Annotated in this window: 56 protein-coding genes and 4 pseudogenes (2 of these 60 only partly in view); 40 read left to right on the plus strand and 20 right to left on the minus strand. The window is 49.9% G+C overall.

Translation table 11 applies throughout. From position 1 onward, the window contains the following. Positions 1-487, minus strand: partial view of a KpsE/RkpR family capsule polysaccharide export protein gene (locus SFSGTM_RS07600; protein WP_198420628.1) — the 5' end (the start) only. It extends 641 nt beyond the left edge of the window; 487 of the gene's 1,128 nt are visible here — the first part of the coding sequence; its start codon is at positions 485-487; its stop codon lies beyond the left edge, outside the window. 255 nt (positions 488-742) lie between these two features. Between SFSGTM_RS07600 and SFSGTM_RS07605 the strand changes: the two genes are divergently transcribed. The 8 genes from SFSGTM_RS07605 (at position 743) to SFSGTM_RS07640 (ending at position 9,293) form a co-directional block, all read left to right on the plus strand. Further along, complete coding sequence (locus tag SFSGTM_RS07605; protein ID WP_162084634.1) at positions 743-1,192, plus strand: antitoxin PaaA2 family protein; 450 nt, start codon at positions 743-745, stop codon at positions 1,190-1,192. Further along, positions 1,185-1,460 (plus strand): type II toxin-antitoxin system RelE/ParE family toxin, encoded by a 276-nt coding sequence (locus SFSGTM_RS07610; protein ID WP_232526067.1) that lies wholly within the window; start codon positions 1,185-1,187, stop codon positions 1,458-1,460. Before SFSGTM_RS07605 ends, SFSGTM_RS07610 begins: the two co-directional genes overlap by 8 nt. 56 nt (positions 1,461-1,516) lie before the next feature. After that, positions 1,517-2,668 carry a glycosyltransferase family 4 protein gene (locus tag SFSGTM_RS07615; RefSeq protein WP_162084636.1) on the plus strand — a complete coding sequence of 384 codons (1,152 nt, stop codon included), beginning with the start codon at positions 1,517-1,519 and terminating at the stop codon, positions 2,666-2,668. 271 nt (positions 2,669-2,939) lie between these two features. After that, a complete protein-coding gene (locus SFSGTM_RS07620; protein WP_162084637.1) occupies positions 2,940-3,086 on the plus strand; it encodes a hypothetical protein in 147 nt (48 codons plus the stop codon). A gap of 171 nt (positions 3,087-3,257) precedes the next feature. After that, positions 3,258-5,084 carry an IS1634 family transposase gene (locus tag SFSGTM_RS07625; protein ID WP_162084619.1) on the plus strand — a complete coding sequence of 609 codons (1,827 nt, stop codon included), beginning with the start codon at positions 3,258-3,260 and terminating at the stop codon, positions 5,082-5,084. Between the two features lie 218 nt (positions 5,085-5,302). Next, positions 5,303-6,325: a capsular polysaccharide export protein, LipB/KpsS family gene (locus tag SFSGTM_RS07630; protein WP_162084638.1), complete on the plus strand. Its 1,023-nt coding sequence runs from the start codon at positions 5,303-5,305 to the stop codon at positions 6,323-6,325. A 105-nt stretch (positions 6,326-6,430) separates the two neighbouring features. Beyond that, entirely contained in the window at positions 6,431-7,717 is a 1,287-nt protein-coding gene (locus SFSGTM_RS07635; protein ID WP_162084639.1) for an AAA family ATPase, read from the plus strand. A gap of 283 nt (positions 7,718-8,000) precedes the next feature. Next, positions 8,001-9,293, plus strand: coding sequence for a hypothetical protein (locus tag SFSGTM_RS07640; protein ID WP_162084640.1), 1,293 nt, complete (start codon positions 8,001-8,003; stop codon positions 9,291-9,293). A 196-nt stretch (positions 9,294-9,489) separates the two neighbouring features. Here the strand turns inward: SFSGTM_RS07640 and SFSGTM_RS07645 are convergent, their stop codons facing one another. From SFSGTM_RS07645 to SFSGTM_RS07655, 3 genes are all read right to left on the minus strand, one after another. After that, positions 9,490-9,840, minus strand: coding sequence for an HVO_A0114 family putative DNA-binding protein (locus SFSGTM_RS07645; protein ID WP_162084641.1), 351 nt, complete (start codon positions 9,838-9,840; stop codon positions 9,490-9,492). Next, positions 9,837-10,199: a toxin-antitoxin system TumE family protein gene (locus SFSGTM_RS07650; RefSeq protein ID WP_162084642.1), complete on the minus strand. Its 363-nt coding sequence runs from the start codon at positions 10,197-10,199 to the stop codon at positions 9,837-9,839. Before SFSGTM_RS07650 ends, SFSGTM_RS07645 begins: the two co-directional genes overlap by 4 nt. Before the next feature lie 112 nt (positions 10,200-10,311). Continuing rightward, a complete protein-coding gene (locus SFSGTM_RS07655; RefSeq protein ID WP_162084643.1) occupies positions 10,312-11,430 on the minus strand; it encodes a GNAT family N-acetyltransferase in 1,119 nt (372 codons plus the stop codon). A gap of 88 nt (positions 11,431-11,518) precedes the next feature. Between SFSGTM_RS07655 and SFSGTM_RS07660 the strand changes: the two genes are divergently transcribed. From SFSGTM_RS07660 to cysC, 7 genes and pseudogenes are all read left to right on the plus strand, one after another. Then, a complete protein-coding gene (locus SFSGTM_RS07660; protein ID WP_162084644.1) occupies positions 11,519-12,532 on the plus strand; it encodes an NAD-dependent epimerase/dehydratase family protein in 1,014 nt (337 codons plus the stop codon). Beyond that, positions 12,525-13,748, plus strand: a complete 1,224-nt coding sequence (locus SFSGTM_RS07665; protein WP_162084645.1) for a capsule polysaccharide biogenesis protein — start codon at positions 12,525-12,527, stop codon at positions 13,746-13,748. The genes SFSGTM_RS07660 and SFSGTM_RS07665 overlap by 8 nt, the downstream gene beginning before the upstream one ends. A gap of 120 nt (positions 13,749-13,868) precedes the next feature. Further along, positions 13,869-15,311, plus strand: coding sequence for a sulfate adenylyltransferase subunit CysD (gene cysD / locus SFSGTM_RS17195; protein ID WP_162084646.1), 1,443 nt, complete (start codon positions 13,869-13,871; stop codon positions 15,309-15,311). Continuing rightward, positions 15,311-16,651 carry a sulfate adenylyltransferase subunit 1 gene (locus tag SFSGTM_RS07675; RefSeq protein ID WP_434784341.1) on the plus strand — a complete coding sequence of 447 codons (1,341 nt, stop codon included), beginning with the start codon at positions 15,311-15,313 and terminating at the stop codon, positions 16,649-16,651. The genes cysD and SFSGTM_RS07675 overlap by 1 nt, the downstream gene beginning before the upstream one ends. Then, positions 16,573-17,273, plus strand: a pseudogene (locus tag SFSGTM_RS07680) (IS5 family transposase). The gene SFSGTM_RS07675 and the pseudogene SFSGTM_RS07680 overlap by 79 nt, the downstream one beginning before the upstream one ends. 27 nt (positions 17,274-17,300) lie before the next feature. After that, a pseudogene (locus SFSGTM_RS17365) lies at positions 17,301-17,438 on the plus strand (elongation factor 1-alpha C-terminal domain-related protein); the annotation flags it as partial. Positions 17,439-17,441: 3 nt separating this feature from the next. After that, the gene (gene cysC, locus SFSGTM_RS07685) at positions 17,442-18,044 is read left to right on the plus strand and encodes an adenylyl-sulfate kinase (protein WP_434784342.1); all 603 of its coding nucleotides are present in this window, start codon (positions 17,442-17,444) and stop codon (positions 18,042-18,044) included. A gap of 133 nt (positions 18,045-18,177) precedes the next feature. Here the strand turns inward: cysC and SFSGTM_RS07690 are convergent, their stop codons facing one another. The 3 genes from SFSGTM_RS07690 to SFSGTM_RS07700 all read right to left on the minus strand — a co-directional run bounded on the left by SFSGTM_RS07690 (position 18,178) and on the right by SFSGTM_RS07700 (position 19,816). Next, positions 18,178-18,501: a type II toxin-antitoxin system PemK/MazF family toxin gene (locus SFSGTM_RS07690; protein WP_162084649.1), complete on the minus strand. Its 324-nt coding sequence runs from the start codon at positions 18,499-18,501 to the stop codon at positions 18,178-18,180. Continuing rightward, positions 18,501-18,725 carry an antitoxin MazE family protein gene (locus tag SFSGTM_RS07695; protein ID WP_162084650.1) on the minus strand — a complete coding sequence of 75 codons (225 nt, stop codon included), beginning with the start codon at positions 18,723-18,725 and terminating at the stop codon, positions 18,501-18,503. The genes SFSGTM_RS07690 and SFSGTM_RS07695 overlap by 1 nt, the downstream gene beginning before the upstream one ends. A gap of 830 nt (positions 18,726-19,555) precedes the next feature. Continuing rightward, positions 19,556-19,816: a helix-turn-helix domain-containing protein gene (locus SFSGTM_RS07700; protein WP_162084651.1), complete on the minus strand. Its 261-nt coding sequence runs from the start codon at positions 19,814-19,816 to the stop codon at positions 19,556-19,558. Positions 19,817-19,967: 151 nt separating this feature from the next. Between SFSGTM_RS07700 and SFSGTM_RS07705 the strand changes: the two genes are divergently transcribed. From SFSGTM_RS07705 to SFSGTM_RS07750, 10 genes are all read left to right on the plus strand, one after another. Continuing rightward, complete coding sequence (locus tag SFSGTM_RS07705; RefSeq protein ID WP_162084652.1) at positions 19,968-20,198, plus strand: hypothetical protein; 231 nt, start codon at positions 19,968-19,970, stop codon at positions 20,196-20,198. A 17-nt stretch (positions 20,199-20,215) separates the two neighbouring features. Then, positions 20,216-21,502 (plus strand): Arm DNA-binding domain-containing protein, encoded by a 1,287-nt coding sequence (locus SFSGTM_RS07710; protein WP_162086245.1) that lies wholly within the window; start codon positions 20,216-20,218, stop codon positions 21,500-21,502. Then, positions 21,495-21,815: a hypothetical protein gene (locus SFSGTM_RS07715; RefSeq protein ID WP_162084653.1), complete on the plus strand. Its 321-nt coding sequence runs from the start codon at positions 21,495-21,497 to the stop codon at positions 21,813-21,815. The genes SFSGTM_RS07710 and SFSGTM_RS07715 overlap by 8 nt, the downstream gene beginning before the upstream one ends. Continuing rightward, complete coding sequence (locus tag SFSGTM_RS07720; RefSeq protein WP_162084654.1) at positions 21,815-22,534, plus strand: HD domain-containing protein; 720 nt, start codon at positions 21,815-21,817, stop codon at positions 22,532-22,534. The genes SFSGTM_RS07715 and SFSGTM_RS07720 overlap by 1 nt, the downstream gene beginning before the upstream one ends. Positions 22,535-22,680: 146 nt before the next feature. After that, positions 22,681-22,929: a hypothetical protein gene (locus SFSGTM_RS07725; protein ID WP_162084655.1), complete on the plus strand. Its 249-nt coding sequence runs from the start codon at positions 22,681-22,683 to the stop codon at positions 22,927-22,929. 102 nt (positions 22,930-23,031) lie between these two features. Next, entirely contained in the window at positions 23,032-23,370 is a 339-nt protein-coding gene (locus SFSGTM_RS07730) for a hypothetical protein (RefSeq protein ID WP_179954407.1), read from the plus strand. A gap of 120 nt (positions 23,371-23,490) precedes the next feature. Next, positions 23,491-26,133, plus strand: a complete 2,643-nt coding sequence (locus tag SFSGTM_RS07735; protein WP_162084656.1) for a hypothetical protein — start codon at positions 23,491-23,493, stop codon at positions 26,131-26,133. After that, positions 26,120-29,428, plus strand: a complete 3,309-nt coding sequence (locus SFSGTM_RS07740) for a tyrosine-type recombinase/integrase (RefSeq protein ID WP_162084657.1) — start codon at positions 26,120-26,122, stop codon at positions 29,426-29,428. The genes SFSGTM_RS07735 and SFSGTM_RS07740 overlap by 14 nt, the downstream gene beginning before the upstream one ends. Positions 29,429-29,660: 232 nt before the next feature. Next, entirely contained in the window at positions 29,661-30,194 is a 534-nt protein-coding gene (locus SFSGTM_RS07745) for a hypothetical protein (protein WP_162084658.1), read from the plus strand. A 96-nt stretch (positions 30,195-30,290) separates the two neighbouring features. Further along, positions 30,291-31,139 carry an SHOCT domain-containing protein gene (locus tag SFSGTM_RS07750; protein ID WP_162084659.1) on the plus strand — a complete coding sequence of 283 codons (849 nt, stop codon included), beginning with the start codon at positions 30,291-30,293 and terminating at the stop codon, positions 31,137-31,139. A gap of 290 nt (positions 31,140-31,429) precedes the next feature. On the opposite strand, the gene SFSGTM_RS07755 is transcribed toward SFSGTM_RS07750, so the two are convergent. Continuing rightward, complete coding sequence (locus SFSGTM_RS07755) at positions 31,430-32,332, minus strand: efflux RND transporter periplasmic adaptor subunit (RefSeq protein ID WP_162084660.1); 903 nt, start codon at positions 32,330-32,332, stop codon at positions 31,430-31,432. A gap of 362 nt (positions 32,333-32,694) precedes the next feature. Between SFSGTM_RS07755 and SFSGTM_RS07760 the strand changes: the two genes are divergently transcribed. The 4 genes from SFSGTM_RS07760 (at position 32,695) to SFSGTM_RS07775 (ending at position 40,300) form a co-directional block, all read left to right on the plus strand. Further along, positions 32,695-34,107: a TolC family outer membrane protein gene (locus SFSGTM_RS07760; RefSeq protein ID WP_162084661.1), complete on the plus strand. Its 1,413-nt coding sequence runs from the start codon at positions 32,695-32,697 to the stop codon at positions 34,105-34,107. A gap of 171 nt (positions 34,108-34,278) precedes the next feature. Continuing rightward, the gene (locus SFSGTM_RS07765) at positions 34,279-36,159 is read left to right on the plus strand and encodes a GAF domain-containing protein (RefSeq protein ID WP_162084662.1); all 1,881 of its coding nucleotides are present in this window, start codon (positions 34,279-34,281) and stop codon (positions 36,157-36,159) included. A 9-nt stretch (positions 36,160-36,168) separates the two neighbouring features. Then, the gene (locus SFSGTM_RS07770; protein ID WP_162084663.1) at positions 36,169-38,316 is read left to right on the plus strand and encodes a peptidase M50; all 2,148 of its coding nucleotides are present in this window, start codon (positions 36,169-36,171) and stop codon (positions 38,314-38,316) included. Beyond that, positions 38,309-40,300 (plus strand): preprotein translocase subunit SecA, encoded by a 1,992-nt coding sequence (locus SFSGTM_RS07775; protein WP_162084664.1) that lies wholly within the window; start codon positions 38,309-38,311, stop codon positions 40,298-40,300. Before SFSGTM_RS07770 ends, SFSGTM_RS07775 begins: the two co-directional genes overlap by 8 nt. A gap of 376 nt (positions 40,301-40,676) precedes the next feature. Here the strand turns inward: SFSGTM_RS07775 and SFSGTM_RS07780 are convergent, their stop codons facing one another. From SFSGTM_RS07780 to SFSGTM_RS07790, 3 genes and pseudogenes are all read right to left on the minus strand, one after another. Continuing rightward, positions 40,677-41,000 (minus strand): type II toxin-antitoxin system PemK/MazF family toxin, encoded by a 324-nt coding sequence (locus SFSGTM_RS07780; RefSeq protein ID WP_174237404.1) that lies wholly within the window; start codon positions 40,998-41,000, stop codon positions 40,677-40,679. After that, the gene (locus SFSGTM_RS07785) at positions 40,997-41,212 is read right to left on the minus strand and encodes an antitoxin MazE family protein (RefSeq protein ID WP_162084665.1); all 216 of its coding nucleotides are present in this window, start codon (positions 41,210-41,212) and stop codon (positions 40,997-40,999) included. The genes SFSGTM_RS07780 and SFSGTM_RS07785 overlap by 4 nt, the downstream gene beginning before the upstream one ends. Before the next feature lie 409 nt (positions 41,213-41,621). Then, positions 41,622-41,767, minus strand: a pseudogene (locus SFSGTM_RS07790) (IS630 family transposase); the annotation flags it as partial. Between the two features lie 950 nt (positions 41,768-42,717). On the opposite strand from SFSGTM_RS07790, the gene SFSGTM_RS07795 reads away from it, so the two are divergent. From SFSGTM_RS07795 to SFSGTM_RS07820, 6 genes are all read left to right on the plus strand, one after another. Next, on the plus strand, positions 42,718-84,723 hold the full coding sequence (locus SFSGTM_RS07795; protein WP_162084666.1) for an Ig-like domain-containing protein: 42,006 nt from the start codon (positions 42,718-42,720) through the stop codon (positions 84,721-84,723). 628 nt (positions 84,724-85,351) lie between these two features. Then, positions 85,352-85,630 carry a hypothetical protein gene (locus SFSGTM_RS07800; protein ID WP_162084667.1) on the plus strand — a complete coding sequence of 93 codons (279 nt, stop codon included), beginning with the start codon at positions 85,352-85,354 and terminating at the stop codon, positions 85,628-85,630. A gap of 109 nt (positions 85,631-85,739) precedes the next feature. After that, the gene (locus SFSGTM_RS07805) at positions 85,740-87,035 is read left to right on the plus strand and encodes a Fic family protein (RefSeq protein WP_162084668.1); all 1,296 of its coding nucleotides are present in this window, start codon (positions 85,740-85,742) and stop codon (positions 87,033-87,035) included. 17 nt (positions 87,036-87,052) lie between these two features. Then, positions 87,053-99,952 (plus strand): tandem-95 repeat protein, encoded by a 12,900-nt coding sequence (locus tag SFSGTM_RS07810; RefSeq protein ID WP_162084669.1) that lies wholly within the window; start codon positions 87,053-87,055, stop codon positions 99,950-99,952. A gap of 206 nt (positions 99,953-100,158) precedes the next feature. Continuing rightward, positions 100,159-101,670, plus strand: a complete 1,512-nt coding sequence (locus tag SFSGTM_RS07815) for a lactonase family protein (protein WP_162084670.1) — start codon at positions 100,159-100,161, stop codon at positions 101,668-101,670. A gap of 147 nt (positions 101,671-101,817) precedes the next feature. Beyond that, the gene (locus SFSGTM_RS07820) at positions 101,818-102,228 is read left to right on the plus strand and encodes a hypothetical protein (protein WP_162084671.1); all 411 of its coding nucleotides are present in this window, start codon (positions 101,818-101,820) and stop codon (positions 102,226-102,228) included. Between the two features lie 25 nt (positions 102,229-102,253). On the opposite strand, the gene SFSGTM_RS07825 is transcribed toward SFSGTM_RS07820, so the two are convergent. Together SFSGTM_RS07825 and SFSGTM_RS07830 are read right to left on the minus strand one after the other, a co-directional pair. Next, positions 102,254-102,757, minus strand: coding sequence for a GNAT family N-acetyltransferase (locus SFSGTM_RS07825; RefSeq protein WP_162084672.1), 504 nt, complete (start codon positions 102,755-102,757; stop codon positions 102,254-102,256). Then, positions 102,732-103,001, minus strand: a complete 270-nt coding sequence (locus tag SFSGTM_RS07830; protein ID WP_162084673.1) for a type II toxin-antitoxin system TacA family antitoxin — start codon at positions 102,999-103,001, stop codon at positions 102,732-102,734. The genes SFSGTM_RS07825 and SFSGTM_RS07830 overlap by 26 nt, the downstream gene beginning before the upstream one ends. A 190-nt stretch (positions 103,002-103,191) precedes the next feature. Here SFSGTM_RS07830 and SFSGTM_RS07835 point away from each other — a divergent pair, with 190 nt between their 5' ends. Genes SFSGTM_RS07835 through SFSGTM_RS07845 form a run of 3 tightly spaced genes read left to right on the plus strand, consistent with a single transcriptional unit; the run spans position 103,192 to position 105,559 of the window. Further along, positions 103,192-103,980 carry a hypothetical protein gene (locus SFSGTM_RS07835; RefSeq protein ID WP_162084674.1) on the plus strand — a complete coding sequence of 263 codons (789 nt, stop codon included), beginning with the start codon at positions 103,192-103,194 and terminating at the stop codon, positions 103,978-103,980. 6 nt (positions 103,981-103,986) lie between these two features. Next, positions 103,987-104,310 carry a helix-turn-helix domain-containing protein gene (locus SFSGTM_RS07840; protein WP_162084675.1) on the plus strand — a complete coding sequence of 108 codons (324 nt, stop codon included), beginning with the start codon at positions 103,987-103,989 and terminating at the stop codon, positions 104,308-104,310. Continuing rightward, positions 104,294-105,559 carry a type II toxin-antitoxin system HipA family toxin gene (locus SFSGTM_RS07845; RefSeq protein WP_162084676.1) on the plus strand — a complete coding sequence of 422 codons (1,266 nt, stop codon included), beginning with the start codon at positions 104,294-104,296 and terminating at the stop codon, positions 105,557-105,559. The genes SFSGTM_RS07840 and SFSGTM_RS07845 overlap by 17 nt, the downstream gene beginning before the upstream one ends. A gap of 780 nt (positions 105,560-106,339) precedes the next feature. Here SFSGTM_RS07845 and SFSGTM_RS07850 read toward each other — a convergent pair. Together SFSGTM_RS07850 and SFSGTM_RS07855 are read right to left on the minus strand one after the other, a co-directional pair. After that, positions 106,340-107,557 (minus strand): DUF1501 domain-containing protein, encoded by a 1,218-nt coding sequence (locus tag SFSGTM_RS07850; RefSeq protein WP_162084677.1) that lies wholly within the window; start codon positions 107,555-107,557, stop codon positions 106,340-106,342. 8 nt (positions 107,558-107,565) lie between these two features. Beyond that, positions 107,566-108,918: a DUF1800 domain-containing protein gene (locus tag SFSGTM_RS07855; RefSeq protein ID WP_162084678.1), complete on the minus strand. Its 1,353-nt coding sequence runs from the start codon at positions 108,916-108,918 to the stop codon at positions 107,566-107,568. 144 nt (positions 108,919-109,062) lie between these two features. Here SFSGTM_RS07855 and SFSGTM_RS07860 point away from each other — a divergent pair. Together SFSGTM_RS07860 and SFSGTM_RS07870 are read left to right on the plus strand one after the other, a co-directional pair. Beyond that, positions 109,063-109,976 (plus strand): annotated as a pseudogene (locus SFSGTM_RS07860) (tyrosine-type recombinase/integrase). After that, positions 109,973-111,088, plus strand: a complete 1,116-nt coding sequence (locus SFSGTM_RS07870; RefSeq protein WP_162083488.1) for an IS91 family transposase — start codon at positions 109,973-109,975, stop codon at positions 111,086-111,088. The pseudogene SFSGTM_RS07860 and the gene SFSGTM_RS07870 overlap by 4 nt, the downstream one beginning before the upstream one ends. A gap of 219 nt (positions 111,089-111,307) precedes the next feature. Here SFSGTM_RS07870 and SFSGTM_RS07875 read toward each other — a convergent pair whose 3' ends face one another. From SFSGTM_RS07875 to SFSGTM_RS07895, 5 genes are all read right to left on the minus strand, one after another. After that, entirely contained in the window at positions 111,308-111,619 is a 312-nt protein-coding gene (locus tag SFSGTM_RS07875; protein ID WP_162084679.1) for a hypothetical protein, read from the minus strand. A gap of 90 nt (positions 111,620-111,709) precedes the next feature. After that, a complete protein-coding gene (locus SFSGTM_RS07880) occupies positions 111,710-112,048 on the minus strand; it encodes a hypothetical protein (protein ID WP_162084680.1) in 339 nt (112 codons plus the stop codon). 496 nt (positions 112,049-112,544) lie between these two features. Next, a complete protein-coding gene (locus SFSGTM_RS17015; RefSeq protein ID WP_179954408.1) occupies positions 112,545-112,814 on the minus strand; it encodes a hypothetical protein in 270 nt (89 codons plus the stop codon). Between the two features lie 869 nt (positions 112,815-113,683). Further along, positions 113,684-114,895 carry an ABC transporter permease gene (locus SFSGTM_RS07890; protein WP_162084681.1) on the minus strand — a complete coding sequence of 404 codons (1,212 nt, stop codon included), beginning with the start codon at positions 114,893-114,895 and terminating at the stop codon, positions 113,684-113,686. Beyond that, positions 114,895-115,343, minus strand: partial view of an ABC transporter ATP-binding protein gene (locus SFSGTM_RS07895; protein WP_162084682.1) — the 3' portion only. 289 nt of this gene lie beyond the right edge of the window; 449 of the gene's 738 nt are visible here — the last part of the coding sequence; its start codon lies beyond the right edge, outside the window; its stop codon occupies positions 114,895-114,897. Before SFSGTM_RS07895 ends, SFSGTM_RS07890 begins: the two co-directional genes overlap by 1 nt.

The raw sequence follows: 115,343 nt of genomic DNA on the forward strand, positions 1-115,343 counted from the left end.
TGATTTTTTGCGCGTCTGCTGCACTGTAGGCGCGGGTCGTGAGCTTGCTGATGTTGCTGGTGCTGTCTATGCTGTCTAGCACTTTGGATTGGTAGTAGCGATGCAGCTCAACGTTATTGACAAACGGGTAGAGCAGCCCACCAAATCGATTGAAAATGTCTATCTGGTGATTGCCGTATATGGACTTGAGGTCGTAGGTTTTATCAAGCTCGCGCATTGCGTCCCATGAGTCTATGTAATCATGGATGGCGTAAGTAGCGTTGCTGGAGCTGTTGCCAGATATGTTGCCTAATAAGCTGCCTAGCCCTGATGCGCTGAAATTTTGCCCTGGGCTGTAAATCACAAATCGGGATTCGGAAATATAAACATTGGAAGCAATCAACCCAAAGTAGAGGGTGGATAGCAGTGTGGGGATGACGACGGAGAATAGGAATAAACGATTTATATTTTTGATGCGGTCGATGATGTTGGCTGTTGCGTTATTCAAGGTTGTTCCTATTTTGTGTGCGTACGATACAGCTACGAATTGCTCATTGTATTGTGATTATATTACATTTTGGTTGCGTTATGTCTGCTGTTGTTGGTGGGTTCACGCCCGCGAGTTTGTATGGGTGTATGGGGGTGTCATGTCGCGGGTGTTATGACAAATCGCGAGCGCGGCCAATCAAAGCGTGTATTGCATTTTTCAATTAATTGCGAGTAAGATAACCATTATATTAACCGCAATAGCACGGAGAAAAGCATGAGCACCGAAACCATAGACCACACTACCCTTTCCCGGCTGGCAGAAGCCGGTGCCGTTCACAGTGCGCGCATCGTCGGCCAGAATGGCGGCTGGGGTATCCTGGTGAAATACGGCATGACTGAGCGTGCCTTGGCCGCGCAACGTAGTCACAAGGTGCGGATCTTCCGTAAGTTTGAGACGCTGGTGAGTTATCTCAAGGGGATTGGTATTGCCCGGTTCGATGTGGATGCTGTGAACTATGACCCCGATACCCTTAAAGCAACCCGCAACAGGCCAGACCGATCCGAAGCGATGAAAAGCGCACATGAAGCCGCCGCCTATAACAAATGGCTAAAAGCAGAGGTGCAGGAGGCTATCGACGATACCAGCCCCACTATTTCGCATGATACCGTGATGAAAGATGTAAGAGCGGTAATCGCAAATGCACGGGCCGCTAAACGTGCTTGACCTGGCATGGAAAAAACAGGCCAGAGTAGACCTGCTTAATATCGTAACGTATATCGCTCGTGACAATCCGGATGCAGCCGAAAAGCTGGCCAACGAGATTGAGGACAAAGCAGCGCAATTACGGATATATCCAAAATCTTTTAGGCTCGGCCGCAAGCGCGGCACGCGTGAGCTCGTGGCGCATTCTAACTACCTGGTGATTTACTGGATACAGAACGAAACGATAGAGATATTGCGCGTTAAGCATGTTGCCCAACAGCTGCCGTGATTTAATAATTTTTTGCAAAATCGGCATTAATTGTTTCGTATGTTGTGGGGATAGTAATGAAAATATTAATTGACGTCACTCGTTTGGTGAGCCGTTTTATGGATGGGCGTTTGCCAACTGGGGTGGATAGGGTCGGGCTGGCATATGTACAGCATTTTGGCGCGCAGGCTCAGGCGGTGGTGCGCTGGGCGGGGCGGTTGTGGGTGTTGCCGCGCGCGCAGTCGGCGGCTTTGTTTGCCTGGCTGGCGGCACCCGTGCAGCCGCGTGGTGCGGTGTGGATTGTTGCGCGGGGGATATTGGCTGGCGGCTGGTTGCAGGATGTGGCGGGGTATATATTGCTGAATACGGGGCATACGGGTTTGCATGAGGATGCATATGTGGCGATGTTGCGTAAATTGGGCGTGCGTCCTGTGTTTGTGGTGCATGATTTGATCCCGATTACGCACCCTGAGTATTGTCGTGCGGGTGAGGATGTGAAGCATCGACAGCGTATGCGTCATGTGTTGTCTTTGGGGTATGGCGTGGTGGCGAATTCGCAGGCGACATTGGATGATTTGAGCCAGTTCGCCGCGCAGTCACAATTACCTATGCCGCCTGCGGTGGTTGGGTTGTTAGCGCCTGGTCCCGCGCATTGTGTGGCGAGTACGTGCCCTGTGGATGCGCCGTATTTTGTAGTATTGAGCACCATAGAGCCACGCAAGAATCATGTGCTGCTATTACAAGTGTGGCGGCGTCTGGTGGAGCAATTTGGCGAACACGCGCCGCGCTTGGTGGTGATAGGGCAGCGGGGCTGGGAATGTGAGAATGTGGTGGATTTGCTGGAACGTTGCGCTGTGCTTAAGGGGTTTGTGATTGAGCTGGCGGATTGCCCGGATGAAATGCTGGTGACTTATTTGCATCATGCGCGAGCCTTGTTATTCCCTTCCTTTGTTGAGGGTTATGGTATGCCACTAGTCGAGGCGTTGGCGTTGGGTGTGCCGGTAATTGCCAGTGACTTGGCGGTGTTTCATGAGATTGCTGCGGATATTCCTGAATATATTGACCCGCTGGATGGGCTGCGCTGGGCAGAACGGGTGATGGATTATGCACAGCCGAATAGCGAATCACGCGCAGCGCAGTTGCAGCGGATATCGCATTTCAAGACGCCGAGTTGGGGTGAGCATTTTGTTAAAGTGGATGGTTTGCTGGCGCGATTGGGCGAGGGTTGAAAGGCATTGAGGGAATGTGGATTTGTTCACATGTTATGTGACAGTGTTTGGGGTGGCCGCTAGTTTTTTTGCCGAATCTGTTAACCCATGGAGTATGGGTTGAGACACATGTTGAGGAAAGGTTGGCGGGAGTGTGTTTGCGATATTGCGAATTATTTCTGGTGTGGCTGTTACTATTTGTTTAAGCGTGGATTATGCCAAATTATGTAAATTTACATAAATTATGTAAAGTTGTATAATTTGGCATAATCCATTGCTTAAGGCGCTTATTATGGCTCAATTTTCTTTTCATAGACCTCAGCTAGCTACGCAGTTTTGCGATGTGCTGGCTGGCGGCGGCATTATTGACGCTCGTTCAGGGATGTTCCTCGCAGCGCCACGCAGAGTAGGTAAGAGCACATTCCTAACCCAACTTTAACGCCAATTCCCAAAAAAACGTCGGATTTGCATTTTGATTTTGATATATCCGTTTGATTTTTATAGGTTGTCATTTTTTGTGTTTCAGAAAACCGTTTTGTAGTGCCATAATATTTTATTCAAGCCTGTTAAAAAGTGGTTTTCCCCCTTGTTTTTCTGGTACGCTCGCGGCATGTTTATTCGACGAACCCAAACCAACAACAAAACGACAGGTGAATCCTACTTCACTCACCGACTCGTTCGCTCTGAACGAGTCGGTGGCAAAGTACGGCAAGTCACTTTGTTGAATCTGGGGCGGCACTTTCCGATTGAGCAGCATGATTGGCCATTGCTGTGTCAACGAATTGACGAATTGAACGGCAGCCAGGCTGTGTTACTGCCAGGGTCTGTACCGGAATCCCTCGAAAAAGCCGCACAACGTTATGCGGCACGACTGCTGGAAAGCATACCGCAACAAGTTGCTGCTGACTTGGGGGGTGTCACTGAACCTGCGCAGGATATTCACGAGGTAGATGTTGATACCCTGCAACTGACGAAACCCCGTGCTGTAGGGATAGAGCATCTCGGACTGTATGCGTTGTCTGAAGTCGGTTTCGTTGAGAAATTAACCGAATTGGGCATCAACGGTGTGATGCGAGCGGCGATTCTGGGCAATGTCATTGGACGTATGGCGAGACCCGCATCGGAATGGTCGACATGGAAATGGTTACGAGCGGAAAGCGCGCTGGGTGAGCTGATCGATTTCGATTACGAAGCCATGCCCCATACGCGCATGTATCAGGCTTCTGACGTACTCATCAAACACCGCGAATGCCTGGAGCAGCATATTTATGCTGCGGTCAACTCACTGTTCTGTTTGGATGAAACAGTCACATTATATGACTTGACCAACACCTATTTCGAAGGTGACGCTGCGGATAACGAGCAAGCCAAACGAGGACGTTCCAAAGAAAAGCGCAGTGATTGCCCCTTGGTCACATTGGGTGCAGTATTGGACGGGAGCGGCTTTCTCAAACGAACGAAACTGTTTGATGGCAATGTAGCCGAATGCACCACCCTGCAAGGCATGCTGGATGGATTGAACGCACCGACAGGTGCATTGGTCATTATGGACCGAGGCATTGCGACCGAAGCGAATCTGGTTTGGCTGGTTGAACACGGTTACCGGTATTTGGTAGTCAGTCGGCGTGGTGCACGGCAATTTGATGAATTGCGTGCCATCGACATTGAAACCAGGCAGGGCGAAGCGTTACAGATTCAGCGTGAACTCAGCGAAGATGGGCGGGAAGTTCGTTTGTACTGTCACTCCGTCGGGAGGGAGAAGAAAGAGAGTGCCATGCTCGCACGATTTGCTGCAGGATACGAAGCGGGATTGCAAAAACTGGCAGATGGCCTTGTCAAGCCGCGAGGGGAAAAGCGTTACGACAAACTCATGGAGCGCATCGGGCGACTCAAGGAAAAAAGCCGGGGTGCCAGCCAGCATTACCAGATTGAGCTCACGGCAAATGAATCGGGCAAGCAAGCTACCCAGTTGACGTGGACAAAGATGCCCATAGACGGCACCATGATGACCCACCCTGGCGTGTATTGCCTGCGCAGCAACGAAACGGATTGGGATGCAGAAAAGTTGTGGCGTACCTATACGATGCTGACCGATCTGGAAAGCGTGTTTCGCACCCTGAAAAGTGAATTGGGGTTGCGCCCTGTACACCACTCGAAACAAGCGCGTGTCGATGGGCATTTGTTCATTACCGCACTGGCGTATCAAGCGGTACAAATCATACGCACGAAACTCAAAACAGCCAGCATTCACCTGTCGTGGACAGGATTGCGCGCCACACTCGGCGTACAGCGCCGGGTAACTGCCACATTCAAACGCAGTGATGGCAGCACATTGCATGTGCGCAAAACCACCGTCGCTGAACCAGACCTGATGAATATCTACAAAATACTGGGAGTAACTCCTGCACCTGGCGGCATTAAAAAAATGATCATTTGACCAAAATGACGAGCTTGTAGTGCCACTCCGATTTTTTTATCAATACAACATGTTGATAATAAAGTGAATATTTTTTAGTGTGTTAAAGTTGGGTTAGTGCTGCGATTCTAAAAGAGTTGGCGTCACACATAGATCGACCATTCTTGCTGAAGCAGCGCCAGGCATTGCTTTAGTATCGAGTTGTTCCTGATATCATTAATTTTACGAGCAATACTCCAATGCCTAAATTACTTTACATTTATCAGTTTCCCTACTGGAAGCATCCTGTGGTGAAGCAGTGTTTCCCTGCGTTCCAGGTGGTGTTTATTGAATCCGTAGACAAACTGCCGACGGATGCGACTTTGGTGTTGTGGGGGATGCGCCCTGTGCCTGAGGGTGTGGCTGCCGATGTTCGGGTGTGGCGGATGGAAGATGGCTTTCTGCGCTCAGTGGGTCTGGGTGCGGATTTGGTGCGCCCAATGTCGTGGATAGTCGATCAGCAAGGTATTTACTACGATGCAACGCGGATATCGGATTTGGAGCAGTTGCTGGCACAGACGCAGTTTGATGCGGCTATGCTTGCCAGAGCGGTTGATTTGCGCGCACGCGTAGTGGCGACTGGTCTGACAAAATACAATGTAGGTGCGGGAAAATGGGAGCGCCCTGCGAATGCGGCACGAGTGATCCTGGTGCCCGGACAGGTAGAGAGTGATGCATCGTTGGCGTTTGGTGCGCCTGGTGAGCGTACTAATATGGGATTATTGCAGGCAGTACGGTCCGCACATCCCGAGGCGTATGTGGTGTATAAGCCGCATCCTGATGTGTTCGCGCGCTTGCGCGCTGAGGGTCAGAATGAGCAGACCGCCTCTCGCTGGTGTGATGAGGTGGTGACTGATGTAGCGATGGGTGATTTACTTACCATGGTTGATGAGGTGCACGTGATTACGTCTTTGGCTGGTTTTGAGGCGCTGTTGCGTGGTAAGCCTGTGACTTGTTACGGTCAGCCATTTTATGCAGGCTGGGGTTTGACGCAGGATGTGATGCCAATAGCTCGACGTAGTCGACGTGTGAGTTTGGACGAGTTAGTGGCGGCCGTGTTGATTTTGTATCCGCTGTATTTGAGCCGTGATGGTCAGCGTTTGATTACACCAGAGCAGGCATTGGATGAATTGTCTGCCTGGCTGGCGCAGACGGGAGGGCGCACAACCTGGTGGCGTAAGTTTGTCAGGCTGTTTTTGCGGCGGATTATTGGGGTGCGGTAGTGGGTGGTTGGTGTAGTTTGCATGGTTATTTATTAAAAAATAACTTGAATTTTTGCGATATATATTCATAATATGTATATATTTTAGTTTTTCAAGGTGAATTCAATGCTGGTAGAGTTCCGTGTCAAGAATTTTCGCAGCCTTCGCGACGAGCAGGTGCTTAGTCTTGTTGCGTCCAAGGACAAGACCCTCCAGGACACCAACACGCAAGCAACTGGCATCAGTGCCGCTCCAACCCTGTTGCGCAGTGCGGTAGTTTATGGTGCCAACGCAAGCGGTAAGTCCAATTTCATCAAAGCGCTGCAATACATGCGCGGCGTGGTGATCGAGTCGGCGACAGCCATCCAGCCTGGTCAGACCTTTGCAGTGCAGCCATTCGGACTTGATGTCGATTCCACCAGCCAGCCTAGCGAGTTCGAGGTTACGTTCCTGCTTGATGGTGTGCGCTACCAGTATGGCTTTGCTATGACTGCACAGCGCATCGTCAGTGAACATCTGCTGGTTTACAAGGCGTTCAAGCCTCAGCGCTGGTTCACGCGTCACTTTGACACCGACACCGGCAAGGATGTCTACGATTTCGGTTCCGGCCTGAAAGGCCCCAAGAATCTGTGGGAAGGTGCCACTCGTCCTAATGCACTCTTCCTATCGATGGCTGTGCAACTGAATAGCGAAGCATTACGCCCTGTGTTCGACTGGTTCATGAATCGATTGGTCATCTTCAACGAGCAAGCCCAACTCAGTCCACAGGTGTCTATCCAGATGCTTAAGCAGGCTGACGACCGCAAGGACATCTGCAATTTCCTCTCTGCCGCCGATATCAGTATCGCCGACATTGATGTGGAAACACGTAAGGTTCCTGGGCAGGCCGTGCATTTTGACTTGGTGGCCGGTAAAACTGAAGTGCGATCAGAAGCGATGGAGGAGCATAGGCTACGCTTCCACCACGTCACCGAACATGGCAAAGCCGTGTTTGATTTGATGGACGAGTCCAATGGCACGCGCAATCTACTGTTTCTTGCCGGGCCAGTGCTGGATATCCTCAGTAAAGGACTAACGTTGGTCATAGATGAACTCGACACCAGTTTGCACACTTTGCTGGTGCGCGAACTGGTGCGACTGTTCCACCGCCCTGAGATCAACACCAGCGGTGCGCAGCTGATCTTTACTACTCACGACACGTCACTGCTGGACGCACCAGATCTGTTCCGACGCGATCAAGTGTGGTTCGTGGAAAAAGACCATGATCAGACCTCGGCCTTGGTCAGCTTGTCCGAGTTCAGCCCGCGCAAGAACGAAGCACTGGAACGCGGCTATCTGATGGGACGTTACGGCGGCGTTCCATTCCTCGGCAACACCCTGGGGCTGAACCTAGAAACGGCAGTTGACCGCTAATTTGCGGAGTTAACATCATCATGCTTAAGGTTTGTTTTGTTGATTTACCTGTCACCCATTTGGTAACGGTGTCTGGCCAAGCCATGCTTATGTCATCTGCAACGTCGATTGTAGCGGGATTTCAGCAGGCTCCAAGCTCCTTGCATTAAAAAATGAATTTTTTGGTTAAGCAGACTTTATTCGCCCCTGCGCAATCAATTGAAATAGACAAAGAAAATGCTTGACATATCAGGCAAAAAAATTTTGAATTTTTTATTCGCAACTACTTGTTTATTCTATTTTTATGAGCGCTGATCGCCGCAACGTCGCACCGTTTTTCCTCACTGGAACCGTACTTGATGAATGGTTTTCGCCGATGGCAACGATACTGGAAAAATCACGCTTTAGCGATGCTATTTTCAAAACTATCCCCATGGCGACCTTAATTATGTCAGGTTGTCTACGACAGATACTTGATGCCAGTTCGTTACGTGAATATATTCAAACGCTGTTTCATTTTGATGCCAATCAGTCGATTACACCCATTGCCCGCGCCACCTGGTCGGATGCCCTAGCTTCCCCTGTGCGTCGAGATATACTGCGCCCAGCCGTTGTGCAACTCGTTGAGTTGGCACGAAATAGCTTGCCTGATTTGCTCGCTCATGTAGAGGGAATCGGGTCGCGTGAAGTTATTGCAACGGATGCGACCTATCAGACAGAGTCGGCACACTATCACCCTCGCTACCCCAATATTGATGGCGGCCATGACAATCAAAAGGGCCATATGCTGCTGTCCCATTTTGATGTGCGTCATGGCATCGCACTGACCGTGACTACCGAAACACGTTCTCTCGGGGAAATGCGTGTTTTAAAATACGAAGAAGCGAAAGGATTGCATTGGTTGCGGGTGAAGGAGGCAATCCATGTGGTGGATCGCGCTTATATTGATGGACGCTTCTGGGATCAGCGACTGAAGCTTTATGGCAGTACCGTCATCACGCGCATGAAATCCACACTTAAGTATTCCGTGATGAACGAAAATCCCATTGTCCTCAATACCAGTCACCAAGGGGTGTTATATGATCGAACGGTAAAATTGCAAAGTTCTCAGGGAGCGTGGCGTTTGATCGGGTTCCACTCCCCGGAGGGGATTGACTACGAATACTTGACCAATGATCTAAAACTACTGCCCGGGGTGGTGGCGTTCCTTTATCATCGCCGCTGGGATAAGGAAAAATACTACGATTCCTTTAAAAATGATTTGGCTGGAGCCAAAGCCTGGGGGAAAAGTCCAGTTGCGATCGAACAGCAAGCATTGCTCGGGATTGTCACAACCATTTTGACGCGCTTATTCTTGATGCGGCGACAGCAAGATTTGGCATTGGATAAACTGGACTACACTCAGGATAAAAAACACCAGAAGAAGCTTTCTGTTTACAACCATACGGATAGCGGCGTTCTGTTGCGCGCCATGTGGCAAAACCTCGCTAAAATCCCACGTCAGGTTTGGCGCTTCTTGAAGAACTGTTTTGCCTGTCAGCACACTACAGACCTCTATAAACGCCAACTTGAGCCAATGTTATTACGCTATCTTTAAAGCGACCAGACACCGTTACCTGTTTGGTGACTGCGTTACCCGTTGAATTGCACGCCCCTCACGGCACATGGCGGCGTTGCTTCGCACCTGAATGGAATAGCCATTCAGGTTTGTCGCGCCTTGCCCTGCACCGCGATGAACGCACACTTCAACGTGTTCAACTGCCGTTTCTAGGTTGAAGGTGCTTATTTTTTAATTAAGCCGCCAGTATTTGAAAATCCGTCGCTCTTGCTATTGGGCGAACATGGTGATTCTCACGTCGCATTTCCACAATGCCGTAATTGGACATGGTTTTTAATGTGCGTGAAAGGTTGCTTGATTTGCGTCCAGTCATGGCAGCCAGGCTACTAATGGACTGCGGGTTTTGTTCAAAAATCACCTTGAGTAATGCACGGTTTTCGTCGCTCAATACCTCAGCTAAAGAACGCATTGAGGTAAACCAAATCTTGGGTTCATTTTCAACAGGTGTAATATCGCCTTTGGCGATAGCAAGCACGCGCTCACGAATTTTATCCTGTGACATAATTCCTATAGTAAGTGTTTTCATTTTAATAACTCCGTCAGCAAAATATCTACCTCAGCAAAAAAGTCGGCAAGTAGTTGATGCGCATTTGTGAACTCATATGGAACGCCTCGATCTGAAACATGGCGATGTTTATGATCATAGGGTAAGCGTTGCCCTGCAAATTTGTACTTCTTTGGTAACTTGATGGCATGACTATTGTCGTAACCTAAGATACGCTTTCCATATGGTTCATGCAGCGTTAAAGAATAACGTATCCCATGTGGAATATTATCGTTCGCCAGCACTGTCCACGCCTCAATTTTTACCCAATAACCACCATCCTGACTAATCACATAATCATTAAGGTTTAGTAAGGTTTCAATACCAAGATCATCTTGCATGGTTTATTGTATCATCTGATGATATTCTTTGCTGTCCTGATTTCAATGATTGAGAAAGAGCAGATATAAGATCAATCAATTACGAAATCCGCATATCCGGTTAAACTTGCTCTTATTTAAAAATAGATTTGTTGTGAATCTCGGGTGTTTGATTGAGTAACGGGTAGAAGAAGCCGACAAACGGATTGATCAAGCGTGACGGCGCTTTCAGTGCCAGTTTCAGCGGTGACATATAAGCACCCAGGTCTTTCTTGATCGGATAAGTGGTCAGCCCAAGTTCTAGTCGAGTGGCGCCCAGGTTGATGGCAGTTTCAACCACTTTGTGTGCAACATAGATGTACAGACTGTCGTTCACCGCATCAGTACGTCCGAAATACAGCCATCGTAGTAGTGTGCCATCCATGAGCAATAAAGCGTGGCCGATAAGTTCGTCCTGGCGGTAGAACAGGATGGCTTTGGAGCGCGCACCGAGTTCTGCTGAAAATCCACAATAGAATTCAGGGGTGAGGATTTCGCGTTGATATTCGCTGGCGTGGTTGTGTACCACTAGCCATTGGTTGCATAGCGTGTCCGCGAGATGATCGAAATCATCGTGCAGCTCATGGCGTATGCCTTGTTTTTCGTTGATGCGTAAGTGCTTGAGTAATTTGCTGCGGTAGTAGCTTTTCATCGCCGCAAGGTAGGCAGCGGGTGTTTTCCAGGCTATTTCCATATAGGTTGTCGGTAGACTATCGACTACGTGGTAGCCTAGCTGTGTGAGTAGAGGTTGTATAGTTGCAGTTTCTGGTTCAAAGTCACGGACAACAATAAGGAAATGCCCCTGTTGTTTGGCCAGGCTCATTAGCATGTTGTTGAGCGCGGTGATCATGTCAACTTCACTGATGTGGTCACTGGCAACAAACGGCTTGTTCAGAGTAATAGGTGTGCCGCATTCCAGCATTTTGAGCTGGAAAAAACCAGGGAATATTTTGCGGATTTTAGCGATGGTAGTTTTCAGTCCACCTGTCGCAAAAATGGCAATATCTGTGGTGATAGTGTAAAAACTGGTGAATGCGAGTGGTGTGCCATTATCATCGTAGAATATGGCATAGCGATAACGGAAATCATTGAGTTTTGCACGTTCAAGAATAGCCCAGAATTCGTGAGCATAGGTGCATGAGTGACCGTTCTGCAGTGTGTCCCATTGGTCTTTCGGCACTTCATTGATATTGTTGTATATTGTTGTTTTCATATTGGCGTGTGCATAGGGTCGGACTGTGCGCAGTATTGTGGTAGTAAGGTTAATTTTTCAACCCGATTTTCGGTCATTAAAGGCATAGATGCAAGTCACTACGAATAATTTAGTGCTGGTCACTGGGGCGACAGGGTTTATCGGTAGCCGATTAGCGCAGCGCCTGCTCGATGATGGCTATGCAGTGAAAGTGTTGGTGCGCGATCCGCAGAAACTGTCTGCATTGCTGCGTGAACAATGTGAAGTCGTCGTCGGCGATGTGCTTGATGAGGCGGTAATGGCGAGTGCGGTCAGTCAAGTGCATCTGATATTCCATTGTGCGGCAAACGTGAAAACATGGGATACGTATGCGGCTTATGAAGCGGTGAATGTGCAGGGTGTACGTAATCTGATGCAGGCGATAGCACGGGTGAATCCTGATCTGTCGCGTTTGGTACATATTTCTACGGTTGATGTATATGGCTTTCCTGATGCGCCGTGTGACGAGACTTGTGTTGCCACAGGTGGTGAGTTCGATTATGGTAAGACTAAGTTGGAAGGTGAGAATCTGGTACGCTCATTGGGCGACGCAGCGAATATGTCTTATGCCATCATACGCCCTTGCAATGTTATCGGGCCGAGAAGTCAGTTTATCGAGCGCATAGGTGCGGAGTTGAAATCAGGCGTCATGTTGACCATAGCGGGCGGGCATACCCATGCCGGGCTGGTATATATAGATAATCTGGTTGATGATGTGGTGTGGGCGGCAACTGCGCCTGTTGCACATCGGCAATGTTACAACGTGCGTGATGATAATGATGTGGACTGGACTGAATTTTTGCGTGTGTTTCGCCGAGCTATTGCAGGTAAGGGGCTGGTGATCAATTTGCCTTTTACGGTTGCAGATAAATTGGCATGGGCTTTTGAAGCTGTACATAAAGCATTGTCACCTCGTCATGAGCCACTATTGCATCGTTTGCTGGTGCGGTTTTTTGGCAAAACATGTGGACACAGCCCAGCGAAAATTCGGGCACATCGCGCAGATAGCAGTGGGGTGAGTCGCGTAGAATTTGACGAGACGATGCGCCGCTCATATCAGTGGTTTAAGGATGAAAATGGCTAATTTGCATGTGGTGTTTTTACAGGGGTTGCCGTCGCCATTCTTTACTCGTGTTGCGCGTGGGCTGACTGCGTTGGGTTGTCGCACCACGGGGATTAACTTATGCCTGGGTGATCAGTTGTTCTGGCGTGGACCCAATACAGTGAATTATCGTGGTCGCCTGGCTGATTGGCCGCTGTTTATCGCTAATTTTTATGACAATAATGGCGTAACAGATATTGTGCTGTTAGGTGAGCAGCGCAGCTATCACCAGCATGCAATCAAGCTGGCGCAAGCGCGCGGTATACGTGTGACGGTGACCGATTTTGGCTACTTGCGCCCCGACTGGATGGCGTTTGAGCGTGATGGCATGGGCGGTGATTCGCACTTTCCTAAAGACCCGCAAGCCATATTGGCTTTGGCTGCCAAAGCGCCCAAGCCAGAGCTGGCGCAGCGCTATATTGATAGCTTCTGGACTATGGCATGGGGTGACATGCTTTATCATTTTGCCAATTTCTTTTATTTCTGGCTGTTTCCGTACTATCGTCGTCCTTACAAACGTAACCATCCGTTAGTGCATTATTTCTCCATCGGCAGACGATTATTGTTTGCTAAGCGTGGGCATCAACATGCAATTCGCAGATTGGCTGAATTGCAAAGCGATGGTGTGCGTTATTTTTTATTCCCTCTGCAACTGGAAAATGATTTCCAGATAGTTTCCTATTCTCCATTTGATAGTTTGGAAGAAGCTATTTGGCTAGTGTTGCAGTCTTTTGCCAAACACGCTAACGCGGATACTCGCTTACTGGTCAAAGTGCATCCGTTAGATCCAGGCATGAAAAACTGGAAAAAAATAATATGTGGCTGGGCGAAAGAGCTGGGTATCGCTGAACGTATAGATTATTTTGACGGCGGTAATCTGGATGACATTATCCAAGACTCACAGGGTGTGGTAACGGTCAACAGCACTGTGGGTATACGTGCTGTGCAGCTGGGTAGCCCAGTGATTACCTTAGGTGATGCGATTTATGATGTAGATGGGCTGGCTTTTCAGGGTGGCATTGATCGGTTCTGGACTGCTGCGCCAAAACCATCGAGTGAATTGGTCGATGCTTTTATAACGGCAATTTGCCATAGCATACAAATACGCGGTACTTTTTATAGTGAGTCAGGATTAACGGCTGCGGTAAATGCGGCAGTTGAGCTTTTGTATTGGCATAAGGAGGATATGCTTAATTAGTTATGGAGATGGTTTGTCGCATTGTTATATTTCTATTAAATTGTTTGTAATTACTGTATTGTGTTGATAAATTTTACAGTTTATTCTTTTAATTATCATATTGCGACACATTGGTGCGGCATGACTAGAATCGAACTCTTTGGTCTCAATAATCCCCAGGCATGGGATACCGAGCTTGCATTTCAGCAACTTAGCCAACTTGGCCAGGCAGAAACCAAACGCACTGCTGAGCGCCGTTTGCATGAGCTGAATATTCTACCAGCAGAAATCAAATCAACGGATGTACGTGACGAACTGGAGCGTGTCCCCACACCTGCCGTACTAAGCAGCGAAATCACAGAAGCCAAGGTCAAGCGTAGTCTGGTGCTATTTGCTCAGTTACACAACCTACCGAGTGGCGGCGCATGTCTGCATGCGAATGATGCGCGTGGTGGCCGCTATTGGGTGCCGCTACCCGTTGGCAAAGTAGATCAAAAATTTATTGAAAGCGCCTTGAGTTTATTGCAAACCCATTTGAATAAACCACTGGCCATCGTGCCTCATGGTGAACTGACCAAGTGGTGCCGCGCCGCCAGCAAATTATCGGGCGTCACATTCTGCTTGCTGGGTTACCCACCGATACTGGATTTAAGCAGCCAGTCCCTAGCAGGTAGTCCGCGCAATGCTGCAGCGATCCATTTAGCCCGGCTGGAAGCCGAAAGCATCCATATTCTGCGTGAGGCGGTTGCCGAAGCAGAAAATCCTGTCATGCTCTATTCCATCGGCAAAGACAGCGCAGTTATGCTGCACTTGGCGCGCAAGGCTTTTTATCCAGCACTACCGCCTTTCCCTTTGTTGCATGTGGATACGCGCTGGAAATTTCAGGAGATGTATTTGTTCCGTGATAACCTGGCGCAGGTAAGCGGCATGAATTTGCTGGTGCATATCAACCCAGTGGCGATAGAAAAAGACATCAACCCCTTTGATCACGGCTCGTCTTTGCATACCGACATCACCAAGACCGAGGGGCTGAAACAGGCGCTGGATCAATACAAATTTGATGTGGCCTTTGGTGGCGCACGGCGTGATGAAGAAAAATCACGCGCCAAGGAACGTGTTTTTTCCTTCCGCACCGTAACCCACCAGTGGGATGCCAAACACCAACGGCCAGAAGTATGGAGCCTCTACAATACCCGCAAAAGCCAGGGCGAAAGCATACGGGTGTTCCCATTATCGAACTGGACTGAACTGGATATCTGGCAGTACATTTATCAAGAAAACATCCCAGTGGTACCTTTGTATTTTGCCAAGGAACGTCCTGTCGTGGTACGTGACGGCACGATCACAATGGTGGACGATGCGCGCATGTGCTTGCAACCCGGCGAGGTCATCGAACGGCGCAAAGTGCGCTTCCGTACTTTAGGCTGTTACCCGCTTACTGGTGCTGTGGAGTCACAAGCTGCCAGCTTGCCAGAGATCATCCTGGAATTGCTCGGCGCCAGCAGCTCGGAACGGCAAGGTCGCGCAATCGATGCGGACTCAGCCGCCTCCATGGAAAAGAAAAAACAGGCGGGGTATTTCTGATGCGTACTAAATCATCCAGCAAACAACAAGATGCTGTGCCGAATACGATAGCTGCATTCCTCGCGCAACAACAAAAACTCGAGCTGCTACGCTTCATTACCTGCGGCAGCGTGGACGATGGCAAGAGCACGCTCATCGGCCGTTTATTGTGGGAGTCCAAGCAGTTATTCGAGGATCAGCTGGCATCCCTCAAACAGGATTCCAAAAAATTCGGCACCCAGGGCGATGATATTGATTATGCCCTGCTGGTAGACGGCCTCGCCGCCGAGCGTGAACAGGGTATCACCATCGATGTAGCCTACCGCTTCTTTGCTACTGACAAACGCAAATTCATCGTGGCCGATACCCCAGGGCACGAACAATACACACGTAACATGATTACTGGTGCCTCCACCGCTGATGTGGCGGTGATATTGGTAGATGCGACACAAGGCGTGCTCACCCAGACCCGCCGCCATGCCTATCTGGTCTCACTCATGGGTATTCGCCATGTAGTGCTGGCGATTAACAAGATGGACAGAGCGGATTATGGCGCGGGTGTTTTCGAACAGATTCGTGAAGATTTCAAGGCATTTGCACAGAGCCTTGGATTTGAGTCGATGACAGCAATTCCAGTATCCGCCCTCAAGGGCGATAATATCATTGACCGTTCGCCGCAGACACCCTGGTATGCTGGGCCTACGCTGATGGGGTATCTGGAAACTGTAGATTTCGGCCAGCCTGCGTCAGACCGAATGGTGTTCCCGGTACAGTGGGTCAATCGGCCAGATTCAGGTTTCCGTGGCTTTGCTGGCACGCTGGTAGAAGGCAGCGCCAAGGTTGGCGACACCATACGCATCAACGCATCTGGTCAAATCGCTACCATAGCCGAGATCGTGACCATGGACGGTTCGTTAGCAACCGCGCAGCAAGGGCAGGCGGTCACGCTGACACTGGACAAAGAAATTGATGCTTCGCGTGGCGATGTCATGACCCTCGTACAGAAACCACTGGAGATGACTGACCAGTTCGAAGCCACCATAGTGTGGATGAATGAGGAGGAGGGCCTGATCGGTCGTAATTATGATTTGAAGCTGGCGACACAATGGGCATCCGCCTCCATCACTTCGATCAAGCACAAGGTGGATGTGAATACCCTAGATAGTGTCGTCACGAGATGTGCTAAAATAGCCTTTTACATAAACTACGGTAGACGCGAATGGCTGAGGCCTATCAAAGACACGACATTTCTGATGCTGCGTGGGCGCTGCTTGAGCCGCGATTGCTGGGGCGTAAAGGCGTCTGGGGCGGCATCGCACACGACAACCGGCGATTTATCAATGCGGTATGCTGGATTTTGAGAACGGGCGCGCCGTGGCGGGATTTGCCGCCCTCGTATGGGGGCTGGAAGAACACGCACCGAAGGTTCTGCCGGTGGCGTGACAATGGCGCCTGGGAGGCATTGCTGGAGCAATTGATCGACGAACCTGATTACGAATGGCTGATGATTGATGCCAGCCATATCAAGGTTCATCCGCACGCCGCAGGCGCCCGTGGCGGCAATCAAGCCATGAGCCTTACAAAAGGGGGCTCAACACCAAACTACATCTGGCCGTGGATGCGCATGGTATGCCGATCCGAGTCATTGTTACGCACGGTGCCGCTGCAGATTGTACGCAGGCTGCACAATTGATCGAAGGCATCAGCGCCGAACACCTGCTAGCCGACAAGGGTTACGACAGCGATGCCATCGTCGAGCAGGCCATCGCTCAAGGCATGAGCGTCGTCATCCCGCCTCGCAAGAACAGAAAGGAGCAACGAAGTTATGACAAACACCTCTACCGACATCGCCATCTCGTTGAGAACGCGTTTCTGCATCTCAAGCGCTGGCGCAGCATCGCTACGCGCTACGCTAAAAACGTCGCATCATTCCTGGCCGCAGTCCGCATACGCTGCCTTGCGCTTTGGCTCACTATCTCGTGACGACACTATCTAGCCCAGGAAGCAGCAAGACAACTGACTATGAATGACATCGGTGTCTGCAATATCTCTTTAAGCAAGCCTATCGTATGCGATACCTACACCCAGTCAAAAATACTGGGCGGCTTTATTATGGTGGATAAATTCAACCATGCCACTGTTGCCGTAGGCATGATCAGGCACAGCTTACGCCGTGCGAAAAACGTGCACAAACAGGCGCTCAGCATTGGTAAGACCGAGCGCGAGAAACTGAACGGTCATAAAGGCCGGGTAATATGGTTCACTGGCTTATCTGGCTCCGGCAAGTCAACTATCGCCAATTCGCTGGAAGTAGCGCTGTATGCTACAGGGCACCGCACTTACATACTTGATGGTGATAACATGCGTGGCGGCTTGAACAAGGATTTAGGCTTTACCGATGCCGATCGCGTGGAAAATATCCGTCGCATCGCCGAATTGGCCAAGCTGATGATGGATGCTGGTCTGATAGTCATAACTGCATTCATCTCACCATTCCGCCGCGAGCGTGAGATGGCGCGCGAACTCATAGGGCTGGGGAACTTCATTGAAGTGTATGTAAACACACCGCTGGAAGTGTGCGAGCAACGTGACGTGAAGGGTTTGTATAAAAAAGCCAGGGCAGGTCAACTACCTAATCTTTCTGGCATAGGCAGTGCTTATGAACCACCATTGACACCAGATATCATTGTTAACGGTGGGGATGAGGATGTTGGAGAAATAGTGAATAAAATCGTACTACAGACTGCCGCATAGGTTATTTTTTGGCTTCCTTTGGTTGGCGCACCACCTTGAGTAGCTCCTTGACGGCATTACCACAGTATAGCTTTAAATCCCACCATGCCTGAAAGCGGGGCATAGATGTAGTTATCAATTTAAAAAAGTCGTTTTACTTGGATATTCCTATAAACACGGCCATGCAACGCTCAATTTCTATCATCGTAACTGTATCAATATGTCCTAGGGTATTCCCAACCTTTTCACGTTTTACAGTAATTGCCTTATCTACCATTACCTGTGAAGGCTTCTGCAGGCCGTTTTTTTCATTGGGTTGAACAGTAACACGGAATAGCGGGGCGCCAACCAGCGTGCTCGTTACTGGCAGCAGTGTTATGGTCGCAAGCTCGTTAAACATATCTGCCTGAATCACCAAGGCCGGTCTTGGTTTACCAAAGTCACCTTGCATAGCGATAGTCACGAAATCACCTCGCATCACTCCGTCCAACCATCAACGTCAGCCAAAGCTTCGTCCATGAACTGCCCTATATCTTTGTTGGCTACATCGGATTCGGCAGCAAGGCGGCTCTGGCGGTGACATTCCTCCGCAAAGTCTGAACGTCGTGTATCTGGTACCCAAATTTGCACAGGACGAAGTCCAGCCATGCGTAGCATGTCGCGATGTTTTTGAACCCGGGTATTTACGTGTGTGTTTGCCATGAGTATCGTCCTGTTGAGTGTTGTAACAAATATATATGTTTTATTTGTTACATGCAACACAATATTTAGAAATGTGATTTCACCAGTTTGCTAGATAACGCCAGATTCCATTTGTGCGTTTTCTCAACTTAATCTAGAGATTCATTCACGCTTATACAAAGAAATTTATAGTGGAATTGGGAAGGGTAATTAATGAATCGAGTTCGTTATCACGGTAATGAATCGACAGGGAAAATGTGACTATGACAACTGACAGGATGACCGAAAAGTAGATAATTTAACCTTGGTTTTTAGCTAACATAAATCAATATAAGCCCTAGTCTTTTACTCAAAAAGTTGGAAAAATTAAAGTTCGCTTTTTGATGAAAATTACATTAATGTTGGTTGATTTAACTGCGGGATATTAATGCTAATTAGATACTCATGTCCGTATATACTGGGCTATAGCAATATATGAACATTAATATCAATTGAAATGATGGGCTGTTTAATTGCTGAAATAGATTAACAGTCGTCGCTCTACCGACTGAGCTATCAGGGAATTGAAGATAGGCATTATAAAGATTACAGGATAAAACGCAAGTGGTTTTGCTAAATAAAAACCCACAGATGCCTATTTGATGAGGTTTGCAGGGTGAATAGCCGGTTTATCTAGGCGTATATGAAGCGATGCTGCTGCAATGTGACTATCCGAATATTCATAGTCATTAGCTTGTGTGACAAATCTGTGCCAATTCTGTGTCAAGTGGTTTGACTAATTTGAATGGAGGACAATTGAGTAAAAGACTGCTCGTTTGTCTGTTATTCATCAAGAGCAATAACTGTAGTTATTATTTTTCTGTTGTAGATTGTTTCATCTTTTCAAACATGTCATCAGACACATACTCAATTAAATCCTCAATCTTGCAATCAAAATATGTGCATAGTTTATTAAGTGTATCTGTAGAAGTACTGTAATCCGCAATTGTATTTATTTTCGTTAATGTCATCCGATTGATACCCGTTGCAGCACTAATATCCTTTAAGCTAATTCGCTTTCCGCTCAAAAATTCATGCTTTGCAGTTATCTCTTTTAATTTAAATCTGATCATTATATTGGCGTAATTCACATAAAGTTATTAAAAGATAAATATATTTATCAAATGATATTGATTTTGTGCTTAATTGTGATATATTTATATCAACAAAGATAAATATTTGTATCTTTGTTTGTATGAATTGCACAATTTAGGAGATTTTACTATGAGCCTCACATATTTAACAACGGAAGAGTTAGCACAGCGTATCAAATATAATCCGCGCACGATTCGGCAGGTGTTGATGGACAGCGTGATATTAGAAGGTCGGCATTATGTTCGCCCATTCGGTCAACGCAAAATTTTATTCATTTGGGAACATATTGAAGCTGATATGTTTAGTGGTCAATCTGCGTTTGCCGTTCCAATGAGCAATGGCTCATTGTGCTATGCATAATTGAAAGGAGATGCATGATGGGTCAAATAAGAACCAGAACAGAAACCAATACTTTGTATTTTGACTTCCAATACAAAAAAATGCGATGCCGTGAGCAGACCATGCTGCCAAACACACCCATTAACCATAAAAAACTTAGTGTTGTCATGACTAAGATTGAAGCTGAAATTGCTTCTGGTAAATTTGACTACGCGCGTTACTTTCCAAACAGTCCTATGTTGAATCGATTGCAGGAAATCAATACTGTGGTGGTTCAGCCCATTGTATCAGCGGATATTCCTGTGATTCCTACGACACCTTATTTTAAGGATTTTGCTGCACAATGGTTTGATGAGTTACGGCCTACCTGGCGCAGTAGTACAGCTAAGGGTTATCAGGCTTATATTGATAATCGACTGAATCCCTATTTTGGGGAAATAATGGTTGGCTGCATCGGCAAAGCCGATATCCTTAAATTCCGCTCAATGATCGCCAAATCTGCAAACGGAAAATTAAAGCCTAAGACCATCAATAAATTCCTGAAATTATTCAAGATGATTATTGACGAAGCAGCCATCCGCTATGATTTTAACACGCCTTATCGTGGTATCAAGCCACTTAAAGAGGATAAAGTACATATAGAGCCGTTCACGGTGGAAGAGGTAAATAAAATAATTAGTCATGTACGGGCTGATTGGCGGGCTTATTTAATTGTTCGCTTTTTTACTGGTATGCGTACAGGTGAAATAGATGGTTTAAAGTGGAAATATGTTGATTTTGATAAGCGCCAGATACTCGTGCGTGAAACACATAGCTATGGACAGTGGGAATATACCAAGAACGATGGTTCTCAGCGTGAAATTGAGATGAACCAGTTGGTTTATGATGCCCTAATGGCACATAAACAAGCACAGGGTGGCCTGTATGAATGCGTATTTGTAACGCGAGATGGGCAACCCATTAGCAATTCTAATTTCTTGCATCGGGTATGGACACCGTTGCTAGCGTATTTGGGTATTCCTTATCGACGCCCCTATGAGACTCGCCATACATCGGCGACATTGTGGTTGGGAGCAGGGGAGAATCCGACCTGGATTGCTAAACAAATGGGGCATAGCAATACTGAAATGTTGTTTACCGTTTATACCCGCTATGTACCCAATTTAACACGGCAAGATGGATCAGCTATGGAGCGCCTGATAGCCGCTAGCATACAAATTACACCACCCACCTCAGGGATAGCACTCAGCCCTGATCGAGTAGCGACAGAAGTACATCATTGGGATCAGTTATTAACTAGCGATGAGGTGGCTCAACATGGATAAAGTCACGCGAACATCTTTGGTGTCATTAAAGCAACCATCCTATAAGTACAGCATAGATGACATTAATTTAACCGACCCACAAGTCATGGCGCGATTGGTAGAAAGCCTGAAGTATGTATTCCAAATACATCATGGGATAGAGCTGCCATTTATACTGGGTTGTTCCCAGTGTAAAAACAATGAAGAAGCCTTGGTTATATGGATAACACGTACACTTAAACAAACTGAATGGGTGGGTGCAGATGATTTGTTCAATTATTTAATCATGAAACTTAAAGCGCGTTTAGCTCAATACCATGAGGGGTGGATGTAATGACAATATCTACCACCACTCATGTCAGTATGCAGGAAATTAAACGCAACATAACTTCATTCAACCCACCCATCTCATTGGACGTGGATTATTTGTATAGATTAGCTAACGTAGCAAAACGTCCAAATGATCTGATGCGACTAGTCAGGTTTGCAATGTTTTTAAATCATTCTGCCTTGCAGCAATTTATCTGGGCTTTACTTAAAGATGAACAGAAAATGTTGAAGTTTGTCACATTGCCAGCAAGCGGCTCACATCATCATGCTTATCCAGGCGGGTTGCTGGAACATAGTCTGGATGTGGCGCTATTAAGTTATCAGTGGTTAAGAGACATGCCCGAGGTTTCCATTAACGAACAGGAACTAACACTCTGTGCGGCATTGTTACATGATTTTGGTAAGGTGATCACGATGACTGTGGAGCAGGGATATACCCCTATGGGGTATGCTGTTCAACATGACGAATTAACGATTGCAAGTCTGGAACCATACTTCTCTGAATTGGCTCGAAATTGGCCTGAAGGCGCCAGCGCGTTAGCCTATATGTTAACTTGGCACCATCGTAAAGGTCATGCTAAGTATGCGACTGCGTTAATCGTAAAATCAGCAGATCAAGTCAGTGCCGCTATAAATCGTAGAAACGCTGCTTTTGCCAATAAACCTGACCATTACTATTATCAGAAGTTGCCGAATGAAGGTTGCTTATTGCGGGTAGGATGATAAATTGGCCATTTTAATAGACATTGGCGCTGTGTGGGGTGTGGTCTAGATCTGCCGATTATTTTGATGAATCAAACAAAATTACGCGCATTTAGATTTATAATTTGCTAATACTATTGTTGAAAATAGTATTGATGCAGCATGTTATGTCGGGAAAACGCGACTGTAAATGGCGATTGAGTCTTTACTTCCTGATTATGGTAATTAAGGAGAGCATGATGATGGAATTGATACACGCATTTACAGCAGGATTTGTGCAAGGTGTCCGTGGAACTTGGAAGTATGGATTCTTTGCGCCTATAACCGCTGCTATTCTGGTTGCATCTCAGCGTGCAGGTTATTTTATGCATCTGCGGGCATTACATCGACTCGCTAATTGGCGGCAACCCGCATGAAAATCACCTTTCATTTTAAACGCATAGATTAATTTATATATGTGTGCGCATGACAGCGCATAAGTGGCAGTTTGTGCCACGGTTCCGACGTCATGCATACGGTTGGAAATCAGCCACACCGATCCAGCGCATCAAAGAAACTATACGGAAATTAAGTTAGCAGCCCGTTATGATGCCGTCCTTGTAGCAGAGGGCGCGTTTCTGTTACTGGAAAAACTTTCCCCTGCACTTAAAAATGTAGACAGCTCATCGGGTGCAGCAGTGAATCGTGCCATAGCAACATTAGTCCTCATCATTATTAAAGCTGATGTCAGTCAAGATGTTCGGCATTTATGGATGGAACGGTTGTGGCAAGCCCTTCAAGAAGACACTATGTCTTATATTGAAAGCCTGGGTAATCAGTTTGTCGTGCAGCTATTAGCCCTATACTTGATCAGCTGATTGTCACTTAAATATTCTAAGAGGTATAGCAAGTAACCAACTGATATATTTGCAGTATTTTCATTTGCGCTTCCGAAAAATATGCTAGCCTGATCATATTTGCACATCATAAAGAACCAAATGAATACCAATAAAGTCACGGTCACCAGTTTTGTGCAGGAATGCAAGAATCTGCTCAATCCTGACGCGAATATTGTCGACATATTTAAACAGTCCGTAGCGAATGCTGATGAAACGATCCGCCAGGATGTGGATTGGTTTATGCGTTTTTTCAATGTGCCACCAGCAGGTGTTTTTGTTAAAGATGTATTGTTAAGATTGCTCGCGATACGCGCATTACTAGACAGGACGAAAGCGCTAACCATAGCACCCACATTGCAGCGTTTGTTCAATACCGCGCAGTTGCTCTTACAACGAAATGAAACACTGCTGGAGAACATCCCGTACTCAAAATTTGCAGTTTTGTGCAAATTTCAGGCATTAGCTAATCAGATTGCATTTCCCGAAGATGCCCAACAAATACGTGAAGCGCTTGTTCTCAAGCGGATGGAGAATGCGTTGTGGGGATATAACGAAGAATCTGCCATTTATTGCATTTTAGTCTGGCCGGTTGATCAGGCTGAAACGCCACGAAGCATCGCTTGTTTAACCGCACATAGTCAGTTACTTGGCTTGATTTTGAATGCGTTGGCGGAAAGTGATGATCAGTTCGGCTATCAGGCACTCAATCTAAAATATTACTCGCACTGGTTAAATTTACGGCAATTGCTGGATGTTGGGCATGTTGAGAATTTTCCAGCAGTTGAGTTGGATGGCGACATGACTGAAACCATCCTGATTCTCAAAAACAACCAGGCGCCGGAAGGCACCGCTACACGTGCAAATTTAGATAAAATTGGTGGCTGGATACGCAGAATAATCAATCCACGGAATAGCGATCCAGATGACATGGATAGTTATGGTACTTCCAGTACAAAAAAACTATTCGAGGGTTTAGGTCACATCAGAATCAATAAGCAAATTGCCACTTCAAAAATTGTGACGTTAGAGGATGGTTTACAGGTCATGTTCTTACGTGAATCGCATCCAGTTACATCAAATAATGAGATGGAAACAGAGGATCAAGATCTGGATGATGACTCATATGATGACTATGTGATGGTTGAACATGATTGTACCAAGGTTAAGAATTTAGACATCGTAGTTCATTCAGGTTATGCAGCACTGAACCAAATAAAGAATAACCAACAATATTTGTATTCGGATTTGTCTGACACTGAACGACGTACTTTGATAGACAGCATAATTGCGATTGCGAATAAACAACAGCAATCAATAGATATCTATCGAGCCTGTATTTATTTGCTATATACGCTGTTGTTGGGATATGAACTTAAGGCCATGCCTGGGCTGGTTTGGCTGCAAGAAGATAAAGACAGAATCAATTATTGTAGTATCAGCAAAGATTGTGATCAGCTATCAATTGCCTATATCGATGTTCGTCCCGAAGCTGCGATGGTAAGAGTCAAGAATAAAAGGTTATATAAACCAGTTCGCAGCGATCTGAGATTACCTGTGCCAGCAGTTTTGCAACCTATTCTACGAACATTGTTTACGAAGTACTACCAATACTCAAATGATAAAGCATATGAAAAAAGTCCATTAGCTACCGGTGAGCGTCAGTCATCAAAACAATTAATCGCTGGTTATGCGTATGTACTTGAGCAAGCAAAACTCACTCATCTCAGCGTAAATGATATATCAAACTTTGCGCTTAAAACCTTGCTACGCAACAGCAATGCGGATCTGTGGTTGACGTCTGTAATAGCTAAGCGACAGTCAAGCATAGCGCAGACCCAAACGCATTATGCGACAACCAGTGTGCGAAAACTACACCAAATTTATATAAGCCAGATCGCCACTGTTTTCGGTGAGCAAGTTGAGATAGTAACCAAGCGTTCAAATAATCATCAGTTGTACTTGGGCGATTATTTCCGGCCTGTCATTGCAAGGGTTAATACAGCGTTCGCGGAAATGAAAGCTGGAATTGAACATATATTGCAAGGCAGAAATGTTGCGGAATTGCGTATTGATGAACTGGTGATAGTCACGAATATCTGCGCTATCTTCATTGATCAATACATCGCTTACAGTTGTGCAACACGCAATAAGGCTGATAATTATGTTCATCCTGAGCAGATTGATGCTGATGGCTTCACCATCATTAATGACAAAAATATTAGCAATGGTTATAACACTCGTTTGTCTTATGTCACGAATAAATTGCAGCAGGAGTTGCTTGCTTATGAATCGTTCAAAGCTTGGGTGATCCAGCGTTTTGGTAATGCCAAACGGGCAGGGCGACAGCAGCTTAAGTGTTATCAAATATTATTGTTAAAACACGAAGAACGGGACAACAAGTCATCTAAAATCGTTGGGGTGGCATACACACGTCAGCGTGCAATCAATTTATTAACAGAAGATATTCGTGCTCAAATGCCCGTCTATACGCGAATGAAAACCAACGCAAATCGCCATTATTTGCGCTCCATGATGACTGAAGATCAGTTAAATGGCGAATTTATAGATGCTTATCTAGGCCACTGGCAACTCGGTGCTGAACCCTGGGATAAATACAGCCTGTTTGATCCTGTGACTTACCGACAATCTATCAAAACACATATAGCGAATTATGTACGTAAATTACATATTCCTCCGTTGATTTCCACCCTACAGCAGTCGTTGTCCGATGAACTTCAATAATCAAACTGAAGCGATTATAGACTGGTGGAGCAATCCGCCTGAGCTTGCAATCAAGACACCAGTTCAGGATGTATATATATTTTTAACTGGTTTGGTTACCCGGTTTATTGCAGATTCAGCACTGCGAATAAGAAAAGAGGATCGGGGGACTACATTAGGCATGAGCTTGCTGATGGTTTTGCTTGGGGATGCGCGAGCGAAATTAAAGGCACTTAACAATGTGCCATCAGAACAGCAAAAATGGCTGGTGCAACAGCTGCAAAAGAAGATATGTGCGCAAACCTACTGGCTGACTGACGAACATAATCAAGACTCGCGTTCACACATGACATTAGAAAAATTGAGCGATGTTTTTACTGTGCTCAATTATTTAATTGACTATGGTAATTTTGAGAATTTATGGTCTATCTGCCTATTCAATCATGTTGCCAGAGTAAATAGAGCCGTTAATCCGCTATCCAAAACAGGTTCTTGGCAGAAAAACATCGCTATTGAGAAACTATACCTGGCATTACAGCAAAGCATCAAACCGCGTGAAGTGTGTTTAGATGCACAACACTGGCATGGTGTGCTGTTATTCAGTTTGATGGTCGATAGCTTGATATTGACCGAGAAAAAATTATACTTTGTATATTTTACGCTCTGGGATTCCACGCGTTGGCAATTTCATGCAGATCGTTTATTTGTCACTATCCCCAGCAAGTCTAGCAATCCTGACGAGCGCGTGTATTTATCGCGGCTCAGTGAATTATTGCTGTACCGCATAATGCATTTGGAAATTGCGCCACCTACTGAAGCACAATTAAATCTGATATTGCACCAATTAGTACGTTATGTCGGCTTACAGGTTAGCCATTACCCTAGATGGCTGTCGGGCTGGTTAAAAGACATTTCACACTATTTAACCAAGTTCCAACCGAGCTTTGTCATGGCCTATGCGCAAAGCGAGATGGATGCCTATACGCTCAACGCACAGTCTGGTGTTCGAGTTTTTAATTTGCAGGCGCAAGCCGTTACTGATCTGGATGGAGTTGAGATCGCAGGTAATGTCACCCATGTTGGAAATGAAACACCACAAGCATTTGTGTCAGCGCATGGGCTAGTATGGACTGAACTACGTCGATTATTTGAGCATAAGCGGGTTGATCGAGATCGAGAGCAGGTCGTGTCAGGCATTGTTGCAGCCATTGATACCTTCCTCATTGATCATCAAGCCAGTCTGCACGCGAATCACCTACTAATGCTGGATTATGCGCGCATGGACTTATTACCAAAAAATCGCGTACAGGCAGGTAGTAGCCCCAGTGTGATACTTAAACGACTTGATAGTATAGGCAATAAACTTGTTATCTTTGCGGTAAGTGACGCTATCAATACTATGTCAGCGATCGCAAGAATCAACCTGTACTCAGCGGTTATTGAAACTGCTATGTCGCAGCGACACAAACAAACATTGCAATATGATCTTCAACGTTTTGATAGATGGCTAAGCACACATCAACATGCCGAGTTAATTGATGATGTTGAGGCAGAAGAATTGTTCGGTGAAGCGATATCAACGCGAAATACAGTGAATGCAAATCTCATTACTTTTGACGAATATCTCGCCGTTTTGGATTTTTACCGTGAACATTGCTCAATCCATCCACAAGACAGCATTGCTTTCATTACCATGAGCGTGCTGATTTTAGGATTTCGGTGCGGTTTGCGTCGTACTGAAGCAATGGATCTGAAATTTGCTGACTACATCTATTGCGACATATCACCCCGCATATTAATCCGAGAAAGCAACGCTACCGACACGGTTCAGGCTAAAAGGGAATTAAAAACTGCAAATGCCAAGCGCAATCTCAGCTTGGCAGCACTGATGCCTGAACAAGAGTGGGAAATGCTTAATCATTGGTTCCTGCAACGGCAAAACGTGCTGAGTCAGACCGAGGACGATACGGCAACACCATCATCGCATTATTTGTTTGCGCTCCCCAATCACCATCATCCAGTTACCAGTCAATTGGTGATCAAACCACTGATAGAGGTAGTGAGACAAATTACAGGTGATAGCACGCTTAAATTCCATCAACTTCGCCATAGCCTGGCAAGTTGGCAAATGTTAGCGGCGTTTATTGCTGAGTTTGATATTGAAGTGTCCTCTTTCTTTGCGGCACATCCTCAAACACAAGACTGGCTAACTAATGCATTAGTACGAAAGGCACACCATTTGCCGAGCAACCCCGCCGATAACAGTCGTAAATATGCGTATTGGCTCCGGCAATTGATGGGACATGGCAATATTGAAATGACCTTGTCCAATTACATTCACTTCATGGATGTAATCATGTTGGGCATGGTTGATCGACAGATGAATCAGCAGTGCACCCAACAACTAGTCGCCAATACGAGTGGGATTGCTATCAGTGCCATTAAAAAAACCGGGGGCGATCCATTGCAGATTGCCTTGAATAAAAGCAGAAATAAACTGCATGATAAACAAATTTCAAAGAGGGCAGCCAACCCACAAAAAATATGGCAACCAGCAGTAACGGCCAATGCAATATTGCTGAGTGCTTATGCTCATACAAAGCGCTGGATGATGCCTGACCTCGTACTGCAGAAGTCCCTGCAAGGCATACAAATCGACGAGATTGCACAAGACACAGGGTTGGATGTTGTCAGTATTGATAAAGTCTTGGAAACGTATCAAGACAATCCGATATTTAGATTGTCTCCACTCACAAAAACTGAATCAGCTCAGTTACAGTTGTTAATTATGCAACTTGATAAGCGCTATCCGCGCTGGTATGACCAGCCAGCTTCCGTCACAATAAATCCTGAACTTCATGAACTTATCATGGCCTTCGTTAACGCGCTTAAAGCCATGGGCAGTCAAACAATTAATGATAATGGTAGCTTGCCGTGTGCGGCTAAATCAGCTTTATCCCCTGTTACTGACATACGGCTAGTTGTAAAAGATCCTGCACATTTGCAACAGTTATTAACGTTGGGCGATGTATTGAATATCCCTGTGACTTGCTTGCATCTTCAAGGAAGTGGCGTGAGTGATGAAAGTCGGCAAGCGCAAATTGCATATTGGCGAGCCTGTCTGCCCGCGACGGTTGATATGCAAACCAAAAGCGCAGGGACAACTTCTCTTGGTGCTAATGGCCACGTAGAAGTGCGTTTCTTGAATAATCCTGCGATAAGCAGGGCAAAGCATTATAAGAATAAAGCGGCTTATTGGTTGTTAGTGCAAATGGCGGTATGGGGCATGGTGGGAGGCAGCTTTATTGGGGCTTAGTTAGTTTACACCTGTGTGAATGCTGACTTTGTTGTGAGCCCGTTATAGCGCTCTTATTTACAACCCAATCGGGAGTTATTTACCAACTAAAGTTAGATGTACCAAGTATTGAATCTTTGATACACTACTTCGCGTAAATTAGTACTCATGCTGTGTTCATAGAATAATGATTTAATGTTATTTGTACGTCATAGTTTTTTGTTGTTAATTTTTAATAAGACCAATCGATAAAATGTTAAAAAAACTAACTACGGTAATATTATTCACTTCAACTTTGCTAACTGGATGCGCACCCATACCGCTTGCTAGCTTGGGGCCAAATGGATTCCATTTAGCCTCTGAAAACTACTGTGCACCAAGTATTCCAGTATTGCAAAATGTGGGTGACCCCAAACCAGCTTGTCCCATTCAGTTTCCAAAATTAGCAGATGGCACATTAGGCACGATAACTGGAGTCGAGAATCACGTGAATGCTCCGCATGGTGGAAATGCAGCTGGAATAATTTTTGATGGACCATTGGCATTACCTCTTAGTATTGCGAGTGGTGTCATTGCAGGTGCTACGAATGCAATTCAAGATCCGAACAAGGGTGTTAAGTATATGGATAAAGTTTACATTGAGACAAATGACACGCACCAGGTTGGAATATTCTTTTACCGAGAAGGTCATAATCCAACTGTTGGCGAAAGAGTAATATTCAACAATGGTTTGGCAGCATTGTCGCCAACAGCACCAGTGTCACAGCAGGTGAGTGGTTCAAACTGAATGTTTTGATTTAACTTTAGTTGTAGTAATGCAACCAAATGAACAGAGTGTCTTAAATACAATAATATCAAGAGTGGTAATTAGGGGAGTAATTTAATGTTAAAAATAGGTATTCGTGGGTTGCTGGCGTCTTTGTTTTTTATGTCCAGCATAGCTGCTGCAGAATCGTCATCTACTATTAGTCGATTTTATCTTGTAAATCCAGACCCAACTGACGTTAAAGGGTCTGTTGATGCGCTTGTGGCTGCAATAGGAACGCGGACTTACTTTCCGTCAAAACACATTAACTTAATGCCTACTGAACTACCTGACCGACCAAGTGAGCCCTCTTCGCAAACAATAAATCTCGGCCCAGTAACAATGAGCTATATTGGTTGCGGAAATTCTGCTTATGCACAGGTGGGTGTGTCCAGTTCAAGTAGTAATGGAATACTTGGACAGTCCAAAGAAAATATCTTTGGTTGTGTCTACCTATCCAAAAAGGGTACAAGGATAGCTATTATCAATGAGCAAAAATCATCAAGTTCTAGCGGTTTAATGAGCGGGATCATGTCTGGAATTAAAGATGCCGTTCAAGGCAATGATGCAGAGTATTCAAAGAAGATGTTCAATGAAATGCTGGCTAAGGCAAAAGAAAAAATCCCAGGCATACTTGTTGAACTTGAAGAGCTTCCTGAAGAGGGTGTTACTCGTCCTGATGATGATAAGCTTAAACAACTTGGTTTTAATGTTCCATTACCACCCGTCCAGCCAGCTGAGATGGTTGAGAATAAGCTTGCTACTACACCTGTAGTTGCCACCAATGCAAACACATCGACGCCTGCAGCAGCTCAAACTCAACAGCAAAAAATAGAATTACTAAAAAGTCTGGTAGAGCTAAAAAAATCGGGAGCATTGACGGATCAAGAGTTTACCGATGAAAAACGAAAGATACTTAATAATTGATAATTAGTTATATTTTTTTATAAGAGGCGTAGCCAAGAAGTAGCTTACGTTTTTTGAGGTATGCATCTTTAATTTTTAAATTTGTATCATATAAAGGTGTTTTCTTTGCGTTCTTTTTCGCCATCTCGGTTTAGTAGCAAAAATTCAATGAAGTTCATAGAGCCTTATCAATAACATGAAAGCTTACACCTTCTTAATTTCAAAGGAAGCTGGCGGCAAGTAGACCTCAACTTTGTTGCCACTCGTGCTGATGACAGTGACCGAGGTGACGAATCGTGAGTACGGAAGCCTTATTTTATAAGTTTGTTATTCTCCAGCGGGTGAGCGTGTATTGATTTTTTCTCAGGGTGCATACTGTATGGTGCTTCAAGCGTGATCGGGAAATTTGCTTTGCATTTGACTCCGGCAGGTATGTCTAGTGATGGATTGGCGACTTCAAGGAAAGCACTGAAGGTTCCGCTGGCTGCATTAACGACCCGATCTATGATGTTGACGGTGCCGATGAAATGACCACCAATAGGTGACTCGGGATAAACGTCTACTTTCATACCGTGTGTTACTTTGCCAAATGCAGACATGGGTAAGATAACATAAATGCGCAAAGGGTTGAGTTGTGCAAGTTTTAATATGGATTTCTTTTGACTGCTGGGTTCAATGACTTCGCCTGGATAAAGTGACTGGTCAACTACAACACCATCAAATGGGCTGCGGATGGTGCGTAATTTAAGCAAGCTGTTTTGTTGTTGCCATTCCAGTTTGGCAGCGGCCTTGTTTTCTTGTGCCAGTTTAAGTTCGTCTTCTGCCTGTTTCAATTCGCTTTCGGCTTCGTCTCGCTCTTGCCCAGACATGAAATCCTGTGCCTGCATGTCGCGGCGTCGTTCGTATTTGCGTTTGGCAAACTTGATTTTGTTTTCAGCTGTTATGGTTGGAGCAGTCATTTCAGATTTGTAAAGAGCTAGCGCAACCGAGGCCGTTTCAGCGGTTGATTCAAGGTTGGCAATTATTTGTCCCTTTCGGACTTTGTCACCACGTTGTACATTGACTTTTTCGAGTAAGCCTACGACTGGGCTGCTGATATCAACTGTTTGAGTCGGTTCTGTCAAGCAATCGAATAAAGCGGCAGATTGTGCGTCACTCCACAGCAGTGCTGCAAGTAAGCCAGATAAACATTGTACTAAAGTTTTGGGTATCATATTTGTGGGTATATGGGTTTGTTTTTTAATCGGGCTATGTAGTTTTTAGATGCCTGTGTGAATCATCAGAAAAAATGGATTTTACAGGTTATACTTCCAAAAAATTAATTGGCATGCATGTGCAAATCGTTTTGAATTTAAACTATGAAGTGCAATGAACCGGAAAATTTCAATTCCAATACAATACTCTATATAGTAATGCGGTTTGATTACATCATGTATTTGTTCTCGTGAGCATAAATCTTTTATGGACTTTGATTGGTCGTATAGAGATATTCTTGTACTAATAGTTTTTTATTATATGAAAAAACGTTACATTATGCATTTTTTTCATGTATGAGCGATATAGATCTAGGAGAGATTTGTTGTTTCGGAATGTATTAACCAGCCTAATCCTGATAACTTTTAACTTTGTTGTGATTTACCCAGCTAGTGCGTTGAGTCTGAAGGATGCAGTTTCACTTGCTGAAATTAACGATCCGGTTTTTTTAAGTGCGCAGGCCAATCTGCTTGCTACACAAGCCCGCTCATCGCAGGCTGTTGCCAATTTGTTGCCTCAAATTTCTGCTACAGCAAATACCACGGGCAATCATAGGAATTACCAGGTCAGAGATGGTAGTCAGTCTTCGGCGGTAGATAACTATAACAGCAATGGTGCTCAGCTGAGTGCAACTCAGCCACTTTGGCATCATGCCAACTGGATAGCAGTTACTCAAGCTGATAAAAATGCTTCGCAAGCAACATATCAACTTGCTGCTGCCGAACAAGACTTGCTGTTGCGTTTGGCGCAAGCGTGGTTTGATGTGATGTCGGCTCGCGACGTGGTTGTGTTTAGTGATGCACAAGTGATAGCGACTAAGCAGCAATGGGATCAGATCAAACGTGCCTCGGAATTGGGGGTTGTGAATGGGGTTGCTGTTGAAGAGGCGCATGCAAAATATGATCAGGCTGTGGCGGATGACTCAGGTGCCCAAACCGATCAATTGATCAAGGTTGCTGCGCTGGAACAAATTATTGGGCCATCGGTAGCGTTGACTCTACCTGCTTTGAACATGAATTATGTCGCTACTGATCCTCGGTCTGGTACGTTCGAGCTCTGGCTTAAGCATGCAGAAGAGAAGAGTCCGTTGGTATTAGCCGCATTGCGAGGATTTGATGCTGCAAGTGAAGAAATACGAAAACAGCGCGCTGGTCACGAACCTACTCTGGATCTGGTAGCTAATTATGGTCGCAATGGACAGCAAGTGGGTTCATTCCCTGGGCAAAGTGGTTTTACTATCGTTCAGTCTACCGTTGCTTTGCAATTAAGTGTGCCGATTTATTCAGGTGGAGGGCAAAGTGCTAAAGTTGCCGAGGCGATGGCCATGCAGGAAAAAGCCAGAATGGATTTGGAAACGGCAAAGCGAAATGTGCTCCAGGCCTGTCGACAGGCCTGGTTTGGCTGGCAGGCAGATAATGCACGACAAACCGCTGCATTACAGTATTTGAAATTTTCCTCACTCAATTTACATTCCACGATTCAAGGACAATCCCACGACCTGAAAACAGAGTTGGATGTGTTGACGGCACGTCAGCAGGTTTATAGTGCCACGAAGGACTTGCAAAAGGCTCGCTATGACATGATGATGAGTCAGCTAAAATTGAAAGCTACCGCAGGGGAGTTAGTGGATTCGGATTTATTGGCTTTTGATGCTTGGATGGTCTATACGAAACAAGCGTCAGACGTACTCGCAACACCCCAGCCAGAAGCGCGGCTTTCCAGGCAGGTCATGTAACATAATAAATTTTATAACGGGTTGAGAGTGGCTATTGGTATGGCGATGCATAATGTCGCTTGTCTTTGAAATTGCAGGTGCAAGATTTTCGATAGGCTCAGCCTGAACGAAATGAATGACTGCGTTTAAGCCATCAGTTGATAGATATCGTTGAGTTGGAGAGGGTTTTTGATGGCGATAAGCGCATCGGATAAAAATTACCAGAGCACAGGAAGTTGGTCCATTGAGGACGATGATGCTGATATTTGGCGCACATTTTCTGCATCGGGCAATGATGCGCAGTTTTGTCGAGCGTGGCTGGCATTGCTGTGTAGGCAGTTGCCAGGTATTGTTGCGGGCGTGGTTCTATTTCGATCAGGGGAAGAAAATACATTTCTTCCCCTCGCTGTCTGGCCAGAAATTATACGCGATTTGTCGTTTCTAGGGACGGTCGCTGAGCGCGCTCTGGTTGAAGGCCGAGGCGTGGTGCATAGACCCGATGATATGGTCAATCAGCACATTCATGTTGCATATCCAATTGAGGTTTCAAAGCGTATGGTTGGCGCTGTTGTGCTGGAATTAACCGCGCGTTCTGAAGCGGAAATACATGCTTCATTGCGTCAGTTGCATTGGGGCATCTCCTGGTTGCATGACTTGGTGAATCGTCGTGAGTTGGCGGTAAATCAGGGTAAGAGCGAGCGTATAGGTTCTGTGATGGAAGTGCTGGCAACTGCCTTGCGTCGTGGCAGTTTGCAGCAGATGCTGTTCGATGTTGCCAATCATGTTGCAAGGCAGATGCAATGCTCGCGGGTAGCTGTCGGCCTAGTCACAGACGGTGCATTGCGGGTGGCTGCAATGTCCAACGCGGCCTGGTTCGAGAAGAACTCAAGCACGATGAAGTTGTACAAGGCGGCAATGGAGGATGTGTTGGATAGATTAGCGCCAGTCTCTTATCAAGTTGCTCTTGAGGTTGAGGCAGTGTCTGTAACGCAACAGGATACTGCGCACGCTAGGTTGGCGCGCGAAAGTGGCGCGTGCTCCATTTTGTCTTTGCCGCTTCTGCTCGACGCTGAGTGTATTGGTGTGCTCATGCTGGAACGAAATTCTGGGGGCGATTTTGGTTCAGCAGATAGTGATTGGCTGGATACATTGACGAGTCTGTTGCCTGCGGTAATGGATCAGAAGCGTAGATCAGAGCGCGGTTATATAGCCCGTATACGCGAAGATTTTCATAGTTTGCTTGAGCGTCTTTTTGGGTCGGGTTATCTGATCTGGAAATTCAGTGCGGCTTTATTACTTGCCTCGATATTGATATTAGCGCTGGTTAAAATCGATTATCGAGTAACTGCAAAAACTGTAATCGAGGGGGAATTGCAGTTGGACGCTGTCGCCCCTTTTGATAGTTTTGTTGTTTCTAGTTACGTGCGAGCTGGAGATACGGTTAAGAAAGGACAGGTACTGTGTAGGCTGGATGATCGTGATTTGAAACTTGAGCAAAACAAATGGCAAAGCGAACGTGATCAGTACCTTCGCAAGTTACGTGAAGCAGAGGCTAATCATGAAATGTCCGCGGTGCAAATATTAAGCGCTCAGGTGCAGCAAGCCGATGCGCAGTATGCGCTGGTGACAGATCGTCTGAATCATGTTGAGATTACTGCGCCTTTCGATGGTGTTGTTATTTCAGGGGATTTGAGTCAGTTGATTGGTTCGCCAGTGGAGCTGGGAAAACAGTTGTTTGAAATTGCACCATTGCAGGCTTATCGTGTGATTCTGCAGGTGGACGAAAGCGAGATGCGCCTTGTGAAACAGGGACAGCCTGGTCAATTGATGATTTCTGGAATAGTGGGAGAACCCATTCCTTTGAGGGTTAGTAAAATCACGCCTGTTGCAACTGCACGTGACGGACGAAATTTCTTCAGAGTCGAGGCTAACCTGAGTCAGGCACCAGCGCAGTTGCGTCCTGGCATGGAAGGGGAGGGTAAGATCAACGTGGGTGAGCGTCGTCTGTGGTGGGTGTTGACACATACATTTACAGACTGGTTGCGACTGAAGTTGTGGGGCTGGTTACCGTAAGGTGGAAAAATGAGTCGTTCTGTTTTTAGTCAATCATGGCATAACGCAGCGGAATTAAGGCCTCGTCTGTTGTCGCATGCACGATTTCATCCTCACATCTATCGCGGTCAGCAATGGTTTGTTTTGCAAGATTCGACGGGTGGGCGCTACCATCGTTTGTCACCAGGGGCATATGGATTAGTCAGTCGTATGGATGGTGTGCTTACGGTCCAGAATTTATGGGACGATGCTTGCCGTGCGGGTGGTGACGCAATTCCGACTCAGGATGAAGTGGTAGAGTTGTTGATGCAGTTGCATTCGAATGACCTGCTACAGTGTGATATTACTCCTGATAGCGCAGAGTTATTTGAGCGTTACACTAAACGTAAACAACTTAAATGGAAGCAATGGATCACTCAACCAACGAGTTTGCGTATCCCGTTGATTAATCCCGATGAGTTTTTGACAAGGTGGGCCCATCGATTAGGTTGGATATTCACCAGAAAAGGTGCGTTACTTTGGCTGGCCGTGGTGTTGCCTGCCATACTTCTTGCAGGGCAGAATTGGAGTGAGTTAACGCTTAATTTATCCGATCACGTACTGTCAACCAGCAATTTACTGGTTCTGGCGTTTGTTTTTCCGATTGTCAAAGCCTTTCATGAGCTTGGACATGGCTTCGCAACCAAAGTATGGGGAGGCTCGGTTCATGAAATGGGTCTGATGTTTTTGATCTTTCAGCCGGTGCCATATGTTGACGCCTCTGCAGCTTCAACATTTCGATCTAAACAACGGCGCATTGTTGTCGGCGCCGCAGGGATGCTAGCTGAGGTATTCCTGGCCGCACTTGCAATGTATCTATGGGTGTTGGTTGAATCGGGTGTGGTGAGGGCTGTAGCATTTAACGTAATGCTTATCGCTGGCGTCTCTACAGTTATTGTCAACGGTAATCCATTGTTGCGTTACGATGGTTATTATATCTTGTCGGACTTGATTGAGATACCAAACTTGGGGCAACGAGGACAGCGTTATCTGACCTACTGGTCGGATCGTTACTTGTTTGGTGCAAAGGAGCTTACATCACCAGACGAATCGCCCTCTGAAAAACGTTGGTTGGCCGGCTATACGATAATTTCGTGGATATATCGTATATTTGTAACGGTATCCATCATTCTTTTTATTGAGGGTGAGTTTTTTATCTTTGGCGTCCTGCTGGCAATCATGGCAGCTATTGGTTTGTTTCTGATGCCCATCTGGAAGTCTGTTAAACATGTATTGAAAAGCTCGACATTGCATCGACATCGGACACGTGCGATTAGATTGTCCGTGATTTTTGTTGTGGTTATTCTGTTGTTTGGTTTCTTTGTTCCCTTACCGCTTTATACCCAAACTGAAGGGGTAGTGTGGTTGCCTGAACAAGCATTGGTGCGTGCAGGTGTGAATGGATCATTTAAGCGTTGGTTGGTTGACCCAGGTACTCAGGTTAGCAAAGGTACTGCGCTCTTGATGATGGTTAATCCGCAACTGGACAGTGAGTTAGCGGTGGCTCGCGCTAAAGTGGCCGAAGCTGAGGCTAGATACAGCGTCGAACAATTTGATAATCCGGTTCAGGCCAGTGTCTTATTCCAGCAGTTGCAGTACGAACAACATGCCTTGGAGCAAATTAAAGAGCGTTATGGACATTTGATTGTTTATAGTAATGTTGATGGGGTTCTGACTGTTCCAAAATCGCAAGATATGGCCGGTCAATATTTTAAAAAAGGTGAGTTGTTAGGCTATTTAATGGATAAGAGTTTGCTGGTTGCTCGTGTCGCCGTTGCTCAGGACAATATCGATCTGGTCCGAACTCGATTAAAGGGGGTGGAACTACGTTTTGCTGATGCTATTTCGGACACTTACCCCGTGTCGATACTACGTGAAATTCCCAGTGCTTTAGATGAGCTGCCAACTGCCGCGTTGAGTCCGAATGGTGGTGGTCAAATTCCTGTTGATCCAAACGACAGTAAAGGTCTTAAAACCATAGACAGGTTGTTTTTTGTTGATCTTAGTTTGCCGCTTAAAGCGACCCCCAATGCTTTCGGCGGGCGCGTATATGTGAGATTCGATCATCTTAGTGAACCACTGTTCAGCCAACTGCATCGTCGATTAAGGCAGTTATTCCTGAGTAGATTCCATGTCTAATGTAGCGGCTTTGATAAAAGGACGTTCGCTTAAGGTTTCTGATGGCGTGTATCTGGAGCGTACGCGTGATAGGGAACCGGTTTTTGAGGAATATTTGCGTGCATTATCTGCGCGTATCCCCAAACTGAAATCACGCACAAAACGTCTTCGTAAATTTATTGCAGAAGCGAATGCTGTTGAAGCGGAAATGCATGTGCTTGATGACCAGGAACTAGTTGCTAGCTTGAATAGCACTTGTATTGAAATGCGGCAGCAAGGATTTGCTGATAAATTATTGGCTCGGGCATTTGCAGCAGTACGCGAAGCCTCATTGCGCACCATTGGCATGCGGCATCATGATGTGCAGTTGGTCGGCGGATGGGTATTGCTGCAGGGTATGATCGCTGAAATGAATACGGGCGAGGGTAAGACGCTGGTTGCAACGTTGGCGGCATGCACCGCAGCTGCGGCAGGTGCAAGCGTGCATGTTATTACGGTTAACGATTATCTAGCAGAGCGTGATGCTAAGCTGAATTTGCCGCTTTACAACTTTTTTAATTTGCGGGTAGGTGTGGTCATACAGGGATTGTCACCGGGGCAGAGGCGTGCGGAATATGCATGTGATGTGGTTTATGTGTCCAATAAGGAAGTTGTTTTCGATTATCTCAAAGACCGTATTGCTACAGGGGCGGCGCTGGCAACCCATTACCACTTGCGGCGTTTATATGGCTCTGGACAGCAGCCAAGCTTGATAATGCGTGGTTTACATGTGGCTATTGTTGATGAGGCGGATAGTATTCTAATAGACGAGGCGCGTACTCCACTGATTATTTCTGAAACGGTGAACGATGAGCATGCGGCTTTGCTTTATCATACAGCGCTTGATCTTGCTCGGCGATTGGTGCGAGGTGAGCACTTCAATATTTCAGGGCATCATGAAGTGTGGGTTACTTCTCAGGGTGAGCAGTATATGCGTGAACTTAGTGCAGGATTGACTGGGGTGTGGACATCCGCATTGTGGCGGCATGAGTTGCTGCAAAAGGCATTGACAGCATTGTGGTGTTATCGGCGCGATCAGCACTATATTGTTCAGGATGGGAAAGTTGAAATCGTTGACGAATTTTCTGGGCGTGTGATGCCAGATCGTTCTTGGGAAAGTGGTTTACATCAGATAATCGAGGCGAAGGAAGGTTGCGAGATCACAGGGCAACGTAAAACTTTGTCGCGTATGACCTACCAGCGATTTTTGGGACGCTATCTTTTGCTATGCGGCATGACAGGAACTGCCGCTGAAGTAATGCCTGAATTAAAGCGTGTATATGATCTGGAAGTTTATACGGTTCCTACGCATGTACCCAGTAGACGAGAGCGATTGGCTAATCAGTTTTCCATTACGGCGGAAGAACGCTGGCAAGCGGTAGTCAAACGTGCCATCGAACTTAGTCAAATAGGAACTGCAATCTTGATTGGTACCCGATCAGTGGAAGCCTCCGAAAACTTAAGCGCGCGTTTTCATGAGCGGGGAATCGTTCATGCTGTTTTGAATGCCCGGAATGATCGCGAAGAAGCTGAAATTGTGGCGCAGGCTGGGCAGTCTGGGAGAATTACGATTGCAACAAATATGGCGGGGCGTGGAACTGATATCAAACCTTCGGATGAGGTAGTCAAAATAGGCGGGTTGCATGTTATTTTGACAGAGTTCCACGAGTCGGCCAGAGTCGATCGCCAATTGTTTGGACGTAGCGCTCGTCAAGGTCAGCCAGGAACGGTAGAGGCGATGGTTAGTCTTGATGATGATCTTTTCATTCGGTATGCGCCACTACTGCTGAATATCGCAAGACGTGTTTCGATTACGCAAGGAAAACCCCCTCTTTGGTTATTAAATTTGCTAGTGGACTATGCGCAGATGGCTGCGGAGAGACATAATGCGGGAATTAGAACTGCCACCCTCAAACAAGACAGAAAACTCCAGTCCTTGTTGGCATTTGCCGGAATTCCAAGTTGATGGGGTAGCTCTTTTTCTGTTAAGTTTAGTACGGTTAATCTGGGTACGATCGTTTCAAGCTGATTTTTGTAAATCTTGCTAAATTACTTAGCACGGGTCTGAATTTCGGCAAGCACTCCTGCTTGTGTGCCATATTAGTCTAATCAGTATCAGCGCTTAGTTGCGTACGGCTTTGTTTATTGATCCGGCCTGATTTATCCGTGAATTAGTGCATATTACACCCCAAACCCACCATTGATTCCAATACCAAACCCACCACTGATTCCAATCTCAAAACCGCCAGCTATTACAATCTAAACCCTCCACTTGTTTCAAATGATTCGCCTTAGCTTAACTGCAATCAGTCGTGTCACCAGCCACTATCTTGTCGTTGGCGTCAAATAACGCCGACGACCAACAGGAGCACTCTATCTATCGCTTTCATCCGCTCATCATCAAGGCGGCCAATCGGCTCGCTGATTTTGGCACGCGGCAGCGTCGAGAGCTTGTCCACCATGACTTGCGATAGCACGCGCAGCCCGTTAGCTGGATTCGGTTCTACAGTGACACGAAACGCGGCATTGCGCAGATCGCTTGTCACTGGACACAGCACGACGCTTTCCAGTTCGGTTAGCAGGTTTGATTGAATGATCAATGCTGGCCGTGGTTTACCGTAGTCACCTTGCAATGAAACTGTCACGAGGTCGCCTCGCTGTATCACTCCCAACCCTCAACGTGCGATGCTGCCTCTTCGGTGAAGCGCAAAGCCTCAGCTTCTGCTGGATCGCCCTTCAGGCTTTGGCACTGCATGCGCACTTGCGCCGTGAACTCAGGCGAGCGAGTGTCTGGCACCCAAAACTGGACAGGCCGTAGCCCCGCCGCGCGCATTCGCTCTCGGTGCCGCGCTACTTTTGATTCGTGAATTGATGGCATGATGCTAGCTCCACTGGTTGTATGTTGGGTTACATGATACCAGGCATGTAACTATAATGCAAGTGTGGTTAACTAAACAGTGAAGAACCCTTTCACGCCTTGCAAGCAGAAAAGCTTTATTCCTCATCCTTCCAAGGCAATCTACCATGTTCAAGATGATGAAGCCTATTGCTGTATCGGCAATATCATTTTGAGCGCTTGTTTGCTGTGTTTGACCTCAAATACATTCAGAAATAATGTTTAGATTTACGGCGTAAATAGATGCGTCGTTGGGCTTTCCAGACACGTCTTCTAACAATGCTAATGATTTCAACAATAATCATAATTCACCTATGCCAACTACTGGCCGACTTTGCAGTAGAACAGGTGGCGGGTTTGGGGTTCAATACGCAATAGTCAAATAGCGCGTGATCGCAGCGTTCACAGCGGACCAACTGAGCCCACTGTGCTCAACAAGCTGCATCACCGGCATCCTCTTACGGTGCATTCTGATGACTTGTTTGCGTCTCTCGTGCAGCACTTCTCGCGCTGCTTGCGGGCATCTTCCTTTTCCATGCGCAATGATACGAGATTCATGGCTTAAAGTTCATGAATAATTCGTGTCGAGTCTATAGGTACCCAAAACTTTTAAGCTAAAGCCAATTATTGATAACGTCTAAAGCAACCTCTCCCTCAATTGTCACTTATCCTTGTTGCGTTCATGAAATGCCTGAGGTTAATTGTGTGAGGGTTCTCTTTTCGTATGCTAAAGCCTGGCTGTTGTGTAATAATTTTGTAAGCATTTGGTGGTAGTATGTAAGACGTATGCCATATCGCTATATGGCAATTTTTTCGTGATTAATACTGCCTTATCTATTCAATACGGTGTGTTGTGAGCCATGGCTTATTGGTACGAAGTGGCGCCCATTATTAATAACAAGACAAAATAAATGATTTCAATAATTGCTTTGATCTGCCGAACTATAAGCGATACTCACAATTTACAACGCCTGACGACCTTGCTAATTGGTGAGGAGTGCATCTATACAGGCTATCCTGAAGCCAGCTATGCCAACCTTACTTAAATGCGCTTACTAAAATACGCCATTAAGCAAAACACTCAATATGCGAATCATGTCGATTTTGGCATTCGCAGAGTTATTGAGCGGGTGTGCGGTGTCATAAAACCACGCTGTGGCACGGGGTATCTCGGTATTCAGGCCTGGTTTGAAATCAAGGGGGTATGTTGATGATTTTTGCTTACAACCTGAAAGGGTGTTTGCTCTCTTGACCATATGACACCTATCAGTCGAATAAGGAATAAATAAACACAGCCCAGTAGCGCCAAAAATGGCTAAGTGGCAACCAAAACAACATCAAACTTAGCAAAATGTTGCTATTTTAGGAATTTTAATATGCAAATCCAAGGTCATTTCATTGACTCTTGGTAGATTGGGTAGTCTTAGTGCGTTTTAGTGCAAAGAACCCATTAATACTAACATCGGACGCTTACGGGGAATTAAAAAATGAGTCAACTTTTACTTGGAATACTGCGGCGGTTGCGTGGACAGAATGATGCACATCAAAACGCAATTGCATCTGTTGTACATCAAAACTCCATACGCTTTGAATCAATTGAACCGCGGGTGTTGATGTCGGGAGATGTGGCGCTTGCGGTAAATGGTGCGATTCATGTTCCGGGGGAGGTGAATCAGTACGCTTTCACAATTGCTTCCGATGTTAACGTAGTGTTTGACTCATTAACGAATAACTCCAATATGAACTGGAGTTTGTCAGGTCCACAGGGCACGATAGTAGATCCACGCAGCTTTACTGCTAGCGATGGTACCGGTCTTGCGGGTAGCCCTGCTATTGACCTGAGTGCGGGTAATTATACGGTTACAGTCGACGCAAACGCTGGTGTGACTGGTAATTATGGGTTCCGTTTGCTGGACTTGCAAAAGGCACCCGGAATACTTCCAGGCACTACCGTGACAGGTCAGCTTAGTCCTGCCAACGCGACAGATATTTATACGTTTAATGCCACCGCAGGTGATCACTTCTTTATGGATGTGGCAGGGCGTTCAGGAGGAGATGTTAGTTGGCAGTTGCTGGATCCGTCTGGACAGCAGGTTTTCGGCCCCACAGCAATGAATTCGGCCGGCCAGAATGTTAACCTGCCCAGCCTTGCCGCCACTGGCACCTATACCTTGCTGGTGGAAGGGCAGATCGGCTCAACCGAAACGGCAAACTACAGCTTCGACGCGCAACTCCTCCCCACTGCTTATATCCCACCCGCTGCTCCTGTTCCGACTGTCACATGGATTGGTGCCAGCGGGGCGGACTGGAATGTTGCATCAAACTGGAGTACGGGCGCTATACCTGCGTCGACAGATAATGTATACATTGGTTTGCCTGCAGGCCAGACCGTGAGCCTGTCCAGTGGTTCGGTCACTGTAAATTCACTTAGTTGTGACTGCGATCTGGCGTTGTCTGGCGGCGCTATTTTGAACCTCGCCGATGCTTCACAGATCAATGGAAGTCTTACCTTGGATGGTGGTACGCTTGGCGGTACAGGCGCGGTCACCGTGAGTGGTGCGCTCAACGTCACCAGCACCAGCACGCTCGACGGTACAGGTGCGTTTACTACTCAGGGTACCAGTCTGATCGACATCGCGGGAGGCGTTGGTTATCTTAGTCTCAATGATGGTAAAAGCTGGATCAATCAGGGCACGATTACGGTGGGTGGAGGCAGTTATATTTCTTTTGGTAACAGCGGCAGCAATACCCTGACTAATGGAGCAGGGGCCACGCTGAATCTCAGTAGTACTTCTGTTTTGCCTATAGCTTTTGGGGGAGGAATCGCCACACTGAACAATGCCGGTATACTGAACCAGACTATGGCCGACAGTGCTGAAATTGACAGCAACGTTGCTTTTAACAATACCGGCACAGTTAATGTCTATGCGGGGACACTCATTTATAACAACAATTTACTCAATCAGGGTACGTTGAGTGTCGCATCCGGCGCAATTATGAATATCGGTGGTAATTTTACTAATAGTGCACAAGCGACAGTGCGTATTGGTTTGGCAGCTTCGGTAGGCATGCTGGCTGTATCCGGTACAGCCAGTCTGGATGGGGTGTTAGACATCTATCTGGACGGTGGTTTTGTGCCTGCGCCTAGCGATGTCTTTGGTGTAATGAGCTATGCCAGTCGTACAGGAAATTTTAATAACTTGCTTGTAGAGAATCCAGGCACTCAACTCAATTTCAGCATTGACACTTCCAATGCAACTATGCTTAAAGTGTCCGCAAATAATGTCATGCCGGGCGTGCAGGACATCAACGGAACGTTGTTGCAGCCGGGTGAGCAGGATGCATACCAGTTCACGGTGAACAATCCATCGCAGTTCTTTTTCGATGGTATCAGCGGCAACCAAATTCAGTGGCAATTGACCGAAGGCGGCCAGACAGTATTTTCCAGTGAGAACCTGACCGCGACGGATAATCCTTTTTTGAACATGAATGCTGGGACGTATCAACTGAACGTCAGTAGTAATCAAGGCGCGACTGGAAATTATGATTTTCGTATTATGGGTGATACAGCGGCGGCTGCGCTGACGACCAACGTATTGACGACAGGGGATCTGGCGCCTGGTACACAAGCTGGATTGTATTCCTTCTCAGCTAATGCAGGAGACCAGCTGTTCCTGCAGACAGTTGCTGCTAATCCAGACTGGAACTGGCGTATCTTCGGGCCGAATGCGCAGCTTATAACGAGCAATAATTCCTATGGCAGCAGCGGACCGATAACAGCCACTACAACGGGTACTTATTACCTCAGTATCGAGGGACAAACGAACTATTCGACAGGTGTGGTGGATGCTGCCAATGAGCCTTATTCATTTACGCTGTTTCAGAGCACACCAACGAGTACGCCGCTGACGTTCGGGCAAACTACCCAAGCGAATCTGACACCGGGCTCGATTTCCAATTATACCTTCAACGTAACCAATCCGGGTTTTGTGAAATTCGATCAGTTGTCGTCAAATAGCTACAGTGCGAACTGGATATTACTCAATGCCGCTGGGCAGCAAGTAGCATCAGGCAACACCGCTGCCGAGCAAAATTATATGTCGGTGGTTGCGGTGCTTTCCGGAACCTATACACTGCAAATTGCAAATCCGGGCGCCAATGATGGCAGTGTGGACTTCCAGGTGCTGAATACCTCTGCATCAATGGTTACCGCTGTCCAAAGTGGGCAGAGCCTGTCGCTTGATTCAACTTCAGGCAGCAGTGAAGCTGTCTATAGCCTCAATGTGGCCGCCGCAACCAACCTTAATTTGTCAGCCAGCATCACTAGTGCAGATCCTTATGCAACCTGGCAGGTCACCAGTGTTAATGGTCGTGTAGTGGGTAGCGGTGATCTCTCCAATGGCGGGAATATCAACGTTGCATTGCCGCAAGGCGGTCAATACTTCTTGTGGCTGGGTGGTTCAAATTATTACAATCAGGTGCCATTGCAAGGCAGTGTAAAGGTAACCACCTGGAATAATCAGGTCATCGCTGCAGGTCAATTATCAGGCACAACCCCTACTGATTTGCCGGGTACGACATTGGCGCAAAATCAGACGGTTACTACGAATTTCAATGTCGCGCAATCGGGAACTTGGTTGTTCACCGTTCCGACCGCACTTTCAGGGGCACAATGGACGCTGGTAGGACCCGCTGGAGTGGTGATTCCAGCGACTGCACTGTCTGGCACTGGGGCAGCGGCTTATCTTACTGCAGGAAATTATCAACTTGTCGTTACCAGCGGTTCAACGGCTGGTGCGTTCGATATTCAGGCATTACCATTTTCTACGGCAACATCATTGGCAGATACTGTTCCGACCACGTTACCGACGCTGGCAACTGGTGCTTCAATATTATACAGCGTCAATGCGACGCCAGGAGACGGCTTTTCCGGAGTGCTGTTAGATACCGATAGTGCACCAAATGGCGAAGAATTTGCGGTCAGTGCGTTTGATGCCTATGGCAAGTTGCTGTATTCAGGGAGTACATCAAGTGTGCAGTTTACACAATCGCAGGCAACAGGACAGGTGTATCTTCTGGTTACCCGCACTGCTGCGCAGAGCACCGGTGCTACGTTTACGCTTTCGCGCACCCAGGCAACGCAGCCGGCTCTAGTTACAAGTACGCCGATTTTGGTCAATCAGGCTGTGTCAGATACCAGTGGAGGGCCTTCGCTTCCTAAGTATTCGCTGAGTTTGCCGCAGGACAGTTTGGTATTTGTGCAATCGTCTTCGACGATTTCCAATTCCATAACATTGACTGGAGCGCTGGCAACACTTTCTGGCAGCTTGCCAGCAGCGTCATCTCAAGGCATCCCGGCACCTGCCGTGCTCGGCTGGGCACCAGCCGGAGAATATCAGCTGCAGTTTTCTGATGTCGGAAATAGTTTTCCGTTTACGGTTTATACTGGCAGCAACGCAACGCACATCAGTTCAGGGCAGGGCGTCAATGACGAGTTTGCCACCGGTCAGTCGGTTGGCATGTACCAGATTGATGCACAGGCAGGGCAGAACTATCAGCTTAAAGGACTTCCAGCCGCATCCAGCGGGTTGGCATATGGGATTTACGATGCGAACGGTCAATTGCTGGTTTCCGGCGACCCTTCATCCGTCAGCGGGCAGAGCTGGTCCGTTGCACAAAATGAGACCTGTTACGTCGTCGTGTACCGCGACCCGAATCAGGCAACCCAGTCCGCTGCGGTTAACTTTAGTATTGCGCCCTATGTGGCACCATCGCTGGTTGATATTGGAGCACTGAGTGCAACGCAAACAACGACAGCTACAGTTCCCGTCAGTAACAACAGTGGTCAGGTGCAGTTTGAGGTAAGCCAGTCTGGCTGGTGGACGTTACAGGCTGCCAGCTCGGTTTTGAGTGGTTCGGGATGGACGATCAACGACGCACAGCAGACTTGGGTTGCGTCAGGTCACTTGGTTTCACCTCAATCTGTTTATCTGTCGTCAGGCACCTATACGCTTGTGATGGATCAAGCAAGCGGGGATACCCAGATCAGTCTTACACCGATCACAATGGTTCCAGTTGCATCTGGTCAGGCATCCGATATTGGACAATTGGCCGCTGGTCAGTCTATGGCAGTGACGCTCGACTCGGTACCAATGAGCAATTTCTCGGTAGACATCGCGTCAACTTCTGGCGTGCAGGACTATAACGTCCAAGCGTTTGATCAGAATGGCAATAGCCTAGCTGTTTCGACACAAATTAGTGCAACCACGGGCGACAATGTAGTGACATTTGCGCAAGGTTATACGGCAGGCCCTGTAACGTTATTGCTTACGGCCAACTCGATTGCGGTGACCACTGATTTGACAGTGAATGCAACGGAAATTGCAACCCAGACAGGCGGTGTGATGCCGTCTGCACAATGGACCAGTCAAGCTGGTAGCGGGATCTATACCTATACGTTAAGCGTAGCCCAGACGGCCACATTTTTCCTGGATTCTGATTCGCAGAATGGATTTAATTCCTGGTTGACCAATGCAGATGGCAGCCCTGTTTTGAATGGTGAAAATTCGCAGTGGGTATTAAACCCGGGGAATTATCTTCTTAATGTTCAGATCAATCAGACGGGGAGCAGTAATATCAGGTTAACCAGTTCCGCAGATGCCAGCGTGCTGCCATTTGGCGTTAGTCAGTCGGTGACACTGGCTGCCAATAACGTGCCTTCCTACTATAGTGTCAACCTTGCTGCAGGAGATGCCTTTACCTGGACACCGGGTACAGGTGGCACGACAGACGCAACCAGCGCCTATTCGCTATATGACGCCAACGGTAATGACGTTTATGATGGTAGCATCAATCAGGCTGGAATCTTTGTTGCGCAGCAGGCGGGTGCTTATACCGTAAAAATGCATGACAGCACTTCAATCACGACGACTGCCAATTTTACTGTAACGACAACGCCAACCTCGCTTGCCCTCAGCGCCCTTAGTACGACGCAGACGACAGCAGTCAGCGTCCCTTACAACTATGGAGAAAGTGCACAGTTTACTGTTACCCAGCCTGGCTGGTGGACGGTGCAGGTACCAACCAATGCAAACGTACAGAGCTATTCAAACTGGTGGATTAACAATGCGCAGCAGTCTCAGATTGCTTATGGCTATGCATCCAATCCCGAGGCTGTTTATCTTGCGGCTGGCAGCTATACTATTTCACTTGGCAGCATTGGTGGTGCAAATACGCCAGTCTTTCTTGCGCCTGCTCCAACAATTCAGGTAACGTCAGGTCAGCCAGCCGACATTGGGCAATTGTCAGCTGGTCAATCGGTAGCGATTGCGCTTGATTCAAATCCTTTAACCCAGTATTCGGTGGATATCGGATCTAGTTCCAGTGTGCATGACTATACCGTACAAGCCTATGACCAGTATGGCAACAACCTTAATGTTTCGACGCAAATAAACGCTACTACAGGCGACAATATTATTACCTTTGCACAGGATTATGCAGCAGGTCTAGTAAACCTCGTTTTGACAGCTAACGTTACTGCTGCAACAACTGATTTGACGGTTAATCCGACGCGGACCGATGTCGCTGTGCCTGTGGCTGCCAACGGTAGCATCACGGCCAGTCAAGCAGTCTCTCTGGCTGCAGGAACCTCGTATAGTTACAACCTGAATGTCACTCAGACAACCACATACTTGGTGGATCCTGTACCTAATTCGAATGTATATGTAGACGGGGTAAATGGCAGCTACATCGTTGGGGGGCCAGGTTCGCTGTGGACGCTCAAGCCGGGCGACTATACGGTTAATGCCTACCTGTATTCTGGAACCGGAAACCTGAAGCTCACGGATCTGGCCAGTATTGCGCCGATTGCAACCAATGTTGCCCAGTCGATTCAGGTCGCCGCCAATGATGTGGTGTCCTACGCCAGCGTTACGCTTGCAGTAGGAGATGAACTGGCTTGGCAGCCGGGTGTGGCCAGTACGACCGGAGGATATACCTTGTTTGACGCGAACGGTAACAGCGTCTACAGTGGTGACATCAATCAGACAAGCAATTTCATCGTGCAGCAGGCAGGTACCTATTACCTCGCGATTCATAACGATGCAGCCACATCAGCAGCGGTTAATTTTACGCTGATGCAGTTGCCGGCCGCGGCACCCTTGGCATTCAATGCCGGTTCATTGGCAAGTGCTACTTTGTCGACGCTCAGCACGGCATTTACATCCGGCAATCAGGTAGCCACCCAGACCTTTACTGTGACCCAAAGTGGGCTTTGGTCATTCCAGCCTGTCTCATCGGACGCAGGCATCAGCGGTACGCTTAGCGGTTCTTCCGGCTCGGTGGTGGCGAGCTGGCCGGATTTCTCAACTTCATTAGGGCAGAATCAGGTTGTTTATCTGCCTCCCGGGCAATATACGCTGACGCTGAACAATCGGGGTGTAACGAGTGCTTCGACGGTGCTTGTACTGACGCCGTTCGCCTCCGCTGTACCGCTGGACAATGCTACGCCACCTGACCTGAGTGCGATGACCGTCGGCCAGCAAAGCTGGTACAGTATCAATGTACAGAATGGCGATACGGTATCGGCTGTAATGAATGCGCAGTCCAACAGCGATTTCAATATCTCCGTATATGATACAGCTGGAAATTTGCAGGTGTCTTCAGGGCTTGCCGGTGGCAGCTTTATCAGCAGTTATGACGGAACGGCTTATGTGCTGGTTAGGCGAATAGCCAATACCGGCAATGTCGGCGGCACCATCCTTGAACTCACTGCAGCGGCGGGACCCTCTACCGTTACATTGCCAGCAATTCAGGCCGGAGTCGCAGAAAACTGGACCGCCGAGGTGCTCAACTACAGTTTTGCGGTGGCAAATGACGGCCTGATTGCCCTTGACTGGCAGGGCGGTAACTACCAGAACTATCAGTTGACTGGGCCTGCAGGTCTGATCAATGGGCAGGTTAGCGGTGCAATCGTGAAATGGCTGGTGGCGGGAAACTACCAGTTGTCACTGTTGAACGGCGCAGGTCCAGCACAGTTTGAAGTTGCAGACACAACTCAGGCGACGACCGTTATTCCAGGCACACCGGTCTCAGCAAGCATGAATGCAGGTCAGCAGTACGCGCTGTTTAACGTCACGCTGGATGGGACGCAGAATACCTGGTTCACAGGTCTTGCTGGTGCGAGTTCTGGCGAAACATATCAGTTGTATGATCCATCGGGCAAGCTGGTTGCTTCTGGAGATCCGTCGAAAAGTAATTTTGCTCAGCTTAACCAGATATCTGTGAGCGGGCAATACCTGCTGGTGGTATCGCGCAGTGCGGTCAATGCATCTGGCACTGCGTCACTGAATTTCAATCTGGTACAAACGCCGACATCGTCATTGCCTTTACAGTTTGGTACGGTCACTCAGGGTGAGTTTATTAGCCAACAGTATTATGCGTGGTGGTATGGCGGATACTATTATTCCATCAATCAAAGTCAAAATTATACGTTTACTAGCACTGGTCCTGAACATATTGCGCTGACACCGCCAGCCAGTGGTATCAGCTATCAGTTGTATGACACATTTGGCAATGTTGTCAGTCCGTTAAATCTGAATGGAAGTGGAACGAACACCTATGCTATTGGTGCTGGCAACTATACGCTCAGAGTTAATGGCAGTTCTTCCACGGCTACGCTTCCGTATACTGTTACCGCCAGTATTGTACCGACAACCACCGTTGTAATGGTGGTCGGGGGAAGCGCGACTATCAACTGGAGCAACGGATTGCCAGATCAGCAGATTCAGATAGCTGCACAGGCAGGAGGTGTCTATGCGCTGGTTCCATCAACGCCGCTTGTTTATGGCAATACCATTATTTATAAAGTATTTGATTCATCTGGTAACACGGTTGCCAGTGGAGATGAAGCGAGCGGCTGGTGGAGCGTTAATCCTACCATCAAATTTACTGCGCCAACTTCGGACAACTACACTGTTCAGTTCTCTGCCCAGCAGTATTATTCTCCGTTGACGAGCGGCACGACAATATATAGCTTAGTTCAAGGTCAATCAACAACCAATGCGCTGACGTTAGGAACAGCGGCAACGGGCACCCTGAACCAGACAGCGGACAATTCGAGTTATCAGTTTACGCTGACTAATCCAACCAGTGTGTTTTTCGATATTACCGGCGGCGCATATAACGCGACCTTGTTGCGAACCGATCAGCCTGCTACTGTTTTCAACTATAGCGGCAACCCGATTTCGAATCAGGGTGTCTACCAATTGGCAGCGGGTACCTATTCATTGAATATGGTTCCTAATCAGACTTCTCCAGGCAGTTTTAGTATTTTAACCACCCTTGTGGCAAATCTTCCTGCGCTGACGCTGGGAACGCCAGCGCAAATATCGGTCTCTCAGGCGAATCAGGCCAGCGCATTCCAGTTAACAGGCACTACAGGGCAGCAGGTGCTGATCGATGCTCGTTATGGCAGCTACTATCAATACTGGGTCATGGTTGGTCCGAACGGGCAAAATGTTGCATCGGGAAATGATTACTACAATTATGACCAATCACAAAAGGTGACCTTGCCACAGGATGGCACTTATGTTCTTTACGTATATGGAACAGGCACAGCACCCGCATCAAGTACGTTAACTGTGAGCAATTGCGTGACTTCGGTCAATAGCATCAATCTGGGCGATCAGGTGAGTGGTACGATCGCCGGTCCTGGAGATGTTAACCAGTATCAGTTCACACTGGCACAGGACACCACGGTATTCCTGAATCCGCAAGGTGGCACTGCCAATATTTCATTGGCAGGTGCCAATGGCGTGGTACTTAATACGAATTCAGCGACGGGTAATTTTTATACTGAATTTCTGAAAGCAGGTGCCTACACGGTGACTGTTTCAGGTTCAGGTGCGAGTACACCCAACTTTGCATTCTCAGTTTTGTCTACGCAGGGCGCGATCGATGATGGTAGTACAGGCGCTATAGCCGGTACGACACCAGCCAATAAAGCATTGGGAATTTACCAGTTTGAGGTAACGTCTGGCGCAAGTTACAACCTGAATTTTACTACGCCAGCTACAACTGATTATACCGATGAGTTGAGCTATACCCTGGTTGATGCTTACGGACATACGCTGGGAAGTTCAGGAACCTACTATCAGCAATCGATGAGTTTTGTTGCGCCTGCAAGCGGTCCCGTTTATCTCTTGATCAAAAACTCGGGTTCCTCAACCAGCGCTACGTCGTTCAGTGCCACCCTGACGCAACCGATTGTTACTACCACGCAGCTAGCCTGGAACAGCCCGACGTCTGCTACGTTTGCAACTCGTCAGGATCAGTCGACTTTTAATTTTACCCAGAATACGTCGGGCTGGATTGAGCTGCAGGGGATCACTGCGCCTTCAACAAACGTGAGTTTTTCCATTGTCGCACCTAATGGCACAGTTGTTGCTACCAAAAACGGTTTTAACGCGACCACTGCAGGCACCTGGGATGTGTATCTTTCCGCCGGTCAGTATGCGGTGCGGATTAATGCTAATACCGACGGGGTAGTTGGAACTGCACAGTTCAGCGCTGTTCAGGTGCCAGCTACACAACAATTTGCACGCCAAGCGGGGATGTTACAAACGCTGCAAATGCCAGATGGCAGCGATACGCTCTCGTTGTGGAGCATGACAGCCCAGGCGGGAGATGCCTTCACGCTGAGTGCGCAGACTTGGTCAGGATCGGGTTCGGTGCAGGTGCTTAATCCAAATGGCGCTGTCATCGCGACTTGGAATCCATCCAGCGGCACACCGTTGAGTCTCACCTTATCACAGGCAGGTAGCTATCTGATCAGGGTGCAGCGTGATACATTGGTCAATGTAACTTCGAATGCATTCAACTTGTCGGCAACGATAGGGGTGGTAAGCACCACTACGCCTGTACCTATCGTCTCAACCTTCAGCGCAGCTGGATCTATCACAAATGGTACCCCGCAGACTTTCCAATTTCAGCTAACTCAGGCGGGTATCTATTATGTCGATCGAAATAGCCCGCCAGATTATTATGGCAATTATTACCAGATGCCGACTATTACTGATGCCAACGGTGTTGTGGTGTCTTCAGGTTATGACCAGCCAGTGCTACTCTCGGCAGGTGTCTATACGATTATGCTGCAGCAGACTTATAGCAGCAGCACTTACGATTTTACTGTGCAACAACTGGATAGTAATCAGTTGCCTGTGCTGAACTATGGCCAGTCGGTGACGACTGCATTGCCAAACTATGCCTCGCTTGGTTACCAGATTAATGCGACGGTCGGCGATCAGTTAAGTTTTAACGCACTGGGTGGCGCAGGCAATTATTATGGTTATCGTCCGTGGAGTCTAGTGAATCAGTATGGACAGGTACTGCAGCAGGGAACGACGGGTGTGGATGGAAACCCCTATATGGTTACCACGACCGGTCCGCTGTATCTTCTCATTCAGAATCCGACTTATTCTGGCTACGCAACTTCTGGGGCGACTTTGTCATTCGAAGTGGATCAGGGGGTAGCAACGCCGACGCCGATTACATTGGGGCAATCTGTGTCAGGCACAGTTGATGCGCAGACACAAAGCCAGAGCTATACCTTCAATATTACCCAGCCGACCAATGTTTTGTTTAATGGACAAAATGGCACAAGTGACAATACTACTTCCTGGTATCTGGCAGGCCCCAATGGGGCAGTCGCATCGAGTGGTTTTTCTAGTTATTCTGGATATGATCAACAAGTGATGACGCTGAATCCGGGTCAATATACGATGACGGTGAAGAACAGCGGATTCGATAGCAGTAATTACGGTTTTCAGCTGACTGATCTTTCTACCCCCGCTTTGCTTAGCAATGCGCAGCAGGTTCAGGGCACATTGCAACCAATTGGCAAAGCTGATACCTATAATGTCAGTCTCAATGCTGGCGATAGCCTGTATCTGGCATTGCAGAATCTGCCGTCAAGCACTTATGCGTATGACCCAAATATCGGCAGTTATCATTATAGCTATACTGCCAACATTGAAGTGATAGACCCGAATGGTAATGTAGTTGCTTCTGGCAATCTTGCCAATACCCAGTTGATTGCCACAATGTCCGGTAAATATACGGTCGAACTAATCAATGATTACGCCTATGATGTGCCAGTGCCCTATACGCTGACTGCGTACATTAACCCAAAAACTGCACCAAGGGTCATTGATCTTTATGCGAATACTGGGCCATCAGTCGATTTGGTGGTGCAGAATGTCACGGTCGCCCCTGCCGTTACAGGCGGAACCATCCAGGCAGGGTCAACCATACAGGTCAACTGGAACACGATCAATATGGGCACGGCAGCAACTCAGGGCGATTTCAACGAGCGCCTGGTTGTCACCGACGCCACCACTGGCGCAGTGGTGTTGCAGGCCATCGTACCTTACACCGAGTCGACCTCAGGTCCGTTGACGACAGGTCAGTTTGTCGAGCGGAGTGCTACGCTGCAATTACCCATTGGTCCTTCCGGTTCAGGAAACCTGGTGGTGTCTGTACAGACCGATGCCAACAATACGCAAAATGAAGTGGGTGCAGCGCTTGCCAATAATATTTCGCCGGCAACATTTACCAGTGCGGCGATTGCTTATCCTGATCTGCAGGTATCTGGTCTTAGCCTGTCTCCCGGCTCAGGCTGGCAAGCAGGCGATCCAGTCACAGTGAACTGGAATACCGTCAACAACGGTTTGGGCGCAGCGACTGGCGACTGGAGCGAGCAGGTTCAACTGATCAATACCACGACAGGTAATGTCGTTGCAACCCTTAGCCAAGCACTTATCGGGCAGGATATTGCAGCAGGTGCACTGGCTGCACGTTCAGCAACATTTAACTGGCCAAGCGGCTTGGACGGGATTGGTACCTTCAAGCTGGTGGTGACGGTGAATTCTCTGGGACAGGTTGCTGAGTACAATAGTCAGGGTGCAATCACTGGTGATAATACGGCGACCCAGCAACTTGTAGTCGGCCCTAGCATCCTTGCGCAAAACGTGGGTTTGCTCCAATCTTCAGTGCAGGATGGACAGACTGTCACCATTGTTTGGAATGACGTCAATCAGGGTAGTGTTGCAGTTCCCGGACAATATCAGGATCGAGTCACCGTGCAACAGGTCAATGCCGATGGCAGTCTGGGCACCGTGGTGTTGAATACCGTGGTGGCTTTCCCTGCTGATGCTGGAAATCCGCTTGCCGCAGGCGCTTCACGCCAGAGATCCGCTCAGCTGACGCTGCCGACAGGTATTGCTGGAACGGGGAATTTTATTGTGACTGTTGCAGCTGATAGTCAGGCCAATGGTACCACCAGCGTATTTGAAGTGGATGCTTCAGGGCAGCCTCTGCTGCAACCGGTTATTGCCACTGGTAATTTCACCTCGACTGAACAAGCCTATGCCAACCTTAATGTGACTGGGTTGACTGTACCATCGACAGTCAATTCCGGTGATTCCACACAAGTAAGCTGGACTGTCACCAATACCGGCACGGCCACGGCCACTGGCCCTTGGGTTGATCGGGTCGTCCTAGTCGGTACAAATAACAATGGCGTATTCGAAGATGTCACGCTGCTCAACCTGACTCAGCCCAATTCGCTGGTTGCTGGTCAGAGCTATACACAAACCGCTACGGTGCAGATTCCAAGCCGTTTGTTAGGTACCTTCAAGATCGTATTGGTCAGCGATGTCAACAAGTCAGTTGCCGAACCCGATACGCGCGCTGACAGCACACTTGCGTCCGGACCTATCACCGTCGGACAAACTTATTCCGACCTGGTTCCTGTCATTACCCAGTTACCAACGCTCGCTTATGCAAATATGCCTGGCACCGTGCAGTGGACGGTAACCAATAACGGTACCATGCCGACTGACGTATCAAACTGGGTCGATCAGATATATCTTTCTTCCACGCCAACGTTGGATTCGAGTGCCATCTTGCTGGGTTCGACGACGCATGTCGGCACAGTGGCTATCGGTGGCAGCTATGCGGGTAATCTGAATTTCACCTTCCCGCAAGGGATCACCGGGTCATATTACGTCATCGTGCATACGGATGGCTATGGCAACACCTATGAACCAGGCCATACCGCCGACAATGTGGTGGCTTCCAGCACGCCGATCACGATTGCGCCGCAGCCGCTGCCGGACCTTGTGGTCAGTAATATCGTTGCGCCCACTATCTGGGCAGCTGGCAGCACCGTGCAGGTCAGCTATACGGTCAATAATCAGGGCAATGCAGCCGTCAACGGCTATGCCGCCGAGTACCTGCAACTGGTTAACACAGCCAATCCGTCTCAGGTTGTCAATCTTTCCTGGCAGGGTACATCGAGGCAGGTTGCCGTCGGTGGTTCCTACACCAATCAGGTGAACATCACTGTGCCCAACATGCCGACCGGCAACTGGCAGTTTCAGGTAACAGCCAATGCGGGTAACTATGTCAGCGAATCGAATACTGCCAATGATGTAACGAGCACCCCGGTGACGGTGGTCAGTCCCGATCTTGCGGTCGACACGCTGGTAACATCCGGCACGCTGCAAGGCGGCAGCAACGTTACGCTGAACTGGATGACGCGCAACATCGGCAGCAGCGATGCGACCGCATTTAATGATGCAGTCTATCTGTCGCAAAATGGCATAGTCGATGCTAATTCGGTGCTGCTGGGCCAGGTTAGCCACGCTGCGCTGACAGCAGGCGCATCGGTTGCCAGTCAATTGAGCTTTCAGGTTCCAATACCCGATTCTGGCAACTACCAGCTGATCGTGGTAAGTAATGCGGCGATCGGCAATAATTCTACGGTCTTTGAGGACGGCGCGACCGCAAACAACACAGCGGCATTAAGCGTCAACATTGCCCAGGACAACTACGAAGTGCTGACGCTAAGCAACGTGCAGGCACCAACCCAGATTGTCAACAACCCAGCCAATATCAACGTTAGCTATACCGTCACTAATAACGGTAACGGCGTTGGTAGCACCACGAACTGGACCGACAAACTGGTGTTCTCTGCAAGCGGTGTATTGGGCGCTAGCGACAATGTTGTGCTTGCTACCAATATTCAAAGTGGTGGTTTGGCTGTGGGCGCAAGTTACAACGGCACATTCAGCGGTCAGTTCCCAGTTGGATTCTCCGCTAAAGGGCAATTGTTTGTGGTCACTAACGCTGGCAATACGGTGTGGCAAAATGGACAGACTAGCGGCAATGTAGTCAGCCAGACCTTGACTGTAATGCCTGAGCTTTATGCTGATCTGACTACTTCGATGGTCACGGTAACCGGTGCACCCGTCAGCGGTGGACCGATCACCATCAACTGGACAGTCGCTAACAATGGACTTGGGGTGACCAGCACCTCTAACTGGAATGATAATGTATGGCTCAGCACCAATTCTGACGGGACAGGTACGCTGATTCAACTGGGCTCCGTCAACCATGTTGGGCAAATGGTAGTAGGGGCTTCCTACACAGGCGCATTGACGGCTACTTTGCCACAAGGCCTGCAGGGAACCTTCTACGTCAATGTCAAGGCTGCCGCGAGTGGTAACACACCTTACGAATTTACCCATACCACCGACGCTACTGCGACTTCGCTGGCAGTACCAGTCACCTTGTCGCCTTCACCGGATCTGGTGGTGCAATCCATCACGGCGCCTGCCACAGCAGATGAAAGCGGCACAATGGATCTGAGCTGGACCGTGATCAACCAGGGGGCTGGAACCGCAACCGGCCCCTGGGTTGACCGCATCCAATTGGTGCCAAGTTCGGGCACCGGTGCTGCGATTTCTTTGGGAACATTTACTTATAGCCAGGATTTGGCTTCAGGCATCACCTATACCCGCACGCAACAAGTGACGATTCCGCAACATATCAGCGGGCAGTACGTGGTTCAGATAACCACCAACAGCACGGGATCGGTGTATGAATATGGCGCAGCGGCGAGTAACGATGTCACGCAAGCCTCCGCAGTCACAGTGGTACAGGCGACGCCGCGTCCGATTTTGCAAGTCAGCAACATCACCGTGCCGACCCAGGTCACCGCAGGCACCAACATGTCGGTGAATTATACCGTCACAAATAACGGCCCTGCAGTTGCGGCTGGGCAGTGGACAGATAATGTCTATCTGTCACTGAATGGACAACTCGATGTTAATTCAGTCTTGGTAGCAAGTGTACCGAACGGATCGGCACTGACCACAGGCGAAAGCTATAATAGTCAGACGCCGTCGTTTATCATCCCGTTGCGTTATAGCGGCACGGTCTACGTGATCGTCAAAGCCAATGCTAACGGCACGCTAGATCAGTGGCCAAATACCAGTGAGAGCGTGAGCATCCCGCAAGCGTTCCAGGTAAATTCAGTACCGTTCGCTGATCTTGTAACCAGCAATGTAGTCGCACCTGCTCAGGGAAGCTATGGCTCGACTTTCAATGTTAGCTATACCGTCACAAACAGCGGATCAGCCGCAACAAGGGCTGCTGATGGCAGCAGCAATGAATCCTGGACGGATACCGTATGGTTAACGACCACTAAAGGTCAGCCGCAACCCGGATATGGCGATATCCTGCTTAGTACAACCACCCATACTGGCGTGATGAATCCAGGCGACAGCTACAATGGCAATATGCAGGTGACCCTGCCGGCGGATGTCAAATCTGGCCAGTATTTCATCACGGTGTGGACCAACCCGACTGGTGTGATCGCGCAGACCGAGTTGGCTACCAACGTCAATCCAGACGCGCCCAATACTTTCTACAGCGACAACTTCAAGTCTACACCAATCAGTGTGCTCGGGCCTGTTGCGGCAGATCTGGCCGTGACTAGCATCACTGCGCCACCTCAGTCGGCGGCTGGTGGGGCGTACAGCTTCAGCTATACAGTGCAGAACCAGGGAAATGCCGTTAGTGGATCTTGGACAGACGAGGTTTACCTGACCAACAATCCTAATTTTAATCAGGCAACGACCCGTTGGCTGATTGGGCAATATTCAGAAAATCAGACACTCAATCTGAATCAGAGCTATACCGTATCGGATACGGTGAATCTGTCACCTTCGGTGTCGGGTCAGTACATTGTGGTAGTTACAGACAATGGCAAATCGATCACCGAATCGAGTTATGCGAATAATACGGTGGCGGTTGCCTCAACAGTGACTCCCAGCCCGGCCGATTTGCAGGTCAGCGCAGTGACGGTTCCAAGTATCGAACACGATTCAGGCCAGCCTACCACGGTCACCTATACGGTGACCAATGCGGGAGCTGCAATCTGGAACGGCACGAAGAGCTGGATAGACAATATCTATTTCAGCGCAGAACCCACCTTCAACGCTAGCCAGGTTACCTTGCTGGCTTCAGTCACGCATGATAATACATCAGGCTTAGGGGCAGGGCAGAGCTATACCACGACGACCAACATTACGCCGCCTGAAGGTACTAACGGTCCTTATTATATCTATGTGATCGCCAACAACGATCATAGTTACCCTTATGGCCCGGGTGGTTACAAAGTCGCCAGTCAGGAGCTTAACGGAAGTTTTAATCAGAATACGCTAACCTATTACCAGACGACCGCCTACGAAGGCACACTGACCAATAACAATATCGGTCAGGGAACCATCGCGATCACCTACAAGGAAGCGGCGCTCACAGTCAATAATATCACTGTGTCGGATCCAAATCCGACTGCGGGTGAGACCGTTACGGTAACTTGGACTGTTACCAACACAGGAACTCGTGCAACGCGTGTCAGCGGTTGGTATGATGGCGTTTACCTGTCGAACGGCACGTCTATATCCTCGGGTGATTATTCACTGATCCCGCCGACTTATAATGCTCCGATCGGCGCTCAGCTGACTCAGATGCCGAACGATGCCAATGGAAAACAGACTTATCTTCAGCCAGGGCAGAGTTATACTAATTCAGCCGTTGTGACTTTGCCGACCTCGATTTCCGGTAATTATCACATTATCGTCAAAGCCAGTACTGATCTGATGGGCAGTAATGAGGCTGGCGTTTATGTGCCTAGCGATATTCGAAGCGGTCTTGATGCTTTGTGTCAATACGACCCCACAGGTATGGGCGCTGTCCATGCGTTCCAAAACGAAGGCACGAATGTCGGCAACATTGCGCTGCCGATCACGGCGGTCATTCCGCCGTTCCTGCAGGTTTCCAGCATTGCGGTGTCATCAAACGGCACCACTTCCAGTCAGCAGGCAATCAATGTCACGGCTGGCCAGAGTTTCACCGTCAACTACACGGTGGCGAATAACGGCGGTGCAACGCCGTCAGATCAGAGCAACTGGAACGATTTGATCTATCTGTCGCAAGATCCGAATAATCTGGATCTGAATCATGACACCTTGCTGGGATATGTCGCGCATACTGGTGGATTGACTGCCGCAGGTACCTACAGTAATACGCAGACCTATACCGCGCCGCAGAAACTTAACGGCACATACTATGTCTGGGTGGTGACAAATCCTGCTAACGCACTCGGTGCGGGCAGGGCTGCCGTGCTTGAAACGCAGGCTGATCAGGTGCATAACATGGCATCATCTGCACCGCTGCTGATCCAAATGCCGCCGCCAGCTGATCTGGTGGTGCAAACGGTGACTGCGCCGACCAGCGCCCAGGTGGGCGACGCAGTTAGCTTAAGCTATACCGTCACCAACACATCCACTAATGCTGCCAACGGCAGTTGGAGCGATGCGATTTATCTGTCGCAGGACACCACATGGTCAACTTCTGCGATCCTGATCGGAAAAGTGCCGCAAAATGGCCCATTGGTCAGTGGCGCCAGCTATACTGGTACGCTGAACACGACCCTGCCACCGCTGTCTGAAGGCAACTGGCATGTGATCGTGCGCCCAGATATCTACGATAATGTTGGGCAGGCAACCAACGGAACAGTGCCTTCGGCTGAAGGCAATGCCATCAGTGTCACAGTACCAGCCCTGACGCTGGGCACCCCGTTATCGACCACGTTATCGACAGGTCAAGGACTGGAGTACAAGGTGGATGTTGCAGCAGGCCAGACCCTGCGCGTTAATCTTGATTCCACTGCTACCGACGGTAATAACGAGGTCTACATTAAATACGGTTCCATTCCTACTTCGTCAAATTATGACGCTGCCTATACGCAGGCACTGTCACCCAGCCAGCAGGCGATTATTCCGTCTACGCAGGCTGGAACCTATTATATTCTGATCAAGTCGGATAGTTCGCCTGCCAATACGCCGGTGACAATCAGCGCGAATTTGATACCGTTGTCGATTACCAGTATCACGCCTACCTCGGGTGGCGCTGCGACGGCTGCTAATCAGTATGTCACAATGGATATTTACGGCGCGGCCTTTGCGGCCGGCGCGCAGGTCGTGCTGTCCCGTCCTGGCCTATTCCAGATTCAGCCGCAAAGCTGGCAAGTGCTTGATGCCACTCATATTCAGGCCACTTTTAACCTTTCCAATGTTCCCTATGGTCAGTATGACGTGGAAGTGATTAATCCAGATGGCACTTCTGTCACGCAGCCGTACCAGTATCTGGTGACGCAAGCGATCCAGCCAGATGTTACAGTTGGCATTGGTGGTCCTGCGCAACTGACGCCTGGTGCAAGTGGAATTTATACGGTGTCGTTGCAAAACTTGTCCAACGTTAACACGCCGTATGTGCAATTCAATGTCGGCGCTACCAATATGGGTGTGCCAGATACGAATTATGGTACTTCAGGTGATCCGTTGTTGCAGGTGCTTGGCGTACCATACGTCACCTTGGCGTCCAACATACAGGGTCAACCTCCAGGCGTGCCGGCAAACAACGGCGGTAACAACCAGGCCTATGGCGCAACCCCCACAGATAGTACATCTTTGCCAACCATACAGTGGTCTGCACTTACAGGCGCACAGGATACCACTGGGTTCAACATGACCCCAGGTTTTGCATTCAACCTGGCAGGCAGCGGAACTATAGATCAGACCTTCAGCGTACAAACCTACCCAGGTTTGACCGCGTGGCTGGCGCGTGATTTCAACGGATTGCGCACTGCGCTTTATGAACTACATCCCGACTGGGCAGCGCAAAACCTGCTTGCTAACGGCCCGCAGGATCTAGATAAAATTCAGTCTGGATTGACCAAACAGTACCTGAGCACGGATCCTGATACCGGAACCAATCTGACCCCGGATGAAGTGTTATCATTGTCGTTTATGTTCAATGTGTTTGCCACGGCAACGCCGCTGACTCGCGCCCAGTTCATCACAGAACAAACTGCGTATGCGGATCAGATGCGCACTGCAATTCTAAAGGATGCCACCGCGCCGATCGCGTTGCAAGTGCTCGCTGCAAATCAGACGCAATGGGAACAAGGCTGGCTGGCAGCACTTGAAACTGGCGGTGTATTACTGCCAGATGGCGTAGCACCTCCGATCAGCACCCAGCCAACGGTGATGAGCCTGAACGCGATGCTGGCTACTGGCATACTGCTGCAAAATGGCAATCAGAGCTACACCACCCAAGCCAGCGTACTTGGCTTCTTCCAACAAGTGCAAAAATGGTATGGCAGTACAGGTACTTATTCCGGAGATCCGAATTCAGCAGTCAATGCCTTGACAGGCACCGCCTCCAGGGATGTTTTTTATCCATTAACAGGTACCGAAGCTCAAGCAACCAGTCCTGTAACGGCATTGCCGAACGCAGCCGGTTTTGTGAATCCCTACTCTACGGCGCCTAATCAGTTCATCGATTTGAATGTGTTTGTGCTTGGTGGTCCTTCCATAGCTGGAGATGCGCTACAAGAGTATTTATCAAGAATCGGCGCGTTGAACGGCCCTGGCGCGCTAAATTTACTGCAATACATTAAACAGGCGACAGCCGTCAGTGCAACAACAGCACCTGTTACGGTACAGGGGCCGTCGGTAACGCCTAATTCGCAGGGCGTATCCTATGTGCCGGCAGGTCAGTCCCTGCCATACACGGTGTCGTTCCAGAATACGGCTGCCACACCAGTTGACCAGATCCGCATCGTCACCCAGCTTGACCCTAGCCTCAATCTGAGCACAGTGCGTCTGGGTGATCTGCATATCGGCAACCTAGACGTCAAGATACCTGCCGATCGTGCGGTTTTCCAGGGCACGTTCGATTACACCACCAGCAATGGTTTCATCCTCAGTGTGAGCGCAGGGGTGGATTCGACCGAGCACGCAATCACCTGGCTGATCCAGGCGCTCGATCCCAACACCGGCGAATTGCTGAGCAGTTCTGCGCTGGGTCTGCTGCTGGGCAGCGGGTCAAGTGCGGGGACGTCATCCGGATATGTCAGCTATACCGTACAGGCAAGTCCTGCTGCAGTCAGCGGCGCTTCGATCAACACCAGTGCGACGATCGCCTTTAACAATGCACCACCCGTCACTGGCAACACGGTGAGTTATACGCTCGATGCGACCCCGCCCCAAACGACCTTGACGGCTGTTGCGAGCGGCACCGATGCATCCGGCAATCCGACCTACAACGTCAGCTGGAATTCGACTGATGATGCGAGCGGCGTCAAGTATGTGACCGTGTATGTGGCAGAGGATGGCGGCAACTTTATGATCTGGAATGACCAGGTTGCGGGTGCCAGCGGTCAGGCTGTGTTCACAGGTCAAGCCGGCCACAGCTATCAGTTTCTGGCGGCGGCAGCGGACAATGCCGGCAACAGCGAAGCGGCCAGCATCACCAATGCGGTGCTGCCAAGCGACGGTACAGCAGCCCAGGTGGCAGCCGGCCTCGGCACAACGCCTTCCGTGTCTTCGACCACGGCTCAGACACCGCAGGCACCAGTAGACCGGACTTATCCTGCCAACGCGATGTTTGAACAGGCTACGCAAGCTTTGCCAGGACCCGTTTCTACGACCAATCCTGGCGATCTGCAAACCGTGCTGGCGCCGATGTCGCTGCAAAGTTTTGCGAGCGGTTTTACCAGTGGTGCTGCCGATATCGGAGCGATGGCAATGGTTCAGTTGCCAGATCAGACCGTTCTTGCCAGCGCAGGCCCGAACGGCAACCAGGTGTTTGCCTATTCGAAGACAGGCGGCCAGAGCACCACGCCGCTGTTTACCCTGAATGCACCGATACTTTCAATGGTGCTCGACAATGTCGGCCAGCTGTGGGTGACCACCGGCGACCAATTACTGCAGGTCGATCCTGTGACCGGCACCGTGCTGCAGACCTTCTCAGGCCCAGGCGGCGAGCCGCTGACGCAGGCATTGGCGATCAATCCCGCTACTGGTTTGATCTACGTTTCCTCGGGCAATGGCATCGAGATTTTTAACCCTAACGCTACAGATCCGTCCTTAATTTGGCAGCACTTCTCAAATGCCAAGGTGACCAGTCTGGCCTTTGGGCCGGACGGCCGTCTGTGGGGTGTGCAGAGCACAGGTGCCACCATCAGCAACGCCGAGCCGCATCCGACAAGCAATATCATTAGCTTCCCGATGACAGGTTACACCGCTGGACAGGCACAGCTTGAATACACCTTGGCCGGCACAATAGACAGCATTACCTTCGGACAGAGTGGCACAGGACTTGCCGGCTTGTTGTTTGCGTCCACCTCGCTGCCGCAGCAGGCAATTCCGCAAGGCGGCGCAGCTGCGCCGCACGAGAGCGCAGTATGGATGGTCGAGCTTTCCTCGCGTAAATCCCTGCAACTTGCTACTGGCGGTACTCAGGGTGAAGCTGTAGTTGCAACCAGCGACGGCCGTTTGCTAGTTGCGCAAACCAACAGCATCGACCAGATCGCACCGGCTGCACCGCCTCATGTGACCGCCAGTTCGATACCCAACGGTTCGCTGGTGGCATTGCCGATGAATGAAATGTCGGTGACGTTCGATCAGAACATGTGGCAAGGGGCAAACGGCAGCGATCCGACCGATCCTGCCAGTGTTCTCAACCCGAACAATTACACGCTGGTGTCTAGTGATGCCAACAACCCGCTTACTTTCAGTCCGACTTCTGTCAGCTGGAACACGGCGACTAACTCTGCTTTCTTGAATTTGCCGGTCTTGCCGACGGGCACCTGGACTTTGCAGGTATCGTCCAGCATTGCCAGCGCCTACGATGTGGCGCTGGCCAATACCTATGTCAGCAGCTTCACCACAGTATTGAATTTTTCGAGTCAGGTGAAACTTGCCTTCAGCAATACGCGTGCAAATCAGGCTACCGGCACGGTCAGCTACGACATCAGCGTGACCAATATCGGCAGCGAAGATATTCATGGACCGTTGACGTTGATAATCGATCCAGGTCAATACTTCGGTGGTTCTATCGCAAATGCTACACAAGGAGCGGGTGGACAGTCCAATCTTTGGACGATCGATTTGACCGCGGCACTGAATGCTGCTGGTGGCGTTCTGAGTGTTGGACAGACGCTTGCCGCCCAGACTGTGACGGTGCAGCCGATGGCTGGGAATGTGGGCGTGGTGACGGGCACTGGTGGGCTGGTTAAATTCGATCCGACCAGTGACATTTACGCTATGCCTTATGCCGATACGCCACCGACGATCAGTGTGGTGAATGACAACGGTAATAGTGTTACAGGCACCAGTACGCCTACTGCTTCGACGACGGAAACGCCTGCCGGAACTGTGGTCGATGCCGATGGTAGCAGCGTTGTGACGACCAACGATGGGTTGGGCAACGTGGTGAGCAAGACCTATAGCGCCAACGGCGCACTCGTGAGCGAGATCTGGCAAAAAGCAGATGGCTCAAGCGGTGCGAATACCTTTAATGCCGACGGTTCGAGTGCAGGCACCATCAAAAGTGTGAATGGATCGAGCCACACCTATACCAAGGATGCGCTGGGCAATGCTACTTTCACTGATATTGATTCCGTTGGCAATCAGAGCGATAGTGGTACTGTCACTGTCAATACGGACGGTACAACGACCACAGTAACGAAATATGCCGATGGTACAAGCGCAAGTGTGACACTGGATGCGGCGGGTAATGGCAGCCTCTCGCATTACGGCAACAACGGCGCGTTGAGTGCCAGCGGTACTGTTTCGGTCAGCGCAGCTGGTGTTACAACAACTTCGATCCAGAATGTCGAAGGGACTTCTTCCATTGAAACTGACGACGGCAAGGGTAATGTTACGATCACCCAGTACAATGCTGTTAGCGTCAAGACCAGCGATTCATGGCAGAAAGCGGATGGCAGCAGCGGCACGGATATTTACAACGTTGATGGCAGCAGTTCGGGTACCACCTTGAATTCTGATGGAACGTCCAGCAGCTATACGGACAATGGCAAAGGTATCGTCATTACTTCCAGTTATGATACGAGCGGCACATTGACCGGTACGATCACAACGACGACAACCACCAATGCGGACAGCACTAACACGGTCGAAAGCGATGATGGGCAGGGTAATGTCACAACGACACAAGAAAGTGCCTCCGGCATTGCCACCAGTGACACCTGGAAGAAATCCGATAGCAGTTCAGGTACCGATACGTTCAATGCAGATGGTTCGAGCAGCGGCACAACACTGAATGCGGTTGGAACGTCCAGTACATACACCAACGATGGCAAAGGTACTATCGTCACCACTGATTTTAATGCTGCAGGAATACAAACTAGCCAGAGCACGCAATCGACAATCATCAATGCCGATGGCAGCACCACCAGCTACAGCAATGATGGCTTGGGTAATATTTCTACTACTAACTATGCCGCAAATGGTGTTGAGACCAGCAATACCTGGCAGAAATCTGATGGCAGTTCAGGCATGGATGCCTATAACGCAGATGGCTCCAGTTCCGGCACCACCAAAAATGCCGACGGCACATCGAGCAGCTATATCAACGATGGCAAGGGCACGCTGACCACGACTTACTTTAACGCCAGCGGTACGCAAACCAGCATAACCACTTCAGTTATCACCACGAATGCGGACGGCAGCAGCACAAATGTAACCAACGACGGCTTGGACAACATCACCACCACGCAATACGATGTATCCGGCACCATGACTAGCGATGCATGGGTGAGGGCGGGTGGCAGCTCTGGCACAGACACCTTCAATTCCGATGGGTCGAGTTCTGGCACAATCAGCAATGCCGACGGAAGCAGCAGTACCTATACAGATGATGGCGCGGGCAACATCACGACCACACTGTACAGCGCGTCCAGCGTCAAAACAGGGGATATATGGCAAAAAGCTGACGGCAGCTCGGGCACTGACACTTTTAATTCTAATGGTTTGAGCAGCGGCACGACTAAGAATGCAGACGGCTCTTCTTCAAGCTATACGAAGGATAGCCAGGGCAATCAAACGTTTATCGATTATGATACAAACAGTATTGAGACTGCGACCGGCACCATTACGCCAAATACCGACGGCACCACCACGACCGTGACGACCAATGCGGACGGCGCATCGAACAGTGCAATGCTAGCTTCAACCGGTAGCGGCACCAAGACTTACTACAATGCAAGTCAAGTCATCACCGCAACGGCTACCATCACCGTCAACTCGGATGGAACGAGCAGTATCGCAACAGCTTACGCGAACGGTACCAGCAGTACTGAGAGCAACGATGGCCAGGGAAATATAACAACCACGCTGTCTGATACCACAGGCAAGACGCTAAGTGATACATGGCAGAAATCCGATGGCAGTTCGGGCACTGACACCTTTAATGCCGACGGTTCGAGCAGCGGCGCAACCCATAATTCGGATGGGACTTCCAGCAGCTACACCAATAATGGAACTGGTACCGTCATCACTACCAGTTTCAATGCGGCAGGCTTGCAAACAACTCAAACCACTTCTGTTACTACCAAAAATGCTGATGGCAGCAGCACAAATGTAACCCATGACAGCCTGGGTAATATCACCACAACGCAATATGATGCCAGCGGAAACAAGACCAGCGACACTTGGCAAAAAGCCGACGGCAGTAGCGGCACGGACACTTTTAATGCTGACGGATCAAGTTTGGGCTTCACAAAGAATGCAGATGGTTCATCCAGCACCTATACCAATGATGGTAAGGGAAATACGACGGCTGTCACATTCAACGCTTCAGGTGTCCAGACAGGCAGCTCTGCTCAGAATGCCGATGGCAGCGCTAGCTCCAGCACGATCAATGCAGACGGCACATCAAGCAAAACCACAAATGATGGCACGGGCAACATCATTACAATTCAGTACGATGCCAGCGGCAAAGAAACTAGCGACACGTGGAAAATGACCGACGGAAGCTCTGGCTCTGACACCTTCAACGCGGATGGTTCGAGCAGGGGCAATACAATCAACGCAGATAAGAGTTCGAAAAGCTATACGGACGACGGCAAAGGAACAGTGATCACGCTTCAGCTCGATTCGGACAGTGTGCAGATCGATAAGGCTACCGCAATTTCGACGAAGAACGCCGATGGCAGCATGTCGACGATTGCTCATGACACTAATGGTCTGGTTACTACGACACAATACGACGCAAAGGGTAACAAGCTTAGCGATGTTTGGCAGAAGGCTGATGGCAGCAGCGGCGCTGATACCTTTAATGTCGATGGTTCAAGTACCGGTACCACACAGAATGCAGATGGCACGGCTAGCAGTTATGTTAATGACGGTCAAGGTGCTCTTGGCACGACTGATTATAATGCTGTGGGAGTAAAGGTAAGCTATAGCTGGAATAAGAGTGATGGCAGTTCAGGATCTGAGACCTACAATGCAGACGGCAGCATAGTGAGTTCAACACATAACGCAGCCAGCAGCACGGCAGCAACTGCTGTTCCTGGTACAGCGCAATTGTCCGATGCAAGTGTTGGAAAGTCCTGGACAGTCTCGCTGGGCGCAAATTCATCGAGCGATGCCCAGTTCTTCTGGCAACTGGTGCAGGCGCCAGCCGGTGTGACCCTGACGCCTTCCACCACAATTGCGCCAGGTGCTACCGGCGGCTACAGCAATCAGGCCACCTTGAGCTGGACACCAACCGCCGGCAATTTGGCTGACAACACCATCGTCGTGCGTGTGCAGGATGGCCGTGGCGGCGTAATTTACAGCACATACTCGGTGCATGTTGCAGGCGGCAACAATCCGCCTGTGATTGCACCAATTGCAGTTGTTAGTGCCACCGAAGGCCAGGCAATATCGATCCCGGTCTCTGTTTTCGATGCAGATGGATATCCTGTCACCGTCACGGTTCGTAATCTGCCGTCTGGTGCCACCTATGACGCGATCAACGGTCAAATTAACTGGACGCCGACCTATAATCAGGCAGGTACGTACAACAACATAACGATCGTTGCCAATGATGGTAAAACAACCGCAACACAAAGCTTCAATATCACCATTGCTCAAGGTTTTGCAAACCCGATTCTGAATCCAATCCCGGCACAAACCCTGAGCGAAGGCACAAGTTTCGGTCTGCAACTTTACGGCAGCATGCCAGGTGGCATGACTAAAGCAGATGGTTCGACAATTTCGCTTAGTTATAGCGCACCTATGTTACCTGGTGGTGCGACACTCGATCCGAATACCGGCTGGCTCTCGTGGACGCCAGATTATGCTTCTGCAGGTTTGGTCACCGTACCTATCACGTTGATCGCAACTTATACACCGACTGATGGCAGCCAACCAACCACCACATCGGTCACGCAAAATCTGACAATGACTGTGCTGGCAACACCCGTTGCGCCACAGTTTGCGCCTGTTCAAACGTATTTCACGCTTGCAGGCCAGCCGCTGCAAGTTTCCGTGTTCGCTTTTGATCCGGCCAACCCTAACTTCGAACCCGCCATTCAAAATGGTCAGGGCTCACCCGATACGCCTGCGAATGGCACGCCATCGGTTACCTATCAGGTAACAGGTCTGCCGACTGGTGCAACTTTTGATTCTGCGGCTGCGATGATCAACTGGCAGCCAGACTATACCCAGGCTGGCACTTACAACGTTTCAGTCACCGCGACAAGTGATGGCGATGGGACTGGTGTCTCATTGTCGACGACGACCACGATTCCTGTTGTGGTTGAGCTGGTTACTCTGGCACCCGTTATCACACAGATCAGCAATGCGTCACTGGCAGAAGGTTCTACGCTTTCCATCCCGGTTTCTGCGGGCGACCCAAGCGGAAATCCCGTCACCCTTTCGGTCAGCGGGCTGCCGTCTTTTGCCACCTTCACTCAGACAGATACTGGCCAGTTTGCTTCAGGTACATTATCTTTCGCCCCTGGAACTCATCAGCGTGGTGACTACACGATCACCGTTACTGCCAGCGATAATGGCGGCGGCGATCCATCCAAGGTACAGTCGTCTGCGACTACCTTTGTGCTGTCTGCTACCAGCCTCACGGAACCGCCAGTACTGACAGCGCCGCAACAGGTAGTTGCGGTAGCAGGCCAGACGCTGTTGGTGCCTTTGAGCGCCACAGATATGGACCAGGATCCGTTGACTTTCGCAGCTCAAGGGCTACCACCTGGCGCCACCATCGTGCAGGGCACGCAATACGGCCAGGCCTATCTGCAATGGACACCAGCTGCCAATGCGACGCCTGGTAACTATAACGTCAGCCTGACCATCACCGACAGCGGCCTGCCACCAGCTAATACACCGCTGCCGACCGATTTTGTGGCGGTGCCGAATGTGGTCGCAGCCGACCTCAACATCGTGTTAAAGGCCAGCAATACCGCACCGCAAGTGCTACAGGTGCAAACTAATGGTCAGACCGTTGCTGATCAGACAGGACATCCTGGCACCACATTGGTCTCCGCATCTGAAGGCCAGCCAGTATCGGTGAACCTGCTTGCCGTTGATCCAGATGGTGATGTGCTCAACTGGACGGCAAACAGCCTGCCTCCCGGCATGACCATGACCCAGACTGCGGGCAGCAACGGTCAGGCGCAGCTCGTGCTTAACTGGACGCCAGGACTATTAGCCTCACAATCGGCAACATCAGGTAATCCGAACGGTGTGTATACCATGACGGTCACAGCAGGTGACGGCATGGCGCAGGCTGTGCAGACCATACAGTTTACCGTAGCTCATGTTTCACAACCGCCAGTAATCCTGCCGCTGCCGACACAGATCGTCAATGAAGGTAATACGTTGGGTTTCAACCTCAATGCATCTGTCGCTGATGGCAGCACACCAATACTGAGCATGGTACAGGATGCTAACACCCCGGCAGGCGCCAGTTTTGATCCGAAAACAGGCTACTTTGAATGGACACCCGATGCGAATACGGTGAATGAACTGGGTGCAGCAAGCAAAACGTATGCCTTCACCTTCTCGGCCACCAACGGCCCGAACACTGTCTACCAGACCGTGCAGGTACAGGTCGTGCATGTCGATCGCGCACCGCAGATTTTTGTATCTAACCACTCGTTACTGGTTGGTCAGAGTTTCAGTCTGGCCGTCCTCAAAGGAGGAGTCGCATCCAGCACTAACGCATCCGACACCATCGTTGTCAATGATCTGGATGGTATTGCGCAAACCCAGGCGTTGACCGTTGCATTCAGTAATTTGCCGGCAGGTGCCACTTATGATGCGCAGAACGGTTTTGTTAATTGGACGCCAGGGCCAGGTCAGGCAGGCAGCTACCAGGTCAAAGCCAACGTTACCGACAGTTTTGGCACCACCAGTACGTATACCTTTACGCTGCGCGTGGAAGCAGATGCGTCAGCTAATGCACCGACGATCTCCATCAACACCACACCTTCGATGGCCGTGCAGCCTGGGGCTTCAGTGCTCACAACAGTGCGCGCCACCGCCTTTGCTAATATTGCGAGCATACAGGTACAGATTGAAGGTAGCGCTATTGGTGATGCCAGCTGGACCGATGTGCAGCTTAATGGAGCGGGGCAAGTCAGCCTGACGCCAATAGCACCCGGCATAGTCAGCATCCGTGTGATCGCCACCGATGCCGATGGCAATACTTCCACCAAAATCGGCAGCATCCTGGTAGCCGACCCGAATGCCGACAAGGCACCTGCACTTTCATGGGGCGGTGCACTGGTTGGCAACTGGGGCAGCGACGGCAACAACTTGCCACCGATGGTCGTGACCCAGCCGGCATTATTGCAGGCGCAGATCAGCGATGTTCAGTTGATGGGGTGGCAATTACAGATTGCTCAGGCTGGCACTAACCAGTGGAGCACCGTAGCGAGTCAACAGGATAGCGCAACCGTTGCCACAGGTTTGGTTGATCTTGCCACGATAGATCCGTCCATGTTTGCCAACGGCATTTACGAATTGCGTCTGACCGCGCAGAACTTGATCGGCGGCTTGAGCGAGATCGACAGCCGCATCGAGATCAATTCCACAACCAAGAGCCTGACTCAGGCAACAGCAACTGATGCGACATTCCAACTTGGTAGCCATAGTTTCGCCCTTACGCGCACGCTGCCTGTTAATGTTAATAACAGCAACGACATGGGTAACTGGCAATTGCCAGTATTGTCGACGCAATTGTCCAGCGATCAGCCGGCCACCGATAGTCAGGGCGGCACCGCTGCCTGGACTGCTGGTGCGCAGGTATGGCTGCAGGTGCCAGGTTCGTTGACGAATGCGAATACCCCAACCCAGTATCTCAATTTCACGCTGGGTACCAGCAGCCAGCCGCTGTCGAATGCACCCGGCGCGCCTGTTGTGGTTAATCCTGTATTTGGCACCAGCAATGGCTGGACCTTGAGTGCAATCAACGTCGATGCAAATGGTAACCCGATGCCAGGTCAGGTTAACCTGCAGACTGAAGGCAGCAAGTTGTATGATGAAGTGACAGGTATGCCATGGCAACCAACTGCCTTCCAACTGACAGGACTGGATGGTACGCAATACCAGCTGGATGCAAGCGGCAATGTTAATTCGATCACTTTCACCGACGGTCAGCAATGGCAGGTTGGCAGCAGCGGCATCGCGCTGGTGGGCAATGATCCAACTCAGCGTATCGACTTCATGCGCAATGGCGCAGGTCAGATCACCAGTGTGACTGGCCCTGTTGTAAATACCAATAACACCCTAAATCCGTCCAGTGATCAGACCATCGTTTATGAATACGATAGGCAGGGTCGTCTGGAACTGGCAAGACAGTTGGGTAGTACGGGCTTTGGCACGACTTACGGCTACAATACCGATGGCAGCCTGATCACGGCGCCCATCACCGCCAATCTTGGCGAGGCGGCCAACTGGATCACGACAGGTGCGAATGCGGTTGCCAATCCGACCAATACATGGAACGGAACCTTAAGCAGTACGCCTGTCAACCTGAGCTATTTCGTGGGCGACAGTGAAATTGCGTCCACAATTAAGACTGAAGGTGCTGTAGGTGCCGTCATCCTTGCGGTGCAGACCCAGGGCGTGAACGTCAGCCTGAACGTGGCAGGTGCAACTGTGCTGGGCACATCCAGCATAGGCAATGTCACGACCACCTTGATCAGCGTGACCAGTGCGGGCATGAAGTTGTTGAGCCTGACCGGCACGGGGGCTGGTAGCCTGTCGATCTCGGTTGCAGGCGACATGAACCATGACGGCACCGTAGATGGCACAGATTCAGCGTTGCTCTCATCGGCAATCGCCGCGAATAATCCGAATGCTGATCTGCTGGGCAACGGTCAGATAGGTTCTGCTGATACCGAATTGCTTGATGCCAACTATGGTTTTGCTGCAGCCTTGGCACCGCAAGCCATCCCGCAAAGCGGCGCACTGATCACCACCCACGAAAATCTGACTGCGAGCGTAAGTCTGGCTTCGGTTGCTCAGGATTACGAGGGTAATCCAATCTTCTGGACGATAGTGGGTGCCACCAACGGCACAGCTTCCATCAGTGTCGATGGGAAATCGCTGGTCTTCAACCCAACTGCGGGTTACACAGGTCCTGCCACCGTCACACTGCTGGCAGATGATGGTTTTGCCGTCAGTAGCCCGATTACCGTCAACGTCAACGTCAGTGCCGCCAAACTGGTCGCGCTGCATCTGTCGGATCTATCCAGCCTGCAACCGGGACAAAGCGCCTCATTGCATGTAACAGCCGATTTTACCGATCAGACAGGTGTGAGCCTCGATGGTAGTTCTGGTTACTATAATGTGATCGCGCAAAGCTTAGCGCCACTCGGTTATGTAGGGCCTACCGTGGTCACCATGAATTCTGCTGGCACGGTGATTACTGATTTGAATCAGGGCTCAGCGATGTTGACGGTTAGCCACACAGACGCTAGCGGTGAGACGGTACAGACAGCTGAGGCATTTAATACCAATTCGCAAGGTAATACCGCATTCAACCCCGATCTTTACCCGACTGCCCTGACGCTCGTGCCGGGTGGAACCCGGCAGATCAAGGACGTTAATTCGATAGGTGTGGCCAATGCGATCAATCTTGATTTCCCCGTTGGCACACAATATGTCAGCAGTGATAACAGCATTGCCACGGTGGATAGCAATGGCCTGATCACCGGATTGAAAGCTGGTAAGGTCATCATCAGCGTGATTCATCTGACGACGGATACGACAGGGCAGAACATCGGTCAGAGCAATATTACACTGAACGTTCAGGCAGCCCAACTTGTAGATAACAGCGGCACTTCCGCACCTGCCAGCATCGTTGTCAGCGCAGCCAATGGTGGTGCGGTGGCCGATGCGACTGGCGAGACAGTGCTGATCGGTGCAGGTGCATTGGCGCAGGACACGCCTGTCAGCATCAACCAGGTTGATGTGAATAACCTGCAAACAGCTACCGGCATGGCAGCACCCGCTGCAAGCATTTTGCAAACGGTGGGTGCATTCCATCTGGATATGGGCGCAACGGGAACGCAAATTCCTGTGCAGCTGGCCGTCCCAATGCAGGGCAGCAGCGCATTGGCGGCAGGTACGGAAGTCTATTTCTTCCGCAAAGGCACAGTATTGCAACCAGATGGCAGCACCCAGAACACCTGGTGGTTGGTGGATAACGGATACGTCGGTGCCGATGGTGTGGCGCGTACCGCCAGCCTGCCGATGCCGGGGGTGAGTGTGTCGGGAGATTACGCAGTTTGTGCAACGCTTCCGGGTGTTATTTCCAATCCGTATCTCAGTATCGCTGGCGATATTGGCGCAGCAACCGGGGCTATTATGTCTTCGGTTGGGCTGGGTGTGTCATTTGGTATCAATGCAGGGATGGCGACACTGGATATCGTTGGCATCATGCTTTCATCGTCCAGTATCAACGTCAGCGCGTATCATTTTGGTGTGCCGCAATTCTCTACCATAACGATACCGCCAGGTGTACCTTACACCTTGAATCTGGGCGATATTTTACCGCCGGTGGCAGCACCCAATGGTGGCAGTGTTTCGTCACCGAATATCACTACTGCATCGGTAGATTCCTCGGGTAATCTTAATTTCACGTTAGACAATGCGTCACCAGGACAATATGTCGGGACATTGGCCCTACGTGCAATTTACTCGGACGGCACCTATTATCAGTTACCCAACACCTTTGCTGGCGCAGCTGCCAGCATCAGTGTTGCACCGCCCGCCGGCATCGCAGTCGGCTCGGTGAGCTGGCAAGTGGTGCGGTTAATCTCAACCAGCCAATATACTGGTGATGGCAGCCTGACAGACAGTCCGCCTATGGAATTCGCAGGCAATACAGTCAATTTCACCCCTGCACTGTACATTGCGGCCACACTCACGCGCACGGGCATTAACTTTACCAATGAGAATGGCGCTATCATAGGTCAGGCCAATCTGGCGAAAGATGCCACCTTGCTTAATCAGCTAGGCACAAATAATCTGGATGGCACATATCTCACTGGAGAAAAAGTACAGCCTGTCGTCATCAGCGATGACCGCACGCGTTGTTATGTGGGTGGCAAGGGTGTCATATATGAAATTGACACCATCACGGATCAGCTCATTGCGACCATTACCGTTCCTGCAGGCAAGAACATCAGCAGCCTTGCGACCTATGGAAACCTCCTGTTTATAGGAGAAGGGCAGAGCTGGGGCAGTGGTGCCAGTAGCGACCGTCTGCTGGCGATGGACATAGGCGTGGGTAGCAGTACTGAATACAAGATAGTGACACTTCAGAATAGCGGCGTGGAATCTTCGCCACGCGGCGTCTCAGGGATGGCGATCAGTGCCGATGGTTCCACACTGGTGGTTGCCACACCGATTGGGGAAAATGCTTATGGTAGGTCGGAGTCAGGCGCTGCCAAGGGTAATGTTCTGGTATTCGATCTGAACACGTTTGATTTTGCGACTGGCAAGATAGCTGCGCCTGTTATCGCCGCATTGCCAGGAGACGGCATCAGTGGCAAGTCGCCGCAGACCGTAACGGCAACGTCGAACCCGGATCAGTTCCTGATCTCGGACATACAGGATTACGGTCGCGGCCTCGCCACACTGGTGATTACCCGCGATGGTAACGGCACGATTACCGGTGCCGCGATGAATGCGATCCACATGTCTCAGCCAGGTGATGCCATCAAGATTGACAGACTCGACATCCAGCGTGCGCAAAGTGCAGTGCTGGTGACCGTAGGCGGGATCCAGTATGCGATTGTCGCGGACGATAACAATCCTTGGAATGACCCGTATTTTACGGCCATGTTTGAGGTGCCTTACTTCCTTTACCCACCGTACGGCCCCCCTATTGCTTATGGTGGTAGTGTCAGTGCCAAACACGTAGCCGTGGGTGGTAAACTGGGCATCATCCAGGATCCGTTTGGTACCCCAGTATACCTGGGTGCGACGTTGCCGCTGGCAGGTTACGGCATTGATAACCTGTCAGTATCACCCGACAACAACGTATTGATTGGCCAGTTGAATGGGGGCTATAGCCAGCCTTACCAGAGCCAGGCGAATCCTAATCAATCTGTTGCCTGGAATGTAAATACCCTGATTCAGGCTGCGGTGGCAAACTATAACACTGGCACTAGCCTGACCAACCATATCAAGGTTGACCCGAGTGCACAGCAAGTGATTCCGGGTGCGGGGTTTATAGCTGGGACCATGTTTGACAAGCTGTCTGTTAGTGCGTCTGCAACAGGGAATATGGGTGATGTGGTCGGCATAGACCTGAGGTTGCAGGCGGCTATGCAGTTGTTGATTGCTGGTGCCAACAGTAATTATCCGGATAGCCCGAAGCTGTCACCCACTCAGATTGATGAGTTGAAGGCTGCTGTTGCTGCTAATACGCCTTTGGTTAATTTGCCAAATATAAAGGACGATCCTTTGCAAAAAATTGTACAGAATCGTATGGACCAATTAACAAACTTCACAATCGAGATGAAGGACTTGAAGACTTTGACTAACACGAGTAGTCAAATGCAATTGGTTACCACAGCAAGTGGAAATTCGATTCCCTACTCGCGTAAAGCCATTGATAGTACGACCCCTGACGGGCTTAAAACTGACACTTTCAGTCATTCAGGTATTTTGTTTTTTGCGCCGAACATTACTCCGGACGACGAAAATTTATTACGTATGGGAAAGACTCTTGATGACAAGCCCACGCAGACATTCTATTTCAATTTTGACGATGTGCTTAAGCAATCGGCTTCAGGTTATGCGTCTGTGAAAGCGCAGGATTATGCGCATGCGTCCAATACGTTCTTCGGTGACAGACCACTGAATGATCCTGGGTATTCGCCATTCGCTTTGATGGGTGCTGTTGGGGATAAGCAGGAAAATGATGTTTTGGATGTGTATCGTGTAGAGCAAAGGCTGGCGTATCTGGGGTTCCCGGCGATGGGCGCATCCGATGCGGCAGGTTTGCCCACTCAAGCGAATAACCAGATTCAGGATTTCAAGGTGAACGGCGTATGGGGCAGGAGTGAATCGCTTGCAGCCAACCTGTTTAGTGATGTGGTCACTTATACGGGCGGCCAACGTCAACTGGCGCCACATACTAAAAATCGTTCCGCCTACTTCAGCGGTCTGTACGCAATAGCGGACAGTTTCGTCATCAAAGCAGACGGTAGTTTTAATAGCAGTGCGTGGACCAGTACGCCCGGCGCATTTACGACTTGGCTAAACGCCTACAACGCGCCGCACTGGATGAATATCGGCCCGCAGATGCAATTCCAGAATGGGGTGGCGCAAGCCAGCTATTCAATTGCGGGCTGGAACAACTTGCAGATTGGTCAAAGAGCCGAGAGTTATGGCACCAGTTGGATGCGCGACCTGATGGTGTCCAAGCAATACGCCTCACCAACACTGGTGCAATCGGAGTCGTTGTTCAACGGTGGCGTCGATGCCAATCAGGGCTTTACGCCGTTTGAACATGCGACGCATGATCTGGGCATGGCGTTTGATTTGGGGGTATCCAATTACATTGGGGGTGGTGCACAAGGCCGCCAAAATGAACCGATGATTCCAAGTATCGCCCATCTGGCCACAGGATCGTGGAACATTGCCAATGCGGTGAATAATTCCGCACTGTTGTCTGCCATCCAAACACCTCCCGCTCAGAAAAACGACCAGGTGTCAGCCCTGAGAGACTTCCTGTCCTTGTACGCAGTGACCCAACGTGACGGGTGGGCGGCCCTGGCCCAGCACGTCGTCAACGGTACGGCGGTACTCAGTGACCTGTTCGGCAACGGCACGCAAAGTGGCGGACTGATTTCGAGCTTCATAATTGGCGGCACAGGAACCCAGAACCCATATACCAATATACACAAGGTGTTGAAAAGTCTTGGTATTGCCACCAGCCCTAACGTTATAAATCACAACTCGCACTTCCACATATATTTGCGTATACCCACGGCCGTGGGAATCGACACCACTCAGCATTTGCTGGCCGATGGTTCATCGGCATCAACGACAGATTTGGCAACGCCCATTGCAACCCTGCAAACAGCAGCACAAGGGTTGCTGGGCTACGCCCAAACCATAACCAATACAGGAGAAGAACTCATGTTTACTATGGATGTGCCCTATGTGCCGGCGCAGAATGCACCTATCGTTATGGCGCAAGCTGCCGCCCCGGGCGCGAGTGCTACACCCCAACCCGATTACATCCTAAAAGATTGTCAGGAAGTTTCAAGCTCACCCCCATCGTGGTCTGCCATGCGCAGTGTTGACCCTGCAGGCGCGCTCCAAGATTACATAGAAAATTATCAAGTCCATCATGCCATTGATCTAGCGACTATCAAAAATATCACTTTGCTGAAAGGCACAACTCATGGGACACTTTCTGCAGAAGTCGATACTGCGGGGTTTACTTCTTATTACTACGACCCAGTGCCGGGTTACGACGGCAAGGACAGGGCGGTCTTCATGGTTGAGTATCAAGGCAAACTTTACAAAATTGTGATAAACCTTGTTGTGTCTATTCTGGTTGATGAGCATGACGGAACACCGCCAGTATGCCCACCTCCCACGCTTATCAAGGTCAATGGCAAGCCGGTTTCAGGTTCATCCAGCCTTAGTACCGGCATCACCGTCACCGTCGCCGACCTCCCCGGCGGAGCCGTCGGCCAGACCACCGGCACGAGCATCACCCTCGACACCAACGCCGCAGGCTACGGCTGGTATGTCGACCCGAACCCTGCGGCTAACACCGACTTCCTGCCAACCAGCAACCCTGACGTATGGATGGCAAAGGCGGGTAGTGCAGCTGCAGGCAAGATGGATATGCTCAGCGTATTGCTGCACGAGTACGGCCATGCGCTGGGGCTCGATCACAGCGCCAACCCCAACGACTTCATGGCGCCCGACCTCCAGCCCGGCGAGCGCCGCCTGCCGAGTGCAGCAGAACTCGCGCAGCTGAGTCAATTCGCCACGCAGCTTGCGTCAGGTAACAGCACACCGAATAATCCGACTTCACCCACGCTGCCCGTGGGAGCGGCTCTGAGCGCCTTGTTGATCGGACGCCTGCGCCGCACCGATTACGGCGCCTGGTCGCCCGTCATCGACAACGTACAAATTCCCGCACCCATTCCTAAGCTTGAGCTTGCCATCAACCCCACCCTGGTCGGACTGGGCAGCCCTGTAGGCTGGACGACCCAAGGCAAAGTCACCACCGACAGCACTGGCACCGCCACGCTTAAAAACAGCACCAATGCCGATGCCCAACTGTCGCAAGCCTTTAACATCACCAGTCAGGACCATTATATTGAATTCACCGTAGCCAATGGCCTGCAACAGACCGGCACCGGTCCCGCAGACGCCTTCGAAGTCGCCCTCGACAATGCCGTCACTGGCACGGCGCTGGTCGGCACCGATGGCCTCACCAACAGCGACAGCCTGCTGAACATCCAGGCTGACGGCACCACCCATACCGCCTCTTCTGTTTACAAGAGCGTCAATGCTGACGGCACCACCACCTACGTGATTGACCTGCAAAGCGCACTAGGCAGCGGCGCTGTCACCAGCGCGCCGGCTGCATTGTCTTTCGACCTGATCGGCTTCGGCAACTCGCAAAGTCAGGTCAGCATCCGCGACATCCAGTTGCTGCAAACACCGCTGGCACTGAACGAAAAGCTGAGCACCAATGAAGATGCGGCCGTCAACATCAACCCGCTGGCTGCAAACCCAATCGCAGCTGGCACTACGCCGCAGCTGAACATCACGCAGCAACCTGCCAACGGCATGTTGACCCAGAATGCAGACGGCAGCTACGCCTTTGTTCCGAACACGCACTTCTTCGGAACAGACAGCTTCCAGTACAGCTACACGGTGAACGGACAGACATCCAATGTCGCCACGGTCAACATCACCGTCAACGAAGTCGCCTATCCGCCAGTGGGCGCCAACAGCAGCGCAGCAGCCACTGCCGGCAAGCCATATACGTTTGATCCGCTAGCGGGCGCAGCCGACATCAACGGCAATGCCATGACCGCCGTACTCGACACGCCGCCCGCCAACGGCACCATTGCGCAGAATGCGGACGGCACCTGGACCTACACGGCGAGCGCAAGCTATGTCGGCCCAGATAGCATGGTCTACCACATCGCAGACGGACAGGCCAACTCAACACCGATCACCGCAAGCTTCACGGTTCAGCCTGCCCACCATGCCCCTGTTGCCAGCGACAGCGTCGTACAGCTTCAAGAAAACGGCAGCCTGCTGATCAACCTTGCCAACTATGGTGTTGATGAGGATGGTAACCCGATGACAGGGAGCGTCACCGCTCAGCCCATCAACGGCACGTTGACGCAAAACACTGATGGCACCTACACCTATACGCCAGCAGCAGGCTACTATGGTCATGACAGTTTGAATTTCGTGCTAAGCGATGCATACCTCAGCTCGCAGCAGGCAACCCTCACACTGGATGTCACCCCGGTATTGGCGAATAGCAGCCTGAGCCTGAACGAAGCGGGAAGCATCCTATTCAATCCAACAGCCAGCCAGAACCCAAGTGCACCGCTGACCGCAAGCGTCATTGCCCAGCCTGCCAACGGCACGATCTTGGTCAATGCGGATGGCACATGGACCTACACGCCGAAAGTGCCTTTCTACGGCGTCGACAGCTTCAGCTATCAGGTCAATGACGGCACCGACAATTCCAATGTCGCCACCGTCAACTTAAGCATCGTTCATCCGGCACCCGTACTTGCCAACAGCAGCGCGACGCTGAACGAAGATGCCAGCCTCAACCTGAATCTGACGGCCAATGTCGTCGACGTTCCGGGCTATACCTTGAGCACACAGATTGGCACGCAACCTGCACACGGCATAGTCACACAGAATGCAGATGGCACCTGGACCTATACACCGAAGCAGTATTTCTTCGGCACCGACACGTTCACTTATGCGGTAAGCGACGGTGTTGCCAGTTCCAACCTGGCAACAGTCCAACTCACCGTCAACAAGATCGAAATCGCACCGACTGCAGCAAACTCTGTCGTCACCGGCACAGAAAACACTCCTCTTGTCCTCACCTGGGGCAATTTCGCAGTGAACGACGTCAATGGCGATCCTGTTTCCATCGTTATTTCCGCACTCCCTGCGGCAGGCCAACTGCAAAGCCTGCAAGCCGACGGATCATGGGCAGCGGTAGCCGTGGGGGCTACCTTCAATCAGGCGGCGATCGATGCTGGCAGCCTGCGCTTCGTACCTGAACAGTACGCCTCAGGCGGCCCGGGCTACAGTCTCGTGGGTGACGGCAACATGCACCAGACTTATGCCGCTTTCGGCTACACTGCAACTGACGGTATCCTCAACAGCAACGCAGCATTGGTCAATATCAACATTACCGCCGTTGCGACTGCGCCAACCCTTGCACTCGGCCCACTCAGCGCCACCCGGCAGCTGTTCGACACCAGCTGGGAAGATGCGCCTGGATCGACAACAAACCTGCAACCTGTGCTGGTCAAGGGCAGCGTACTGGACGGCTGGAGCCTGATCACCCAGCATCATCAGCACTGGAAACATCGGGGTGGTTTTGAAATGTGGACCAGTGGCGATAAAATGAAGGCAGCCAATGGCCAGACCTACGCAGTCAGCGCAGCCGCGGGGGACGGCAGCAAATTCCTCGAACTCAGTGGTGCTAATGATGAGACCCATAGCCAAACACTGGGCATCAGCCGCCAAGTGAGCACCGTTGCTGGCGACACCTACGCACTCAGCTTTGATCTGGCTGGCCAGCCAGGCTTTGATGCCGGCGCGGCCAGCATCAGCATCCTGCTCGACGGCAAACAGATCGCAAGCTTTGACCCCACCAGCCCCGACGCAGCACTTAACTGGCAACATGCCAACATCAGCTTCGTTGGTAACGGCAGCCCACAGACCATCAGCATCGTTACCACCCACAGCTGTGGTGACGACAGAGCCGCAGGCACAATGCTCGACAACATCGCACTCAGCCAGATACAGCCGCTGGACACAGGCAATCAAGGCAACAGCATTGCATTGCAAAGCATCAAAGCCGCCCTGATCGACACCGACGGCTCCGAAACCCTGCAGCTTGCACTGTCCGGCATGCCGATGGGCAGCATACTAACCGACGGCACAAACAGCTACACGACTACCGCAGCCCAGCCAGTCGCCAACATCACCGGCTGGAACACTGGCACACTGTCGATTACACCCCCTGCGGACTACAACGGCACACTGACCCTGCAAATCACCGCAACAGCAGCAGAATCAGTGGGCGGCAGCACCGCCAGCGTCAGCCAGAACCTCACCGTAGCAGTTGACGCCATTGCCCAGACACCCACGCTCACACTCAGCCCACCTACAGACAGTGTCAGCCGCAGCCTGATCTCCACCAGCTGGGAAGACGTGAACAATACCGGCAGCGGCGCCACCGTCATCACCAACACTCAATTGGACGGATGGCGCATACTGCCAGTCGCCGGTAAAATGAAAGCTGCCTTTGAAGTCTGGCGCAACGGCGACCTGATGAGCAACGCCCAGGGCAAAACCCAAAGCGTGCAAGATGCAAGCAGCGCAGGCCAGCAATGGCTGGGACTGACCAACGGCGTTGGCACCAGATACCAGTCGCCTGGTATCGCACAAAGCATCAACACCATCGCCGGTGCCCAATACACCTTCAGCCTCGACTACGCAGGTCAACTGGGCTTAACCAGTGCCAACACCCAGATCGGCGTCTACCTTGACGGCCAGCTGCTGGGCAACTACAGCAACACCAGCATCAACAGCCTCAACTGGCAAACGCTCAACTACAGCTTTAAAGGAGATGGTGCAACACACACCCTAAGCGTACAACTGATCAACGGCACCAACACCAGCACTGCCCGCGGCGCGATGATCGATGCGTTAAGCCTCATCGAAACCCTGCCGCAAAGTGCAAGCACCATATACGGCTTTACTGGCAGCCCGATCACCTTACCGCAGATCTCGGACCAACTGACAGCGAACGACCCTGGCCAGCTCATCACCACCCTGCAGGGCTTACCAGCAGGCACGGTAGTGAGCGACGGCAAGAACAGCGTCACCATAAAGGGCGACGACACCGCATTCAACATTACCGGCTGGAACCTTAACAGCCTGACCCTGACCGTATCGACCAACCAGCAAGCAGGTGAGGGAGAGGATAACAACAATTGCACCACCCTCAACCTCCAGGTAGTCGCCACCAGCGTGGAATCAGCCAATGGATCCATGGCAAGCATAACGAAAAACATAACAGTACAACTGCTGAGCGGAAAAGCATGCGTCACACCAGTGGGTGTAAACCCCTATGTGAGCTACATCAACAACCCGTCCAGCACACAGATACTGAAGCCACAGAGCAACCAGATCATCGTTGCAAGCGGGCTCGTACCCGTGAGCAGCCGTTACGCCATGACCGATCCGATGCAACAGTGGAGCACATTTATTGACCTGAATAATGATACGGACAGTGAACCGGATCAGGATAGAATCAAACCAGTATTGGACTGGCGTGCCAACCCGGAAGACTTCATCTTTGATGATGGAGAGGGTGACAGGAAAGATGCCAGATCCAGCTGGTTGACTGGATTCCTCGGTGCAGACAAAACGACTGGGCAGGATGCGGCAACGCTGTGCAATCTGTCGGTGAGTCTGAATAAAGATGGTTCGAAGTCGCTGTGAGCGAGAGGAAGAGGCTGGGGGTGTCGAGCGAATTGCTTGGATCCGTTGAATATTCCAAGAGACGCTCGGAGTCCTTCAGTTCAGTTCGCTCTTGGCTGGTCGAACACGGTAAATTTGTTCTTATGAAGTTTATCCATAAAATCAACAAAAGCAGATTATTCTGTACGGCAAAGGAATCAATGAGTTACAAGGAGAACAAATTTGCCCTGGCTGGTCGAAGGCTTAGCCTTGAACGGATTGACTCAGTGTGTCCTTAAGCATCAACCCGAATGAAGCAGAGAGTTTACAGTGCAGGCTCAAGAAGTATCGCGAGAGGATTTTATGTACAAGAATAATTATTTGCACCCACGCACGTTAATATTGATTCATGTCATTGCACTGCTTTTGATCGTCGGCAACCGAATGTGTTGTAATGGCCGCCAAGAGTGTTGCCATGCAGGTATTCCAGAATATCCATTTCATAAAATAAGCCCCAATCAATTATGTTAAATGGCGTTCTTTATCTTCTATTCCTACTTCTTTTATTTTCTTCTATGTTCGTAGTTGCAAGAAAAGTTACTTTGAATTAGATGTCACATGCGACCGACCGATTGTGGCCAATTGTTACTGGTCACAACAGTCTGCTTTCTTGCTGGATATTTTATACCGCGACCTGCAGCTGATGGCACACAGCCGTCCATCGACCTGCGTGATATCCTACCTGAAAGTCGAACTTCAAGCCCGTAAAGATTTTGAAAGTGATTCAGCCCAAACAAACTGGGTTGCTTGTATCGTATCTGCAGGGTGGCTGGTTTATATCGTAACGGGTGGCGGTTTTGCGATTGGATTCGCTGGCGGGTTTCAATTGGAATTACTGGCGGGTTTGGGGTGTAATATGCATAGAAAAGTTCGGCTTGAACTTCAGTAAAACCATCGGCACTGATATCGGCAGAACTATCGCGTTATCTCATGCTAACTATTTAATTATTTATGGACTATAATCGGCACAGTCATCGGCAAATATAGAGGGAAAAGTGATGGAACTATACGACGACCCAGCTCAGATGGAACCGCTAGTTATCGATAGCTCTCGACCTGCCTACGATGCGCTAATCGGGCTTGCTCACGAGCTGTCAGAAGCTTCTGCCTGCTTGGATGCTGCACTCGCTCCAGCGACCGCGAAAAGTCTCTCTGAGCTTGTCTCGGGGATGAACTGTTACTACTCGAACTTGATCGAGGGTCATCACACCCTACCAATTGATATCGAGAAAGCACTGTTCGAAGTAAAGGAGCAGGTAGCACAACAGGACTTGCAGAATCTTGCAGTTGCTCACATCGAGGCTGATCGATGGGCAAAATCACAGTCGCTCAACAAAAGCTCTCTACTACCCTTTATCCTCGAAGTTCACCAACGCTTCTGCGAGCGCTTGCCGAAGGAAATGCTGAAGCTCAAGGACGGGAGCTACATGGATCCTGGAATATTCCGTGAGAGAGATGTCAGTGTAGGCATACATGTAGCACCAAGAGCAGACATGCTTAATCGCTTCTTGGAACGCTTCACAGAGGTTTACGGTCTCCGCCTCGAATGGTCAAAAAAAGGAGGAATAAGCAAATTAGACGGCATTCTTACAACTTTCGCAGCCCATCATCGAATTGTGTGGATTCACCCTTTTCTTGACGGAAACGGTCGCGTTGCGCGGATCACCATCGACGCAATGCTCCGAGAATGTGGCGTAAATTGCGCATGTCTGTGGTCGATATCCAGAGGGTTCGCGAAAACAGCGGAAGAATACAAGGCGAAACTGGCTGGAGCCGACCAGCCTAGAATGGGCGATCTTGATGGACGTGGAAACCTGTCCGAAAAACGGCTGGCAGAGTTTTGTGAGTACGCCATGCAAACAGCCATTGATCAGGCAAAATTCATGGCTCGGATGTTCGCACTCGACAACTTCAGGTTCAGAGCCGAACATTTTTTCCAGAAAGTGCGGTTCGACCTCAAACCTGAGTCTGCATACCTCTTCATCCATGCCTTCGCTACTGGAGAGTTTGAGCGCATGGAGGCAAGCCGTCTCACCGGCCTTCCAGAAAGGACAGCGAGAGACGTGCTTAACGCGCTCGTCATCGAAGGATTTCTTGTCTCAGATACTCCGCGAGGAAAGGTTCGAGTCGGATTTCCTATGCATGCTCTCGGGTCTCTATTGCCTAACCTCTATCCAGCAGGTGATCTTGACGTGGATCCACAAGCGCTAAGACAGCTTATCAAAGCAGACAAAGCAGACAAAGCCAGTGCTGCTGCGAGAAATGTGCTTGTTCACAATATGAAGATTAAGTAGCGGTGGGCAAGGGCCTGTTGTTTTACATCACTGAGGCTACCCATAACGGCTGGACCTTGAGTGCAATCAACGTCGATGCAAATGGTAACCCGATGCCAGGTCAGGTTAACCTGCAGACTGAAGGCAGCAAGTTGTATGATGAAGTGACAGGTATGCCATGGCAACCAACTGCCTTCCAACTGACAGGACTGGATGGTACGCAATACCAGCTGGATGCAAGCGGCAATGTTAATTCGATCACTTTCACCGACGGTCAGCAATGGCAGGTTGGCAGCAGCGGCATCGCGCTGGTGGGCAATGATCCAACTCAGCGTATCGACTTCATGCGCAATGGCGCAGGTCAGATCACCAGTGTGACTGGCCCTGTTGTAAATACCAATAACACCCTAAATCCGTCCAGTGATCAGACCATCGTTTATGAATACGATAGGCAGGGTCGTCTGGAACTGGCAAGACAGTTGGGTAGTACGGGCTTTGGCACGACTTACGGCTACAATACCGATGGCAGCCTGATCACGGCGCCCATCACCGCCAATCTTGGCGAGGCGGCCAACTGGATCACGACAGGTGCGAATGCGGTTGCCAATCCGACCAATACATGGAACGGAACCTTAAGCAGTACGCCTGTCAACCTGAGCTATTTCGTGGGCGACAGTGAAATTGCGTCCACAATTAAGACTGAAGGTGCTGTAGGTGCCGTCATCCTTGCGGTGCAGACCCAGGGCGTGAACGTCAGCCTGAACGTGGCAGGTGCAACTGTGCTGGGCACATCCAGCATAGGCAATGTCACGACCACCTTGATCAGCGTGACCAGTGCGGGCATGAAGTTGTTGAGCCTGACCGGCACGGGGGCTGGTAGCCTGTCGATCTCGGTTGCAGGCGACATGAACCATGACGGCACCGTAGATGGCACAGATTCAGCGTTGCTCTCATCGGCAATCGCCGCGAATAATCCGAATGCTGATCTGCTGGGCAACGGTCAGATAGGTTCTGCTGATACCGAATTGCTTGATGCCAACTATGGTTTTGCTGCAGCCTTGGCACCGCAAGCCATCCCGCAAAGCGGCGCACTGATCACCACCCACGAAAATCTGACTGCGAGCGTAAGTCTGGCTTCGGTTGCTCAGGATTACGAGGGTAATCCAATCTTCTGGACGATAGTGGGTGCCACCAACGGCACAGCTTCCATCAGTGTCGATGGGAAATCGCTGGTCTTCAACCCAACTGCGGGTTACACAGGTCCTGCCACCGTCACACTGCTGGCAGATGATGGTTTTGCCGTCAGTAGCCCGATTACCGTCAACGTCAACGTCAGTGCCGCCAAACTGGTCGCGCTGCATCTGTCGGATCTATCCAGCCTGCAACCGGGACAAAGCGCCTCATTGCATGTAACAGCCGATTTTACCGATCAGACAGGTGTGAGCCTCGATGGTAGTTCTGGTTACTATAATGTGATCGCGCAAAGCTTAGCGCCACTCGGTTATGTAGGGCCTACCGTGGTCACCATGAATTCTGCTGGCACGGTGATTACTGATTTGAATCAGGGCTCAGCGATGTTGACGGTTAGCCACACAGACGCTAGCGGTGAGACGGTACAGACAGCTGAGGCATTTAATACCAATTCGCAAGGTAATACCGCATTCAACCCCGATCTTTACCCGACTGCCCTGACGCTCGTGCCGGGTGGAACCCGGCAGATCAAGGACGTTAATTCGATAGGTGTGGCCAATGCGATCAATCTTGATTTCCCCGTTGGCACACAATATGTCAGCAGTGATAACAGCATTGCCACGGTGGATAGCAATGGCCTGATCACCGGATTGAAAGCTGGTAAGGTCATCATCAGCGTGATTCATCTGACGACGGATACGACAGGGCAGAACATCGGTCAGAGCAATATTACACTGAACGTTCAGGCAGCCCAACTTGTAGATAACAGCGGCACTTCCGCACCTGCCAGCATCGTTGTCAGCGCAGCCAATGGTGGTGCGGTGGCCGATGCGACTGGCGAGACAGTGCTGATCGGTGCAGGTGCATTGGCGCAGGACACGCCTGTCAGCATCAACCAGGTTGATGTGAATAACCTGCAAACAGCTACCGGCATGGCAGCACCCGCTGCAAGCATTTTGCAAACGGTGGGTGCATTCCATCTGGATATGGGCGCAACGGGAACGCAAATTCCTGTGCAGCTGGCCGTCCCAATGCAGGGCAGCAGCGCATTGGCGGCAGGTACGGAAGTCTATTTCTTCCGCAAAGGCACAGTATTGCAACCAGATGGCAGCACCCAGAACACCTGGTGGTTGGTGGATAACGGATACGTCGGTGCCGATGGTGTGGCGCGTACCGCCAGCCTGCCGATGCCGGGGGTGAGTGTGTCGGGAGATTACGCAGTTTGTGCAACGCTTCCGGGTGTTATTTCCAATCCGTATCTCAGTATCGCTGGCGATATTGGCGCAGCAACCGGGGCTATTATGTCTTCGGTTGGGCTGGGTGTGTCATTTGGTATCAATGCAGGGATGGCGACACTGGATATCGTTGGCATCATGCTTTCATCGTCCAGTATCAACGTCAGCGCGTATCATTTTGGTGTGCCGCAATTCTCTACCATAACGATACCGCCAGGTGTACCTTACACCTTGAATCTGGGCGATATTTTACCGCCGGTGGCAGCACCCAATGGTGGCAGTGTTTCGTCACCGAATATCACTACTGCATCGGTAGATTCCTCGGGTAATCTTAATTTCACGTTAGACAATGCGTCACCAGGACAATATGTCGGGACATTGGCCCTACGTGCAATTTACTCGGACGGCACCTATTATCAGTTACCCAACACCTTTGCTGGCGCAGCTGCCAGCATCAGTGTTGCACCGCCCGCCGGCATCGCAGTCGGCTCGGTGAGCTGGCAAGTGGTGCGGTTAATCTCAACCAGCCAATATACTGGTGATGGCAGCCTGACAGACAGTCCGCCTATGGAATTCGCAGGCAATACAGTCAATTTCACCCCTGCACTGTACATTGCGGCCACACTCACGCGCACGGGCATTAACTTTACCAATGAGAATGGCGCTATCATAGGTCAGGCCAATCTGGCGAAAGATGCCACCTTGCTTAATCAGCTAGGCACAAATAATCTGGATGGCACATATCTCACTGGAGAAAAAGTACAGCCTGTCGTCATCAGCGATGACCGCACGCGTTGTTATGTGGGTGGCAAGGGTGTCATATATGAAATTGACACCATCACGGATCAGCTCATTGCGACCATTACCGTTCCTGCAGGCAAGAACATCAGCAGCCTTGCGACCTATGGAAACCTCCTGTTTATAGGAGAAGGGCAGAGCTGGGGCAGTGGTGCCAGTAGCGACCGTCTGCTGGCGATGGACATAGGCGTGGGTAGCAGTACTGAATACAAGATAGTGACACTTCAGAATAGCGGCGTGGAATCTTCGCCACGCGGCGTCTCAGGGATGGCGATCAGTGCCGATGGTTCCACACTGGTGGTTGCCACACCGATTGGGGAAAATGCTTATGGTAGGTCGGAGTCAGGCGCTGCCAAGGGTAATGTTCTGGTATTCGATCTGAACACGTTTGATTTTGCGACTGGCAAGATAGCTGCGCCTGTTATCGCCGCATTGCCAGGAGACGGCATCAGTGGCAAGTCGCCGCAGACCGTAACGGCAACGTCGAACCCGGATCAGTTCCTGATCTCGGACATACAGGATTACGGTCGCGGCCTCGCCACACTGGTGATTACCCGCGATGGTAACGGCACGATTACCGGTGCCGCGATGAATGCGATCCACATGTCTCAGCCAGGTGATGCCATCAAGATTGACAGACTCGACATCCAGCGTGCGCAAAGTGCAGTGCTGGTGACCGTAGGCGGGATCCAGTATGCGATTGTCGCGGACGATAACAATCCTTGGAATGACCCGTATTTTACGGCCATGTTTGAGGTGCCTTACTTCCTTTACCCACCGTACGGCCCCCCTATTGCTTATGGTGGTAGTGTCAGTGCCAAACACGTAGCCGTGGGTGGTAAACTGGGCATCATCCAGGATCCGTTTGGTACCCCAGTATACCTGGGTGCGACGTTGCCGCTGGCAGGTTACGGCATTGATAACCTGTCAGTATCACCCGACAACAACGTATTGATTGGCCAGTTGAATGGGGGCTATAGCCAGCCTTACCAGAGCCAGGCGAATCCTAATCAATCTGTTGCCTGGAATGTAAATACCCTGATTCAGGCTGCGGTGGCAAACTATAACACTGGCACTAGCCTGACCAACCATATCAAGGTTGACCCGAGTGCACAGCAAGTGATTCCGGGTGCGGGGTTTATAGCTGGGACGTTTTTTGATGATGCCCCTTCAGTTTCATTCACTGGAAACGTGGGGGATGTGATAGAAGTGAACCCCCAATTGCAGGTGGCGTTAGATTTATTACAGGCAGTGGGAACTATTACTTCTGCTCAGGCAGCCCTTTATTCGAAAATGACAGTTGCACAATTATTACTGACCCAAGCAACCGTTGTTACAGACAGAATGGCTACGTTGAGTAATTTCACCATAGATCCAAATAGTTTGAACAGCTCATTCAAGATTTTGTTGGATCCTAATACTGGCAAACCGATACAAGGCCCCAATTTTAAAGGTACTCAAGCGGGCTTAGGAGCTGATTTCTATGTGGTGCCAGTGATTAATAGCAATGATGAACAAACCTTGCTGGCTGGTGGAGTGTTGAATCCAAAATCTGGACAAATCAATTTTACATACAACGATAATAAATTATCTAAATCTGACCTTCCTTATTTGGCTAAGATAACAGCAAATGATTATACCAAGAAGGCAGGTGTTGAATTTATGGGCGATCGCCCGCTGTCCGATCCTGGATACAGTAAAATCACAGCAGCACCAGGAACAGCGCTTTTCATCGATGAAGAAGAGCAGCGTCTGAAATATCTTGGGTATGACCCCGCCGTGTTTACAGCAGGGGAATCGGCTTATTCAATTGATGGCAAGAGCTCCAACCCGCAATTTCAAATCGCATTAAGCAGCTTTAAAAATGTGTTGAACAGCACTGCCGTATTGAGTAGCGCAACAGCTTCAGATACGGATGTTCTTAATTGGCTTAACGCCTATAATGCACCGCATTGGATGCAGTTTTTTGCAAATACGGCGACTGGCCACGCAGCGACAAATAATCAGTTGTCGGGATGGACGAACTTGCAGACGGACAATGTGAAAAAAGATGTCTTTGGCGTCAGCTGGGTCTATGACCTTATGATCGCGGCGCAGAATGCAGCGAAAGCGCAAAATGATTTAGCCGACGCAGCTGCAATAGCCGCGCATAAGCCTGTAAGTCGGCACTATCCGTTACTGTTTAACGGTACTGGACCGACAGGCACGCAGTTGAATTTGGGAATTAATACGGCTTACATATCCAAGCCAAATCAGGATAAAGTCAACGGCAAAGATGTGGTTCTCGGACTTGCGCCTGATAAAGTCCCGCCATCGGTAATTACAGGGCCTGCAAATATCCAGGATTATAAGAACAATCTTTGGAATCTTAGCAATGCCCAATCTTTGGCTGGGCTATTGTTGAATCCCGACGTGGCAAACCATTACAACCCAACAACAAATACTTTTGGCAACGCCCCCGATAACACCAGTGGTGCAAACCAACAGAACCAAGCATTACTGGACTTTTTGACGGTGTATTCTGCCACGAAGAAAGATGGTTCCTGGGATTCACTTAAAATCAGCAGCACCACCGATCCGGTACAGCAAGCAACGATCCGCGCAGCGCTGTTTGGCGATGGCTCGAAAAGTGGCGGGCTGATCGATAGTAAAAATATATTGCTTGGGGGAATGGCTACCGCTATAGGCAGCCAGATGACTGCTAAATCATTAGGCCTGTTGATGGGTAACCAGCTTAGCGATGCGGATTATGCCAAATGGGTTAAACCGCTTCAACAGGCGATGACTGAGTTCAATATCAATACGCCCCAACGCATTGCCGCATTTTTGGCACAGGTTAAGCAAGAATCGGGAGGGTTAACTTCATTAGAGGAATTGGATGGACAGTATGGTGTGGCTGTCTTGTTGGCTAAATATCATGGGGCTTTTTATCCTGACAAAAATAATGCCGCAGATCGTTTAGCAAATCCAAACAAGTCTGGCAACACCGTGGTCAAACAACTATTGACAGGTAATCCAGCAGACACGGGAAATATAGTGCTGACGGATAAGCAAGCGACATTCCTAAATCTAAAAGCGTTTGTAAAGAATGTTCTTAAGCGAACTGATCTGGATAATGTCTCAATGAATGGGAATAGCGTAATCTATACGGGAACTACAAACTCTGCTGGCGATGCAAAGGTCAAACTTCCTACACAAGCATTAAAAAATTTATTTTTTGATCGTTACTTATCAGAAGATGTAGGTAATGGTGTAGCTGGAAACGGTACATTGGCTGATCACAAAGCTCATAACTGGAAGGGGCGGGGCATTATTCAGGTAACGCAACAGACAAATTACGAAAAATTTGCGCTCTATATAGCAACAAATCATCCAGAACTTGTCGCATCCTCGACAGGCAAAACGGTACTGCAAATACAGCAATTGTTAATGGATAACACGAAGCAAATTACAGATATTGCTAATAATCCTAATGCATATATGTTGTCTGCTTTGTCAGGTGCCTGGTTTTGGGGAAGTAATGTCAACATGGCTGGACACAGCCTGAATAAGGAAGCCGATAAACTGACAGCAACACCCGCGAATGACGCAACCGCTTTTCGGAAAGTCAGCGCGGGGATTGCAACCGACTCGGGGTCGTTTGGTGCACGATTCGATTGGTATGCAAAAATAATCATGCCACTCGCACAGGATGGCGGTAACCCTTATGAAAGCATGCAGCAGGTTTTGCAGCGCTTGGGAATTAATTCCACCAATGCTGCGGGGTATGAAAAACAATTCGGCATCAACTTGAATGTATCTACAAGGCAACCTATTGTTGATGCACCGCATCTGCTGATGGCAGATGGCGCCGCTAATCCACCAGACAGCTTGGCTGCATCCATCACCGATCCGGCACTACCCGCAATGCAATCCTTGTTAGCGCAAGCGCAATCCGAACTCAACCTACAACCAGGAAAATTCGCCATGCTCATTCCAGATATGCCCGCCGCACCACCACAAACATCGCCAATTGTCATGATTGCCCAGACCAACCAGACGCAAGACAGTACCAAGAAAGCAGAGCGTGTATTGGGCATATGTTCAGTAATCGACAACGAAGAGCGAACAGGAAAAAACGGAGAAATCTACCCTAATACTCAAGAGCTATTTCCTGTTGGTAATGCAGGTGATTATCTTCTGAACTATGAGCATCGCAATTATCCTTCAACCGAAGACATTAACTCAGCCAAAGTCACTATATTGAAAGGACCTAAATATGGAACATTCATTAGTGAGGCGCTCCCTATCGGCGGTGTTTATATTTATTCACCCAATGCGGGTTATGTCGGCAAGGATTCTGTCGAGGTACTGATCGAAATCAAAGGAATAAAAGTTAAAGTCCATTACTTTATTCATGTCCTGGAATATGGTGAGAAGGACGCATATGATGCCAACTGCACGGAGATGCCAGCAGGTGGTTATGGCGAATGGAAAATCTCCACCGACGCCAACGGCAACAGTGTTCTGGCAGCCGTCAATTATCTGCCTTCTCTGGATAATAGCGCACCGGTAACAGGCACTGCCACGCTGGCTACCATCCTGGGTACAAGTCTCTCGAGCAGCCTCGATGCCAACACTTCGGGCGTTACCCTCAATATTGCCGACCTCGCTGGCGGCGCCGTCGGCCAGACCACCGGCACGAGCATCACCCTCGACACCAACGCCGCAGGCTACGGCTGGTATGTCGACCCGAACCCTGCGGCTAACACCGACTTCCTGCCAACCAGCAACCCTGACGTATGGATGGCAAAGGCGGGTAGTGCAGCTGCAGGCAAGATGGATATGCTCAGCGTATTGCTGCACGAGTACGGCCATGCGCTGGGGCTCGATCACAGCGCCAACCCCAACGACTTCATGGCGCCCGACCTCCAGCCCGGCGAGCGCCGCCTGCCGAGTGCAGCAGAACTCGCGCAGCTGAGTCAATTCGCCACGCAGCTTGCGTCAGGTAACAGCACACCGAATAATCCGACTTCACCCACGCTGCCCGTGGGAGCGGCTCTGAGCGCCTTGTTGATCGGACGCCTGCGCCGCACCGATTACGGCGCCTGGTCGCCCGTCATCGACAACGTACAAATTCCCGCACCCATTCCTAAGCTTGAGCTTGCCATCAACCCCACCCTGGTCGGACTGGGCAGCCCTGTAGGCTGGACGACCCAAGGCAAAGTCACCACCGACAGCACTGGCACCGCCACGCTTAAAAACAGCACCAATGCCGATGCCCAACTGTCGCAAGCCTTTAACATCACCAGTCAGGACCATTATATTGAATTCACCGTAGCCAATGGCCTGCAACAGACCGGCACCGGTCCCGCAGACGCCTTCGAAGTCGCCCTCGACAATGCCGTCACTGGCACGGCGCTGGTCGGCACCGATGGCCTCACCAACAGCGACAGCCTGCTGAACATCCAGGCTGACGGCACCACCCATACCGCCTCTTCTGTTTACAAGAGCGTCAATGCTGACGGCACCACCACCTACGTGATTGACCTGCAAAGCGCACTAGGCAGCGGCGCTGTCACCAGCGCGCCGGCTGCATTGTCTTTCGACCTGATCGGCTTCGGCAACTCGCAAAGTCAGGTCAGCATCCGCGACATCCAGTTGCTGCAAACACCGCTGGCACTGAACGAAAAGCTGAGCACCAATGAAGATGCGGCCGTCAACATCAACCCGCTGGCTGCAAACCCAATCGCAGCTGGCACTACGCCGCAGCTGAACATCACGCAGCAACCTGCCAACGGCATGTTGACCCAGAATGCAGACGGCAGCTACGCCTTTGTTCCGAACACGCACTTCTTCGGAACAGACAGCTTCCAGTACAGCTACACGGTGAACGGACAGACATCCAATGTCGCCACGGTCAACATCACCGTCAACGAAGTCGCCTATCCGCCAGTGGGCGCCAACAGCAGCGCAGCAGCCACTGCCGGCAAGCCATATACGTTTGATCCGCTAGCGGGCGCAGCCGACATCAACGGCAATGCCATGACCGCCGTACTCGACACGCCGCCCGCCAACGGCACCATTGCGCAGAATGCGGACGGCACCTGGACCTACACGGCGAGCGCAAGCTATGTCGGCCCAGATAGCATGGTCTACCACATCGCAGACGGACAGGCCAACTCAACACCGATCACCGCAAGCTTCACGGTTCAGCCTGCCCACCATGCCCCTGTTGCCAGCGACAGCGTCGTACAGCTTCAAGAAAACGGCAGCCTGCTGATCAACCTTGCCAACTATGGTGTTGATGAGGATGGTAACCCGATGACAGGGAGCGTCACCGCTCAGCCCATCAACGGCACGTTGACGCAAAACACTGATGGCACCTACACCTATACGCCAGCAGCAGGCTACTATGGTCATGACAGTTTGAATTTCGTGCTAAGCGATGCATACCTCAGCTCGCAGCAGGCAACCCTCACACTGGATGTCACCCCGGTATTGGCGAATAGCAGCCTGAGCCTGAACGAAGCGGGAAGCATCCTATTCAATCCAACAGCCAGCCAGAACCCAAGTGCACCGCTGACCGCAAGCGTCATTGCCCAGCCTGCCAACGGCACGATCTTGGTCAATGCGGATGGCACATGGACCTACACGCCGAAAGTGCCTTTCTACGGCGTCGACAGCTTCAGCTATCAGGTCAATGACGGCACCGACAATTCCAATGTCGCCACCGTCAACTTAAGCATCGTTCATCCGGCACCCGTACTTGCCAACAGCAGCGCGACGCTGAACGAAGATGCCAGCCTCAACCTGAATCTGACGGCCAATGTCGTCGACGTTCCGGGCTATACCTTGAGCACACAGATTGGCACGCAACCTGCACACGGCATAGTCACACAGAATGCAGATGGCACCTGGACCTATACACCGAAGCAGTATTTCTTCGGCACCGACACGTTCACTTATGCGGTAAGCGACGGTGTTGCCAGTTCCAACCTGGCAACAGTCCAACTCACCGTCAACAAGATCGAAATCGCACCGACTGCAGCAAACTCTGTCGTCACCGGCACAGAAAACACTCCTCTTGTCCTCACCTGGGGCAATTTCGCAGTGAACGACGTCAATGGCGATCCTGTTTCCATCGTTATTTCCGCACTCCCTGCGGCAGGCCAACTGCAAAGCCTGCAAGCCGACGGATCATGGGCAGCGGTAGCCGTGGGGGCTACCTTCAATCAGGCGGCGATCGATGCTGGCAGCCTGCGCTTCGTACCTGAACAGTACGCCTCAGGCGGCCCGGGCTACAGTCTCGTGGGTGACGGCAACATGCACCAGACTTATGCCGCTTTCGGCTACACTGCAACTGACGGTATCCTCAACAGCAACGCAGCATTGGTCAATATCAACATTACCGCCGTTGCGACTGCGCCAACCCTTGCACTCGGCCCACTCAGCGCCACCCGGCAGCTGTTCGACACCAGCTGGGAAGATGCGCCTGGATCGACAACAAACCTGCAACCTGTGCTGGTCAAGGGCAGCGTACTGGACGGCTGGAGCCTGATCACCCAGCATCATCAGCACTGGAAACATCGGGGTGGTTTTGAAATGTGGACCAGTGGCGATAAAATGAAGGCAGCCAATGGCCAGACCTACGCAGTCAGCGCAGCCGCGGGGGACGGCAGCAAATTCCTCGAACTCAGTGGTGCTAATGATGAGACCCATAGCCAAACACTGGGCATCAGCCGCCAAGTGAGCACCGTTGCTGGCGACACCTACGCACTCAGCTTTGATCTGGCTGGCCAGCCAGGCTTTGATGCCGGCGCGGCCAGCATCAGCATCCTGCTCGACGGCAAACAGATCGCAAGCTTTGACCCCACCAGCCCCGACGCAGCACTTAACTGGCAACATGCCAACATCAGCTTCGTTGGTAACGGCAGCCCACAGACCATCAGCATCGTTACCACCCACAGCTGTGGTGACGACAGAGCCGCAGGCACAATGCTCGACAACATCGCACTCAGCCAGATACAGCCGCTGGACACAGGCAATCAAGGCAACAGCATTGCATTGCAAAGCATCAAAGCCGCCCTGATCGACACCGACGGCTCCGAAACCCTGCAGCTTGCACTGTCCGGCATGCCGATGGGCAGCATACTAACCGACGGCACAAACAGCTACACGACTACCGCAGCCCAGCCAGTCGCCAACATCACCGGCTGGAACACTGGCACACTGTCGATTACACCCCCTGCGGACTACAACGGCACACTGACCCTGCAAATCACCGCAACAGCAGCAGAATCAGTGGGCGGCAGCACCGCCAGCGTCAGCCAGAACCTCACCGTAGCAGTTGACGCCATTGCCCAGACACCCACGCTCACACTCAGCCCACCTACAGACAGTGTCAGCCGCAGCCTGATCTCCACCAGCTGGGAAGACGTGAACAATACCGGCAGCGGCGCCACCGTCATCACCAACACTCAATTGGACGGATGGCGCATACTGCCAGTCGCCGGTAAAATGAAAGCTGCCTTTGAAGTCTGGCGCAACGGCGACCTGATGAGCAACGCCCAGGGCAAAACCCAAAGCGTGCAAGATGCAAGCAGCGCAGGCCAGCAATGGCTGGGACTGACCAACGGCGTTGGCACCAGATACCAGTCGCCTGGTATCGCACAAAGCATCAACACCATCGCCGGTGCCCAATACACCTTCAGCCTCGACTACGCAGGTCAACTGGGCTTAACCAGTGCCAACACCCAGATCGGCGTCTACCTTGACGGCCAGCTGCTGGGCAACTACAGCAACACCAGCATCAACAGCCTCAACTGGCAAACGCTCAACTACAGCTTTAAAGGAGATGGTGCAACACACACCCTAAGCGTACAACTGATCAACGGCACCAACACCAGCACTGCCCGCGGCGCGATGATCGATGCGTTAAGCCTCATCGAAACCCTGCCGCAAAGTGCAAGCACCATATACGGCTTTACTGGCAGCCCGATCACCTTACCGCAGATCTCGGACCAACTGACAGCGAACGACCCTGGCCAGCTCATCACCACCCTGCAGGGCTTACCAGCAGGCACGGTAGTGAGCGACGGCAAGAACAGCGTCACCATAAAGGGCGACGACACCGCATTCAACATTACCGGCTGGAACCTTAACAGCCTGACCCTGACCGTATCGACCAACCAGCAAGCAGGTGAGGGAGAGGATAACAACAATTGCACCACCCTCAACCTCCAGGTAGTCGCCACCAGCGTGGAATCAGCCAATGGATCCATGGCAAGCATAACGAAAAACATAACAGTACAACTGCTGAGCGGAAAAGCATGCGTCACACCAGTGGGTGTAAACCCCTATGTGAGCTACATCAACAACCCGTCCAGCACACAGATACTGAAGCCACAGAGCAACCAGATCATCGTTGCAAGCGGGCTCGTACCCGTGAGCAGCCGTTACGCCATGACCGATCCGATGCAACAGTGGAGCACATTTATTGACCTGAATAATGATACGGACAGTGAACCGGATCAGGATAGAATCAAACCAGTATTGGACTGGCGTGCCAACCCGGAAGACTTCATCTTTGATGATGGAGAGGGTGACAGGAAAGATGCCAGATCCAGCTGGTTGACTGGATTCCTCGGTGCAGACAAAACGACTGGGCAGGATGCGGCAACGCTGTGCAATCTGTCGGTGAGTCTGAATAAAGATGGTTCGAAGTCGCTGTGAGCGAGAGGAAGAGGCTGGGGGTGTCGAGCGAATTGCTTGGATCCGTTGAATATTCCAAGAGACGCTCGGAGTCCTTCAGTTCAGTTCGCTCTGGGCTGGTCGAAGGCTTAGCCTTGAACGGATTGACTCAGTGTGTCCTTAAGCATCAACCCGAATGAAGCAGAGAGTTTACAGTGCAGGCTCAAGAAGTATCGCGAGAGGATTTTATGTACAAGAATAATTATTTGCACCCACGCACGTTAATATTGATTGATGTCATTGCACTGCTTTTGATCGTGAGTTGCCTGTTACCGATGCCGGTCCACGCTGCTGATTCGACAGTACCTTCTTGGCAAGGTGTTTGGCAAGGAACCATAGGCAAATCGAAAGTCATGGTTTGCCTTGCTGCTAATGGCAAGTCAGCCTATAAATACCAACGCCATCAGACTGATATTCCGCTGTCCCGGCACGGTGAGGAATGGGAAGAATCAGTAAATGGTGTTGTCAGCGGGGTATGGCGGTTATCCGAGGCGCAAGGTGGCAGCCTGGAAGGCGATTGGCAGAACCCACAGTCACAGCGCACTTTACCCATTCGCTTGAAAAAAATAGTGGATGCGGACAACTCAGTACCTTGCGAAACCCGTGCTTACAAAAGCGGAGTGAGTGGGGACGCTTCAGCCGTGAGCGTACCAGGTACAGCGGTAACTGTGAATGCGGGCAATGCCAAACGTCCTGAATATGCTTATGTGGTAAACATCGGCGACGGCACTATTTCGGCCTATAGCATCAACTCCGCCACGGGCGCGCTCACCCAAGTTGCGGACAGCCAGCTTGTAGCAGGAGCATCATCTATTACAATCAATCCTGCAGGCACTTTTGCCTATGTGGCGACGACCAAAGGGGATATCTCAATTTACAGAATCAACCCTAACACTGGCGCACTCACCCAAATCGAAGGCAGTTCTGTAGCGGTAGGAAAGTATCCTATCACCGTCACGGTCAATCCCTCAGGTAACATCGCTTATGTGACGAGCAATGATAGTCAAACTATCTCACAAACCATCTTAACTTACTCCATCAATGCCAAAACTGGCGCACTTACCCTGATTCCTGGCAGCCCACTTATGTTAAAGGAAGGTATTTCATCATTCACGATCAATCCCGCAGGTACCTTCGCTTATGTTGCAACTGGTAATACCATCTCGGCCTACCGCATCAACGTTACGACAGGTACGCTGCTCACCCCAGTTTCTGGTAGTCAGTTCATGGGAGATGCAGTTCCCGGTTCTCTTGCGATCAACCCTGCAGGCACTTTCGTCTATGTGACGAACATCAACGAGGACTCTGTTTCGACTTATCGCATTAATGCTAACACGGGCGTGCTCACCCTCGTCAAAGGGAGTCCAATCACAGCAGGTAAGTCTCCCATCACCGTCACCGTTAATCCCGCAGGTACTTTCACGTATGTCGCGAATATGGGTGACAACACCATCTCGGCCTACCGCATCACCACCACCGGCACACTCACCCCAATCGCAGGCAGTCCGTTCTATGTGTCGAGACAACCCCAATCCGTTACTATCAGTCATGCGGGCACCTTCCTTTATATAGCGAATACAAACAATGACTCTGTTTCAGCCTGCCGAATCAACGCTGTCACAGGAACGCTCACTGAAGTCGAAAGCAGTCCATTTTCGGCAGGATATGGGCCCCAATCTGTCACGGTTGTGCAACCTTGACTCAACAGCAACGCCGCACTGGTCAATATCAACATTACCGCCGTTGCGACTGCTCCAACCCTTGCACTCGGCCCACTCAGCGCCACCCGGCAACTGTTCGACACCAGCTGGGAAGATACCCCCGCATCAGGAGCCAGCCTGCAACCCGTGTTTGTAAAGGGCAGCGTACTGGACGGCTGGAACCTGATCACCCGGAAAGATCAGCAATGGAATCATCAGGGCGGTTTTGAAGTGTGGGCAAGTGGCGACCAGATGGAAGCCGCCGACGGCCAGACCTTTACCGTCAGCGCAGCCCCGGGGGACGGCAGCAAATTCCTCGAACTCAGTGGGGCTAATGATGAGACCCATAGCCAAACACTGGGTATCAGCCGCCAGGTGAGCACCGTTGCTGGCGACACCTACGCCCTCAGCTTTGATCTTGCCGGCCAGCCAGGCTTTGATGCCGCCTCAACATTCGAGGAGCGTCAACAGCAATTCAACAGTGCAACTTTTTCAGTTTCGGAAAGGATAGTTAATCGCTCGTTATGGTTACCGCGCAGTTATCACTCCTTGGAGTAACAAAAGCAAAGGTGCATGCCAGAACTCATGTACCGAGTGGTAAATACAGGATCATCGGGTTATCACGGCATGTAATAAATCCGTAATGCTCATAGAAGGACTTGGCGTCTTCACCTTTTGCATCGACCACCAGTGCATACGCAGCCACATGTTTCTTTGCTTCTAAACAGCGTTCAACGGCGCACCCTATGAGGAGTCGCCCTAACCCACGATTGCGATGCGCCAAATGCGCAGCCAACCGGCCTAAACGAAAGCAAGGCACTGGATAACGCGGTAATTTTTTTTGCGTTTGCTCATCCATTTGAACCGCATCGATTTGTGCTGCACTTAAACTGTAATAACCCAGTATGGCTTTTGGCATGTCTGTATCGACCAAAACGCGTACCACAGCAATACCCTTTTTGCTTTGCTGGACGGCAAACCGGTGAAGGTATTCATCTAGCTCTGCAACGCCAGACGTAAAGGCTTGGCGATCATGGTGGTGAGGATCGAGCAATTGCTCTTCAAGCACGCTTAACCTTTCGTGCATCGTTCAGTGCATTTTGCAACGCGACATTCGGCGTAAATGTTCCATTAAGAGCCATGGTGAATGCCTGAAAATCCTGAGCTGACATCGTGATACGGGATTCACGATCTAACAGTTCACGTGCCTTTTCTTTGGCGGCCGTGCGCACAAATGCAGCCATCGTGGTGCCCACCAAGGCCGCAGCACGAGAAACAACATCTTTTTCCTCTACATCCATTTTTAAATCAAATCGAGCGACAGCAGACATGATAATCTCCTAAAATACGGTAAATTTACGTATACGGTAATATACCGTACATATAATAAGTAAGCAAGTGTCACTTTTTGAAATTTTATACGTTTATGATACGTTGAACATGTGACTGATAAAGTGACACTTTCTGGCAAGCAAAAATGCAAATATTAAGTGTCACGCAAACGAACGTTCAGGTGACATTATGTTGATTGGCAACACCATCGCCGGTGCCCAATACACCTTCAGCCTCGACTACGCAGGTCAACTGGGCTTAACCAGTGCCAATACCCAGATAGGCGTCTACCTCGATGGACAGCTGCTGGGTAATTACAGCAACACCAGCATCAACAGCCTCAACTGGCAAACGCTCAACTACAGCTTTAAAGGAGATGGTGCAACACACACCCTAAGCGTACAACTGATCAACGGCACCAACACCAGCACTGCCCGCGGCGCGATGATCGATGCGTTAAGCCTCATCGAAACCCTGCCGCAAAGTGCAAGCACCATATACGGCTTTACTGGCAGCCCGATCACCTTACCGCAGATCTCGGACCAACTGGCAGCGAACGACCCTGGTCTGCTCATCACCACCCTGCAGGGCTTACCAGCAGGCACGGTAGTGAGCGACGGCAAGAATAGTGCTACCATCAAACCTGCAAGTGGCGCACTCAACCTGACCGGTTGGAACCTCGGCAGCCTGACCCTGACCGTACCGACCAACCAGCAAGCAGGTGAGGGAGAGGATAACAACAATTGCACCACCCTCAACCTCCAGGTAGTCGCCACCAGCGTGGAATCAGCCAATGGATCCATGGCAAGCATAACGAAAAACATAACAGTACAACTGCTGAGCGGAAAAGCATGCGCCACACCAGTGGGTGTAAACCCCTATGTGAGCTACATCAACAACCCGTCCAGCACACAGATACTGAACACTAATAACGTTTCATATTTTGCACGTATCACGGTGAATTTGTGTATAATATGAAACATTATGCCAAGCAAACCAATTACTCTTTTCCCGCAAGAAATAAAGCTGCTTACCAATTTAGGTGGGCGATTAAAGCTTGCTCGACTGCGTCGAGAACTTGGCGCAGATACCGTTGCAACAAGGGCGCGCATATCAAGAACAACGCTGTATCGCGCTGAAGAAGGGTCGCCGGCTGTGGCGATGGGCGTTTATTTGCGCATTCTGGTTGTGCTTGGACTTGAGAACGATCTTGCTCAGGTAGCTGTTGACGATAAATTGGGTAGAAAACTTCAGGATATTGGCTTAACCATCAAGAAAAGGGCGCGGAAGAGTGAACGGGAAACTTGAGGTCTGGCTAGATGTTGATTTTATTCCAGAAATAACCAGGGTAGGCACGTTGTCCCACGACAAAGGACAGGTTCGTTTTGCCTATGACGCGAACTGGTTAAAAAATCCTCTGAAATTTATTATCGATCCAAATCTATCCCTCGATGCGGCACCGTTTTATCCAAATCCCGACACGGGTAATTTTGGAATATTTCTCGACTCTTCCCCCGATCGATGGGGACAAACACTGATGAAGCGGCGCGAGCTACTTGAGGCAAAAGATCAAGGGCGTGCTGCTCGCACGTTATATGCATGGGACTTTCTGGTCGGGGTGCAGGACGAGACACGACAAGGGGCGCTTCGTTTTCGCTATGAAGGCGAAATTGAGTTTTTAGCTGGCGACAAATTATCAGCCCCACCCATTACAAGTCTTGGTGAATTGGAGTCTATCGCACGCGAGCTAACAAATAAACGCATTGATGACTTGAATGCATTACGCAAATGGATTTCCGTGCTGGTAGCTCCTGGCGCGTCTCTTGGTGGCGCAAGACCAAAAGCAAACTTTGTTGATAATGATGGTTCGCTTTGGATAGCAAAATTTCCCTCTCGTTATGACCAAATCAATGTGGCAGCATGGGAGATGGTGACGCATACCTTAGCCAAGAATGCGGGGATCAACGTTCCTTCAGCAAAGATTATGCGATTCAATAGTGATCATCACACATTTTGCATCAAGCGTTTTGATCGAACCGAATCAAATCGTGTGTTTTATGCGTCCGCCATGACTATGTTAAAGAAAATTGATAGTGAAAATTCCAGTTATCTTGATATTGCGCAATCAATACAGACGCACTGCGCAGCTGAAAATATCGCATCCGATCTTGCTCAACTGTTTCGTCGCGTAGCTTTTAATATTGCCGTATCCAATCGTGATGATCATTTGCGAAACCACGGGTTTATTCTAAATAAGAATGGCTGGTCACTTGCCCCCGCTTTTGATATGAATCCAAATATTGACAAGGCAGAGCACGTACTAAATATTGACGACAGCGATAATCGGCCTGATATGAATACTGTATTATCCACATCTGATTTCTACGGATTAAAAACAGAGAGAGCGGAACAGATTGTTGATGAAGTCTTGGGCGCGGTGGGAATGTGGCATCAGGCAGCTCAAAGAGTCGGTTTACACAAAGGCGAGATTGAACTTATGGAATCCGCTTTTGATTTAGAACAGCAACAACTATTGCTGCCAGGGCATGAGCAATAAACCTTCAATGGCTTGAATCAACGGAATCAGGCTAGAGTCAACTTCGTCCAAACTTTTCACGGATTGACAATGCACGCTGCACCAGTTTGCATAAAAGGAAATCAAGCCATGTTCCTCAAGCAAAGAAAGGGGTATATCCCCCCCTTAAACTGTGGTGTGCCACAGGCATGTGGCCAAGTTATCTTTCCTGAAAGAATATTTTCTACGGTCTTTCGATCCAATCCCGGAGTAGCAAGGGTGGCATTAGTAAGAAATACCGATAACGCCTTAGCGTGGATATGATCCGTATATGAATAGGATTCGACACGTCGGTTTCTAGACGCATACCCTTTTAGGATGGATTCGAGGTGTTGCCAGTTTTCTGAATAGTTCTGCATTCTGAGTGTGGGTGCGCTGCAATTAAGTTGACCTGCTACATCAGGGTAGCGGCAATTATGGGGCATATCAGAAAATATGTGTTTTCCGAATAACCGCTTCGCTATCTGTAGCAGACGTACCCAGAATTAATGCCTATTGACCTCTATTGGCACGTAAGCGACATTAAAGACTTCAGATTCCAGAGCCATTCTACGACTGCTTTCGACATATTACCAGACACACCCATGCTGCATTGCCAATCAGCTTTTGCTGCTGGATAGGTGAGTCATTTCAAGTAGCTGCTTTGGAAAATAATGAGTGGCGGGTTTGAGAGCAGTACAGGTGGCGGTTTTCACCAGAATACGCAGTGAGGCGGAGCTTCAACAGTGATAGCATCAGCATATGGGCTACTCATACCCATTATTAGCATATCCCGAAATCCTTGATTAACGCCCCGGGTAGCACTTCATTAAGTTGTCTTGTATTGAGCCCATACATGCGTGACAGAATATTTCCAAGCACACTGCGATAATCGTTAAATACAGGTAAATCCCGCTGTTGAAACAAGGTGGCTTCGTTGATGTCCATCAATTCACCTGCTAGTTTGCCACCTGATACACTACCACCCAATATCCACATTGTATTACCGTGCCCATGATCAGTGCCGCGATTGCCGTTTTCACGGAAAGTGCGGCCAAACTCTGACATGACTACCACTGTAGTATTACGCCAGGCGTCAACGCCCAACTCATCAGCATAGCTCGATAGACCTCGTCCAAGATTGCCCAAATTGTTAGCCAGCACACCATTAGATGCACCCTGATTGACGTGTGTATCCCAGCCCCCCACGTCAACGAAACCCACTGCATAAGCTGGGTTGTCGCGCATCAATGCGGCCATTGAACGCGCCACTTTCTCGAAACCACTTGCTTTGGCTGCGCCTCTGGAAGCATCCTTCATTTCTTTATCCAACAATGCGGATACTTGTTGCCGTGTCTGGATACCTTCATCGACGTACATCTGCATGGCTTGTCCTTGGTACAAGGCTTCAAGCATGCTGGTTTGACGTGGATCCGCCATCGCGTTGACCTGCCCTTGCAAGTTAATATTAGGTATCTCAGCAACGCCCTTGAATATCGGTGTGATATTGGAAGTAAACGACATGCCATTCAGATTGCGCCCACCTTGTCGTAACAGTGCAACCAAACGATATAAAAAACCGCTACTGTAATCTAGCGCATGACTGGAATTTTGCCCTAGTTCCATCACATCCTGCGACTGGAAATGACTGCGAGACAAATCCTGACTTCCTGAAAATGGCACCAATACTGCCTGCTGCGCTTGAAACATGGTATGTAGCGATGATGCAACCGCTGGATGTAAGCCATACCCATGACCTATATCCAATGCAGCATCGGGATTGGCTGGATTAGGCTGGGCAAGTGCAATATTAGGTCTGGCGGCATAATAAAACGGATAACCATGTGGAACTAACAGACTTGCCCCATCATAAGCACCGCGTAACATGACGACCAACAGCCGTGGAGATGATGAACTATTAGGAATAGCCCACGTCTTCCAGGACAATCCCAAACCAGTCATGGCCAGTGTTTGATTGATAAATTGTCTACGATTCATCATATTTCGCCTTACCGATACATAAATTCAGGTGAGGAGAGTAGTAAGCTATTCCACTCATCCATCGTCAATGTCTGTCTCAATATCTGTGAAGTCTGGCTGGATAACAGCGGACGAATCAAGTCGTAAATTCCAAAAGTATCGACAGGATGTGCGATACGAGCTTCGTTACGCACAGTCTGCAACTGTTTTTTGTCAGTAGCATCCAGCGAAATCGCCAACTGCTCGTTGGTATAAAGCGTACCAGCATTCCAGAACATGGCACGGGCGATTTCAAAACGTTTGGCCATCTGGTCAGCACTCAAACTGTCTTGCTTACGCATGCCATAGCCTTCTGGTGTTAAATGTGTGTATAGCGGCTCACCTAACTGATTGATCCAGTTTACCACTGGACGCACATCCTGTATGGGCTCGCCGCCATACAGCAGGCGCATTGATGACAGCACATATTGCACTGGGTCTTTGTACTTGCTTCCCAAATACTGACCGCTCGAAAATGCCGCGGAATGAAACAAGGTATTGAGGGTCTTGGCAATATCGCCGTCAGTTTTGCTAAAGGTATGCGCCATCTCATCCACTACGCTGGCAGGTGGATTGTCATCCAAGAAATATAGCGCTAGCTGATGCGCTATAAAATGCGCTGTGGCGGGTTGCTGTGCCAGCATGTCCACCGCACGCACCACCTCATCAGCATTTCCTCCTGCGGGAAAATTCTGACCTAAGAAGAATTTGGCATGTTGATCATGACGCTTGGGATTAAAACAAAACAGTGAACTGGATGCGGTTACATTTGCCAATTGCGATGTCCCGGCCAAGCAGCCATTGCCTGCCAAATCGACTCCAACACCAGTCAATATGCGAGCCAAATTTTCCACATCGGCTTGGGTATATCCGCTGTCAACACCCATGGTATGCAGCTCCATGATTTCTCGGGCATAGTTTTCATTCACCGCACCAGCTGAGTTTTGTGCATTATCCAGATAAATCAGCATGGCTGGATGGGTCAGGGTAGCTAACAGCAAATCACGGAATTTACCCAACACATGCGGTCGTATTGCATGTTCCTCATAATCCGCTAGGAGCAGGCTGTTGTTACCCTTGTATTGAAAGACATTGAAGTGATTAAACCAAAACCAGGTCAACATTTCCTGTAACTGATTAGTTGAATAAATGGCTCGCAATACTCGCCGTTCTGCGGCTTGCTGTACATATAATCCAGTGTGTTGGTTGAGTGCTTGCTGCAATTTATCCTTCATATCAGGGTTAGCCGCATTGACCTGCTGCTCTGCCAAACGACGCTCAGCAAGCAGATCAATGGGGGTGCGCTGGCTAATATCCATCGCTGCAATTTGGCTACGCACCATAGCGGGCAATCCATCATCACCTTGAAACACCAGTTGAACGAAGCCGCTATCGCGGAGAAATATTCCCGAACCATCAAATTACGCAGCATAATTTCGTCTCCCCCAGCAATGGAATTTTGATTACTGTACCACGAGGAGACGACATTGACAGCCCCCACACCCATCCCCGCGCACTTCGAGCACAATCACCAGCGACTGCTGAATTGCCTCAAGCTCAGAGGCATGCAGCCTAAAACCATCGCCTTGTATTCACACGGCGTACGGCGCGCAGCGGTGTATTTTAATGACCAGATAGACGCGCTCACCAAGCCACAATTAACCGACTATTTTGTTCGCATCCTGGATACCCATTCATGGAGTACGCTCAAACATGATCTGTATGGACTGAAGTTCTATTATGCCCATGTACTCAGCCAACCCTGGCCAGGTGCGGATCTGGTTAAACCACCCAAGTCATATAGCCTGCCCGACATCATTACCGTCGCCCAGGCACAACAAATCTTCATGGCCACCCGCGTATTGAGCTACCGCGTATTCTTCTTCACCCTCTACAGCCTGGGCTTACGATTAGGCGAAGGCTTACGCTTGCAGGTAGGGGATATCGATGCGGATCGGATGCGGGTGCAAGTACGCAACGCCAAAGGCAACCGTGATCGATTGGTGCCGTTATCAGAGAACACCTTGCAGGTATTGCGCCGTTTCTGGCTCACCCATCGCAACCCAAGCTTGCTCTTTCCTAATCGACACGGCGGTCTTGCCAAATCGCACTTGGCACGCACCCCGCTGGATCGTGGTGGTATCCAGACCACCTTGGGTCAAGTGACCCGTGACTGTGGCTTAAAAAAAGAATTACACCACACAGCCTGCGCCACAGCTATGCCACCCACCTGATAGAAGCTGGCATCGATTTACTCGAAATTCAGCAGATACTCGGACACCAGTCCATCCTCACCACCATCCGCTACACCCACCTCACCGAACAACGCCATCAGAGCGCACACACTCGCCTTAATCAATTAATGGAGAAATTCCACATTCATTGGGGCAAAGTCAAATGATCAGACTGGCGCACATCGTAGCAACCTACGCAGCTAAACTGCTTGCACAACACGGTCATCACCTATTGCCCAGCCAGCAAGCTGCCTTAACCGCCTTTCAAACCTGCCGTAGCCAGATGAGCCCGAGGATGCAACTTGCCTGTGATGATTGTCAAACACCCAGCTACCTGCCACATTCCTGCGGTCATCGGCATTGCCCGCATTGCCAGGCGCACGAATCACAGCGCTGGATAGACCAGCAATTACACAAATCCATCCCCGCCAACTACTTCATGCTCACCTTCACCGTGCCCGCCCAGTTGCGCACACTGGCCTGGCAACATCAGCGCGTCATGTATGACTTGATCACACGCTGCGCGTGGGAAACAGTCAACACCTTCAGCCAAAACGACAACAAGCTGCGCGGCAGCGCAGGGGCGGTGACTGTACTGCATACCCATAACCGCCGACTGGACTATCACCCCCATGTGCATCTCGTCATGCCCGCTGTCGCCTTTAACCCCAAACAGCGACGCATGCGTCATAAACACGGCAACTACCTGTTTAACCACAAAGCCCTGGCCAAAGTATTTCGTGCCAAATTACTGGCAGGCATCAGACAAGCAGGACTCACCCTGCCAAACGATTACCCGACCGATTGGGTGGTGGATTGCAAAGCCGTCGGCACTGGACAGCACGCTCTGATCTACCTTGGGCGCTATCTGTATCGGGGGGTGATACAGGAGAAAGACATCCTCTCCGACCGGCATGGTCAGGTCACCTTCCGTTACCGGAACAGCCAAACCAAACAAATGGAAACCCGTACCTTGAGTGGTGTAGCCTTCCTGCGACTGATACTGCAACACATTCTGCCCAAAGGCTACCGCCGCGCCCGCAACTTTGGCTACCTGCATCCCAATAGCAAACTACTCACCCAGCTACAGCTGACCCACCTATGGCGACGGAACAATCCGCCGCCAGCGCAACCCAGACCAGCGATACGTTGCCAATGTTGCGGTGGGGTGATGAAGATAGTGCGCACACGTATCAAAGCGATACCGCTAGCCACATCAGCCCCATCTATAAAACGGGAACACAGAGCAGATGACACAGGGTGGGAGACCATGCGCTAAACCAGCCCACACCGCCCACCTGCCAGACTAGGCAGGTATGGCCGTGCTCGCCCTGAAGAAGGCTGAAATTGGGTTAACATGCCCGAAAAGCCGACTAAAAACGGTGAGTTGAATAGAATAAGTTGCTGCAATGGCAACGTGAAGGTCGTGAAATGGCGGGTGGGATGCGTAACGCGTCCAGTTATGCCAGCATAGTCAAAAAGATATTTCCATAAGCGCTCAAGCAACACCCGCCCCAGCCATGCCGGGCTTGTCCAACAAACGGTTCAGATTGTGGCTCGCTTCGCGATCACAATCTAACCTTATTCGTTGGCTTTGGAGATAACGCTCATGCCCCAAGGCTTGATATTGCTTCAATGAGTCAGTATTAACACCATATGTGATCCGATTCAGCAACTGCAAATCAGCTTGCATCGTACCCAATGGTGCCGCATGCACCGAAGTAACTATACACAACAACCCTAGCAGCATAGGCATGCCAATATGCCGCACTACATAATGTTGACCTGACGATTTTTTATTTAAGTGCATAATGTGACCAGTAAATAATTAAGGCCAGACAACATGAACTTGCTGTCTAGCCCAACAAACTAACAATAACAAATTAGTAATGTCGCATAATTACTGACCTATTTGTTTACTGACACCATTTTCTTGTTGATTCAGCATTTTTTGGTCTTGCTTGGTGATGTGCCCACCATCCTGGTGCGCCATATCGCGCTCTTCCTGACGAATTTGATGGTCATCTTTATGTAGCTTGTTAGCTTCGCGTTTGCTCATGTCACCTTCTTTAACTTCCTTGTTAATGCGCTTATCCTGATTGTGTACACGATCATTGACTTGATCACGTCGTGGGTGCGTTTTTTCGAACTTTGATTCGGCCATTGCGCTAGTTGCTGTTGCAGCAATAAATCCAGTGAGTACAGTAATCAGAACAGCTTTGCTTGTGCGGTTTAACATGACAATCTCCATATCGGTTATTTGGTTAAGTAGCTACGTGCTACATTGCAAATAACGATATGGATCAACAGTTGTTGACCATGGTCTGGTTACAATAGGTTTCAGAAATGTATCAATTCTGTATCAAATCGACCACGGCTTAGTGATTGAATCTACTCAGTAGTTGTCGTGTTTGTCGCTAACTTAAAACTGACGAGCTATGCTTGTCGAGTTTTGACCAAGCATTTATTTGTAATTTTAGAGCATATGACGAATCTGAGTCTGGGTGACTATGAAGATTATTTTTCTGCACATAAAATATGCAGAATGCTGGTTACTATTATATTTGAGCGCAGTATTACACTCACTAGTGGGCTTTTTGTCAGGCCAAGGCAATGCAGTTGTCACTTAATTATTTTGTTTGTCTTTTCGCTGCTTATCTTCAGAGCGATGATTATTGGCATAAATAGCAATTACAAGCAGGATAAGGGTTGCAAAACCCAAACCAATTAACGAATTAATGGCCATTTTTATGTCCTTTTTTTCTATAATAAATCGCACTTAACGCAGCATATTTTTCTTCTAACTCATCCCATGCTGCTTTAAATTCTGGACTTGCAAAAAGCCGTTCATCGTCTTCAGGCGTATGTGGCAGAGATTGCAAAACATTACCATTTTTGTCTTTCTTTTTTTCACTATCTTCAGCACGATGTTTGTTAGCATAGATTGAAAATAAAAATAAAACCAGAGTAAAAGCACCGAGCCCAATTAAAGATTGAATCGACATTGTCGTTCTCCAATTCGAAAATAAGACTTAATTAAATTTAAATTGTCTGCACCTGTTTCCATACGCTTTCCGTATAACGGAAATTGTACGTATAAGACCTGCGAACGGCGATAAGAAAACATACCTGCGATCATGAAATCTAGTCGTTGCTTCAGTCAAGTTAGTATAACTCAACATACTAGCACTTAATACTGCTACAAGTTTTTTGAAAGCTTCAATACCTTTTGTGTGTATTCACACTAACGCAAAAAAAATCCTAATGGAATTGGGAAGAGGGATTTATCAATCGACTTCATTATCATGGCAACGAGTCAACAGGACAAACATGACTATGACAACTGACAAGATGATCGAAAAGTAGATAATTTAACCTTGGTTTTTAGCTAACATAAATCAATATAAACCCTAGTCTTTTACTCAAATAGTTAGAAAAATTAAAGTTCGCTTTTTGATGAAAATTACATTAATGTTGGTTGATTTAACTGCGGGATATTAATGCTGAATAGATACTAATGTAGGTAAATACTTGGCTGTAGCAATATATGAACTTTAATATCAATTAAAATGATGGGGTGTAGAATTGCTGAAATAGATTAACAGTCGTCGCTCTACCGACTGAGCTATCAGGGAATTGAAGATAGGCATTATAAAGATTACTGGATAAAACGCAAGTGGTTTTGCTAAATAAAAACCTACAAATGCCTATTTGATGAGGTTTGCGGGGTGAATTGCATATATTTTGTAATTGAAATTAATACTATCCTGAAGTGCAATAATGTGTAGATTCGCTTAACCATTATTCTTTAGGAACAAATTCGAGATTGAGTGCTTTGAGAAAAATGTATTGTTCCACAGAGCGGGGTAGGGCATTACTCATGCCGCAATGCTTCAATCGGATTCATCTGCGCGGCGCGTCTGGCTGGGAAGTAGCCGAACACCACGCCGATGGCTGCAGAGAATAACAGAGATAACAGATTGATGGCTGGGTCAAACGTGTAGGGTACGCCCATCATGCCTGACAGCAGGTACGACGCAACGGTGGCGATGACGATTCCGATTACACCGCCCAGCGCCGACAGCACCATGGCCTCGATAAGAAACTGCAGTAGCACTTCTCTTTCCAGTGCACCCACGGCCAGACGCAAGCCTATTTCGTGTGTACGTTCGGTGACGCTGACCAGCATGATGTTCATGATGCCAATGCCGCCCACCAGCAGGCTTACCGCAGCCACCGCGCCGAGCAGGCTGGTGAGCACGCCCATAGTGCTGCTCAGTGTTTCGGCCAGTTGTTGGGTATCGAAAATGTTGAAATTATCGTCATCGCTTTTGGCCAGATGGCGGCGCTCGCGTAGCAGCTGCCGCAGGCTGGCCTTTAGTGGGGCACTGTCGCTGCCGTCCTGCATTGACACTAGCAGGTTGTCGACCTTGTGGCCGCCAGTGACACGGCGCTGAAGCGTGTGCAACGGTAGCAGTACGGTGTCGTCCTGATCACCCATGCCGCCTTGTCCTTTGGCCGCCAGCACAGCGATAACATCACAGGAAAACTGCTTCACGCGCAACTGCTGACCCAGGCCGGTCTGGCCTGCTGTGCCGCCCCATAATTCGCGCCGCACGGTCTCGCCGACGATACACACGGCCGCCCCCGACAGCTGTTCATCCGGTGCGAACAGGCGCCCGCTGGCGAGCTGCCAGTTGCCAGTCTCGAACCAAGCATTGCTGCTGCCGACGACGGTGGTAGCCCAGTTTCTGCCATTGGCCACGACCGTGGCAGTGGTGCGGTCCTGAGGTGCTACCGCAGCTACGCCACCGATCTGCGCGGCAATGGCTTCGCCGTCAGCTTCGGTGAATTGCGGCACGCCGCCATGACCGCCACCACCGATGCGTTGGCCGGGGCTGACCATCAGCAGGTTAGTGCCAAGGCTGGTGATTTTCTCTTCGATTGCTTGTGTGGCGCCGTTGCCCAAGGTCACCATCGTGATGACCGCGCTGACACCGATGACGATGCCCAGGATGGTAAGGAACGAGCGCAGCATGTTACGTCGTACTGAACGCAGAGCCAGCATGAAGACACTGAACAGCATCAGATGGTTTCCATCGGTGTGGGCGGTGGTGCGGTGAGGGTGGGGTTCGGATTGACCGCATCTTTGGCGATGCGACCATCAATGAAGTGCACCATGCGGCGCGCGTAGGCAGCCATGTCGGGCTCGTGCGTCACCATCAGCACGGTGATGCCGTGGTCACGGTTTAGTGCCATCAGCAGACCCATGATCTCGTGGCTGCGCTGCGTATCTAAGTTGCCGGTGGGTTCGTCGGCCAGCACCACGGCGGGCTGGGTGACGATGGCGCGAGCTATTGCTACACGCTGCTGTTGTCCGCCCGACAATTCAGTTGGTGTGTGGTGTTCCCAGCCAGCCAGACCTACATCACGCAGAGCCTGACTGGCGGCAATGGCACGGGCGCGGGCACCGTCACCGCGGTACAGTAGCGGAAGCTCCACGTTCTCCTGCGCCGAGGTGCGTGCAAGCAAGT

Origin of the sequence: Sulfuriferula nivalis, assembly GCF_009937995.1 — a bacterium.
Taxonomy (GTDB): Bacteria; Pseudomonadota; Gammaproteobacteria; order Burkholderiales; family Sulfuriferulaceae; genus Sulfuriferula; species Sulfuriferula nivalis.

Coding starts and splice junctions, on each gene's coding strand:
- SFSGTM_RS07755 (WP_162084660.1), bottom strand. CDS start 32,332: ATGATACCCAAAACTTTAGTACAATGTTTATCTGGCTTACTTGCAGCA.
- SFSGTM_RS07750 (WP_162084659.1), top strand. CDS start 30,291: ATGTTAAAAATAGGTATTCGTGGGTTGCTGGCGTCTTTGTTTTTTATG.
- SFSGTM_RS07870 (WP_162083488.1), top strand. CDS start 109,973: ATGATCAGACTGGCGCACATCGTAGCAACCTACGCAGCTAAACTGCTT.
- SFSGTM_RS07635 (WP_162084639.1), top strand. CDS start 6,431: ATGCTGGTAGAGTTCCGTGTCAAGAATTTTCGCAGCCTTCGCGACGAG.
- SFSGTM_RS07620 (WP_162084637.1), top strand. CDS start 2,940: ATGGCTCAATTTTCTTTTCATAGACCTCAGCTAGCTACGCAGTTTTGC.
- SFSGTM_RS07725 (WP_162084655.1), top strand. CDS start 22,681: ATGTCGGGAAAACGCGACTGTAAATGGCGATTGAGTCTTTACTTCCTG.
- SFSGTM_RS07775 (WP_162084664.1), top strand. CDS start 38,309: ATGTCTAATGTAGCGGCTTTGATAAAAGGACGTTCGCTTAAGGTTTCT.
- SFSGTM_RS07720 (WP_162084654.1), top strand. CDS start 21,815: ATGACAATATCTACCACCACTCATGTCAGTATGCAGGAAATTAAACGC.
- SFSGTM_RS07690 (WP_162084649.1), bottom strand. CDS start 18,501: ATGCGAGGTGATTTCGTGACTATCGCTATGCAAGGTGACTTTGGTAAA.
- SFSGTM_RS17015 (WP_179954408.1), bottom strand. CDS start 112,814: ATGTCGATTCAATCTTTAATTGGGCTCGGTGCTTTTACTCTGGTTTTA.
- SFSGTM_RS07850 (WP_162084677.1), bottom strand. CDS start 107,557: ATGATGAATCGTAGACAATTTATCAATCAAACACTGGCCATGACTGGT.
- SFSGTM_RS07665 (WP_162084645.1), top strand. CDS start 12,525: ATGGCTAATTTGCATGTGGTGTTTTTACAGGGGTTGCCGTCGCCATTC.
- SFSGTM_RS07695 (WP_162084650.1), bottom strand. CDS start 18,725: ATGGCAAACACACACGTAAATACCCGGGTTCAAAAACATCGCGACATG.
- SFSGTM_RS07880 (WP_162084680.1), bottom strand. CDS start 112,048: ATGTTAAACCGCACAAGCAAAGCTGTTCTGATTACTGTACTCACTGGA.
- SFSGTM_RS07765 (WP_162084662.1), top strand. CDS start 34,279: ATGGCGATAAGCGCATCGGATAAAAATTACCAGAGCACAGGAAGTTGG.
- SFSGTM_RS07825 (WP_162084672.1), bottom strand. CDS start 102,757: ATGCACGAAAGGTTAAGCGTGCTTGAAGAGCAATTGCTCGATCCTCAC.
- SFSGTM_RS07805 (WP_162084668.1), top strand. CDS start 85,740: ATGGAACTATACGACGACCCAGCTCAGATGGAACCGCTAGTTATCGAT.
- SFSGTM_RS07840 (WP_162084675.1), top strand. CDS start 103,987: ATGCCAAGCAAACCAATTACTCTTTTCCCGCAAGAAATAAAGCTGCTT.
- SFSGTM_RS07735 (WP_162084656.1), top strand. CDS start 23,491: ATGAATACCAATAAAGTCACGGTCACCAGTTTTGTGCAGGAATGCAAG.
- SFSGTM_RS07655 (WP_162084643.1), bottom strand. CDS start 11,430: ATGAAAACAACAATATACAACAATATCAATGAAGTGCCGAAAGACCAA.
- SFSGTM_RS07830 (WP_162084673.1), bottom strand. CDS start 103,001: ATGTCTGCTGTCGCTCGATTTGATTTAAAAATGGATGTAGAGGAAAAA.
- SFSGTM_RS07710 (WP_162086245.1), top strand. CDS start 20,216: ATGGGTCAAATAAGAACCAGAACAGAAACCAATACTTTGTATTTTGAC.
- SFSGTM_RS07795 (WP_162084666.1), top strand. CDS start 42,718: ATGAGTCAACTTTTACTTGGAATACTGCGGCGGTTGCGTGGACAGAAT.
- SFSGTM_RS07650 (WP_162084642.1), bottom strand. CDS start 10,199: ATGCAAGATGATCTTGGTATTGAAACCTTACTAAACCTTAATGATTAT.
- SFSGTM_RS07875 (WP_162084679.1), bottom strand. CDS start 111,619: ATGCACTTAAATAAAAAATCGTCAGGTCAACATTATGTAGTGCGGCAT.
- SFSGTM_RS07700 (WP_162084651.1), bottom strand. CDS start 19,816: ATGATCAGATTTAAATTAAAAGAGATAACTGCAAAGCATGAATTTTTG.
- cysC (WP_434784342.1), top strand. CDS start 17,442: ATGATCAGGCACAGCTTACGCCGTGCGAAAAACGTGCACAAACAGGCG.
- SFSGTM_RS07785 (WP_162084665.1), bottom strand. CDS start 41,212: ATGCCATCAATTCACGAATCAAAAGTAGCGCGGCACCGAGAGCGAATG.
- SFSGTM_RS07890 (WP_162084681.1), bottom strand. CDS start 114,895: ATGCTGTTCAGTGTCTTCATGCTGGCTCTGCGTTCAGTACGACGTAAC.
- SFSGTM_RS07705 (WP_162084652.1), top strand. CDS start 19,968: ATGAGCCTCACATATTTAACAACGGAAGAGTTAGCACAGCGTATCAAA.
- SFSGTM_RS07640 (WP_162084640.1), top strand. CDS start 8,001: ATGAGCGCTGATCGCCGCAACGTCGCACCGTTTTTCCTCACTGGAACC.
- SFSGTM_RS07605 (WP_162084634.1), top strand. CDS start 743: ATGAGCACCGAAACCATAGACCACACTACCCTTTCCCGGCTGGCAGAA.
- SFSGTM_RS07835 (WP_162084674.1), top strand. CDS start 103,192: ATGTTGATTGGCAACACCATCGCCGGTGCCCAATACACCTTCAGCCTC.
- SFSGTM_RS07630 (WP_162084638.1), top strand. CDS start 5,303: ATGCCTAAATTACTTTACATTTATCAGTTTCCCTACTGGAAGCATCCT.
- cysD (WP_162084646.1), top strand. CDS start 13,869: ATGACTAGAATCGAACTCTTTGGTCTCAATAATCCCCAGGCATGGGAT.
- SFSGTM_RS07715 (WP_162084653.1), top strand. CDS start 21,495: ATGGATAAAGTCACGCGAACATCTTTGGTGTCATTAAAGCAACCATCC.
- SFSGTM_RS07675 (WP_434784341.1), top strand. CDS start 15,311: ATGCGTACTAAATCATCCAGCAAACAACAAGATGCTGTGCCGAATACG.
- SFSGTM_RS07740 (WP_162084657.1), top strand. CDS start 26,120: ATGAACTTCAATAATCAAACTGAAGCGATTATAGACTGGTGGAGCAAT.
- SFSGTM_RS07815 (WP_162084670.1), top strand. CDS start 100,159: ATGTACAAGAATAATTATTTGCACCCACGCACGTTAATATTGATTGAT.
- SFSGTM_RS07770 (WP_162084663.1), top strand. CDS start 36,169: ATGAGTCGTTCTGTTTTTAGTCAATCATGGCATAACGCAGCGGAATTA.
- SFSGTM_RS07660 (WP_162084644.1), top strand. CDS start 11,519: ATGCAAGTCACTACGAATAATTTAGTGCTGGTCACTGGGGCGACAGGG.
- SFSGTM_RS07645 (WP_162084641.1), bottom strand. CDS start 9,840: ATGAAAACACTTACTATAGGAATTATGTCACAGGATAAAATTCGTGAG.
- SFSGTM_RS07625 (WP_162084619.1), top strand. CDS start 3,258: ATGTTTATTCGACGAACCCAAACCAACAACAAAACGACAGGTGAATCC.
- SFSGTM_RS07615 (WP_162084636.1), top strand. CDS start 1,517: ATGAAAATATTAATTGACGTCACTCGTTTGGTGAGCCGTTTTATGGAT.
- SFSGTM_RS07855 (WP_162084678.1), bottom strand. CDS start 108,918: ATGGTGCGTAGCCAAATTGCAGCGATGGATATTAGCCAGCGCACCCCC.
- SFSGTM_RS07745 (WP_162084658.1), top strand. CDS start 29,661: ATGTTAAAAAAACTAACTACGGTAATATTATTCACTTCAACTTTGCTA.